This window comes from Mangrovicoccus sp. HB161399, assembly GCF_013184745.1.
Lineage (GTDB): Bacteria > Pseudomonadota > Alphaproteobacteria > Rhodobacterales > Rhodobacteraceae > Mangrovicoccus.
The window spans coordinates 1-112,451 of the sequence record NZ_JAATVU010000016.1 but is presented as its reverse complement, the minus strand read 5'-3'; the positions used below and the strand labels follow the sequence as shown (position 1 = coordinate 112,451).

Annotated in this window: 102 protein-coding genes, 5 pseudogenes and 1 other annotated feature (1 of these 108 running past the window's edge); of the genes and pseudogenes, 42 read left to right on the top strand and 65 right to left on the bottom strand. The window is 66.5% G+C overall.

Annotated elements, in window-relative coordinates; translation table 11 throughout:
- From HCC78_RS11665 to HCC78_RS11645, 5 genes are all read right to left on the bottom strand, one after another.
- On the bottom strand, positions 1-1,286 hold the 5' portion of the coding sequence (locus tag HCC78_RS11665; RefSeq protein ID WP_172328947.1) for a CapA family protein. Its footprint begins 100 nt before the window's first position; only the first 1,286 of its 1,386 coding nucleotides appear in the window; it begins with the start codon at positions 1,284-1,286; its stop codon lies beyond the left edge, outside the window.
- Positions 1,287-1,312: 26 nt separating this feature from the next.
- The gene (locus HCC78_RS11660) at positions 1,313-2,476 is read right to left on the bottom strand and encodes an ABC transporter ATP-binding protein (protein ID WP_172328946.1); all 1,164 of its coding nucleotides are present in this window, start codon (positions 2,474-2,476) and stop codon (positions 1,313-1,315) included.
- A gap of 165 nt (positions 2,477-2,641) precedes the next feature.
- The gene (locus HCC78_RS11655) at positions 2,642-3,877 is read right to left on the bottom strand and encodes a CaiB/BaiF CoA-transferase family protein (protein ID WP_172328945.1); all 1,236 of its coding nucleotides are present in this window, start codon (positions 3,875-3,877) and stop codon (positions 2,642-2,644) included.
- On the bottom strand, positions 3,877-5,070 hold the full coding sequence (locus HCC78_RS11650) for a CaiB/BaiF CoA-transferase family protein (protein WP_172328944.1): 1,194 nt from the start codon (positions 5,068-5,070) through the stop codon (positions 3,877-3,879). The genes HCC78_RS11655 and HCC78_RS11650 overlap by 1 nt, the downstream gene beginning before the upstream one ends.
- Positions 5,067-6,311 carry a MaoC family dehydratase N-terminal domain-containing protein gene (locus tag HCC78_RS11645; RefSeq protein ID WP_172328943.1) on the bottom strand — a complete coding sequence of 415 codons (1,245 nt, stop codon included), beginning with the start codon at positions 6,309-6,311 and terminating at the stop codon, positions 5,067-5,069. The genes HCC78_RS11650 and HCC78_RS11645 overlap by 4 nt, the downstream gene beginning before the upstream one ends.
- A gap of 204 nt (positions 6,312-6,515) precedes the next feature.
- Here HCC78_RS11645 and HCC78_RS11640 point away from each other — a divergent pair, with 204 nt between their 5' ends.
- Positions 6,516-7,202, top strand: coding sequence for a GntR family transcriptional regulator (locus HCC78_RS11640; RefSeq protein WP_171060891.1), 687 nt, complete (start codon positions 6,516-6,518; stop codon positions 7,200-7,202).
- A gap of 165 nt (positions 7,203-7,367) precedes the next feature.
- Here the strand turns inward: HCC78_RS11640 and HCC78_RS11635 are convergent, their stop codons facing one another.
- From HCC78_RS11635 to HCC78_RS11620, 4 genes are all read right to left on the bottom strand, one after another.
- On the bottom strand, positions 7,368-9,008 hold the full coding sequence (locus tag HCC78_RS11635; RefSeq protein WP_172328942.1) for an iron ABC transporter permease: 1,641 nt from the start codon (positions 9,006-9,008) through the stop codon (positions 7,368-7,370).
- A gap of 148 nt (positions 9,009-9,156) precedes the next feature.
- Positions 9,157-10,359, bottom strand: a complete 1,203-nt coding sequence (locus HCC78_RS11630) for an ABC transporter substrate-binding protein (RefSeq protein WP_172328941.1) — start codon at positions 10,357-10,359, stop codon at positions 9,157-9,159.
- Positions 10,334-11,707 carry a hypothetical protein gene (locus tag HCC78_RS11625; RefSeq protein ID WP_172328940.1) on the bottom strand — a complete coding sequence of 458 codons (1,374 nt, stop codon included), beginning with the start codon at positions 11,705-11,707 and terminating at the stop codon, positions 10,334-10,336. Before HCC78_RS11625 ends, HCC78_RS11630 begins: the two co-directional genes overlap by 26 nt.
- A gap of 18 nt (positions 11,708-11,725) precedes the next feature.
- Positions 11,726-12,055, bottom strand: coding sequence for a hypothetical protein (locus HCC78_RS11620; RefSeq protein ID WP_172328939.1), 330 nt, complete (start codon positions 12,053-12,055; stop codon positions 11,726-11,728).
- A 206-nt stretch (positions 12,056-12,261) separates the two neighbouring features.
- Here HCC78_RS11620 and selB point away from each other — a divergent pair, with 206 nt between their 5' ends.
- Entirely contained in the window at positions 12,262-14,232 is a 1,971-nt protein-coding gene (gene selB / locus HCC78_RS11615; protein ID WP_172328938.1) for a selenocysteine-specific translation elongation factor, read from the top strand.
- Here the strand turns inward: selB and HCC78_RS11610 are convergent.
- The gene (locus tag HCC78_RS11610) at positions 14,229-15,476 is read right to left on the bottom strand and encodes a LysR family transcriptional regulator (RefSeq protein WP_172328937.1); all 1,248 of its coding nucleotides are present in this window, start codon (positions 15,474-15,476) and stop codon (positions 14,229-14,231) included. The genes selB and HCC78_RS11610 overlap by 4 nt on opposite strands.
- 189 nt (positions 15,477-15,665) lie before the next feature.
- Between HCC78_RS11610 and HCC78_RS11605 the strand changes: the two genes are divergently transcribed.
- From HCC78_RS11605 to HCC78_RS11595, 3 genes are read left to right on the top strand one after another with little or no spacing between them, the layout of a single operon-like run.
- A complete protein-coding gene (locus HCC78_RS11605; RefSeq protein ID WP_172328936.1) occupies positions 15,666-16,463 on the top strand; it encodes an enoyl-CoA hydratase/isomerase family protein in 798 nt (265 codons plus the stop codon).
- Positions 16,460-18,556: a 3-hydroxyacyl-CoA dehydrogenase NAD-binding domain-containing protein gene (locus HCC78_RS11600; protein WP_172328935.1), complete on the top strand. Its 2,097-nt coding sequence runs from the start codon at positions 16,460-16,462 to the stop codon at positions 18,554-18,556. Before HCC78_RS11605 ends, HCC78_RS11600 begins: the two co-directional genes overlap by 4 nt.
- Positions 18,546-19,697: a beta-propeller fold lactonase family protein gene (locus HCC78_RS11595; RefSeq protein WP_172328934.1), complete on the top strand. Its 1,152-nt coding sequence runs from the start codon at positions 18,546-18,548 to the stop codon at positions 19,695-19,697. The genes HCC78_RS11600 and HCC78_RS11595 overlap by 11 nt, the downstream gene beginning before the upstream one ends.
- A gap of 34 nt (positions 19,698-19,731) precedes the next feature.
- Here HCC78_RS11595 and HCC78_RS11590 read toward each other — a convergent pair whose 3' ends face one another.
- Positions 19,732-20,109 carry a hypothetical protein gene (locus HCC78_RS11590; RefSeq protein ID WP_172328933.1) on the bottom strand — a complete coding sequence of 126 codons (378 nt, stop codon included), beginning with the start codon at positions 20,107-20,109 and terminating at the stop codon, positions 19,732-19,734.
- Between the two features lie 235 nt (positions 20,110-20,344).
- Between HCC78_RS11590 and HCC78_RS11585 the strand changes: the two genes are divergently transcribed.
- Positions 20,345-21,025 (top strand): GntR family transcriptional regulator, encoded by a 681-nt coding sequence (locus tag HCC78_RS11585; RefSeq protein ID WP_172328932.1) that lies wholly within the window; start codon positions 20,345-20,347, stop codon positions 21,023-21,025.
- Here the strand turns inward: HCC78_RS11585 and HCC78_RS11580 are convergent.
- From HCC78_RS11580 to HCC78_RS11565, 4 genes are read right to left on the bottom strand one after another with little or no spacing between them, the layout of a single operon-like run.
- Positions 21,022-22,242: an MFS transporter gene (locus tag HCC78_RS11580; RefSeq protein ID WP_172328931.1), complete on the bottom strand. Its 1,221-nt coding sequence runs from the start codon at positions 22,240-22,242 to the stop codon at positions 21,022-21,024. The two genes, HCC78_RS11585 and HCC78_RS11580, sit on opposite strands and share 4 nt — an antisense overlap.
- Positions 22,242-22,985 (bottom strand): GntR family transcriptional regulator, encoded by a 744-nt coding sequence (locus HCC78_RS11575; protein ID WP_172328930.1) that lies wholly within the window; start codon positions 22,983-22,985, stop codon positions 22,242-22,244. Before HCC78_RS11575 ends, HCC78_RS11580 begins: the two co-directional genes overlap by 1 nt.
- The gene (locus HCC78_RS11570) at positions 22,972-23,796 is read right to left on the bottom strand and encodes an ABC transporter ATP-binding protein (protein ID WP_216671122.1); all 825 of its coding nucleotides are present in this window, start codon (positions 23,794-23,796) and stop codon (positions 22,972-22,974) included. Before HCC78_RS11570 ends, HCC78_RS11575 begins: the two co-directional genes overlap by 14 nt.
- A gap of 47 nt (positions 23,797-23,843) precedes the next feature.
- Complete coding sequence (locus HCC78_RS11565; RefSeq protein WP_172328929.1) at positions 23,844-24,674, bottom strand: ABC transporter permease; 831 nt, start codon at positions 24,672-24,674, stop codon at positions 23,844-23,846.
- Between the two features lie 186 nt (positions 24,675-24,860).
- On the opposite strand from HCC78_RS11565, the gene HCC78_RS11560 reads away from it, so the two are divergent.
- Positions 24,861-26,120, top strand: a complete 1,260-nt coding sequence (locus tag HCC78_RS11560; protein WP_172328928.1) for a beta-propeller fold lactonase family protein — start codon at positions 24,861-24,863, stop codon at positions 26,118-26,120.
- 68 nt (positions 26,121-26,188) lie between these two features.
- Here HCC78_RS11560 and HCC78_RS11555 read toward each other — a convergent pair whose 3' ends face one another.
- Positions 26,189-27,136, bottom strand: coding sequence for an aldo/keto reductase (locus tag HCC78_RS11555; protein WP_172328927.1), 948 nt, complete (start codon positions 27,134-27,136; stop codon positions 26,189-26,191).
- A 62-nt stretch (positions 27,137-27,198) separates the two neighbouring features.
- Here HCC78_RS11555 and HCC78_RS11550 point away from each other — a divergent pair, with 62 nt between their 5' ends.
- From HCC78_RS11550 to HCC78_RS11540, 3 genes are read left to right on the top strand one after another with little or no spacing between them, the layout of a single operon-like run.
- Positions 27,199-27,777 carry a nuclear transport factor 2 family protein gene (locus HCC78_RS11550; protein ID WP_172328926.1) on the top strand — a complete coding sequence of 193 codons (579 nt, stop codon included), beginning with the start codon at positions 27,199-27,201 and terminating at the stop codon, positions 27,775-27,777.
- Positions 27,767-28,192: a nuclear transport factor 2 family protein gene (locus tag HCC78_RS11545; protein ID WP_172328925.1), complete on the top strand. Its 426-nt coding sequence runs from the start codon at positions 27,767-27,769 to the stop codon at positions 28,190-28,192. The genes HCC78_RS11550 and HCC78_RS11545 overlap by 11 nt, the downstream gene beginning before the upstream one ends.
- Before the next feature lie 52 nt (positions 28,193-28,244).
- The gene (locus HCC78_RS11540) at positions 28,245-29,252 is read left to right on the top strand and encodes an ABC transporter substrate-binding protein (RefSeq protein WP_172328924.1); all 1,008 of its coding nucleotides are present in this window, start codon (positions 28,245-28,247) and stop codon (positions 29,250-29,252) included.
- Between the two features lie 583 nt (positions 29,253-29,835).
- Here the strand turns inward: HCC78_RS11540 and HCC78_RS11535 are convergent.
- The 3 genes from HCC78_RS11535 to HCC78_RS11525 all read right to left on the bottom strand — a co-directional run bounded on the left by HCC78_RS11535 (position 29,836) and on the right by HCC78_RS11525 (position 32,270).
- Positions 29,836-30,720 carry a cytochrome c gene (locus tag HCC78_RS11535; RefSeq protein ID WP_172328923.1) on the bottom strand — a complete coding sequence of 295 codons (885 nt, stop codon included), beginning with the start codon at positions 30,718-30,720 and terminating at the stop codon, positions 29,836-29,838.
- Between the two features lie 31 nt (positions 30,721-30,751).
- Complete coding sequence (locus HCC78_RS11530) at positions 30,752-31,234, bottom strand: cytochrome c (RefSeq protein ID WP_172328922.1); 483 nt, start codon at positions 31,232-31,234, stop codon at positions 30,752-30,754.
- A 73-nt stretch (positions 31,235-31,307) separates the two neighbouring features.
- Positions 31,308-32,270, bottom strand: coding sequence for an ankyrin repeat domain-containing protein (locus HCC78_RS11525; protein WP_172328921.1), 963 nt, complete (start codon positions 32,268-32,270; stop codon positions 31,308-31,310).
- 206 nt (positions 32,271-32,476) lie between these two features.
- Between HCC78_RS11525 and HCC78_RS33665 the strand changes: the two are divergent.
- Positions 32,477-33,208: pseudogene (locus HCC78_RS33665) on the top strand (IS3 family transposase); the annotation flags it as partial.
- Positions 32,790-32,902 (top strand) — a sequence feature (AL1L pseudoknot). Its footprint overlaps the pseudogene before it by 113 nt.
- Here the strand turns inward: HCC78_RS33665 and HCC78_RS11520 are convergent.
- Complete coding sequence (locus HCC78_RS11520; protein WP_253949136.1) at positions 33,123-33,506, bottom strand: tyrosine-type recombinase/integrase; 384 nt, start codon at positions 33,504-33,506, stop codon at positions 33,123-33,125. The pseudogene HCC78_RS33665 and the gene HCC78_RS11520 overlap by 86 nt on opposite strands.
- A 107-nt stretch (positions 33,507-33,613) precedes the next feature.
- On the bottom strand, positions 33,614-35,083 hold the full coding sequence (locus HCC78_RS11515; RefSeq protein ID WP_172328920.1) for an MFS transporter: 1,470 nt from the start codon (positions 35,081-35,083) through the stop codon (positions 33,614-33,616).
- Between the two features lie 79 nt (positions 35,084-35,162).
- Between HCC78_RS11515 and HCC78_RS11510 the strand changes: the two genes are divergently transcribed.
- Entirely contained in the window at positions 35,163-35,543 is a 381-nt protein-coding gene (locus HCC78_RS11510) for a MerR family transcriptional regulator (RefSeq protein WP_172328919.1), read from the top strand.
- A 79-nt stretch (positions 35,544-35,622) separates the two neighbouring features.
- On the opposite strand, the gene HCC78_RS11505 is transcribed toward HCC78_RS11510, so the two are convergent.
- The 6 genes from HCC78_RS11505 to HCC78_RS11480 form a co-directional block, all read right to left on the bottom strand.
- Positions 35,623-37,131 (bottom strand): MDR family MFS transporter, encoded by a 1,509-nt coding sequence (locus tag HCC78_RS11505; RefSeq protein ID WP_172328918.1) that lies wholly within the window; start codon positions 37,129-37,131, stop codon positions 35,623-35,625.
- Positions 37,132-37,159: 28 nt separating this feature from the next.
- Positions 37,160-37,570, bottom strand: coding sequence for a hypothetical protein (locus HCC78_RS11500; RefSeq protein WP_172328917.1), 411 nt, complete (start codon positions 37,568-37,570; stop codon positions 37,160-37,162).
- Positions 37,571-37,718: 148 nt separating this feature from the next.
- Positions 37,719-38,681, bottom strand: coding sequence for an alcohol dehydrogenase catalytic domain-containing protein (locus HCC78_RS11495; protein ID WP_172328916.1), 963 nt, complete (start codon positions 38,679-38,681; stop codon positions 37,719-37,721).
- Positions 38,668-39,360, bottom strand: coding sequence for a type 1 glutamine amidotransferase domain-containing protein (locus HCC78_RS11490; RefSeq protein ID WP_172328915.1), 693 nt, complete (start codon positions 39,358-39,360; stop codon positions 38,668-38,670). Before HCC78_RS11490 ends, HCC78_RS11495 begins: the two co-directional genes overlap by 14 nt.
- Complete coding sequence (locus HCC78_RS11485; RefSeq protein WP_172328914.1) at positions 39,357-40,469, bottom strand: alkene reductase; 1,113 nt, start codon at positions 40,467-40,469, stop codon at positions 39,357-39,359. Before HCC78_RS11485 ends, HCC78_RS11490 begins: the two co-directional genes overlap by 4 nt.
- A gap of 8 nt (positions 40,470-40,477) precedes the next feature.
- Positions 40,478-40,978, bottom strand: a complete 501-nt coding sequence (locus tag HCC78_RS11480) for a lactoylglutathione lyase family protein (RefSeq protein WP_172328913.1) — start codon at positions 40,976-40,978, stop codon at positions 40,478-40,480.
- Positions 40,979-41,074: 96 nt separating this feature from the next.
- On the opposite strand from HCC78_RS11480, the gene HCC78_RS11475 reads away from it, so the two are divergent.
- Positions 41,075-41,959, top strand: coding sequence for a LysR substrate-binding domain-containing protein (locus tag HCC78_RS11475; RefSeq protein WP_172328957.1), 885 nt, complete (start codon positions 41,075-41,077; stop codon positions 41,957-41,959).
- A gap of 10 nt (positions 41,960-41,969) precedes the next feature.
- Here HCC78_RS11475 and HCC78_RS11470 read toward each other — a convergent pair whose 3' ends face one another.
- Positions 41,970-42,485 carry an SRPBCC domain-containing protein gene (locus HCC78_RS11470; protein ID WP_172328912.1) on the bottom strand — a complete coding sequence of 172 codons (516 nt, stop codon included), beginning with the start codon at positions 42,483-42,485 and terminating at the stop codon, positions 41,970-41,972.
- Between the two features lie 85 nt (positions 42,486-42,570).
- Here HCC78_RS11470 and HCC78_RS11465 point away from each other — a divergent pair, with 85 nt between their 5' ends.
- Entirely contained in the window at positions 42,571-43,464 is an 894-nt protein-coding gene (locus HCC78_RS11465) for a LysR family transcriptional regulator (protein ID WP_172328911.1), read from the top strand.
- A 262-nt stretch (positions 43,465-43,726) separates the two neighbouring features.
- Here the strand turns inward: HCC78_RS11465 and HCC78_RS11460 are convergent, their stop codons facing one another.
- Positions 43,727-44,272 carry a cysteine hydrolase family protein gene (locus HCC78_RS11460; RefSeq protein WP_172328910.1) on the bottom strand — a complete coding sequence of 182 codons (546 nt, stop codon included), beginning with the start codon at positions 44,270-44,272 and terminating at the stop codon, positions 43,727-43,729.
- 102 nt (positions 44,273-44,374) lie between these two features.
- On the opposite strand from HCC78_RS11460, the gene HCC78_RS11455 reads away from it, so the two are divergent.
- The 3 genes from HCC78_RS11455 (at position 44,375) to HCC78_RS11445 (ending at position 48,588) form a co-directional block, all read left to right on the top strand.
- The gene (locus HCC78_RS11455) at positions 44,375-45,307 is read left to right on the top strand and encodes a GlxA family transcriptional regulator (protein ID WP_172328909.1); all 933 of its coding nucleotides are present in this window, start codon (positions 44,375-44,377) and stop codon (positions 45,305-45,307) included.
- A 301-nt stretch (positions 45,308-45,608) separates the two neighbouring features.
- Complete coding sequence (locus tag HCC78_RS11450) at positions 45,609-47,138, top strand: carboxylesterase/lipase family protein (RefSeq protein WP_172328908.1); 1,530 nt, start codon at positions 45,609-45,611, stop codon at positions 47,136-47,138.
- Between the two features lie 58 nt (positions 47,139-47,196).
- On the top strand, positions 47,197-48,588 hold the full coding sequence (locus HCC78_RS11445; protein WP_172328907.1) for a hypothetical protein: 1,392 nt from the start codon (positions 47,197-47,199) through the stop codon (positions 48,586-48,588).
- A gap of 70 nt (positions 48,589-48,658) precedes the next feature.
- Here the strand turns inward: HCC78_RS11445 and HCC78_RS11440 are convergent, their stop codons facing one another.
- From HCC78_RS11440 to HCC78_RS11415, 6 genes are all read right to left on the bottom strand, one after another.
- Entirely contained in the window at positions 48,659-50,317 is a 1,659-nt protein-coding gene (locus HCC78_RS11440; RefSeq protein WP_172328906.1) for a carboxylesterase/lipase family protein, read from the bottom strand.
- 140 nt (positions 50,318-50,457) lie between these two features.
- Complete coding sequence (locus tag HCC78_RS11435; RefSeq protein ID WP_172328905.1) at positions 50,458-52,083, bottom strand: carboxylesterase/lipase family protein; 1,626 nt, start codon at positions 52,081-52,083, stop codon at positions 50,458-50,460.
- Positions 52,084-52,362: 279 nt separating this feature from the next.
- Positions 52,363-53,463: an ABC transporter ATP-binding protein gene (locus tag HCC78_RS11430; RefSeq protein ID WP_172328904.1), complete on the bottom strand. Its 1,101-nt coding sequence runs from the start codon at positions 53,461-53,463 to the stop codon at positions 52,363-52,365.
- 4 nt (positions 53,464-53,467) lie between these two features.
- Positions 53,468-54,382, bottom strand: coding sequence for a carbohydrate ABC transporter permease (locus HCC78_RS11425; RefSeq protein ID WP_172328903.1), 915 nt, complete (start codon positions 54,380-54,382; stop codon positions 53,468-53,470).
- Positions 54,375-55,247: a carbohydrate ABC transporter permease gene (locus HCC78_RS11420; protein WP_172328902.1), complete on the bottom strand. Its 873-nt coding sequence runs from the start codon at positions 55,245-55,247 to the stop codon at positions 54,375-54,377. The genes HCC78_RS11425 and HCC78_RS11420 overlap by 8 nt, the downstream gene beginning before the upstream one ends.
- A gap of 54 nt (positions 55,248-55,301) precedes the next feature.
- Positions 55,302-56,546 carry an ABC transporter substrate-binding protein gene (locus HCC78_RS11415; RefSeq protein ID WP_172328901.1) on the bottom strand — a complete coding sequence of 415 codons (1,245 nt, stop codon included), beginning with the start codon at positions 56,544-56,546 and terminating at the stop codon, positions 55,302-55,304.
- Between the two features lie 199 nt (positions 56,547-56,745).
- On the opposite strand from HCC78_RS11415, the gene HCC78_RS11410 reads away from it, so the two are divergent.
- From HCC78_RS11410 to HCC78_RS11400, 3 genes and pseudogenes are all read left to right on the top strand, one after another.
- Complete coding sequence (locus HCC78_RS11410; protein ID WP_172328900.1) at positions 56,746-57,474, top strand: response regulator transcription factor; 729 nt, start codon at positions 56,746-56,748, stop codon at positions 57,472-57,474.
- A 168-nt stretch (positions 57,475-57,642) separates the two neighbouring features.
- Positions 57,643-58,932, top strand: coding sequence for a sensor histidine kinase KdpD (locus HCC78_RS11405; protein ID WP_172328899.1), 1,290 nt, complete (start codon positions 57,643-57,645; stop codon positions 58,930-58,932).
- Positions 58,933-59,088: 156 nt separating this feature from the next.
- Positions 59,089-60,301, top strand: a pseudogene (locus tag HCC78_RS11400) (IS3 family transposase).
- 52 nt (positions 60,302-60,353) lie between these two features.
- Here HCC78_RS11400 and HCC78_RS11395 read toward each other — a convergent pair.
- A pseudogene (locus HCC78_RS11395) lies at positions 60,354-60,492 on the bottom strand (glyoxalase); the annotation flags it as partial.
- 114 nt (positions 60,493-60,606) lie between these two features.
- Here HCC78_RS11395 and HCC78_RS11390 point away from each other — a divergent pair.
- Positions 60,607-61,056 (top strand): helix-turn-helix domain-containing protein, encoded by a 450-nt coding sequence (locus HCC78_RS11390; RefSeq protein WP_172328898.1) that lies wholly within the window; start codon positions 60,607-60,609, stop codon positions 61,054-61,056.
- A 42-nt stretch (positions 61,057-61,098) separates the two neighbouring features.
- A complete protein-coding gene (locus tag HCC78_RS11385) occupies positions 61,099-62,040 on the top strand; it encodes a hypothetical protein (RefSeq protein WP_172328897.1) in 942 nt (313 codons plus the stop codon).
- A gap of 91 nt (positions 62,041-62,131) precedes the next feature.
- Here the strand turns inward: HCC78_RS11385 and HCC78_RS34780 are convergent.
- Positions 62,132-62,206, bottom strand: a pseudogene (locus HCC78_RS34780) (glyoxalase); the annotation flags it as partial.
- Positions 62,207-62,306: 100 nt separating this feature from the next.
- Here HCC78_RS34780 and HCC78_RS11380 point away from each other — a divergent pair.
- From HCC78_RS11380 to HCC78_RS11365, 4 genes and pseudogenes are all read left to right on the top strand, one after another.
- Positions 62,307-63,191 carry a LysR family transcriptional regulator gene (locus HCC78_RS11380; protein WP_172328956.1) on the top strand — a complete coding sequence of 295 codons (885 nt, stop codon included), beginning with the start codon at positions 62,307-62,309 and terminating at the stop codon, positions 63,189-63,191.
- Between the two features lie 173 nt (positions 63,192-63,364).
- The gene (locus HCC78_RS11375) at positions 63,365-63,592 is read left to right on the top strand and encodes a hypothetical protein (RefSeq protein ID WP_172328896.1); all 228 of its coding nucleotides are present in this window, start codon (positions 63,365-63,367) and stop codon (positions 63,590-63,592) included.
- Positions 63,593-63,672: 80 nt separating this feature from the next.
- Positions 63,673-64,764: pseudogene (locus HCC78_RS11370) on the top strand (IS110 family transposase).
- 17 nt (positions 64,765-64,781) lie between these two features.
- Positions 64,782-65,306 carry a thioredoxin gene (locus HCC78_RS11365; RefSeq protein ID WP_172328895.1) on the top strand — a complete coding sequence of 175 codons (525 nt, stop codon included), beginning with the start codon at positions 64,782-64,784 and terminating at the stop codon, positions 65,304-65,306.
- Positions 65,307-65,700: 394 nt separating this feature from the next.
- On the opposite strand, the gene yghX is transcribed toward HCC78_RS11365, so the two are convergent.
- The 5 genes from yghX to HCC78_RS11340 form a co-directional block, all read right to left on the bottom strand.
- The gene (gene yghX / locus HCC78_RS11360; RefSeq protein ID WP_172328894.1) at positions 65,701-66,594 is read right to left on the bottom strand and encodes a YghX family hydrolase; all 894 of its coding nucleotides are present in this window, start codon (positions 66,592-66,594) and stop codon (positions 65,701-65,703) included.
- A gap of 19 nt (positions 66,595-66,613) precedes the next feature.
- Positions 66,614-69,685, bottom strand: coding sequence for an efflux RND transporter permease subunit (locus HCC78_RS11355; protein WP_172328893.1), 3,072 nt, complete (start codon positions 69,683-69,685; stop codon positions 66,614-66,616).
- On the bottom strand, positions 69,682-70,773 hold the full coding sequence (locus HCC78_RS11350) for an efflux RND transporter periplasmic adaptor subunit (protein WP_172328892.1): 1,092 nt from the start codon (positions 70,771-70,773) through the stop codon (positions 69,682-69,684). The genes HCC78_RS11355 and HCC78_RS11350 overlap by 4 nt, the downstream gene beginning before the upstream one ends.
- A 106-nt stretch (positions 70,774-70,879) precedes the next feature.
- A complete protein-coding gene (locus HCC78_RS11345; RefSeq protein ID WP_172328891.1) occupies positions 70,880-72,160 on the bottom strand; it encodes an ATP-binding protein in 1,281 nt (426 codons plus the stop codon).
- Positions 72,161-72,198: 38 nt separating this feature from the next.
- Positions 72,199-72,852 carry a response regulator transcription factor gene (locus HCC78_RS11340; protein ID WP_172328890.1) on the bottom strand — a complete coding sequence of 218 codons (654 nt, stop codon included), beginning with the start codon at positions 72,850-72,852 and terminating at the stop codon, positions 72,199-72,201.
- A 208-nt stretch (positions 72,853-73,060) separates the two neighbouring features.
- Here HCC78_RS11340 and HCC78_RS11335 point away from each other — a divergent pair, with 208 nt between their 5' ends.
- Genes HCC78_RS11335 through HCC78_RS11325 form a run of 3 tightly spaced genes read left to right on the top strand, consistent with a single transcriptional unit; the run spans position 73,061 to position 75,731 of the window.
- Positions 73,061-73,474: an SRPBCC domain-containing protein gene (locus HCC78_RS11335; protein WP_172328889.1), complete on the top strand. Its 414-nt coding sequence runs from the start codon at positions 73,061-73,063 to the stop codon at positions 73,472-73,474.
- The gene (locus tag HCC78_RS11330; protein ID WP_216671120.1) at positions 73,471-75,105 is read left to right on the top strand and encodes a UbiD family decarboxylase; all 1,635 of its coding nucleotides are present in this window, start codon (positions 73,471-73,473) and stop codon (positions 75,103-75,105) included. The genes HCC78_RS11335 and HCC78_RS11330 overlap by 4 nt, the downstream gene beginning before the upstream one ends.
- Entirely contained in the window at positions 75,102-75,731 is a 630-nt protein-coding gene (locus HCC78_RS11325) for a UbiX family flavin prenyltransferase (protein ID WP_172328888.1), read from the top strand. The genes HCC78_RS11330 and HCC78_RS11325 overlap by 4 nt, the downstream gene beginning before the upstream one ends.
- A 260-nt stretch (positions 75,732-75,991) precedes the next feature.
- Here HCC78_RS11325 and HCC78_RS11320 read toward each other — a convergent pair whose 3' ends face one another.
- Both HCC78_RS11320 and HCC78_RS11315 read right to left on the bottom strand, forming a co-directional pair.
- Positions 75,992-76,606 (bottom strand): hypothetical protein, encoded by a 615-nt coding sequence (locus HCC78_RS11320; RefSeq protein ID WP_172328887.1) that lies wholly within the window; start codon positions 76,604-76,606, stop codon positions 75,992-75,994.
- Entirely contained in the window at positions 76,588-77,637 is a 1,050-nt protein-coding gene (locus tag HCC78_RS11315; protein WP_172328886.1) for a DUF3500 domain-containing protein, read from the bottom strand. The genes HCC78_RS11320 and HCC78_RS11315 overlap by 19 nt, the downstream gene beginning before the upstream one ends.
- A 430-nt stretch (positions 77,638-78,067) precedes the next feature.
- On the opposite strand from HCC78_RS11315, the gene poxB reads away from it, so the two are divergent.
- Both poxB and HCC78_RS11305 read left to right on the top strand, forming a co-directional pair.
- Complete coding sequence (gene poxB, locus HCC78_RS11310) at positions 78,068-79,783, top strand: ubiquinone-dependent pyruvate dehydrogenase (protein ID WP_172328885.1); 1,716 nt, start codon at positions 78,068-78,070, stop codon at positions 79,781-79,783.
- A gap of 178 nt (positions 79,784-79,961) precedes the next feature.
- The gene (locus HCC78_RS11305) at positions 79,962-81,365 is read left to right on the top strand and encodes an MFS transporter (RefSeq protein WP_172328884.1); all 1,404 of its coding nucleotides are present in this window, start codon (positions 79,962-79,964) and stop codon (positions 81,363-81,365) included.
- A gap of 39 nt (positions 81,366-81,404) precedes the next feature.
- Here the strand turns inward: HCC78_RS11305 and HCC78_RS11300 are convergent, their stop codons facing one another.
- Positions 81,405-82,052 carry a TetR/AcrR family transcriptional regulator gene (locus HCC78_RS11300; protein ID WP_172328883.1) on the bottom strand — a complete coding sequence of 216 codons (648 nt, stop codon included), beginning with the start codon at positions 82,050-82,052 and terminating at the stop codon, positions 81,405-81,407.
- Positions 82,053-82,224: 172 nt separating this feature from the next.
- Here HCC78_RS11300 and HCC78_RS11295 point away from each other — a divergent pair, with 172 nt between their 5' ends.
- The 3 genes from HCC78_RS11295 to HCC78_RS11285 are packed head-to-tail and all read left to right on the top strand — an operon-like array spanning position 82,225 to position 85,086.
- Positions 82,225-83,736 (top strand): MFS transporter, encoded by a 1,512-nt coding sequence (locus HCC78_RS11295; RefSeq protein ID WP_371743813.1) that lies wholly within the window; start codon positions 82,225-82,227, stop codon positions 83,734-83,736.
- Positions 83,733-84,761 (top strand): HlyD family secretion protein, encoded by a 1,029-nt coding sequence (locus HCC78_RS11290; protein WP_172328881.1) that lies wholly within the window; start codon positions 83,733-83,735, stop codon positions 84,759-84,761. The genes HCC78_RS11295 and HCC78_RS11290 overlap by 4 nt, the downstream gene beginning before the upstream one ends.
- Positions 84,762-84,765: 4 nt before the next feature.
- A complete protein-coding gene (locus tag HCC78_RS11285; RefSeq protein ID WP_172328880.1) occupies positions 84,766-85,086 on the top strand; it encodes a DUF190 domain-containing protein in 321 nt (106 codons plus the stop codon).
- 39 nt (positions 85,087-85,125) lie between these two features.
- Here HCC78_RS11285 and HCC78_RS11280 read toward each other — a convergent pair whose 3' ends face one another.
- From HCC78_RS11280 to HCC78_RS11240, 9 genes are all read right to left on the bottom strand, one after another.
- Positions 85,126-86,424 (bottom strand): TRAP transporter large permease, encoded by a 1,299-nt coding sequence (locus HCC78_RS11280; protein ID WP_216671117.1) that lies wholly within the window; start codon positions 86,422-86,424, stop codon positions 85,126-85,128.
- Positions 86,424-86,987, bottom strand: coding sequence for a TRAP transporter small permease subunit (locus tag HCC78_RS11275; RefSeq protein WP_172328878.1), 564 nt, complete (start codon positions 86,985-86,987; stop codon positions 86,424-86,426). The genes HCC78_RS11280 and HCC78_RS11275 overlap by 1 nt, the downstream gene beginning before the upstream one ends.
- On the bottom strand, positions 86,984-88,009 hold the full coding sequence (dctP, locus tag HCC78_RS11270; RefSeq protein WP_172328877.1) for a TRAP transporter substrate-binding protein DctP: 1,026 nt from the start codon (positions 88,007-88,009) through the stop codon (positions 86,984-86,986). Before dctP ends, HCC78_RS11275 begins: the two co-directional genes overlap by 4 nt.
- A gap of 129 nt (positions 88,010-88,138) precedes the next feature.
- Positions 88,139-89,020, bottom strand: coding sequence for a fumarylacetoacetate hydrolase family protein (locus HCC78_RS11265; protein WP_172328876.1), 882 nt, complete (start codon positions 89,018-89,020; stop codon positions 88,139-88,141).
- 64 nt (positions 89,021-89,084) lie between these two features.
- Entirely contained in the window at positions 89,085-90,176 is a 1,092-nt protein-coding gene (locus HCC78_RS11260; RefSeq protein WP_216671116.1) for an amidohydrolase family protein, read from the bottom strand.
- A gap of 38 nt (positions 90,177-90,214) precedes the next feature.
- Complete coding sequence (locus HCC78_RS11255; protein WP_172328875.1) at positions 90,215-91,510, bottom strand: FAD-dependent monooxygenase; 1,296 nt, start codon at positions 91,508-91,510, stop codon at positions 90,215-90,217.
- 224 nt (positions 91,511-91,734) lie between these two features.
- On the bottom strand, positions 91,735-92,133 hold the full coding sequence (locus tag HCC78_RS11250) for a nuclear transport factor 2 family protein (protein ID WP_172328874.1): 399 nt from the start codon (positions 92,131-92,133) through the stop codon (positions 91,735-91,737).
- Positions 92,133-92,915: an SDR family oxidoreductase gene (locus HCC78_RS11245; RefSeq protein ID WP_172328873.1), complete on the bottom strand. Its 783-nt coding sequence runs from the start codon at positions 92,913-92,915 to the stop codon at positions 92,133-92,135. Before HCC78_RS11245 ends, HCC78_RS11250 begins: the two co-directional genes overlap by 1 nt.
- A 4-nt stretch (positions 92,916-92,919) precedes the next feature.
- Complete coding sequence (locus HCC78_RS11240; protein WP_172328871.1) at positions 92,920-93,636, bottom strand: dienelactone hydrolase family protein; 717 nt, start codon at positions 93,634-93,636, stop codon at positions 92,920-92,922.
- A gap of 198 nt (positions 93,637-93,834) precedes the next feature.
- On the opposite strand from HCC78_RS11240, the gene HCC78_RS11235 reads away from it, so the two are divergent.
- Both HCC78_RS11235 and HCC78_RS33165 read left to right on the top strand, forming a co-directional pair.
- On the top strand, positions 93,835-94,230 hold the full coding sequence (locus tag HCC78_RS11235; RefSeq protein WP_172328869.1) for a 5-carboxymethyl-2-hydroxymuconate isomerase: 396 nt from the start codon (positions 93,835-93,837) through the stop codon (positions 94,228-94,230).
- Positions 94,231-94,411: 181 nt separating this feature from the next.
- Entirely contained in the window at positions 94,412-95,596 is a 1,185-nt protein-coding gene (locus tag HCC78_RS33165; RefSeq protein WP_216671115.1) for an SIP domain-containing protein, read from the top strand.
- Positions 95,597-95,688: 92 nt separating this feature from the next.
- On the opposite strand, the gene HCC78_RS11220 is transcribed toward HCC78_RS33165, so the two are convergent.
- From HCC78_RS11220 to HCC78_RS11195, 6 genes are all read right to left on the bottom strand, one after another.
- On the bottom strand, positions 95,689-96,690 hold the full coding sequence (locus HCC78_RS11220) for a VOC family protein (RefSeq protein ID WP_172328868.1): 1,002 nt from the start codon (positions 96,688-96,690) through the stop codon (positions 95,689-95,691).
- A gap of 107 nt (positions 96,691-96,797) precedes the next feature.
- A complete protein-coding gene (locus HCC78_RS11215; RefSeq protein WP_172328867.1) occupies positions 96,798-97,583 on the bottom strand; it encodes an aldolase/citrate lyase family protein in 786 nt (261 codons plus the stop codon).
- A gap of 2 nt (positions 97,584-97,585) precedes the next feature.
- The gene (gene hpaH / locus HCC78_RS11210; RefSeq protein ID WP_371743810.1) at positions 97,586-98,389 is read right to left on the bottom strand and encodes a 2-oxo-hept-4-ene-1,7-dioate hydratase; all 804 of its coding nucleotides are present in this window, start codon (positions 98,387-98,389) and stop codon (positions 97,586-97,588) included.
- Positions 98,386-99,243, bottom strand: a complete 858-nt coding sequence (locus tag HCC78_RS11205; RefSeq protein ID WP_172328866.1) for a fumarylacetoacetate hydrolase family protein — start codon at positions 99,241-99,243, stop codon at positions 98,386-98,388. The genes hpaH and HCC78_RS11205 overlap by 4 nt, the downstream gene beginning before the upstream one ends.
- Complete coding sequence (locus tag HCC78_RS11200; RefSeq protein ID WP_172328865.1) at positions 99,240-100,712, bottom strand: NAD-dependent succinate-semialdehyde dehydrogenase; 1,473 nt, start codon at positions 100,710-100,712, stop codon at positions 99,240-99,242. Before HCC78_RS11200 ends, HCC78_RS11205 begins: the two co-directional genes overlap by 4 nt.
- Positions 100,706-101,941 (bottom strand): DUF3500 domain-containing protein, encoded by a 1,236-nt coding sequence (locus HCC78_RS11195; protein ID WP_172328864.1) that lies wholly within the window; start codon positions 101,939-101,941, stop codon positions 100,706-100,708. The genes HCC78_RS11200 and HCC78_RS11195 overlap by 7 nt, the downstream gene beginning before the upstream one ends.
- A 213-nt stretch (positions 101,942-102,154) precedes the next feature.
- On the opposite strand from HCC78_RS11195, the gene HCC78_RS11190 reads away from it, so the two are divergent.
- Positions 102,155-102,856: a GntR family transcriptional regulator gene (locus tag HCC78_RS11190; RefSeq protein ID WP_172328863.1), complete on the top strand. Its 702-nt coding sequence runs from the start codon at positions 102,155-102,157 to the stop codon at positions 102,854-102,856.
- Between the two features lie 35 nt (positions 102,857-102,891).
- Positions 102,892-103,698, top strand: a complete 807-nt coding sequence (locus tag HCC78_RS11185; protein WP_172328862.1) for an IclR family transcriptional regulator — start codon at positions 102,892-102,894, stop codon at positions 103,696-103,698.
- A gap of 42 nt (positions 103,699-103,740) precedes the next feature.
- On the opposite strand, the gene HCC78_RS11180 is transcribed toward HCC78_RS11185, so the two are convergent.
- From HCC78_RS11180 to HCC78_RS11160, 5 genes are all read right to left on the bottom strand, one after another.
- Positions 103,741-104,820: an autotransporter outer membrane beta-barrel domain-containing protein gene (locus HCC78_RS11180; protein ID WP_172328861.1), complete on the bottom strand. Its 1,080-nt coding sequence runs from the start codon at positions 104,818-104,820 to the stop codon at positions 103,741-103,743.
- 123 nt (positions 104,821-104,943) lie between these two features.
- Positions 104,944-106,017 (bottom strand): 4-oxalomesaconate tautomerase, encoded by a 1,074-nt coding sequence (locus HCC78_RS11175; protein ID WP_172328860.1) that lies wholly within the window; start codon positions 106,015-106,017, stop codon positions 104,944-104,946.
- Between the two features lie 88 nt (positions 106,018-106,105).
- Entirely contained in the window at positions 106,106-106,777 is a 672-nt protein-coding gene (locus HCC78_RS11170; RefSeq protein WP_172328859.1) for a 4-carboxy-4-hydroxy-2-oxoadipate aldolase/oxaloacetate decarboxylase, read from the bottom strand.
- A 2-nt stretch (positions 106,778-106,779) separates the two neighbouring features.
- Positions 106,780-107,748 carry a VOC family protein gene (locus HCC78_RS11165; RefSeq protein WP_172328858.1) on the bottom strand — a complete coding sequence of 323 codons (969 nt, stop codon included), beginning with the start codon at positions 107,746-107,748 and terminating at the stop codon, positions 106,780-106,782.
- 115 nt (positions 107,749-107,863) lie between these two features.
- A complete protein-coding gene (locus HCC78_RS11160) occupies positions 107,864-108,592 on the bottom strand; it encodes a PIG-L deacetylase family protein (protein WP_172328857.1) in 729 nt (242 codons plus the stop codon).
- Positions 108,593-108,751: 159 nt separating this feature from the next.
- Between HCC78_RS11160 and HCC78_RS11155 the strand changes: the two genes are divergently transcribed.
- The 4 genes from HCC78_RS11155 to HCC78_RS11140 all read left to right on the top strand — a co-directional run bounded on the left by HCC78_RS11155 (position 108,752) and on the right by HCC78_RS11140 (position 112,406).
- Positions 108,752-109,639, top strand: coding sequence for an NAD(P)-dependent oxidoreductase (locus HCC78_RS11155; protein WP_172328856.1), 888 nt, complete (start codon positions 108,752-108,754; stop codon positions 109,637-109,639).
- A complete protein-coding gene (locus HCC78_RS11150; protein WP_172328855.1) occupies positions 109,636-110,820 on the top strand; it encodes a LysR substrate-binding domain-containing protein in 1,185 nt (394 codons plus the stop codon). Before HCC78_RS11155 ends, HCC78_RS11150 begins: the two co-directional genes overlap by 4 nt.
- 115 nt (positions 110,821-110,935) lie before the next feature.
- Positions 110,936-111,901 (top strand): TRAP transporter substrate-binding protein, encoded by a 966-nt coding sequence (locus tag HCC78_RS11145; protein WP_172328854.1) that lies wholly within the window; start codon positions 110,936-110,938, stop codon positions 111,899-111,901.
- Between the two features lies 1 nt (position 111,902).
- The gene (locus HCC78_RS11140; RefSeq protein ID WP_172328853.1) at positions 111,903-112,406 is read left to right on the top strand and encodes a TRAP transporter small permease; all 504 of its coding nucleotides are present in this window, start codon (positions 111,903-111,905) and stop codon (positions 112,404-112,406) included.
- Positions 112,407-112,451: the final 45 nt, after the last annotated feature.

The following is a 112,451-nucleotide window of genomic DNA, read 5'->3' as shown; positions in this document are numbered from 1 at the left end:
CGCTCGGGAACCAGCGGGATTCCCATCTGCGACAGCGGCCGCCGCCCGCCCCCCAGATCGGCCGGATGCAGGCGGATTTCCCGCAGGACACCCCCATCGAAAACGCTCTCCGCCAGAACCGACACGTGGCAATCCGGATGTTCCAGCTCGGATTTCACGTTCCAGTTCTTCAGCACGTCGTAGCCGGCCCCCATCTGCAGGCCGCATTGGAAGATGAAGTTAGACATCCCGTAGAAGATCGGCCGCCCCTTGTAGATCTCGACCCCTGCCAGCGCGTGGACCCCATGCGCGATGAACATGTCGGCGCCTGCGTCGATGGCTTCGCGCGCGACAGCCTGCAGGAAATCCGGAGCGAAATGCTCCAGCGGTTCCTTCAGCCCCTTCACCTTGCCGAAAGCGCCCTGCGGATCGAAGCGGGTCGCCTGATGGGAATGAATGGTCGCGATGAGGAAGTCAGAATAGATCTTGCCATTGGAAATTGCCGAGAGAATGCCCGCGCGGTCGCCGGGATCCATCTCGTAGCGGATCGAGCCGGGGTCCGAACCTGCTTGGTACCATTGATCGTAGAAGCGGAAACGCGGCGGCCGGCCCCCTGCCTCTTCCCAGGCTCCGGGCCGTTCGCCGTAGGTGCCCGCGGCAATGCCGCGGAGCGCGTCGAGATGGGCGGGCGACACGATGTTGTACTGCGTCAGACGCAGGGGATTGACGCCCGGCATTCCCCCCATCCGGCCGTCGCGCGGCGTTGCCAGGGTCCGCGCATAGGTAGGTCCGAAATGCCCGGTATCCGCGACCGAGTAGAAGCTCACAAGTCCCACGCGGCCCTTCGGCGTCTCGCGGAAGCGCGCAGCGCGGGCCTCCTGCAGGCAGGTGCCGGTTCCCGCATGGGTCAGGCCCAGCCGGTCCAGCGCCTCGTCCGTGGAGACCATCCCCAAGACGCCGCAGTCGAAGGTATGGTTGTTGGCCCGGCTCAGCATGTCGAGCCCCATGCCGCGCAGTGCCTCGCCCATGGCAAAGGGCGCCGCTGTTCCGGCAATCGCATGCGGAAAGGTGGCGAAATCGACCAGGCTCGACTCCATGTTGCCGAAGCCGATATCGGCCGCGCGCAGCAATCCGGCGAAATGCGAGAACCGCGGGTCGCTGCGGGCGACGGGTTGCGGACAGATCAGGTCACCGACGGCGGCCACAGTGAAGGGCGCAAGCAGCTTCGTCCCGGTTTCCGTCGCCCGGCTCCGCGAGGTAACCCAAGGCGGCGGGGACGACAGATCCTGCCGAGCAGGCGCATCCATGGCTCGACTCCTTGCGCAGGCCGCGGTCAGTCCCGGGCGCGGCCGTCGCGGAAGATGCGGATCACCGAAGGATCGATGCGCAGCACGGCCGCCTCGCCGCCGCCGAGCATCGCGCCCTTCATCGAGCGCGCCGACAGCCGGTGATCGGCTACATGCATGATGTTCTCCACGTGGCTGCCGAGGAAGATGGATCGGTCGATGGTCGCGCGGAACACGTTCTGCCCCGTCGCGCCGGGATCGACCAGCCGGGTGTGCTCGGGCCGGAACATGATCTTCACCGGTTCGCCGACGCGCAGATCGCCGTCCACGCCGGGTCCGCAGATCGTGCCGATCGGGGTCGTGCATTCCACTTGGCTGCCCGTGCCGATCGCCGTCACGGTCCCTTCCAACTCATTGGAACATCCCACAAAATCCGCGACATAGGGCGTCATGGGCTCGTTGAAGATGCTCTGCGGATCTCCGATCTGTGCCGCACGGCCGACCTCCATCACCGCGATCCGGTCGGCAAGGGCTGCTGCCTCGACCTGGTCATGGGTCACGTAGATCGCGGTGAACCCGAATTGCTGCTGCATTTCGGTCAGTTCGTCGCGCAGCCGCTCCCGCACCTTTGCGTCGAGGTTGGACAGCGGCTCGTCGAAGAGGATGAGCCCGTCATTGGCAACGAGGGCCCGGGCCAGCGCAACGCGCTGCTGCTGGCCGCCCGAAAGCTGGCCGGGGAAATTGCCCGCGAGATGTCCGAGACCGCAGGTCGCGAGCACCGCGTTGACCCGCTCGGCGATCTCTTCCTTCGGCGTGCCCGAAACCTTCAGCGGATAGGCGACATTCTCGGCAAGGGTCATGTGCGGCCAGAGCGCGTAGGATTGGAAGACCATTGCAAGATTGCGCTTGTTCGGCGGCAGGGCAATTCCCTGCTCCGAGCAGTACACCGTGCGGCCATGCACCTCGACGAGACCGGCGGTGGGGAATTCCAGCCCGGCAATGCAGCGTAGCAGTGTGGTCTTGCCGCAGCCGGACGGCCCCAGAAGCACGAGAACCTCGCCCCGGCGAACTTCCGCGCTGACATCTTTCAGGGCCGTCACCTCGCCGTGCCGGGTCTGGAAGACTTTCGTCAGATTGCGGATGCTGACCATGCTTTCGCCCCGGTCACGACCTCCGTCCTGCATGTCGATCCTGTTCTCCATGATGGTCATCGCGCTCTTTTCCTCCTTGCGGTTGAACCGCATCCCTGGCCAGCCCGTTCGTATCCGCGACACCCCATTCGCGGGCGTTCGGATGCGCGCGCGGGACCTCCTCCGGCCCCTGGCCATCAAGCCACGCTGACACGAATGCCGGGCATGGCGAATAAATTCCGCGTGCTACCAGATCACTTTGGCGTCTTCGAGACGCCGGATCTCCTCTTCGGGGAGTTTCAGGAGCTCTCCGAAGACATAGCTGTTGTCAGCCGCAAGCCGCGGCGCGGTGCCGTAGATCCGCGCAGGCGTCCGCGACATGCGCAATACCGGCGCAATCGTCGTCCTGCGGCCAAGCACGGGATGGTCGACCTCTGCAACCGCGCCAGTTTCCCGGACATGCGGATCGCGGAACAGATCCTCGGCCTTGAAAGAGGGCATCGCGGCGACGCCATGCGACTGCAACAGGTGCATGGCCTCGACATAGCCCAGCCCCGCACACCATTCCCCGATCAACGCATCCAGCCGTGCCTCGGCGGCCTTCCGGCCGCTCGCCGTGGACAGGGCCGGGTCTGCCGCCCAGTCCGGATTGCCCATAGCCGCCGCCAGCCCCTGCCATTCGCCATCGGTCGCCACGGCAATCGATATCCATTCGTCCTCGCCCTTGCAGCGATAGACATTGTGCGGCGCAAGATCCGCATCGCTGTTGCCGTGGCGCTTCGGGCTCCGCCGGTTCATGGCATAGTCCATCATCTGGTCGCCGATCATCGAGTTGATGACCTCGCAGGAAGAGCTGTCGATATATTGCCCGCGGCCGGTCTGGCGGCGTACAGTCAGCGCCATGAGCGCGGCAAAGACTGCCGCCGTCCCGGCCCGCGCATCGCCGCCGGAATTCGTCATCGTGTTCGGCTTTTTCTCCGCGTAGCCGGTCAGGTGTGATACACCACCGACGGACGTGAAACAGGGGTTGTATGCCGCGTAACGCTTCAGCGGGCCGGTGCCGCCGAAGCCCGAAAGCGACAGCATGATGATATCCGGCTTGACCTCGCGCAGCGCGCTGTAATCCAGCCCGAGCTTCGCCATCACGCCCGGCCGCATGTTCTCCAGAACGATATCCGCCGTCGCGACCAGCCTTTTGGCAAGCTCCCTGCCCTCTTCCATGGACAGGTTGATCGAGCAGCTTTTCTTCGACAGGTTCACCTCGAAGAAGTTGGAATTGCCTTCGAGGTCGTCCGCGACGCCATCGCCGCGATGCGCTCGCTGCTCGTCCGGGCGGGCGCGGGTCTCGACCTTGATCACCTCCGCCCCGAGCGCTGCGAGCTGCATCGTGCAGAAGGGTCCGGCGAGGACATGCCCGAAATCGATCACCCGGACGCCGTCGAGTGCCCCCTGTGCCTGCAGTTCAGCCTGCGTTCCGTCCATCAGATCGCTCCCGTATGCGACAGTTCCGGCCGACCGGCCGGGTCCTGGCCAAGCACCGCTTCGGTATCCGCTCCCAGGAGCGGCGCAGGTCGCTTCGGCCCGGGATCGAAATCCGACAGTTTCGTCGGCTGGGCCACGTATTCCAGCGTGCCCGCAACGGGATGGCTGATTTCGGTGAAATGGCCGCGGCCGCGGAACTGCTCGGAACGGAACACGCCCTCCGCTGTCAGGATCGGCGCCGCGGCCGAACCTTCTGCCTGCACCGCGTGGAATAATTCGTCCTGTGTCACGGTGATCGCCCATTCGGCGAGCCGCTTGCGGAGTTCATGGTAGTTCTCGGAGCGCCCCTTCTGGGTGTCGAAGGGCGGCTCCATGCCCCAGGCGGGCTTGCCCATGGCGCGCCACAGGCCCTCCCACTGGCGTTGCGAGCTGAGGATCACGACGGCGTATTCGCCGCCCTTGCATTCGACCAGGCTTTCGAGAAGCCGTCCCTTGCCAGTGCGGTTCGGGCTCTTTCCGTCATCGACATAGCGGCGCAGCTGAGAGCGTTCGAGATGCATCATCGCATGTTGGACCGAGATATCGATATGCTGCCCCGTGCCGCCGCTGCCGCGCCAGAACAGCGCTGCCAGCGCCGCGGTGGCCCCGGCCATGCCGCCATCGTAGAGTCCCAGATAGCCCGGTCCCTGGCAGGGCGGCACATCGAGATTGATCGCCCACATCGGCAGCAGGTAGCCCTGCCCGCTTGCATGGTAGAGGTTCAGGTGCTCGGCCCGGTAACCGGCATACGGGCCAGTCTGGCCGAAGGGCGTGATCGACACCATGACGAGACCGGGATTAATGGCTGCGAGGTCGTCGTATCCAAGGCCCATGGCCGCCAGTTCGCCCGGCGCGCGATCCTCGATCAGTACATCTGCATCGGCCACGAGCTGGCGGAACAGTGTCCGACCTTCCTCGGTTTCGATGTCCAGCGCGACGCTCTTCTTGTTGGTGTTGAGATACAGGAACGTGCCCGAAGCTTCCGGATCGGGCCTGTCCCCCGCGAAGGGCCCGAGGTGGCGGGCCCGGTCGCCGATGCCGGGACGTTCCACCTTGATCACCTCAGCGCCGAAATCCGAGAGCAGCTTGCCGCAATAGGGGCCTGCGACGAATTCGGCCAGCTCGACAACTTTGAGGTCGAGTGCGTCCGTCATGCCTCGGCCCTCGCGGCCAGCTTGACGATGACGTTGGACTGGGTGTGGACCTGCCCGTCCTGGTTCTCGGCCCACACGAAGAGTTCCACCAACCGCTGACCCTGGCCGTCGATAAACTTGCGCTCCACGCGGCCTTTCACCCAGGTGCTGTCGCCGAAGAAGTTGAAGCGGCGGTCCTGGCTGTCCATCGACACGACGAACCCGTCATCGCCCATCCAGTCGGTAACGATGTGAACCAGCATCATCTCGTTGTGGATGCCGCCGGCATTCGCAAGCGGCGAGCCGAACATCTGTGCCGCGCGGTCGGAATAGTGCCAGTCGCGACGGAAGCGGTGCTCGCCGGTGAGGTCATCGACCGGATGGGTCTGCAGGTGGTTGCGCATCGCGGCCCACTTGATCGCGAAGGCATAAACGTAGCAGCTGACCACGGTGCGTGCCGAGCTGTCGCAGACATCGTAGATGCCCTTGGCCAGAGGCGGCAGATCCTCGCCCTCGACGACGTCTTCCCAGTAGCGGATCTGCTTTCCGCGCCGCTTGGTTCCCGCGAGCTGAGCATCGAAATCGTCGTGGATCTCCTTCAGCTCGGCTTCGGAATATTTCGTGTAGGTCTTTCCCGCGTATTTGGCGCCGACCTTCGACTCCTTGCCGCCAGCCTTCTCCTTGCGTTTCGACGGCGGCGTCGCGAGGTAGATGTTGCGGCCGGTCGCGACGGCGATGGTCTCGCCGCGCTGGTTCACGAAATGGCGCGGCACGCTCTCGATGAACATGCGGTAGGGCTTGCCGCTGACCTGCTTCTCGACGAAGCCGCCATAGGTATCGAAGCAGGTGAATTCGTCGCCCGGCCGGAACGGCGCGAAATACTCGTGCTTGTTGCCCGCCGCCAGGCGCGCCACGCCCGGCACGCGCAGCCGTCCGCCGAAGGACGAGCCGAAGGAGATGCAGGATTCGTAGAGCGGAGGCGCGATGATGCCGCCCCACCGGGTGTTTTGGGCATAGGTACGGTTTCGCCAGATCGGGTTCGGATCGCCGATCGCGTCAGCGAAATGGCGGATCAGGTCCTCTGTCACCAGCGCATTGAGAATGCCGCGCTCGTATTCGTTGTCCATGATGTCATGGATCGGAACCGGCAGCTTGCGCTCTCCGCGGCCCTCGTTGAACTGCGCGATCCGCTTGTCGAGCTTCTCGTTCCACTCCGCGTCGGACAGGTGATCCCAGTCAGTATCCTTCAGGTCGCCATCCATGCGCTCGTCCTCCCTCTTCGTCGCCTTTCCGATGCCTTCGCACGGTTTTGCTAATCATAATTGTTGGACAATTTGGTACTACAAGAATCATGTTCGCGTCAAGCTTGGTTTTTCCCTGCTGTTCGCGCCAAAGCCGGAGGCGCTTGGCGCTTGCCATGAAGAACATCCTCGGATTGAATGCGAGCTCCAACTGCGGAGACCATGATGACCGGAAACAGCCCCGCGCCAAGCAAGCCCTCGAGCCAAGGGCAGGCAGCAGTTGCCGATTCCATCCGGCAGGCAATATTGTCGAACGATCTTGCCCCGGGTCAGCGATTGGTCGAGGCGGAACTATGCGAAATGCTCCGGACCAGCCGGGGAACGCTGCGCGCTGCGCTTGCCGAGCTGGTGCATGAGGGCCTGGTGGAACGGATCGCCAACCGCGGTGCGCGGGTCCGGGTGGTCGGCCTGGAGGAAGCGCTGCAGGTCGCGGAAATCCGCCTCGCGATCGAGCAGGTCTGCATCACTCAGGCTATCGCGCGGATCACGGATGAGGAGGTTGCGGAGCTCCGGCTGATGGCGGCACAGCTCGAGGCCAGGGCCGCGCAGCAGGACGCGGCGGGATTCGCGGAACTCACCCGGAAGGTATTCCAGTTCTACGTCCGGGTTTCCGATCATGCCGTCGGACAGGAAATCCTGGAGAAGCTGCGCGACCGGATGGCACGGCACCGGCTGCGCCTGACCTACCGGCCCGGCCGAGCCCAGGTTTCGCTGCCCTACTGGCTGGACATCATCGACGCCATCTGCCGCCGCGATGCACCGGCGGCGCGCGAGGCGCTGCGGCGCCATGTCGACAACGTCAAGGAAACCATGCGTGCGCTTTCGGTCGGAGAGTCGCCGTTGTCGAGATAGTCCCCGCACCGGCACGGCAGACCTCCAGTTTTCGCGCGCCCGCCGCTCCGGGCCGGACGGAAGAAGTCGGCATCCCGCCGCCAATGGACGGCTCGCCGGGGAGAGTCCGGAATAGCGGGCGCCCCTGAAGGAGCGCCCGCCGTGGATCGGAGCCGCAACGGGCCGCTAGCGCACCTTGCGGGCGTTGCGGTTGTTGAGCCACAGCACGGCGGCCATCATGGTGGTCGCGATGGCCCAGATGATCAGCGCGAAGGCGGTCATCAGCGGGAAGCTGCCGTTCTCCCAGAGGTCGAGCAGCACGGCGCCCACGACTCCATTGGACGTGCCCGAGAGAATGGCCGAGGCCGTGACCTCTCCCATCATGTGGATGAAGACCAGCACCCAGCCAGCAGCCAGCCCGTGCAGCGACAGCGGCAGCAGGATCTTGCGCATCGTGGTGGTCTCGGAGGCACGGCAGACACGCGAGCTTTCCGACAGTTCCCGGCCCACGAGGATCGCTGCCGAACGCGCCGCCGTGGAGGCATAGGGAATTTCCATTAGCAGATAGGCCAGGAACAGGATCCAGATCGTGCCGTAGATGTCGAAGGGCCATTGGGCGAAGGCAAGGATGAAGGCCACTCCGACCAGGGTATGAGGGAAGGTGGCGGGCAGCATGGTGATCAGATCAACGACCTTTCGCGAGCCCATTTTTTCGAGAAGGCCCTGCCGCACGCCCGCCCCGTCGGCGAAGTGGTTGGCATAGAGCATCAGGAAACCCGCGACCGCCATGATCACCGTCGCGCCCGTCGTCGCGAGGAAGATCGAGTTCGCCAGCGCCCGGGTGGTGGCCGGGTTTACCGTCAGGACCGTGACGTAGTTGTCGAAGTTCAGGTAGTCGAGCGAGAAGTTCAGCGACCAGAAGGGCTGAAGCGACACAGCCATCAGCGCCAGGAGCGGCAGCACCAGCGAAATTAGGATGTAGCCGACGAAGACCGCCTTGGTCACGTAGCGCAGCTTGCCCAGGCGCGTCGGCGTGTGCCGGGCGCCCTTGCCGCCGATGGTGGCGTGCCTGCCATGGGGAAGGAATTTCCATTGCACCATCCTCAGCGCGAAAACGACGACAAGCATCCCAAAGGCGAGTGTGATCGCCGCCTTCTCGTTCGCCGGGTAATCCGTGAAGTAGCGGAAGATCCGTACCGAAACGACTTCGATCTGCCCGGCAGTGCCCAGGATGACCGGCACCGCGAAGATCGCAATGCCGTTGATGACCGACAGGAGCCATGCCTCGAAGATGGCAGGACGGATTGCCGGCAGCGTCACGGTCAGCCAGGTTCTGAGCGGTCCCGCCCCCGAGATGCGACAGGCCTCCTCAATCGAGGGATCGAGGCTGCGCAGGGCCGCGGAGGTGATCAGGTAGATCGCCGGGACGAGGTGGATCGACAGGGCGAAGATCAGCCCCTGCATCGTGTAGATGTCGATCGGACCGGTGCCGCCCATGACCTCGCCGCCCGTGAACCAGCGGAACGCGACGTTGAAAAACCCGATCCGGGGGTCGAACAGCACCACCCAGCCCAGCACGCCGGTCACCGAAGGCAGCATCAGGGGTGCCACCGGCATGAAATTCCCGACGCCTTTCAGGCCACCATCCGTGCGTTCGGCCACCACCGCCAGCGCGGTTGCGAAGACCAGCGCCACGAGGCTGGATATCGAGACCATCACGAAGGTGTTCCACAGCACCCTTCCGATCCCGGGGCCGAGCCCCTTACCGGCAATGTCCGTTCCGCGCCCGAAGACGAGGCTCAGCAGCTGTCCCGTGGGATACACCATAAGGAACCCGATGCCCAGAACAAGGAGTGCGGCGATCACCGCGATGGGGCGCCAGTTCGGCCTCAGGGCCGGCCCGGGCGTACGGGGCAAAATGTCGACATCCGATGCCTGCAAGGCAATGTCCTCCTGTCGCTCGTCGGTGCCTGGCTCAGGCCAGTCCCATGAGTTCGATGATCTTGTCGCGATGTTCTTCGGCTGATTCCATGTCCGGCTCGACAAAGCCCGGCTTGAGTTCAGCCGTTCCAGGCGTGCCGTTCGGAGATGCGGTTTCCGCATTGAGGATCTGCTGGCCCTTTTCGGACATCATGAAGCTGCAGAGCAGCCGCGCCGCATTCGGGTTTGGCGCCTTGGCCGAGACGGCGAACGGAGAGACCACACCGGAATATGTATCGTCGGGAATGATGGCTTGCACCGGCGCGCCCTTATTGATGACCGAGTACGCCTGCGTGGTCGAACAGGGGAAGAACAGGCTCGCGCCCCCTGCCGCAACCTGCTGGATCGAGGCCGGTCCGCCGGAACCCAGCTGGAACTCCTGACGGCCGAGTTCGCGCAGGAACTCCTCGCCCTTGGTGCGCAGCAACATGTCGTAGGATCCGAAGGCGACGAGCCCGACCGAACGCAAGTCGACCGTGATCAGCCGTCCCTTCAGTTCCGGCCGCAGCATGTCCTCCCACTCCGCGGGCAGGTCCTTTACCATCGCGGTATTTGTGCCCATCGTGTGCGGGTTGATCGAAATTACCGCGGAATAGCTGTTCTTGAAGGCTTCGGGCCACGCGTCGAGACCGGGGACATGGGCCGGGTCGAGATCTGCGATCCAGCCCTTCTTGTGGAAGGCCTCGAACAGCAGCGGATCGCCTGCGACCATCACGTCGGCCACGGCCTGGCCGGCCTCGGACTCTGCGGTGTAGCGCGCCGCGACCTTGGACGAATTCAGCCGCTGGTATTCCAGCTGGATGCCGTATTCTTCCTTGAAGGCTTCTCCCAGGGCAATGACCAAGGGTTCGGCGGAGCCGGTATATAGCATGACCTTGCCCTCGGCTTGCGCCGCGCCGACCAGATCGTCGCTGTCCTGGGCCCAGGCGCCGGAGCGGATCGAGAAGCCGCCGACCATCGCCGAAGCGGCGGCCAGGCCGGTCGTCTGCAGAAAGCTGCGGCGGCTGGTCCGGGTCTTGCTGTCGTCTGTCATTTGAATTCCTCCCTGGATGGCCGGGTTACTCCCTTTCCCGGCGGTTCTGGCAGCGGTTCCGGTCAAGATGGCTGCCACATCTTGTCCGCGCCTTTCCCATGCATGGATAGATCGGGAAAGGCGCGGGAGGAACGGGCCGTCAGGCCCGCCCGTTCTTTTCCGCAAGAAGTGCGTCCCAGTCGGAGGGCAGGCTGATCGCCCGCGTCACGGGGAAGCCGATATAGCCGTTGCCCGAACCGATCATGGCATGGTCGCGATCCGGATCCCCGGCAACGACAATCATGAAGTCCTCGGGTTTCGAGACCATCTGGATGTCGCGGTTGACATCCATCGACGTTCCCAGCTGCTCGGGCCAGCACTTCTCGTTGATGCCGCGATAGAAGCGGTTGAGGATCATGCCTGAAAGACGCGAAACACGCAGCTTGGCATTCTCGTAGAAATGCCTGCGCACCTTGTCCTTGGTCCATCCCTGATCGGTCAGCACCTTCAGGATTGCCGGCGTGATCACCACCAGCGGCCGCGTCACCATCCCGCGGAAGAAGAACTGGATGAACATGTTGTTGTCGGCCATGCGGGCCTCGATGTTCTTCAGTATCTGCTCCGCGACCGGATCGCCCACCTCGATGGCCTGGGTCATCTCAGTGCAGGACGTGACCGTCACCATGTTCTGGCCGAAGGCATAGCCCTCTTCCTCGCCATGGGTGGGCCAGCCCATCTCCTGCGCGGCATCTTCGTTCTCGGCCAGCACGATCCGGAAGTTGCCGCCGTAGCAGCCCTTGTCGGTGCCGTGCGGGATGAAGCCGCAGACATTGCGCAGGTACATCCGCCAGAACCGCCCGACCGAGGTGTTCGCCTGGAATCCGGGTCGCAGCGCGGCCTGGAGACAGTTGAACTTCAGGTCCTTGATGATCTTCCCCGAAAGGATGATCTGCGTTTCGGTGGCGGGCGTATGTCCGAGGTGTTCAACCCCGAACTCCTTGTCCATCATCGCTTCGGTGATGGCGACCAGCACGGGCATGTATTCCGGGCGGCAGCCCGACATCACGCCGTTGACGGCCACGTTCCATACCGTCGCCTCGCGGTTCGCAGGCAGTGCGGTCCCAAGGACCTCGTCCGCCTTGCGGTCGGTGAAGCGCAGGAACTGTTCCACCTTCTCCAGCGTAGGCGGGACGACCGGCAAGCCCTCGGACCACTCATTGGCGAGGAAATGCTCGTTCACCTCGTCGAAGCTGCCTTCGAAGATGATGTCCGTCCTGCCGGGTTCGGCGGACGCGACGGCTTCATCGGGCTGGATGGTCAGCCCGTCGATCACCTGCTGCAGCATCGGACCGGAGACGGTCTTCTCGAGCTGCGCGTCAGTGACGAAATTCACATGACCCGGATGGATCGTGTGGGGGAGATTCGGCATCCCCAGACCCTTGGCAGTCTGCTTGCCCTGGTTCACGAAACCGGAACAGAGCATGGTCACTGTCGGATAGCCCAGGCTTTCGACCAGGGCGGAGGCACGCGTCACGGCGGCCGTGCAGGACCCTCAGCAGCCGACGCCGACGATCACCGCGTCGACGTCGTGTTCCTTCAGCTTCGCGGGAAGCGCCTCGAGCACCGCATGCTCGTTGGCCCCGTGGATCTCGCCGAATTCCCGCCATGAAATGAACTTGATGTCCGGATATTTCGCAGCGAGCTCGCGCTCCCAGATATCGAACATCTTGTCGCCCTTGAACACCCAGTCCCAGAGCTGCGCGACGGTCTTGCCGTTGAGGTCGTCGAGCCGCTTGGCAAGCTGGTGCCCGTCATGCACCTGCCGGCCGCTCGGCCAGACTACCTTGTAGGTCTCCGCCGCAAAGGTCTGCTTGTCGTCCATCCGAACGAATTCCTCCGCAGTTTCGGGCGCCTCGGGCGCGCCCGGCCCCGGCGGCACGATGCGGCCGCCCTTGGGAGACGCTAGCCGCAGCATGGCCGACGGCGGAAACCCATATCACATTATTGGAAGGCTCCATCACCAAGCTCCGCCTCCCTCCCGCGGACACGCGGAGCTAGGCCTGTCCGAAACGGCGGAGGAGCAGAGGCATGCTGATCGCGACGGCGGGACATATCGATCACGGAAAGACCCGGCTGGTCGGAGCCTTGACCGGCGTGGCTACCGACCGCCTGCCGGCCGAGAAAGCGCGGGGCATCTCGATCGATCTCGGCTTCGCCTACTGGCCGGACGGGGTCGGCGGCACGATCGGCTTTGTCGATGTCCCCGGTCATGAACGCTTCCTGCGCAACATGCTGGCCGGAGCCACTTCGGCGGAGGCTGCCCTCATCGTCGTCGCCGCCGATGACGGGCCCATGCCCCAGACCCTGGAGCATCTGGAGATCCTCGGGCTGCTCGGCATCTCGCGGGGAGTCGCCGCCATTACGAAAATCGATCTGGCAGGTCCGGAACGGACCGCAGAGGTCGCGGAGCAGATGCGCAGGATCCTCGACGGAACGCCATTGGCCGGCGCGGAAATCCATGAGGTTTCGCCGGTAACTGGCGTCGGCATCTCCGATCTTGCCGCCGCGCTGCGCGCCCTCGGGGCGGGCGATCCGGCGCGGCTTGCCGAAGAGCGGACCTTCCGTCTGGCAGTCGACCGCGCCTTCAGCGTGGCCGGCGCGGGAACGGTGGTCACCGGGGCCGTCAGGACCGGGCGGGTCGCGGTCGGCGACCGGCTGGTCCTGGCCCCGGCGGGGAGCGCCTGGCGGGTTCGCGGCCTCCAGAGCAACGGCACTCCCGTGGAGCAGCTGGCCGCGGGACAGCGTGGCGCGGTCAACCTCGCGGGGATCGAACTCGGCTCGGTGCATCGCGGTGACTGGCTTGTCGGGCCGGAGGGGTTTGTGCCGGGCGAGCGCCTGGCGGTCATGTTGTCCGTTCCCGCGGCCCGCTCCGAGCCCGTGCGCCACAACAGTCTCGCCACGCTTCACCACGGCACCGCCGCCGTGCCCGTGCGCATCCTGGTCCCCGGCCGGGTCGCGATTGCGCCGGGCCGGGAGGCCATGTGCCGCCTGGTTCCCGACACGCCGGTTACCGCACTTGCCGGAGACCGCTTCGTGCTGCGCGACCGGGCCGCCCGCATGACCCTTGGCGGCGGCCGGGTGATCGACCCGCTCGCTCCGGAACGGCGCCGCCAGCGCGGCGATCCGGCCCCCTTCTGGAAGGCGATGGACAGCGGGACGCCCGCAGACGCGCTTGCCGGGCTTCTCGCGCTGGGAGAGGAAATCGACACTGCCCGCTTCGAACGGAGCTTTGCCCTGTCCCCGGCCACGGCAGAAGCGCTTTGGAACGAAAGCCGGACCGTGCGTTTCGGGTCCGGCAGGGCGCTCCGTGCAGAACGCCTCGACGCCGCGGCGCAAGCCGTTCTCGAAGCGGTGGAACTGCACCTCGCGGCCCATCCCCAAAGCAGCGGCCTGCCGCTCGCCGCGGCCGCCCGCGCCGCAGAAGGGCTATCGCCCGAGGCCCTGCACCACGTGCTGCGCTGCCTGTCCGGCGAAGGCCGGATCGCAATGGCGGGCCGCAAGCTGAGCCTGCCAGGCCACGTGCCCGGCGAAGACGCCGCGGAACTGCGCGCCCGCCGCCATCTTGCAGCAACGGCGGAAAAATTCGGGCTGCGGTCGTTCGGCACCGGCGATCTCGCGCGCTCCATGGGCGCCCCGGAATCCCGGGTCCTAGACCTGATGCTCCCGCTCCGCGGCACCGGAGAGATCTGGCGGCTGACCAACACCCGCTTCCTCTCCGGCGCATCGCTGGATCATCTGGTGCGCCATGCAGAAGCGCTTTCCGGTGCGAGAGGCTTCACCGCCGCCGAACTTCGCGACGCCAGCGGCGCGGGGCGAAACTTGGTCATCGACCTGCTCGAATTCTTCGACCGAATCGGCCTGACGCTGCGCGAGGGCGACCGGCGCAGGCTCCGGCCCGGACGGAAGCAGATACTCGACCGGGCCGCAGCGCTCGAACGCGGCCTCGGCCGGCGGGACTACCTGCCTCCCCGCGCACCGCGGCGGCGCAAGGGAGGCTAGTCTCCGGCAGAGGCCAAGATTGCCTGGCGCCGGATCGCTTCGGTCAGAATCTGCGCAACCGGCGGCAACATGGCCCCTTCGCGGGTGATGAGCCCGACGTCCCGGCTCATCTCCGGGAGGCCGCAATCCAGTTCTTCCAGCAGCCCGGACTGCAGCTCGAACTGCATCTGCCGCGCTGACACGAGCGCCAGCGCGTCGCTGGCCGTCAGCAGCTGCCGGATGACCGCAAGATCGGCTGACTCCACACACGGCGGCGGCGGCGGCAGTCCCGCTTGACGGAAGGCGTTGTCGAACAAGGTCCGGCTGGGTGAATTCCGCCAGGGCAGCACCCAGGCGCTCGCCATCAACTCGTCAAGTTCCAGGCGCCGCCCCGCCAGCGGGTGACCCTGCCGGGCCACGACCGTCAGCGCGTCGGAGAACAGCGGCTCGATCAAGATGCCGGTGCGGTCCTCCTCGGCACGGGGCACCCCCGCGATCATGTCGATGTCGCCGCAGCGCAGGCCGGCCATCAACTCCGCAAAGGGGCTGTCGATGGTCCGGACATGGATGCCGGGATGCCCGGAAATCGCCTCTGCGATCGCCATGGGAAAGACGTAGGTCCGGCCCAGCGGCAACATCCCGATCACCACGGTGCCCGAAGGCGAACCGGCCACCGCGGAAATGTCCGCCGCGAGATGGCGCAGCTCGGCAAAGACGCGTCGCGACCGGATCGCGAGCCGAGCGGCAGCCTCGGTGGCGATCACGCCCTGCATGCCACGCTGGAAAAGCGTTGCACCGAGCGCGGATTCCAGCCGCGACAGCGCCATGCTTGCCCCGGACTGCGAGATGCCGAGCCGGGCTGCGGCGGTCGAGATCTTCCGGGTCTCGGCCAGTACGGCCACAAGCTGCAGCTTCCTGCCGTTGAAGAGAAGCTGCAGGATCGAGCGCGGAGACAGCGCCGCGCTGCGCGACCTGATCCGCGCCAAGTCCGCGGCGGCTTCGCTGAGTTCCGCCTCGATCCGTCCGGCCCTGCGCGCAAGCAGGGCGCCATAGTCGTTCTGGATGATGCCGCGGGCATTGCGCTCGAAGACTTTCACTCCGAGCGAGCGCTCTAGCTCGACGACCGACCGCGAAACCGCCGAAGGCGCCTTGAACAGGGCTTGGGCGGCCTGCGCAATGCTGCCGGCTTCGGACACCGCCAGGAATACCCTCATGTTCTGGAGCTGCAGGGCGAGGTCGTCCCGCGCGATTTCCGGCTGAACCATGGCTTCCCCGCTTCGATTGCGCCGGCACGCAGGCTATCGTGCGAATTCTGTGATGTCCAACTGGTTCACCGGCAACGCGGAACGCGATCACAAAAGCCGGGCCCTGCATCACGCCTTTCGTCTGACGCCATGCGGAAGCTTGCGCCTAGACAGGGCCGACACCCGACGAAACCTTCAGCGGAGGCGGCCATGACACGCGAAACCAGCCCTGATCCCGAGGTCATCTTCCAGATGCACGGCGCCACTGCCTTGGTGACTCTGAACCGCCCTGCAACCCGGAACGCGATTGACGACGCCTTGCGCGAGCGCCTGCTCGGCGTGATGGCGGATCTCGAAGCCGATCCGGCGGTGCGCGCGGTGGTCGTGACTGGAGCGGGCAAGTGCTTCTGCGCGGGCGGTGACATCGCGGCGATGCGCGCGCGGCTCGATGCACCTCCGGGCGAGGTAGGGTTCAACGGCTGGCGCCGCCAGATCCGGACGCATGAGGCGATTTCGGCGATCCGGGATTTCCCGAAGCCGGTCATCGCCGCGGTCAACGGTCCCGCCGTGGGACTGGGCGCGGATCTGGCCCTGGCCTGCGATTTCGTGCTGGCGGCCGACACCGCCTTCTTCGCCATCAGCTATCTCCTGCGCGGCCTTATCCCCGACGGCGGTTCGCTCTACCTGCTGCCGCGCCGAGTCGGGCTGTCGCGAGCCAAGGACCTGATCTATTCCGGGCGCCGGGTGGCGGCTGCGGAAGCACAGCAGATCGGGCTCGCCGACCGGATCGCCCCGCGGGAAAGCTGCGTGTCCGAGGCGCTGGACTGGGCGGCCAGCTTTCACGACAGCGCGCAGACCGCGATGGCACTTGGCAAGACCATCCTGAACGGCAGCTTCGAGACCGGTCTGGAAGAGATTTTCTCGCTCGGCGGCCGCAGCCAGGCGATCTGCTACACCTCGGCCGAGCACAGGGCCGCGATCGAAGCATTCCTGGAGAAATCGAAATGACCGCCGCGAAGCCCGTCCGCCACGAGCTGCGCGGCAGAGCCGTGCTTGTCACGATCGACAATCCGCCGGTCAACGTCATTGGCCAGGCTGTCCGGGCCGGCCTCGTCGAGGCGCTCGATTTCGCGGCAGCAGAGATCGGGGCCGGACGCGCGGAGCGCGTGGTCCTCACCGGCGCGGGCCGGGCTTTCGTGGCCGGAGCGGATGCGAAGGAATTCGACGGCCCCGCGCTGGAACCGCATCTGCCCGACGTTCTGGAGCGGATCACGGCACTTCCGGCCCTTGCCGCAATCAACGGCGCGGCGCTCGGCGGCGGCTTCGAGATTGCGCTGGCCTGCCGCGTGCGGATCGCCGCGCCGGATGCCCTTCTGGGACTGCCCGAGGTCACCCTGGGCGTTGTTCCGGGTTCGGGAGGCACGCAGCGGCTGCCGCGGCTGATCGGGCTTGCCCGCGCGGTGCCTCTGGTTGCTTCCGGGAGGCTGGTAAAGGGAGATGAGGCCGCAGAGCTGGGCCTTGTGGACCAGCTTGCCGAAGATCCGCTGGCTGCGGCTCTGGAAATCGGCCTCGACGGGCGCCCGCCCGTGGATGCCCTGCCCGCCGCGGAACCCGACGTCGCGGCCATCGAAGCGGCGAGGGCGGCGGCGGCCAAGCGGCAGAAAGGGCAGACCGCTCCCGTGGAGGCAATCGAATTGATGGCGGGATCGGCGGAATGGCCACTTCAGGAGGGCCTTGCGCGCGAACGCGAGACCTTCCTGCGCCTGCGCGCCGGTCCTCAGGCACGCGCCCTGCGCCACATGTTCTTCGCCGAGCGTGCCGCCGGGATGCCGCCTGCGCTGCGCGGTCTGCCCGCAAGGCAGATCGATTCCGCGCTAGTCGCAGGCGGCGGGACCATGGGGGCTGCCATTGCCTATGCGCTCTCCAATGCCGGGATCGGGATCACCCTTCTTGAGCATAATGCCGAAGCCGCAGCGCGCGCGCGCGACAATGTGGCGAAGCTGTTCGACGACGCCGTCCGCCGGGGCAAGCTGGAATCTGCGGAAGCCGCACGACGGCTGGAAGAGCTGTTCAGCTTCCTTCATGGCGAGGATGCGGCGCTTCCTCCGGTCGACCTGGCAATCGAAGCGGTCTTCGAGGACCTGGCCGTCAAGCGGGCGCTTTTCGCCCGGCTGAGCGCGGAGCTTCCGGACAGCACGATCCTGGCAACCAACACATCCTATCTGGACCCGGATACGATCGCGGCCGACATCCGCGCGCCGGAGCGGTTCCTCGGCCTGCATTTCTTTGCGCCGGCCCATGTCATGAGGCTGCTGGAAATCGTCCGCACGGCAGAGACCTCGCCCCGGACCCTCGCGGCGGGCTTCGCCCTGGCAAGGAGACTGGGCAAAGTCGCGGTGGAAGCCGGGATATGCGACGGGTTCATCGGCAACCGCATCCTGAAGCGTTACCGCCAGACGGCCGACATCATGCTCATCGAAGGTGCCCTGCCCTGGGAAATCGATGCCGCCCTTACCGGCTTCGGCATGGCCATGGGGGTATACGCGGCCCAGGATCTGTCAGGTCTCGACATTGCCCATGCGAACCGCCGCAGGAAGGGACACGAGGCGGGCACCCGGCATGTTCCGATTGCCGATCTCATGGTCGAGAAGGCCGGCCGGCTCGGCCGGAAGACCGGCGCCGGCTGGTACGACTACGAAGATGGCCGTGCCGTGCCCTCGGCGGCGGTGGCCGAGCTGGTCGTTCAATCCTCGCAGGCGGTCGGCCTTCTCCGCCGGAGCTTTCCGCCGGAAGAGGTCCAGCGCCGGATGATGCTGGCCATGATGATGGAAAGCTTCGACATCCTGGGCGAGGGCATCGCCGCCCGTGCAGCGGATATAGATCTGGTGGAAGTCCATGGCTACGGGTTTCCCCGCTGGCGAGGCGGTCCGATGAAGCTGGCCGAGGAATGGGGGCTTGCGGCGGTCGCCGGCGAACTCGCCGCACTGTCCGAAGCCGATCCAGCCAGCTGGCATGTGCCGCCGCTGCTGGAGCGGCTGGCCCGGGGCGATGGCTCGCTCTGGCAGCCAACCCGCCTGCCGGACCCTGCCCATGCCGGGTGATCCGCGCTTCCTCTTTGTCGGCAACCGCCGCAAGGGTCCGTCCTCCTGGACGCCGGATCCCGAGCCGGCCTACGGCATCTCGGTCCTGGAGCGGGGCGGTCCGGGCGGAGCGCTCCGCTATCTCGGCACGGTCGCCCCGGAACTCAGCATCGGCTTTCTCTGCCATGATCCGGTCCGGGGCGTGCTCTATGCCCTGCACGAGGCGCTGACCCTGCCAGGTCGGCATCTGGGCGGCGGGGGCATGGTCGCTGCCTTCCGGATCGATCCCGGCACCGGCGCGCTGGACGAGATCTGCCGCGTGCCCTCCTACGGAGCCCTGCCCTGCTATGCGTCCCTGGACAGCACCGGCCGGCATCTGGCCGTTGCCCATCACACCGGGCACACGCCTGTGACGCGGACGGCGCGGGGGCCGGATGGCTGGCGGATCAAGCTGGTCCACGACGAAGCCGCCATCGTCACTTTCCCGCTGGAGGCGGATGGCAGCATAGGCCCGCCGCGGGACATCTGTTCCTTCGAGGGCAGCGGAGCCCTGCCCGCGCAGAGCCACCCACAGCTGCATTGCGTGAAACGGGCCCCCGGACGTGACTTCTACGTCGTCTGCGACAAGGGCGCCGACCGGATCCGCATCCTCGCGATCGAGGACGGCCGGATCGCGCAGCGGCAGGAGATTGCCGCCCCGCCCGGCAGTTCCCCGCGCTACGCGGCATTCCATCCCCGGCTGCCGCTCTTCATGGTGGATTTCGAAACCGCGCCGCTTCTGCAGGCCTATGCGCTCGACCCGGACGGCCTGGCGGACTTGGCGTTCGAACAGGACCTGTCCGGCCTTGCCGGACATGATGCGCGGCCGATGTGCTCCGACATCGCCTTTGCGCAGGAAGGACGCGTGCTCTATACGCTGATCCGCGGGCCGGAAGCCTTGGCCGTCCACGCGGTGGCCGATGACGGCACGCTCGCTCCCCGCGGCCTGTTTCCACTTGGCGTACGCAATCCGCGCGGATTGTTGGTGGTGGGGAACAGCCTTTGCGTGGCCGCCGTGCAGAGCAGGGAACTGGCCGTCTTCGAGCTCGGCCCGAACGGAATGCCTTTGCGCCGCGCGTCGAGCATCTCGCTGCCCGCGCCTGGCTGCATCGTGGCGGCGTGAGGCGCAGCCGGGATGGGCTGCGCCGGAACGTCCTTCAGGTTGCGGACAGCGCCGCGAGGTCTTTCCTTGCGGCGGCAAGCCTTGCCTCGCGCGCCGCATGGGCCTGCTCCAGCACCCTGTCCTTGGCCATGTCGAGCAGAGCCGGAATCCCGCCGCCTGCTTCCATCTGCCACGTCTCGGGCTCCGCCTCGCCGATCCGGGCGTGGACCGTGCCCGCCGCATCTGCCGGGTCCACCCAGACCTGCCAGAAAATCGTGCCCACCCAACCGGTCACGGAACCGATCGGGTTGCCCACATGCACGATTACGTTGTCGCGCTCGAGATCTTTCACTATTCCCTTCTGGTCGGCCAGTCGCGTTTCGTAGCGCTCCTGCGCCTGCAGTCGGCTGATCGCATCGGCATCGTAGCTCATGGTGTCGCTCCCGTCTGGAACCCTTGCGGGCTTGCTTGGAACGAGGATGCCGGGCCGGAACCGGTTCTCAAAGTCAGCATCACAAAAGCGCAGGCCGGCTGGACAAAATCCGCCGCATCCGCCGCCTCTCAAGCCTCCCCATTGGCCCCGGAGATCGCCTTCAATATTGTTGACGAAATATTTTGGTTTATAGTGCGCACAGTTGCCCGCAGAATTGCCGGACCAGGAAGTGCATATGACCACCAAGACCATGTCGCAGGCCGATGTCGTTGAAGCAATCCGCGGGGAAATCCGCGCAAGCCGCCTGATCCCCGGCCAGCGGCTCGTGGAAGGCGAACTTTCCGAACTGCTCGGCACCAGCAGGGCGACGGTGCGCGCAGCCCTGATGGATCTGGCCAAGGAGGGGCTGGTGGAACGCGTCGCGAACCGAGGCGCCCGGGTCAGGGTCGTCGGGCTGGACGAGGCGCTGCACATGGCAGAAGCGCGGCTCGTGGTCGAACGGCTCTGCGTGCAGCGCGCGACGGAACGCCTGAGCGACGCCCAGATCGCGGAAATGCGGGCGCTGCTGGAACGGCTCGGGGAGCTGGCACGCAGCAATGACATCCAGGGCTTTGCGGCCGCGACCAACCAGATCCGCGAGATATACCTGGATGCCGCAGACCAGCCGGTGGCCCGCGGCATCATTTCCAGGCTGCGCGACCAGATGGCGGGGCACACCTACCGGCTGACCTACCGGCCCGGACGGCCCCAGGCCACCCTGCCTTATTGGGAAGCGCTGGTCAGTGCATTCGCCCGGCGCGATGCCGCTGCGGCCGGGGCCGCGGTGGAAGCGCATGTCGCCAATGTGCGCGAAACCATGCGCTCGATCGCCACCGCACCCTCCATCCTCGAGCGCGGCTACGGGAAGTTCGGCTAGCCCGCCGCCTGCTGCCTGCGGCCCAGGGGACTGGCGGCAAGGAATGCGCCGCCCAGCATCGCAATGGCCAGCCCCGCGCAGGCAACCGCGGCCTGCACACCGGCGAGACCCGCCAAGGCCGCCAGAGCTGCCACTCCCACTTGCGAAAGCCCCCGGTTGAGCAGCATGACCGACAGAACCCGGCCCCGCATGTGTCCGGGCACCGAAATCTGGAGAAGCGTCATGACGGAGGCATTGCAGGCGACGAGCATCGCCCCTGCGCAGAAAAGCAGAGGAACGGCGGCCGCAAGATCCTGCGCGACGGCGAAAAGCAGCAGGAAAAGTCCGAGCAGCACCATGAAGGCGAGCATCGCACGCTGCGAGGAGGCCCAGACCGGGCGGGCGGCCAGAAGGGCGCCGCCTGCAGCCGATCCTGCCCCGGCGCAGGCGCTGAGAAGGCCCAGACCGTCGGGACCGATGCGGTAGACGTCATGCGCGAAAAGTGTCAGGAGCGCCATGTATGGCTGCCCGAAGAAAGTCGGCACCAGCGCGGCCGCCAGCAGCAGGAGCAGCCGCTTGTCGCCCGCGGTGAAGGCAAGCCCTTCGCGGATCGATCGGGCCATGCTTTCTTGCCGGACAGCGCGCAGGCCCGTCCCGGGCAGCTGCATCCGCGCCAGTGTGGCAAGAACCACGGTGAAGCTCAGCGCATTGAGCGCGAAGCAGGCGGGAAGCCCCAAGATGGCAATGACTATCCCCGCCAGGGCAGGACCGGCGACCTTGGTCATGTTCACGGTCATGGAATTCAGCGCGACAGCGTTGGGCAAGTCCCCGGCAGGCACGAGTTCGGGCACCAGTGAATGCCGGGCCGGCAGGTTGAAGGCCACCACCGTTCCGCGCGCCGCCGCCAGAAGCATCACCGTCCAGACCGGCGGGCTTCCGGCAAAGGCCAGGCAAGCCAGCAGCACGGCGAGCAGCATTGCGCAGCCCTGTGTCGCCATCAGCATCCGCCGCCGCTCGGCGCGATCGGCGACCGCCCCGCCCACAAGCGTGAAGGCAAGGATCGGCAAGGCACGGCACAGGTTCAGCAGCGCAAGATGGAATGGACTGCCGGTCAGCGAGACCACCAGCCAGTTAAGCGCGATCTGGTCCATCCAGTCGCCGCTGTTGGAGACGACCGTCCCGATCCAGAAGAGCCGGTAGTTGCGGTGGCGCAGCGCGGCAAACATCTTGGCTCCCATCACCAGCCCCGCGCGCAGGGGCCGCTGACCGGAGATCGCGCGAGCAGAGGCTGACCGCTGTCGCAGAGCAGCCTCATCGCATGCATCACCCCGGCGGCATGGAGTTCGAGCGCATGGGCGGCGGCCTCGGGATCATGCGCCGCAAGCGCCGCCACCAAATCCTGCCAGAAGCCCAGGGTTGCGCGGCAGCGCCCCGGTCGGCGGGTCAGGAGCCACGGCTGTCCGATCATTCGGTGGCGCAGCTGCTTCAGCAGTTCCGCCGCAACCTCCTGCCCGGAGATCTCCACGATGCGTTCGCGGATGATGCGGACAACGCGGATGAACTCCTCGGTGCCGGACCCGTCGCACAGCTCCGCGAGCCGGGCGGCAAGGCCGCCGAGTTCGCGCAGCTCGTCCTCGGTCGCGCGCAGGGCAGCGCCGCGGGCGCAGGCCGTTTCGACGGCCAGCCGGATCTCCGCTATCTGCAGCGCCTCGACGAGGCCGAGAACCCGCACCCTCGCGCCGCGGTTCGGCACCCGCTCGACGATGCCCTCCACGCTCAGCGCCATCAGAGCCGCGCGTACAGCGCTGCGGCTAGCGCCCAGCCGGGCTGCAATCTCGGTCTCCACCAGCCTCTGGCCGGGCACCAGGCGGTGATCGCGGATGGCATCGCGCAGCAGCGACGCGATTTCCGCCCAGTCCGGCCGGGGGACGGCTTTTCCCCCTTCTTCCCCGGCCGGCGCTGCCGGATCAGTGCGCTGCAAAGGCGCCCTCGCGCTGCAGCACCTTCCAGATCTCGTTCTCGATGCGGCGGTGCTCGTCGGAGTGCTTGATCGAGAGCGGACGCGGCCTCGGAAAAGGGATCTCCCACTCGGCGACGATCCTGGCCGGACATTTCGAGAAGGCGATCACGCGATCGGCCAGGTAGACGGCCTCGTCGATCTGATGCGTGACGAATATGGCGGTCTTCTTGCGTTCGTCCCAGATCTTCAGCAACTCGCCCTGCATGGTTTCGCGGGTCTGTGCGTCCAGCCCGGAGAAGGGTTCGTCAAGCATGAGTACCGCAGGGTCCGCTGCCAGGGCACGGGCGATGTTCACCCTCTGACGCATGCCCCCCGAGAGCTGGCGGGGATAGAACTGCTCGAAGCCCGCCAGGCCGCTGAGCTGGATCAGGTCGCGCGCCACCTCATGGCGCTCCGCCTTCGGACGCCCACGCAGTTCCAAGCCGTATGCCACATTGTCGAGCACTGTGCGCCAGGGCAGCAGGCAAGCTTCCTGGAACACGACCGCACGGTCCGGCCCCGGCCCGTAGACTTCCTTCCCTTCGACGGAGATCGTGCCTCCAGATAGCGGAACCAGCCCGTCGAGGGCCATGAGGAAGGTGCTCTTGCCGCTCCCGCTGGGCCCGACGATGGCGACGAATTCGCCCTCTTTCACAGCCAGGTCGATTCCGTCGACCGCGACGAAGCGGCCCTTTTTCGAAGGGAAGCTCACGCGCGATCCGCGCACGTCGAGCTTGACTGCCCGGCCGTCTTCCGGCGCCGTCTCCGACGGCAACTTGTCCATCATCCCCATTGCGGACTCCTCGTCATTGAGATGTGCAACTCCAGAGTACCCGTCCATCAGTCTTTCCATCGCGTCAGCAGCCTTTCCAGAAGCACGGCGGTCTGGGTCAGGGCAATCCCGATCACCGTCAGCAGCACGACCGCGGCATACATGACCGCCATGTTCATCTCGCTCTGCGCCTTGATCAGGATGTTGCCTAGGCCCGCGACCGATCCGAACAACTCGGCTACCGCGACGGCGACCACCGCCTTGCCCACGCAGATCCGGACCCCAGTCATGAAGAAGGGGACCATTCCAGGCAGCACCACCGTGCGAATCAGCTGGCGGTCGGTAGCGCCGAAGCTGCGCGCCATGCGCTTGAGCTGGCGGTCGACATTCTCTACGCCAGCTTGGGTGTTCATCTCCATGACGACGATGCAGGACAGCAACACTAGGACAATCTTCGAGGTTGTGCCGATCCCGAAGAGCAGGATGATGATCGGGATCAGCGCAAGGTTCGGCACGGAATTCACCGCGATGACGATCGGACGGAGCAGCTCGTCGAACGGCCGGTACCAGCCCGCAAGGACGCCCAGCGTGCCGCCCACCATGATCGAGATACCCAGGCCAAGCCCGAATTCATACGCCGACGTCCGCAGGTCGCGCGGGAAAGTGTCGCTTGTCACGACCTCTACGAGCGCCCGCATGATCTCTGTCGGGGGCGGTAGGAACAGCGTGTCTATGAAGCCGAATGTCGCCGAGATCTGCCAGGCGAGCACGATCGTCGCCATGGAAAGGGTGCCCAGCAAGGCCGGACGGCCGATGGTGGCATGGTGCAAGAGCCAGGCTGCCGTGGCATTGCGGGCCGAGGCCAAGCCTCCGGCGCGCGCGGAATGCTGCATCGTCATGTTTTCCTCCCTGTTCGTCTGCACTGCCCATCCTCCCGGGACGGTGCGGACCGCGGATTCTCCGACCCGCATTTGCAGGCTAGACCGGAATCAGGTTGTCTTCAATAGTGTTGGCGTTATTGTTGACAATATGTTTGGCAATAGTTTCCGGGCGCGATCCGGCGACGCAGGAACGGAGAAGACGGCATGGACAGGAATTTCGCGGAACCGGATGAACCGGCGGCACAGGAGTCTCCCTCCCCGCTCCGGGAAGAGATGGAACGCCCGGCCATCCTCTACGTGGCAGTCGGACGCCGGATGCTGAGCTTCGCGATCTCTCCGATCGACGGCGAGCTGGTGCCCAGGGACGACATCGCGCTGCCGGAGCGGGTACAATATGCTTGGCCGCATCCGCATCTGCCGATTCTCTACGCCGCCTGTGCCGATCGCAGCGCGGCAGGACGGGAAAAGCCGTTCCAGATCTGCGTCCTGGCGCGCGGCCGGGACGGGGGGCTGAGCTTGGCGGCCGAGCCCGCAGAGCTGTCGGCCCGCCCGATCCATCTGTGCACCGACCCGGCGGGCACGCATCTGCTGACGGCTTTCGGCGGGAACCCCGGCATCATGGTCCATCGCTTGCTGCCCGACGGAACCCTCGGCGCCGAGAAGCCGCAGGCGGCAGGGTTCCGCTTCGGCGTCAAGCCGCACCAGGTGCGCGTCCTGCCCTCTGGCGGGACAGCCGTGCTGGTCGAGCGCGGGGCGAAAGGGTTCGGCACGCCGGACTACCGCGCCGGTTCGCTCAACGTCTTCCGTTTCGACGGGGATGTCTTGGAAAACGCCGGGACGGTTTCCCCGGGGCTCGAACTCGCTCCCCGCGGCTTCAACCCGCGTCATCTCGATTTCCATCCCGAGCTGTCTCTCGCCTATGTCGCGCTGGAAGAGCAGAATGAACTGGCCGTGTTCCGCCTTCGCGGCGACGGGTTCGACCCAGTTCCGCTGGCCAGTCCGACGACCCTGCAAAACCCCATGCAGCAACAGCCGCGGCAAGATTGCGGCACCGTGCACATGCATCCGAAGGGCGGCATCGTCTACACGGCAAACCGCAATGACGGCTATATCGGCGGCCATGCGGGGCCGTCCTGGATCGTGCCGGACCCGGTTCCGGTCTTTCCGGGCGGCGAAAACAGCATTTCGGTCTTCCGGCTGAGGTCCGACGGCCTTCCCGAACTGGTCCAGACTGCCGACAGCCACGGGCTGCATCCGCGTTGTTTCGCGCTGACGCCGGACGGAGAGAGCCTGGTTGCGGGAAATCTTGCACCAACGATCTTCGAGGAACAAGGGCAGCGCCGCGCCGTCCCTGCAAATCTCGCGGTGTTCCGCGTCGGTTCGGACGGCACACTGACCTTCCGGCGCCGGCATGACATCGACACCGGACGCGAAATGATCTGGTGGATGGGAATCGCGGACTGAGGCCGCCGGGCGAGGGGAAGGCCGCTCCTCCGTATGCGGTGCGGCCTTCTCCGCCCGGCCCTGCCGCTTCAGGCGGCCTGCGAGGCCGAAAGAATGCCTTCGATTTCCGCCATCTGGCCCGGGGCAATCGTCCAATCCGACGCCGCCACATTGGAACGCACTTGCGTCGGCGAGCTGACGCCGGCGATCACCGACGGCACCTCCGGATGCGCAAGCAGCCAGCCTATGGCCAGCTCGAGCAGGCTTCGCCCGTGATCCGCCGCGTAGCGCGCGAGTGCGTCCACCTTCGCAAGATTGTCCGGCGACAGGATCTCCGCCTGTGCCACCGCGGATTTCGATCCGATGCGCGATTTTCCCTGAAGCGGAGCGCCGGGGCGGTACTTGCCGGAAAGCAGTCCGTTGAAGAGCGGCCGGAACGGCAGGAAGCGCGTGCCGGTGCGGCGGCACTCCGCCAGAATCGGCTCCGCCCGCCTGCGGCAGAGCGCGCTGAGCTCGTCCTGGGTCGACGCGAAACGCGGCAACCCGGCCGCGGCCGCGGCTGCCTGCGCCGCCGCCAGCTCGCCCGCACCGAAATTCGAGCATCCGATCTCCAGGATCTTGCCCTCGCGCAGCAGCTCTGCCAGCGCCCCGAGCGTTTCCTCGATCGGCACCGAGGGATCGGGGATGTGAAGCTGCATGAGGTCGATCCGGTCGGTGCGCAGCCGGGCCAGGCTCGCCTCGGTGGCCTGCCGCACATAGGCAGCGCCCGCGCCTTTCCTGCGGTCGTCGAGAACCCGGCCGAATTTCGTGGCCAGCACGATGTCATTGCGGCGCGGCCCCAGGATTTCGCCGAGAAACGATTCGCTGGTCGTGGGCGGGCTGCCGTAGCTGTCGGCGGTATCGAAGAAGGCCACGCCTGCAGCCAAGGCCGCGTCGACAACTCCGCGCGTGGCCTCGAGTTCCAGCTGGCGACCGAAATTGTTGCATCCAATTCCGATGGTTGAGACATTGATCGATCCGATCTGACGTGTCTGCATCTACCCCAGAAGCCTCCCTATCTATCTGAAACAAAAGCGTTTCACCCCAAGGCTGCGCCATAATGAACGATATTGTCAACATTTTATTTGACAATATGGCATGGGTCCCCTTAGCTCTTTCGCAGGGATCAGGACTGCCCGGCCCGCCCGCGGCAAGCCTGGGCAAGGAGGAGGCCATGGCAGAACATCTGAACTCAGAAGACCGCCTGGAGATCGCGGAAATCGTGTCCCGCTGGAGCCATTGCGAAGATGCCGGCGATGCGGAAGGCTGGGCCCGGCTGTTTGCTCCGGACGGAAGCTGCCGGAATGGCTCCGGAAAGCTGATGCGGGGCCATGCCGAACTTCTGGAAGGCTCGCGAAGCAGGGCGGCGCGTCCTTCGGCGAGAGACACCGCCCATTGGATGGGCGGAACGCTGATCGAACCGGTGGCCGGAGGCGCGCAGGCCAGACATTACGGCATGATCCTGCGCCGGACGCCGGACGGGCTGTCGATCGGCAGCCTTTCGGACCGCATCTACCATCTTCGCCGGGCAGACGGGGTCTGGAAGATCATGCACCGCGACATTTCCCGGCTGCCATCCGGCGCCCGCACGCAGGAAAACGAAAGACCGCAAGGAGAAACCAGGCAGAATGACCGCTGAAACCATGGCAAGGCCGCTCACCGCGGGGGACAAGATCGAGATCCAGGAATTGATCTCGGAATACAGCTATCACGAAGATACCGGCAACGCCGCGGCATGGGGCGCGCTGTTCACCGAGGATGGACGATTCTGCGGCCGCAACAAGCCGCCGGTCATCGGACGCGGCAATCTCATCGCCTTCGCCGAACGCCGCTGGCGGGACAAGCCGCAGGTGCACAGCCGCGCGCACTGGGTCAGCAACATTCTCATCCGCGCAACGCCCGAAGGCGCAGCGGCGCAATCCTACCAGATGAGCATCGACCGTGACGGGGCGGATTTCAAGATCGTCGATCTGACGGGAAAGGAAGACGAACTGCGGCAGGAAAACGGGCGCTGGAGGTTTCACGTTCGCCGCGTGGTCGAACTGAACCGTTGAGAAAATAAAAATAGAACTGGGCTCCGAAGTGCCCGGAAAGGGAGGATAAACGATGATGACGCAGATCAATCAAGGCAGGACGGCAAGGACCCGAATCGGGCTGCGCACCGGACTTGCGGCGATGGGACTGGCCATGGCGGTGGCGGGACAGGCCTCGGCAGACAGCGACGACAAGATCAGGCTCGTCGTCGCCGGATCGGACGGGATCAGCTCGGCCACGCCGCTTTTCGTGGCCGAAGACCTAGGATATTTCGAGGAAGCCGGACTTGAGGTGGAGTATCTCACCATGGCAGGCGGCGCCGCCACCATGTCCGCCGCAATTGCCCGCGGCGACGTCCATATCGGGCTCGGGGCGGCCAGCCAGTATATGGGGTCGATCGCGAACGAGCTGACCAAGGGCAAGCTGATCGGGGAGTTCACTGACAACAACTATGTTATCCTCGGCGGCGACGGGATTTCCGATCCGTCGCAGCTGCGCGGCAAGCGCTACGGAATCTCGAGCCACAACGCTGGGGACCATATCTACAGCATGGCGGTTCTTGAGACCTATGGAATCGGTCCGGATGACGTCGAGTGGGTGCCATTGGGCTCGCCGCCGAGCCGCCTCAGCGCTCTGGTCTCCGGCAAGGTAGACGGCATCGAAATGACTTTGACCTCGCTGCCGGTACGTGAAGCAGGACGCATCATCGTCAGCGCCGAAGAAAGCCCTGTGCCCTTCGTATCCGCCGCGATCTTTGCCTCGCAGGAACTGATCGACGGGAACAAGGAAGCGCTGACGCGGTTTCTCGGCGCAATCGGGCGCGGCGGCGACTGGATACGTGCCAATCCGGAAGAGGCCGTGGCGTCCTGCATCAAGAGCGGCTCTTCCGAAGGCCGCTGCCGGGATACGATCAGGGTCGGCACCGGTCCCGGGAACGGCTACACTTGGTCTTCGACCGCGCGTCTGAACGTGTCGGCCATCTCGGCAATGATGCCGTCCATCGTCGCCGCGACGCCCAAGGCAGAGGGCATGTCGATCGACGACTACGTCGACGCAACGGTCGCTCCAGAAGGCATGTAGCGGCTAGATCCCAAGCCCTCTCGAGCAGCCCTTCGGCCACCCCTGCGATGCCGCGGTGCATCGCCCCCGTCCGACCGAGGCGCTGCTCGGCACCGCGCGGCAGGCGCCTGCCGCTGGGCGAAGGCCACATCGGTCCAATGCCGTTCCTGCCCGCCGACCCGCTCTCCAGGTTGGAAGTGCCGAGCACCGGCGCGGACGGGCTCACTCATCTGCATGCCGCAGCCACCCGGAACCCCAGCAGCGAGGCCACGATCCAGGGATGGATGGCAACCTGACCTGCCGAAACACCGCTCTGGCGGACCAGGCCGCTTGGCCGAAAACGCTTGACGGAGACGGCCCCGTTACCGAAGTCAGATCCAATCTTCGGTGCCGTTTGACACCGAAATCCTTCCATCCCCTCATAGTTGAGTGAATAGAAAGACTTGCCGCACTGCAACAAAGACTTTTTCAACAGCATCGACGGGGAGCTGCCGTTCGCGGCGCGTGCAAACGCAACCTTGCCTCACCAGCGAAGCGGACATCCCGCTGAGCCGTACGGGATCAGAGGTCTGCCTCATGACCGTCCAAGAATCAGCTATCGTCTTTATGGTTCAATAAGCTTGAGATAGACCACGACAGACCAGAGGTCCGCCTCAGGTAAAGTGCCCAAAGTCGAGATGACCTCGGCCATGCTGCCGCCCGCCACATCGAAGGACGGGGTGAATCCCGATTGCAAATAGGCGAGAAGGTCATCTTCGGACCAGTTGAGACGGCCCGGCGTGATGTCCGGGATACGTCCTGGACCATCTGGGTTTGCCGCGCCTGTTAGCCAAGCGTCGGTGATTGGGCCGCCGAAGACGGTGCGCGGCGTGTGGCATTCCCCGCAGTGACCCAGCGCCTCGACGATGTAACGTCCGGTATCAGCCTCTTCCGGCACCTCGGACGTGACCCAGTCGGGGTTCAGGTAGAGGCGTTTCCACAGCCCCAATCCACGCCGCATGTTGAAGGGAAAGGCCAGATCATGGTTCTGACTCGGTGTAGCGTCCGCTGGAAGTGTTGCGAGATAGGCGTGGAGCGAGACGGCATCCGTCAAGGTCATCCGCGCATAGGTCGTGTAGGGAAAGGCGGGAAACAGATGTTTGCCATCCCGGTCAACACCGTGATGAAGCGCATTGACCAAATCAATGGCGCGCCATGCGCCAATCCCCTCCTCAGGGTCTGAGGAGATATTGGGCGCATAGAAGGTGCCAAATCGGGTCGTAAAAGTCCGCCCGCCGCTCAGGATAAGGCGCGCCTCCCCTTGCGCCTCCTTTGCCGCATGGCAGGACGCACAGCCGCTGGCACGGAAGACGTATTCACCGCGGACGAGATCGGGTTGAAGCCCGGCGATCGCGGTCTCATCCTCGATCACCGGTTGGGTCAACACCCAAAAGCCCGCCAGCCCCGCACCAGCGGCGAGAAGCAATCCTGAAGTGATTTTGCCGATCATGGCGGCCTCCTCGCTGCTGGGCGGGACCGGTTTAGTTCGCCGGGATGACGCGATAATCGCGGTGGCATTGACCGCAGGCTTCGGTCACGGCACCCATCTGCGACGTCAGTGCCTCAAGCCCATCCCCCGCCACGGCAAGCATCTGGTCGGCGGCTTCGGCAAACCCTTGTTTGCGCGCGAGGAAATCATCCATATTGGTCCAGATCGAAGCCGCCGCGCGGCTCGTTTCAATCTCACTCGACGAGGTGCCGGGGAGGAGATATGTGGTCCAGTCCTGTTGCGCCAGCGAGGCAAGCGCATCGGCCGCGGCCACGGCGAGCTCGGGATCATAGGGCTGTCGCCCCTGCATCATCTGCGCGAGCACCCCGAGCTGGAAGGCTTGCAGGTTCATATGGGCCAGTCGCTGTGTTGCCACATCCTTTTGGGCGCGGCTGACGCGGGCATAGGCGACAGTCGTGGTGGCAAGAACGGCGCAGAGTGCGGCCCCGATCACCAGTTTACCAAATTTCGGCATAGCGTGTGTCCTGTGAATTCGAGTGCGTTGTGACGCCCGCACCATTGGGAGCGGGCGTCGCTTCCGTCTTGCCTCAGTTCGCCCCTGCGGCGGTGAGCGCGGTGACGATATCGGCGCCATCTTCCCGCGCCTTCGCGAGATCCAACGCCGACTGCCCCTCTGCATCGGTGAGGGAGACATCCGCCCCGGCTTCCAACAGCACCTCGACCACGGCGAGCACATTGCCTGCGGCAGCGATATGAAGCGCGGTCTGCCCGGCCTCGTTGGTTGCGTTGACATCGAAGCCCTGCGACAGAAGCCACGACTGAATCGCCGGATTCTTCTGACGGATCGCAGAGATGGTAAGAGCGTTATTGCCATCCTTGTTCACCGCCATCGGGTCTTCCACGACATCCTTCATCGCGGTGATGACTTCGAGTGACGGATTGCGGAAGGCAGCCTGAAGGAACGCATTGGTGCCGTTGTTATCAAACGCCTGAATGTCGTCGTGTTCGGCGATCCACATAATCGTATCGACGTTCGGGTTTAGATAAGCTGCGGAAAGCGCGCAGTTGCGACCGTGAATGTCACGCGCAGAGATCGGCAGATCCGCGGCCATCAGGGCTTCGTACACCGGAATCTCGGTCTGCAACAGGCAGGCAAATCCCAGTGCGTCACGCCAGGAATCGTCTTGATAGTCGATTTCAAGATCCTCGCGTTCAAGGAACATCTCGACCACCTCGAGGCTGTTGAAGCGCGCCGCCATCATAAAGGCAGAGAGATTGTCGTTGCCGACTTGGTTGACGTCTTCGCCCTTGTCTATGAAGTAGCTGACCACGTCCGTGCTCGTACCAGCCTGCAGCGCGCGCCAGAGCGGATAATAGTCCTCACCATCGACTGCCAGCGGATCGGCCCCTGCCTCTACCGCGGCTTCAACTGCGGCGACGTCGGGCGATGCGTTCCAGAAGTCACGTTCCAGCAGAACATTCTGGGCAAAGACCGGGGCCGCGCAGATTGAGAGCACTGTCGCGACAGCGCAGGATTTGTAGTAGATCATGCGTTTCTCCTCCCACACGCATAATTGACATGTGGGAAGCTTGGGCTACGCAAGCGCGAATCGGCGCGCCGAAATTGTCATATTGGGCTGTGAATTTGTTATGAAATGCTCACTACTCCTCGCGTGATTTGGCCGCCAGAGAGGGTGCGATGTGAACCGCCCCGGGTCTGTCGGAGGCTTTAACTCGCTAGTAGAGTGAAGCCACGATGAGCAAGACCACGAACAAGTTTTCCCCTGAGATCCGGGACCGCGCCGTGAGGCTGGTGCTGGAGAACGAAAGCCAGCACGGCTCCCGCTGGCAGGCCGTCATGTCGATCTCGGCAAAGATCGGCTGCTCGGCCCACACGCTGAACCAGTGGGTCAAGAAGGCGGAAGTCGACAGCGGCAAGCGGGCGGGCATTGCCGCCGACGTCGCGGAGCGGCTGAAGGTGCTGGAGCGCGAGAACCGCGCCAGGCCAACGAGATCCTGCGCAAGGCGTCGGCGCCGATCTGCCGCTCGGACCGGTGGCGCGGCGGATCGGCTTTGCGATGGCGGAGCTCGACCGCCCACTGAAACGATGATCGCCTTCATCGATGCCCACCGCGGACAACATGGGGTCGATCCGATCTGCAGGGTCCTGCCGATCGCCCCATCCACCTACTACGATCACCTGGCGAAGCGCTCCGATCCGACCCGGCTGTCTGATCGTGCCCGGCGCGACGCAGTCCTGCGACCCGAGATCGAGCGCGTATTCGAGGAGAACGGGAAGGTCTACGGCGTGCGCAAGGTCTGGCGGCAGCTCGGCAGGGAGGGTTTCTCCGTGGCGCGCAGCACCGTAGCGCGGCTGATGAAAGAGATTGGCATTCAGGGGGTTATCCGTGGCAAGCCCTGCCGGACGACGATTCCGGACAAGAAGGCACCATGCCCTTTGGACAAGGTGAACCGGCAGTTCCGGGCAGGGGGCAGGTCATGCTGGCCTCCACAATGGCTTGTTTCTCGAGAATGTATTGGAACCCGGCTCGCGTCATCATTCGACCGGCGTTGTTCAGAAAAGGCGCTGTTTCGTCGACTTTGGGTCTGATCGCGATCCAAGCACGAATTGCCGCGGCAGTTTCCTGCCAGAGCGGCAGCACCCGTTCTCGTCGTCCTTTGCCGATGATGTGGATGCTGGCGGGTGATCGCCCGTCGAACTGGTCGAGCCGAAGGCCGACGAGTTCGAACACGCGCAGCCCTCCGGCAAATGCCAGATGCAGCATGGCTCGATCACGGATGCCCGATGCTGTCCGTCGAGGCGATCCGCAGGTTCTTTTAGGTCTTGGCGAGCGAGGCCAACCCAGCCTCGCCCTTCGCGATGATCGTGCAATCAGTTGACTTGCGTCTTGCGCGTCGTAACCGTCGACATCACCAGGATGGCCGCCACGACCAGAAAGACCGCACCATATCCGAATGCCGTCGCGTATCCAGTGGCAAGAGCATCCCGGGCTTGAAGGGCCGTCGCTTCATCGCCCTTGGCGAGGGCAGACTGAAGTACGGTCGCCGCTTCCGGCAGGGCGTTCTGCGAGGCGACTGTTGCAATCGTCGTGAACACCGCCAACCCCAAGGCGGCTCCGGTTTGCTGCGCGGTATTCAGGAGCGCAGACGCGATCCCCGCACGTTCCGCCGCCACGCCGTGAACCGCAGCAAGGGTCAGGGTGACAGCCACGATGCCCAGCCCGAAGGCCGTCAGGAACAGCGCGGGCATGATATGCCATGCATAGGCCGAGCTGATCTCCAGACTGGACAGCCACAGCATCCCGCCAGCCGCGATGAGCAGGCCGGGACCGGCAAGAGCTCTCGCTGCGAGCTTCTCGACGAGCTTGGAACTGAGGACCGACCCGAAAATTATACCGACGCTGAACGGCAACGCGCCAATACCTGCCCAGATCGGGTTGAACATCATGACCTGCTGCATGTGGAGCGCCAACAGATAGAAGGTCCCCATTAGACCTGCGCCAACGAACACCATCGTCGCGTAGGATCCGGACCGGTTGCGATCATGGAACAGGCTGAGCGGCATCATGGGCCGAGCCTTGCCCGACTGGCTCTGGACGAACAGGGCACCGAGAACAATCGCAGCGGCAAAGGCTGCAATGGTAATGGGGTCGTTCCATCCGTCTTCCGCCGCGCGCGTCACGCCGAAGGTGAGGGAGAACATGGCCCCGGCCCCCATGACCGCACCAAAGGTGTCGAGGGGAGCCTCGTGACGTTCGCCTTCGCCGAGGACGCTGCTTGCGGCGAGGAGCACGATGCCGATCGGCACATTGATGAGGAAGACCCATCGCCAGCTCAGCAGACCGGACAACAGGCCACCGATGATCACGCCGCCGACGATGCCAAGCGCCGACATGGCACCATAGGTTGCCATTGCGCCATTGCGTTCCTTGCCGGCAGGAAATGTCGCTGCGATCAGGGCAAGAGCGTTCGGCGCGGTCAGGGCGGCCCCGATCCCCTGAATGCCACGCGAAGCGATGAGGATTTCGCTGTTCGGAGCAAGGCCGCACAACAGCGAGGCGAAGGTGAAAATTCCCATGCCGATCCGCAGCACGCGCCTGCGGCCATAGACGTCGCCCAAGCGCCCGCCGAAGAGCAACAGTCCACCGAACGCGAGAATGTAGCTGTTCACGATCCATGGCAGGGTGGCCGCGGAGACGCCGAACTCCTGCTGGATGCTCGGCAGGGCGATATTTGCAATGGTGTCATCCAGGACCAGCATCAGCTGGGCTACGGAGATCACGAGAAGGGAAAGCCCAAGGTGCTGTTGCCCGGATGGAGCTTGCATGGTGGCGGTCGTCATTCCCGTGTTCCTGATCTTGATTCGAAGCCGATCCGCAGGTACATAACTCCCGTACTATGGTACGGAGTCAACAAGAGTCATGCTGAGTATCGGAAAACTGGCTGACGCCGGGGGTGTCGGTGTCGAAACCGTCCGGTTCTATCAACGCAAGGCGTTGTTGGGCGTGCCGGCGAAGTCTGGCGGAATCCGGCGCTACGGCGACGAAGATGTTCGCCGCCTTCGATTCATTCGGAAAGCGCAGAAGGCTGGGTTCACATTGGAGGAAATCAAGGAACTGCTCGACCTGGATGCGAGCCATGACCATCACCGGGCGCATGAACTGGCAACTAGCCGGATCGGAAAACTTGACGAACAGATTGCGGAACTGCACCGGGCGCGGGAAAGCCTGCAACGGCTGAGCACAGAATGTGCCCGGGGGGCATCCGGGCCATGCCCGATCCTTGCTGCCTTCGATGTGTGAATGGTTCTCTATCAGGATAGCTTTTGAGACTAAAAGAGCAGGGTCGCCAACTGTTGGTCGTGCCTGATTTCCGCCACAGCTACTGGCCTGCAGCGGGTTCCCCGAACTGCGTCCCGCGCAGGGTCAGGGCGACCACACAGGCGAGCGCCATCACGATGCCGCCCATCTCGAAAGTGCCCGTGATGGCGTGGCGAAAGGCCTCCTCGATCGCGGGACGGGTGGCGGCCGGAAGATCCGCGACCGCCTCCATGCCGCCGGAGATTACCGCCTGGACATCGACCTGCGGTCCCAGCTCGCGCAACCCCGAGGCGAGGCCTGCCGCCATCACCCCGCCCGAGACCGCGACCCCCAGCGTGCCGCCCATCGAGCGCAGGAAGGACATGGTGGAGGTCGCCACGCCGATGCTGTCGCGGGGCACGGCGTTCTGCACGATCGCGGTGGCGTTCGGCATCGCGATCCCCATGCCCGTCCCCAGAAGCGCCAGTGCCAGCCAGAATGCCGGATAGCCCGCCTGCACCGCGGCAAGCAGCGCCAGCAGCCCGAGGCCTGCCGCCTCGAAGGCGATGCCGGCGACCATGAAGATCTTGGGGCGTCCGATCTCCGAGGACCAGCGCCCGCCGAAGGTGGAGGTCAGGATCATCGCGACCACCTGCGGCAGCATCATCGCCCCGGTCTGTGCAGGGTTCAGCCCCAGCACCAGCTGGAAGTAGAGCGGCAGGAAGACCATCGCGCTCATCATGGCGAAGCCCATGCAGGACATGGTCAGTATGCCGGTGGCAAAGCTGCCGATGCGGAAGAGCGCGAGGTTGATGATGGGTTCCGCCGCGCGGGTTTCGACGAAGAGGAACCCGGCCAGCGCGACGAGCGCCACTGCGCCCAGCCCGCAGCTGGCCGCCGAGCCCCAGGCAAAGAAGGACCCGCCCAGGCTGAACAGCAGCAGGAGCGCGGAGGCCCCGATCACCAAGAGCAGCGCCCCGGCATAATCGACGCGGTGCCTGCGCCGGGGCGGAGAAGGGGGGAGCGCCGTCCACAATAGCGCCAGCGCCAGGGCCCCCAGCGGCAGGTTGATGTAGAACACCCATCTCCACGACAGCAGCGTGGTCAGCACCCCGCCGAGCAGCGGTCCGGCGAGGCTGGAGAAGGCGAAAGCACCCGAGAAGAGCCCTTGATAGCGGACCCTTTCGCGCGGCGCGACCAGGTCGCTCACCACGGTCTGGGAGAGCGTCAAGATGCCCCCTGCGCCGATCCCCTGCACGAAGCGGAAGGCGATGAGCTGCCCCATGCCTTGCGCAAGCCCGCAGAGCATGGACATGATCAGGAAGAGCCCCACCGCGCCGAGGAGGAAGGGACGGCGGCCGAACATGTCCGACATCTTGCCGTAGATCGGGGTGGAGACGGTATTGGCCAGCATGAAGGCCGTGACCACCCAGCTGAGATGCGACAGTCCGCCAAGGTCCGAAGCCATGCGGGGCAAGGCGGTGTTCACGATGCTCTGGTCGAGCGCGGCCAGCGCCATGGCGACCAGCAGCCCGGCAAAGACGCGGCGCAAATGCGCTGGTAGCCAGCGCGAGGGAGAGGTTTCTGTCATGGTGCCGTCTTTTCGCAGGCGCGGGGGGTCAGTCGCGCTTCCATTCCTTCAGGTGTCCGTCCGCAGTGAACTCGGCATTGAAGCCCGGACCTTCAAGCGCGATCTCGTCGCCGAACTCCATTTCCCTCAGCCGGGTTCCGGCCGTCAGCGCGGTGGTGGCGTAGAGCGCCTCCGCCACGTCGCTGCGCAGCAGCGGCACCACCTCGTCCAGGGGCATGGTGCCGTCGTGGCGCAGGTCGACCTCGATGCGGTCTCCGCCTGGCAGGATGCCGGTCAGGTCGGGGCCTTCCTCGTCGGGATGCCGCCGTGCGGCGGTCAGGTTCAAGGTCCTTTCGACGACGGCGATATCCTGCGTCCGGGGCAGGTAATCGCGCGCCAGGGCGGCGGTGCCGAGAGCCGTCAGCGTCAGAAGCGAGAGGAAGAAGCGCATTTGTGTCATGATGTTATTCGCCGAAGGCAATTGCAGATGAACCCTTCTACGGCTGTCGCTAGGTTTCCCATCGTTGCGGGACAGTCGCAGGCAGGCTGAAGAACGGCCTCGCAGCGATGCACATGGGGCATGCCGTGCGCGAGAGGCCGTGCATGTCTCATGCCCTGATGAGGGCCTTGCCGGAAAAGTCGCGATCCCTGAGCGCCCGGAGGTGGGCGGGCAGGCATTCGAAGTCCGTGGCCACGGTAGGCTCGGGCACGAGCCGCCCCGTCAAGAGCCCATCGAATATCATGGCCCCCGCATGTCGCAGACCATGCCAGTCCGCAACGTCGCCATGGACATGCAGCGCCCCTAGCGCCACCTCATGAAGCGAGATGCACCGCTCGAAAGCCGCGTCGCCCCAGCCGGGTACGCGCCCTTGAACGCAGACCAAGTGCCCATTGGCACGCAGGTGCGGAAAGAGACCAGCGGCAGGCTCGGGGCCGCGAAGATCGACGGCGGCAGTGTAAGCCGCCTGCGGCAGGTTGGCATTCCAGGGAAGAACCTCGGCACCGTACGCTGCCAAACGGGCATGGTGGCGGGGGTGGCACTGCGCGGTGACATTCCAACGGGCCTCCAGCGCCAGCTGGACGAGATAGCCGCCGACGCCCCCGCCGGCGCCGGCAACAAGCAGCGATCCGCCGCCCCCGGGCAGCTTGGACAGCGCGAGCCAGGCCGTGAGCGCAGGACAGGGCATCGAGGCCGCGAGATCCATATCCAGCCCGGCCGGGACCGGAAGCAGCGCGCGCGCCGCGACCGGGGTGATTTCGGCAAAGCTTCCGGGACCGCCGAGCCAGGTGTGATAGCCGACCCGCTGACCCAGCCAGGCCTCGGGCACATCCGTGCCCACGGCGATCACCGTACCTGCGCCGTCGCAGCCCGGCACCTTCCCGGGCTGCCAGGAGGTGCTGCCCAGCACCTTCCAGTCGACCGGGTTGAGGCCGATCACCGCGTTGCGCACCAGCACCTCGCCCGGGCCCGGCGCTGCAACGGGCTGTTTGGCCAGAACCAGGCCATGGGGGTCCCGGCCGCTTTGCCAGGTCCAGGCCCGGTGATGCGCCGGAAGGTCAGTCCCGCGCATTGCCGGCCTCCGCCGCCTTGACCGCCTCCGCCAGCCGCCGGCCAGTGCTGGCCGCCGATTGCGGGTTCTGGCCGCTCACCAGACGGCCGTCGACCGCGGTAGTGTCTGTCCAGTCGGCACCGGGCTGCATGTCTGCGCCCAGCTCCGCCAGCCGCGAGGACAGCAGGAACGGCACCACGTCCTGCAGCCCGACTGCGCGCTCTTCGTCATCCGTGAAGGCGGCGACCTTGCGACCTTTCACCAGCGGCGTGCCGTCCGACAGCGTGACATTGGCCAGAGCCGCGGGGCCATGGCAGACGGCGCCGACCACGCCGCCCCGCTCCCAGATTGCGCGGGTCACGTCATTGACGGCCTTCGACACCGGAAAATCCCAGACCGCGCCATGCCCGCCGGCGAAGAAGATCGCGGAGTAGTCGGACGGGTTCACGTCGGACAGCTTCTGCGTCGAGCGGATCGCCGCGCGGAACAGCGGATCAGCCCAGAACGTCGCGTTGACCTTGTCTTCGAGTTCGAGCCCGTCCACCGGCGGCTCGCCTCCGGCGATGGAGGCGAAGGCAACCGGCAGGTCGGCAGCCAGGAATTCCTCCAGCGGATGGGTGACCTCGGAGAGGTAGAATCCCGTGGGACCATGCCCGGCCTTGTCGCCATGCGACGTCATCACGATCAGGACCGGTTTCATGCGATGGCTCCTTCCGGGGAATAGGCCGGCCAATCGGTATAGCCCTTTGCGGTGCCGCCGTAGTAAGCGTCGGGATCAAACGGTGCCAGCGGCCAGCCATGGCGCATCCGCTCGACAAGGTCGGGGTTGGAGGTGAAGGGCGCGCCGAAGGCCGCAATGTCGATCAGCCCCGCGCCGATCATCGCATTCGAGCGTTCGAGATCCATGCCGCCGGCCAAGATCAGCACCCCGGAATAGGCGGCACGGAACTTCTCCAGGAAGCCGTGGGGCATGGCGGGCGCGCCGCGGCTGGCCTGGTCCATGATATGGACGAAGGCAAGGCCACGCTTGTCCAGCTCTGCGGCCAGCGTCAGGAAGGTGTCTTCCTCGCCCTCGAAATCGCCCAGCTCGTGCAGGCGGCCGAAGGGCGAGAGGCGGATGCCCACCTTGCCGGCGCCGATCCGCGCGATGCAGGCGTCGACCACTTCCAGCGCGAAGCGGATGCGGTTCTCCACGCTCTGGCTGCCGTAGCGGTCAGTCCGGTCATTGACCGCGCCGTTGAGGAACTGCTCGATCAGGTAGCCGTTGGCGCCGTGGATCTCGACCCCGTCGAAACCGGCGGCCACGGCGTTTTCTGCCGCCCTGGCGAAATCCCCGGCCACGCGGCCGATCTCGCCGGTTTCCAGCGGCCGCGGCCGGGACGCCGTGACGAAGCCCGGCGTGCCATCCGCGGTGATGCCGAAGGCCGAGGAATTCGCCGCCTGCCGGCCGGTGGCGCTGACCGGGGCGGCGCCGCCGGGCTGCAGCGAGACATGGCTCATCCGGCCGACATGCCAGATCTGGGTGAAGATCGCCGCCCCCTGGTCATGCACGGCCGCGGTCACCGGCTGCCAGGCCGCGACCTGTTCCTGCGACCAGAGGCCGGGGCAGTCGGCGAAGCCCGAGCCTTCGGGGGAAATCACCGTGCCTTCGGTCACGATCAGCCCGGCGCCCGCGCGCTGCACATAGTAGCGCGCGGTCTCGGCCGTGGGGACGTTGCGGGGACTGCGCGCGCGCGTCATCGGCGCCATCGCGGCGCGGTTCTTGATGGTGAGCCCGCCAAGGCGCACCGTGTCGAAAAGATCTGCCATGGGAAACCTCAGTTGTAGGCGCCGGCCGAATAGGTCAGCTCGTAGCTGTGGGAGTAGAGTTCGAAGACGATGCCGAAGGGATCCTCGACATAGACCATGCGATAGGGCTTCTCGCCGGGGAAGTACTCGCGCACCGGCATCCGCTGCCTGCCGCCTGCGGCCACGATTTTCGCCAGCAGCCCCTCGAGGTCGGGATCCTGGATCGCGAAGTGGAACAGGCCCACCTGGCGGTAGGGCAGGTTGTCCTCGGGCTTGTAATTCTCGGGGAACTCGAACAGCTCGAAGCCGATGCGGTCGGCGGTAGACAGGTGGGCGATACGGAACTTGCCCCAGCCCGGGCCGAAGACGTCGTCGCACATCACGCCGATATCGCTGTCATCCTGCGCGATCTCGGTTGGCTCCATGATGACATAGAACCCCATGACATCGCGGTAGAAGGCAACGGCGGCATCAAGGTCAGGGACTGAAAGCCCGATGTGGGAAAAGGTACGGGGGGTGGTCTTGGTCATGACTGTCTCCTTGGCGTTACGTCGAGATATGGATTGGCCAAGCGCATTCATCCAATTATCATTCATGCTCATTATGATAACCAAACGGAGCGAAATGTGCTGAACGCGACCTGGCTCGACACCTTCGCCACGCTCTGCGATGTCGGGCATTTCACGCGCGCCGCGGCCGCGATGAACATGACCCAGCCGGGCGTAAGCCAGCATGTGAAGAAGCTGGAGGCGCAGCTTGGCCAGCCGCTGCTGACACGCGATGGCAAGAGCTTCATCCTGACGCCTGCCGGAGAGGCCGTGCTGGCCATGGCCCGGCGCCGCCGGGCGGAAGAAAGCGCACTTCGGAGCGATCTGCAGCATGACGACCCGGACCGGGGACAGGTTTCGATCGCCTGCTCGGGTTCGCTTGCCCTTCTTCTCTATCCGCGCTTCATGGATTTCATGGCAAGTGCGCCCGCCCTTTCCATCATCCTCGAAGCGATGCCGCAACCGCGCATTCTGGAGGGCATCGTTGCGGGGCGTTTCGATCTCGGGATCGTCAACCATTCTCCGGCCCATCCTCGGCTCGAAGGCGAGAGTGTCGGGCAGGACGAGCTTTGCCTTCTCCTGCCGGCCGACAGCGCGGCACCGCGAAGCTTCGCGGAACTCGACGCGCTCGGTTTCATCGCCCACCCCGACGGCTACGCGCATGCAGACGACCTGCTTGGCGCGAATTTTCCGGACGCCCATCCAGGAGCGGACCGGCTGCGGGAGCGCAGCTTCGTCAACCAGATCGGCCAGATCCCGGAGCCGGTGCTGCGCGGTCTCGGCTATACCATCCTGCCGCGCAGCGGCGTGGACGCGCATCCCGGCAGGGACCGCCTGCAGGTCATGTCCCTGCCGGTGCCGGTCCGCCACGAGCTCTGGCTGGTCCAGCGGAAGAACCGCAGCCTCCCGGCGCGGACCCGCCGGGTCCGGGCCGGGATCGCTGAGGCCCTTGCCGCATTGTGAAGACGATGGTTCAGCCCTTCGCCGCCCGGGCGGCCGCAACAAGGCCATTCAGCCAGTCTTGGTGACCGTTGATCATCGGGTTCGGCACGGTCGTGGCCAGCTCCTTCGCCGGAGCGCCGTTCTGGGTTTCCTGCGTCAGGATCCGCACCCGGCCTTCTGACAGGTCCTCGATCAGCCACGCGTGATGCACATCCAGCCGGTCCGCGTCGCCACGTTCGCCCGACCAGCCGTGCCAGGCGATGCGCGCGGGCTGGCCCGCAACTGGCGGCACGCATTCGACGACGCGCGCCGGAACCGGGAAGCCGAAGGTGCGGAAGAAGAAACTGTCCCCAAGCACCAGCTCGGGGCCCTTGCCGTCATGGATCTCCACATCGGCGGAATTGGGGTAGTAGTCCGGCCAGCGGGCCGGGATGGCAAGGAAGGGCCAGATCTCGGCGGCGCTCAGGCCGGTGACGATGATCTCGTTCGAGGCGAAGTTGTCAGTGAAGCCGGGCACGAAGCCTTCGGGCCAGAGGATGTCGGACATGTGTCTCTCCATTGATCGGGATGCTGGAGATATGGCCGGTGATCGGATATAAGACCAATCGCATCTCGTGACATCAGATATACCCATGGCCGATATCAAGACCTTCGACCTCAACCTGCTGCGCACCCTCGCGGCGCTGCTGGAGACCCGCTCCGTCAGCCGCGCCGCGGACAGGCTGGGCGTCACCCAGCCTGCCGTCAGCGGCATGCTGGCCCGGCTGCGCGAGGCTCTTGACGATCCGCTGTTCGTGCGAACACAGCGCGGCATCCTGCCAACGCCCCGTGCGGAGTCCATGACCCGGCAGCTCGCTTCGGTGCTGGGCGGCGTCGAGGAATTGTTGCAGGCTGAAACCTTTGATCCGATGCGCGCGAAACTGACCTTGCGGGTGGCTGCAACCGACTATGCGCAGCGGGCGGTCCTGCTGCCGTTCATCGGACAGCTGCGGCAACAGGCCCCTGGCGTGCTTCTCTCGGTACGGCCCGTGACGTCGGACTTCGCCCGGGAACTCGCCGAAGGCGACCTCGACATGGCCCTGGTCACGCCCGAGATGGCACCGGGGCGGCTGAAAGCGAAGAAGCTCTTCGACGAAACCTATGTGACGTTGCTGCGGGCTGACCATCCGCGACGCTCCGAGGCCGCGACGCTGGACGGGTTTTGCGCCATGGAGCACGCACTGATGTCGCATGATGGCACCGCCTTTGCCGGGCCGACGGATGCCGCACTGGAAAAACTGGGGCGCTGCCGCAAGGTCGTGGCGAGCGTGCCGAACTTTACCATTCTGATCGATCTGATCCGGCGTTCAGACATCATCGCCCTTGTGCCATCACGTCTCGTCACGGCTGAGACCGGCGTGGTGGCCATGCCCCCGCCCCTGCAGGTCGAGGGTTTTCGAAAGCTCCTGACATGGCACGATCGCCTGCACCAGGATCCGGCGCAGAAATGGCTTCGAGACAAGATGGCCGATGGAATGCCGGGATGACCTGCTGACTTCGGCTCAACGATTCCGAACAGCCCAGCATCGCTCCGGCGCAGCGCGTTGCGCAGCTTTTGCATCAGCGGCAGGAGGCTGCTGAAAAGCTGGCCGCACCCCCGGAAGATGCGGCCGGACCGTTGCATCAGATCGAAACGGACTCGCCGTCGCGTGCAGTGCGTACCGAAGCATGAGTGCCAGGTCCTGCCGCGAAGGCGGCTCCGGAAAGCGCGGGCGAGTTTCCGCGGGTCGTCATGGCTATCTCTCCGGATCAGCGGACCAGGAAGTCTTCGGCCGAGATGACCTCGCCATAGTAAAAGCCGAAGGACCACATCATCGCGGCATGGACATGGGCGGCGGGCGCGGTGATGCCGCCGAATTCCAGGTCGCGTGTCGCGCAGGCATCGTGGACGGTGACGGTGCGGTATCCGAAATCATTGGCGGCCCGCACGGTCGCATCCACGCACATGTGGCTCATGGCGCCAATGACCACGACCTCCGCGATCCCCGCCTCGTCGAGCATGTCCTTCAGCCCGGTGCCGCGGAAGGAATTGGGAAAGTGCTTGGTCACGACCGGTTCATCCTCGGCCGGGGCGACTGTTGCATGGATCTCGGCCCCCTTGCTGCCCGGAGCGAAAACCGGGGCCCCCTCGGGCATTTCATGACGGACATGAACGACCAGATCACCGGTTTTGCGGGCGTGGGCGATGACGCGGGCTGCATTGGCGGCAGCAGCCTCGATGTTCTGGAGCGCGAAGCCGCCATCGGGCCAGTATTCGTTCTGCAGATCGACGACAACGACAGCACGTGCGGGCATGGTTCCAACCTTTCATGAACCGGTTTCGTTGACTTCAATCTGGCGCGGGCCGACACAGGGTACGATTGGCGAGATCGACAGAATCAGGGGCAATATCGTCAAATGGATGAAGTTGGCATCGGCATAGTCCTGTATCCGGGCGCGCAGCGGTCGGCGGCCTGGGGGCTCGAGGACCTGTTCGCGATCGCTGCCCGGGTCGCCGCCGAGGCAGGCCACCAGGGAGCACAGGTTCGCGTCCAGATCCTGGAAGACACGCCCAGGGAGACTGCACATGCCGGAAAGACCTGCGACGTCCTGATCCTGCCTCCGTCCCTGGAACCGCCAATCGAGCGCGCTGCGGCGGCACCTCTGGCACGCTGGCTGCGCGCACGCCATGCCGAGGGTGCGGTGGTGGCGTCGATCTGCGGTGGCGCGTTCGTTCTGGGCGAGTCAGGGCTGCTAGATGGCAGGACAGTCACGACTCACTGGGCCTATGAGGAAGCTTTCTGCGATCGCTTCCCTGATGCCGTTCTTGATATCGACCGGCTCCTGATCGACGGCGGTGACATCCTCTCGGCAGGCGGGCTCATGGCCTGGACCGATCTGGGCCTCAGCCTCGTCGAAAGATATCTCGGTCCGGTGGTGATGGCGCAGACCGCGCGGATGCTGCTGATCGATCCTCCCGGACGCGAGCAGCGCTACTACAGCGGCTTCGCTCCCAGGCTCTCCCACGGCGACGCCGCCATCCTGAAGGCGCAGCATTTCCTGCATGAGGGCAGCGGCAGGGAGGCCCGCCTCGCGGTGCTGGCGGATCTGGCCGGACTGGAGGAGCGCACTTTCCTGCGCCGCTTCCAGCGGGCCACCGGCATGACCGCGACCGACTATGCCCAGCGTCTGCGCATCACGAAAGCGCAAGAGCTCCTCCAATTCGGCCGCCTCCCGATCGAGCGCATCGCCTGGGAGGTCGGCTATTCCGACCCCGGCGCTTTCCGCAAGGTCTTCCGCAGGATTGTCGGGCTGACCCCGGGCGAGTACCGGCAACGTTTCCATGCATAGGAAATGCGGCGTCTGCCGGCGTGCGCGGCAACCGCGGGGAAGTCATGGCCCATCCCATGTGTGCACGCCCCTAGGGCAAGGGCCCGGATAGGAGCGCTGCTGGGATCTCTCCCTCGTCTTGACAGGTAGCTTTCCACCCGACCGCAGGCCCGCCGGACTTCGGTAACGCCATGTAACGGATGACCGGGAAAACGCACACGTCCCCTGCGTCCGGCAGTTGCAAGCGGTGCCGCAGAGGAAAACTATCTCCCTGTCGGATCCGGCGCGGCCGTCCGGCGACGGACTCAGGGAGGAGAGAGCCATGACGATCGCAAATGCTGCCTGGGCGGCAGCCTTGCTTGTGGCAGGTGGCGCTGCAGCGATGGCGGCGGACATATCCGCCCCCACCGGTGAAATCCGCGGGCTGGAGGAGGACGGGCTGAATATCTACCAGGGGATTCCCTATGCCGAGGCGCCCACCGGAGACCGCCGCTGGGCGGCGCCAGTCGCCAAGGCGCCCTTTGCGGAGCCTTTCGAGGCCACGTCTCTCGGCGCGGAATGCGTGCAGAAGGCCGTATTCTGGCGTCCGGGGAGCCCGGCCTCGACCGACGAGGACTGCCTGTCGCTGACCGTCTATGCCCCGGCCGGGACTGACGGACCGCTTCCGGTCTTCGTCGGCTTCCATGGCGGCGGGTCGGTGAACGGCTCGAAGACCGATTGGGATCCGCGCAGGCTCGCAGCAGATGGCAATGTCGTGGTGACGGTTAACTACCGGCTTGGCGTGACCGGCTTCTTCGCCATGCCGGAACTTGCAGGAGACGATAATCTCGGCGGCAATTACGGCGATTTGGACCGCACCGAAGCGCTGCGCTGGGTCCAGCGCAACATCTCGGCCTTCGGCGGCGATCCCGGAAAGGTGACCATCGCCGGACAGTCCGCGGGCGCGCGCGGCGTCTGCTTCCAGCTGGCGTCGCCCGAGGCCGCCGGGCTGTTCCACGGCGCGATCATCCAGTCCGGGCCGGGCTGCGCGGCCCACACGATCGCGCAGGCCGCTCCCGGATGGGAGGATCTGATCCGCGTCGCGGGTTGCGCAGACGCGCCCGACCGGCTGGCCTGCATGCGGGACCTGAGTCCGGCGGAGCTGATCGACGCGCAGGGCAGTTCAGACTACGCCTCGCGCACGATCATTGGCGGCAACGGCCTGCCCGGGGTCATGGACGACCTCTTTGCGGCCGGCGAATTCAACAGGGTGCCCGTAATCATCGGCAATACCCGCAACGAGCGACGTGCCTTCACCTACGAGGCCAACGACCTGATGATCCAGCCGGTCACCATGGCCAAATTCGAGGCCTATGTCCGCGACGGCTATCCGGACCGCGCCGACACCGTGCTGGAGCGCTATTCGGACGATGCGCAGCGGGCGCCGGGCCTGGCCCTGGCCAATCTCGCGAGCGACGAGCGCATGTGCACCACAACCGGCACGATGCAGGCGCTGTCGATGCATGTCCCGGTCCATGTCTTCGAATTCCGCGACGAGACCGCGCCGGGACGGCCCTACATGGTGATCCCGTCCTCCTTCCCGATCGGCTCCGGCCACAGCGCCGAACTGCCCTACCTCTATGGCTCGCTGATCACGGGCGAGCTGGATGGCAGCCAGATGGCGACCGGCAAGGCCATGCGCGGCTACTGGAGCGCTCTGTCGGAGGGGGACGGGCTGGAAGACTGGCCGACCTATTCTGCGGCCGCGCCGAAGCGGATGCTGTTTCTCGAGAACGGCGCGACAGAGGTGATTTCCGAGGCCCAGTTCATGGCCGAACACAACTGCGATCTGGTGCTGGGCGATGCGGACTAGCCCGGCATCACTACCGCGAACAGAATTTCCGAAGTCTACGACTGTCAGGGAGGACAGAATGACGACATGCCGACTTGCCACCGCAACCCTGGTGCTTGGACTGGCAGCCGGCGGCGCCTGGTCACAGGATGCCGACGACCGGCCGCTGCTGCAAGCGGGCGCAGCGCGTCTCGACATCACGCCGCCACATGACGACCGGTTTCCGGCGATGGACGAGTACGAGCACGAACATCTGTTCCTGCGCGCAATCGCCATCGGCAATGGCAGCGCCCGTGCGCTCCTTATCGGTGCCGATCTCAGCGGCATAGACGAGTCCGTCTGGGGCCCGATGGTTGCGGGCCTCGCCGAAGAAACCGGCATTCCGGAAGAGAATATACTGATCTCCTCGACCCATACCCATAGCGATTGGCCGTTGCGCCAGATCGTGTCGGGCACACCGCGCTGGGGCACGGATTTCCTTGCCGAGAAGGTCCTCGACGTGGCCGGGGAGGCACTGGCGGCAATGGAACCGGCAAAGGTCGGGTTCGCCGAGGGCGAAGCGCATCTCAACGTCAACCGCGACACCATCGACCCGGTCACGAAGGCATGGACCCAGGCTGCCAATCTTGACGCTGTCTCCGATCCGGCCCTCGGTGTAATCGCGTTCTTCGGATCCGGCGGCGCCCCGATCGCGGCGGTGGCGAATTACGCGATGCATCCGGTGAACGGCTATTTGGCCGGGTTCACCAGCGCCGATTTTCCGGGTGCCATGAGCCGCCATGTCGAGACCGCCTTCGGCGACGGCATGGTGACGCTCTTCACCCAAGGCGCCTCGGGCGACCAGAATCCGCGCTGGCTGCGCACCGGGACCAATGCGCTGGCGGCGCGTTCCGGGCAGGAGGTCACCGGCTTCGAAATGGTCCGCGAGGACATCGAGGCGCCGATCCGCACCGGCGAGATGCCCGCCGGGCTGGTCACGGCGGACATGGCGCATGAACTCGGCGACTACATGCAGGCGCTCGGCGTCGTGCTCGGCGAAGAAGCGATCCGGGTGATGAGCCACATGGAACTGCGGGACGCGGCGCGGATCGAAGGCCGCCAGGCGATCGTGACCTGCCCGGGGCGGACCCGGCTCGACAATGTGCGCGAAGGCGCGGCGGGAGAGTACGAGGACGGCCCGGATGTCGAGATCCGGGTCGGCATGCTGGGGATCGGCGACATTGCGCTCCTTACCACCAATGCCGAGGTCTATACCGATATCGGGCTGGCGGTGAAGGCGCGCTCGCCCCTGAGCAAGGCCATGTATGTCACGCTGGCCAACGGCAAGGCGAATTCCGGATACATTCCCGATGACGAGAGCTTCGGACACCAGACCTTCCAGGTGCTGGGCTCGAAACTGAAGCCCGGCTGTGCCGGGGAAGCCATTCCTGCCGCCATTGCCGGGCTGGTCGGGGACTACCTGTCGGAGTGAATCCGGACCGGATGCAGACGGAGAAGCCCGGGCGGATCGCCCGGGCTTCGCGTTTTTCCCGCCGCCGGTGTCAGGGCGCGAGCGATGCTTCGGTCATGCCGTAATCCGCCAGCATCTGCTTGCGGTTCAACGCGTCGCGTTCCGGCCAGGGCGTCGCCTCCGCAGCCAGCGCCAGCCCGTCATGGAACCGCATGAAAGCCGGTCCGTCTTCGGGCTGCGGCCAGTCCGGCAGGCCCTCGCCGTTCGGGTCGCCCGTCTTCACGAAATTTGCCAGATAGGAGGACATGGTCTCGGCCATGCGTTCGTCGGCGCCGGTCCAGGGCCGCTGCCCGTCCCAGTCGCGGATAGAGTTGAAGAAATACCACAGGTCCGAGGAATGGTACGAGCCGTAGAATTCCGCGTTCCGGCCGGGCGGGGCGTGGTTGAAGTAGTAGGCGAAGACATTCCCCTCCGAGTTCCGCGCCTTCGCTGCCTGTGTCGACAAAAGGACCGAGGCGAAGCGGTAATCGGCCTCGGCCCGCAGCTTCAGACGGTAGGCATGGGATGGATCCGAGGCCCGGTAGACATCGGCGTAGCCGTCGCCATAGACCTTGGACATCGCCGCCGCGAACTCCTCCGGACCCATGGCGCCGTCGGGATCGCCGACAGTGGAGGTGCGCTCGTCCGAGGTCGAGCCGATCATCAGGTCGATCCCGTCCAGCGCCCCGGGCCGCAACAGGTCGACCGACTCGGCGGTCAGGAAGGTTCCGTCGATCACATAGTTCGAGACCGGCGCATCGAGCGCATAGAACAGGTTCTTCCCTCCGATCTTGCGGTCGATGAATTCTGCCGCCGGGATCGCGCGCAGCTCCTCCAGCGATCTCGGCCCGCCGAAGACTTCCGCTATGGCCGCCGCATTCGCCGCCTGCTGGTCTTCAATGGAGGGATAGTTCCGCGGCAGCAGGCTCGGTCCGGTGCTTTCGATCACGGCGCGTCCGAACAGCCCCTTCGCGGGCGGGCTCGACAGCAGCGCGACAGTGTTCGACGCTCCGGCCGACTGGCCGCCGATCGTCACCGTCCCGGGATCGCCGCCGAAGCCCGCGATGTTGTCGCGCACCCATTCCAGCGCCACGATCAGGTCCTTCAGCGCCTGGTTGCCCGACCGGCCGTCATCGATCTCGGCATCGAGTTCCGGCGTCGTCAGGAAGCCGAATGGGCCGACCCGGTACTGCACCGGAACCACGAGGATCCCCTTGGCAGCAAGCTTCGGCGCCCAGAACTCGATTTCCGAGGCATAGCCGTGGTCATTGCCGCCGCCATGGATCCAGACGTAGACCGGCAGCGCGTCGCCGGTGTCCCGGGCCGGGGTGAACACGTTGAGGTTCAGCCCCGCTTCGCTGGCGGGCGGCAGGAACTCCGGATCGTAATAGAATTCGTCGCCCCAGAAGGTGCCGACGGGGTTGAGGTTCACGTCCTGCATCACCTGGTCGCCCCAAGTGTCGGCGAGCTTCACGCCGTCCCAAGGCACAACCGGCCCGGGCGGGGCGAAGCGGGCCTTCCCGGCAGCCGGCCCGGCATAGGGGAGGCCCTTGAAAACCTGCACCCCCGCCACGTCGGTCGCCACGCTCTGCACCTTGCCGCCGGCGATCTGCACCACCTCCACTGGCCCGGCCAGCGCCGTTCCGGCCATCAGCAGCGCCAGCGCGCCGCCCGCGAGTCCGGCGGCGGCGCCTCTCAATTGTCCTGTCATTTTTTCCTCCCTTTGGCGGCCGCCTTGCCTCCGTCCGTTGCCGCGGCCGCCGGGCGGCAGGGACGTGTCGGGGATGCCGCGCGCAAGCGGGGGGCCGGCATCGGAACCGGCCCCCCTGCGGCGCGCGGGAAGGTGCGGCCTCAGCCGCCGCTTGCGCCGTAGAGAATGTCCATGATCTCTTCGTCATGGTGGTTGCGGACTTCGGAGACGTTGTCGAAAATCATCGTCGCGCCGTTTTCCGCCGTGTAGGCAGGCCAGTCCGGCATGTCGTCATGGTTGGGATCGCCCGTGCGCGCGAAGTTTATCCAAGCCTGGCTCATGACATCCGCCATGGCCAGCGCATCGGCGCCGCCGCCATTCGACTGCGGCACCAGATCGGCATTGTCGAAGACCATCGGGATCTCGGCACAGTGCCAGGCCCCGCCTACACCGTCCAGCACCGGCGACTGCCAGGACATTACCCAGGAATAGACCGGTGCCCCGCCGAGCGCGGATTTCAGCTTCGCGTGATGGATCACGCCGTGGCGCCGCGAGGTGTCGAAGAAATACGCGTCCTGCGGCGTGAACTCCGGATAGGCTTCGCTCCACGCTGCCGAGATCGCCTCCGCATCATCGCCGAAACGCTCCTTCATCTTGGCGGCGGTCTTTTCCGGGGTCCAGTCCGCCTTGTTGTCGGCCACCAGTTCCGCCGGATCGATGCGGATGATTGTCTCGAACTCGTTGAGCACGTTGCCGATCATCATCGGCACGTCCATCGCGTGCCGCGCCCAGCCCTCGTCCACCGGCTCGTAGGGCATGAAATCGCCGTCGAGCGCAGGCCGGAAGCTGGCCGCCGGGATTGCGCCTTCCTCCGCCGCCTGATCGAGCGCCTTGCCCGCGGCCGCCAGAAGCACGTCATAGGGCACGGTCTCGATCTCGCCCACGGTCTCGTCCGTCAAGCCGAGGTTTTCCAGCGTATGCGCCGCGATCGCCTGGGAGCCCTCTTCGGAGATCACCGGCTGCAGCGAGGCGCCGGACTGCACGATCGCCTTGGCGAAGAGCCCCTCCGCAGAGGGCGTGCCCATCAGGATCCGCACCTTGGAGCCGCCGCCGGACTGGCCGAAGATGGTCACGTTGGACGGATCGCCGCCGAATTCCGCGATATTCGCCTGCACCCATTCCAGTGCGGCGACGATGTCCTTCATGCCGGTGTTGGCGCTCTGCGCGTAGCGTTCGCCGTGTTGGGTGAGATCGAGCGTTCCCAGCACGTTCAGCCGGTGGTTCAGCGAGACCACGACGACATCTCCCTTCTCGGCAAGGTTGCGTCCGTCATAGGAGACCTGCTCGATCGAGGAGCCGTTGGTGAAGCCGCCGCCATGCAGCCAGACCATCACCGGACGCTTCCCTCCGTCGCCGGTTGCCGGTGTCCAGATGTTCAGGAACTGGCAGGCCTCGTTCTCCGGCATGTAGCGGTGCGGGTTGAATTGCTCGTCATTCGCCACTTCGGCCATGCGCGGGATCGGGCAGCTTTCGCCGTAGTTGACGGCCAGCCGCGTGCCATCCCAGGAAGCGGGCGGAGCGGGCGGCATGAAGCGCGCTGCACTGGCATAGGGCACGCCGCGGAAAGTCTCGATGCCGCGGTCGACGAAACCCTGCAGCCGGCCCTGCGCGACCGCCGCTTCGGCAGCGCCGGTCTTGGCGGTGAAGGGCGCGTCCTGTGCCTGGGCTGCCAGCGGCAGTGCCAGAGCCAGTGCCGAGCCGGCCGCAAGCCTGGAAATCATGGTCATGTCTGTCCTCCCGTAAAATGCCACGGCGCGTGCTTTCCCGGAACGCGGTGCCGCGCCGGGGCGATGGCCCGCGCCGTGCCGGCGGCCATCGGTCTTTGCTGTGCTGCAATCCGGGGCGGTGCCGCGTTGTGTGGCACCCTGCCCCGTGCGGAGCGGCCCCTGCGTGCCGTCTCCCCCGCGACTGTCCGACGGCCCGCGATGCCGATCAACTGCTTCCTGCCTGTCCCCGTCCGCCTTTCCGGGCTGCCCGTTACCTTGCGTTACAAAACCGCTTCCGGATCAGTTCAGCCGCTCGCCGGTCTTCGGCCGAAACAGGGACATCCGGCTAAGGTCGAAGGCCAGCGGCAGCACCGCACCGGGTTCGGCGGCGGTGTCGGGCGGCAGCCGCGCCGTCACCGGCCGCCCGCCCAGCGAGGAGACCACATAGGTATCGGCACCGGCAGGCTCGACCATGTCGATCCGGCACTCCACCGTCTCCGACGGCCCGTCCCCGCCGCGTCCGGCTTCGGTGATGTCCTCCGGCCGCAGGCCGAGTATCACTTCATCCGGCAGCGGTCCCGGCAGCGGCGTGCTTTCGAACACGATCGGCGTGCCGCCGGGACGGTCGATTTCCAGGCGCGCCTCCCCTCCGGAACGGCGCAGCCGTGCCGGGATCAGGTTCATCACCGGCGCCCCCATGAAATCCGCGACGAAGATATTGGCCGGTGCCCGGTAGATCTCGGCCGGGGTGCCGAGCTGCTGGATCGCGCCGTCCTTCATCACCATGATATGGGTCGCCAACGTCATCGCCTCGACCTGGTCGTGGGTGACATAGACCATCGTCCGGCCCAGCTGCTGGTGCAGCCGCTTGATTTCGGTGCGCATCTCCACCCGCAGCTTGGCATCGAGATTGGAGAGCGGCTCGTCGAACAGGAACAGCATCGGATCGCGCACCAGCGCCCGCCCCATCGCCACGCGCTGGCGCTGCCCGCCGGAAAGCTGCGCCGGACGGCGGTCGAGCAGGTGGCCGATCTGCAGTTGCTCAGCTACCTCGGCAAGCTTGCGCTCCTGCACCGCGCGGTCGATGCCGCGCACCCGCATACCGAAGGTGATGTTGCGCGCCACGCTCATCGTCGGATAGAGCGCATAGGACTGGAACACCATGGCAATGTCGCGGTCCTTCGGATTGACGCCCGCCATGTCGCGCCCGCCGATGCGGATATGCCCGCCCGAAGGGGCCTCCAGCCCGGCGATGCAGTTCAGCAGCGTGGACTTGCCGCAGCCCGAGGGGCCGACCAGCACCAGAAAATTGCCGGGATCGACGGCGACGTGGATGTCGCGCAGGATGCGCGTCTCGCCGAAGGTCTTGGACAGGTTGCGGATCTCGAGGATCGGGGCCATGCGCTTATCCTTTCACGGCGCCCGCGGTCAGACCGCGGATGAAATACTTTCCGGCGAGGACGTAGACGCCGAGCGTCGGCAGCCCGGCGATGATTGCGGCGGCCATGTCGACATTGTATTCCTTCACGCCGGTGGTCGAATTGACGATGTTGTTCAGTGCGACCGTCACCGGCTGCGATCCCGCCTGGCTGAACGAGACCCCGAAGAGGAAGTCGTTCCAGACATTCGTGAACTGCCAGATCACGGTGACCGTGACGATCGGCAGCGAAAGCGGCAGGAAGATCGAGGCGAAGATGCGGAAGAATCCCGCCCCGTCGATCTTCGCCGCGCGCACCAGTTCGCCGGGGACGGTGACATAGAAATTGCGGAAGAAGAGCGTGGTGAAGCCCAGCCCGTAGACGACATGCACCAGGACCAGCCCCGGAATCGAGCCCGCGAGGCCGAGCAGCCCCAGAACCCGCGCCATCGGCATCAGCACCACCTGGAACGGCAGGAAGCAGCCGAATAAGATCGCCCCGAAAAGGATGTTCGACCCCCGGAACCGCCAGTGCGACAGGGCATAGCCGTTCAACGCCCCTATAAGAGTCGAGAGGATGACCGCAGGGACCGCCATGGCCACCGAGTTCCAGAAAAACGGGCGCAGCCCTTCGCATTGGATGCCGGTGCAGGTGCCGGACCACGCCTTGCTCCAAGCTTCGAAGGTGATCTCGCGTGGCAGCGCGACGAGGCTGCCCGACTGGATTTCCTCCAGTCCCTTCAGCGAGGTCGTCACCATCACGAAAAGCGGCAGGAGGTAGAACGCCGCGAAGCCTGCCAGCATGGCATAAAGCCCGGCGCGCAACGCCATGCGGCGGAGCCGCGGCCGCGTAACGCGCATCCCGGCCGGGGCGGCGGAAAGGGGAACCGGCTGGTCAGTCATGCTTGGCCCTCAGTTCGGAATAGAGATAGGGCACCACGATGGCGAAGATCACCATCATCATCACCATCGCGGAGGAGGCGGCCTGGCCGAGATCCCCGCGCGAAAAGGCCATCGCGTACATGTAGGTCGCCGGCAGATCCGTGGCATAGCCCGGTCCGCCGCCGGTCATCGCCACGACCAAGTCGAAGCTCTTGATCGCCAGATGCGCCAGCACGATGAAAGCCGACATGAAGACCGGCGCCATCGAGGGCAGGATGATCGACGCATAGATGCGCCAGTCGGGGATGCCGTCCACCTGTGCGGCCTTGATGATCTCGCCGTCGACGGAACGCAGGCCCGCGAGGAACAGCGCCATCACGAAGCCCGAGGCCTGCCAGACGGCGGCGATCACGATGGCATAGATCGCCCGGTCCGGATCGACCAGCCAGTCGAAGCGGAACCCGTCGAACCCCCAGCGCTGCACCAGGGATTCCAGTCCCAGACCGGGATTGAGCATCCATTTCCAGGCTGTGCCGGTGACGATCATCGAGAGCGCCATCGGATAGAGGTAGATCGTCCGGATCAGCCCCTCAGCACGGATCTGCTGGTCGAGAAGGATCGCCAGCCATAGTCCAAGTACCATGCTGAGCAAGATGAACAGCAGGCCGAACACCATCAGGTTGCCCATCGCCATGTCCCAGCGCGGATTGTCGAACAGCCGCCGGTACTGGATCAGTCCCGCGAAGTCGTAGTTCGGCAGCAGCCGGGATTTCGTCAGGGAAATCCACGCGGTCCAGGCGATGAAGCCGTAAACAAAGACCGTCACGGCGGCGAAAGTCGGGGCCAGGATGATCTTCGGGATCTGCCGCTCGAGCCAGCTCAGCATCGCAGGTTCCTTCTTCGGACGGAAGCGCGCGGCCACAGCGGCCGCGCGGGGGGGTCACATCGAGTTCGCGATGGCGCGGCCGAGTTGCTCGACCGCCTCCTCCGACGACATGTCCGAGTTGAAATGCGCCGTGACCACATCGCTGATCGCGCCGGCCTGGGCTCCCCGCAGCGCCATGCCATGGGCGAAGGACGGCAGCAGACCGGCGTCGTCCGAGGCAGCGTTCATGTCCCGTGCCGAGAGCTGCGCGCAGCTGTCGAAGCCGTCGAGGCTCACGTCGCTGCGGACCGGGATGGACCCCTTGGCGAGGTTGAAAGTCTCCTGGAAGGACGGGCCGACAATCAGTTCGGCGAGGATCTCCTGGCCCTCGCGCGCATCGCCGGCACCGACATCGAACATCGCGAAGCTGTCGACATTGTAGAGGAAGCCGTCGCCCGGGGTCGAAGCACAGAGGAAGTCCTCGCCCGGCACCTTTCCCGCAGCGAGGAATTCGCCCTTGGCCCAGTCACCCATGATCTGGAAGGCAGCCTCGCCGTTCATCACCATGGCGGTCGCGAGGTTCCAGTCCCGGCCGGGAAAGTTGTCGTCGACAAAGCCGCGCAGGATGCGCATCTGGTCGAAGACCGCCGTCATCGTGTCCGAGCCGAGCGCCTCCTCGTCGAGATCGATCAGGGCCTTGCGGTAGAACTCGGTGCCGCCGATGCCGAGAACCACCGTCTCGAACACGGTCGCATCCTGCCATGCCTGGCCTCCGTGCGCCAATGGCGTGATGCCTGCGGCGATGAGCTTCTCGGCTGCCGCATTGAACTCCTCCCAGCTGGCAGGCATGCCAATGCCGTTCTGCGCCAGAACCTCGGCGTTGGCCCACATCCAGTCGACGCGATGCACGTTCACCGGAGCCGCGCACCAGGTTCCGCCGCATTTCATGTGGGCAGAAATAGCCTGCGGAAGCACCTGCTCCCAGTTCTGGGCGGCAGCGACGTCCGAGATGTCGGCCAGCACGCCTTCCTCGTACCATTCCTGGATCGCCGGGCCCTTCAGCTGCACCGCAGTCGGCGGATTGCCGGACAGCACCCGGGCGCGCAGCGCCGTCATCGCCGCATCGCCGCCGCCCCCTGCAACCGGCATGTCGGTCCAGCTGCCGCCGCGCGCGGCGAATTCCTGCTGCAGAACGGCGACAGCCTTTGCTTCTCCGCCCGAAGTCCACCAATGCAGGACCTCGGCCTGGGGCTCCGCACCCGCGGCACAGGGTGCCAGAACCGCAGCCGCCATGACTGCGCGGATCGCGCAATATCTCATTTCCGTCTCCTCCCTCACGCGGCCTTCGGGGCCGTCTATGCCCGATTAAGCCGCTGCCGCGGCCCGCGCACAACCGCCGAAATCCGGCTCCGGCCGCGGCTCCGGAAAATTCGTTCCGATCCGTGACAAAGCGTTACATTTCCCGGCAGGAACGGTGCTAGGACAGGGGCAGCAAACTACCGTTGGGGAGGAACGGTCGATGCCGATACCGAGGATTCTGGTCGTCGATGACGACCAGGAGATGCGCGACATGATGGTCGCCTATCTGCAGAAACAGGGCACGGTCGCCCTCGGCGCCGAGACGGAGGAAGACATCCGGGCCGCCCTGGCCACGGGCCGGCTCGACCTGATCCTGCTCGACGTGATGCTGGGCCGCCAGAACGGGGTCGAGATCTGCCGCCGCCTGCGCAAGGAACTGGATCTGCCGATCATCATCGTCTCGGCGCTCTCGGCCGACCAGCACCGAATGGCGGGCTATCGTGGCGGCGCGGACGACTACATTGCCAAGCCGTTCAACCCTGACCTGCTGATCGCGCGCATCCGTGCCGTCATGCGCCGGCTGCGCCGCAGCCCTTCGCTGGCCTATCGCCGCTCTGCCGGGACATGGACCTTCAGCGGCTGGACATTCGATGCCAAGGGCGACGAGATCCAGTCGCCGGACGGCTACCACGTGACGCTGTCGCAGCGCGAGACCCGCCTTCTGAAGCTGCTGCTGGCCAACCCTCACGTGCCCCTGACCCGGGAGGAAATCGCCGCCGGACTGGATGTTACCGGCGAGGAGACGGCCGATCCCGGCGGGCGCGCGATCGACATGCTGGTCGGCCGCCTGCGCTCGAAGATCGAGGCCGACCCGCGCAAGCCGCGGCTGCTGCGCACCGAGCGCAATGTCGGCTATGTGTTCGGCGCGGATGTCGTGCTTCAGGAGTGAGCTTGCGTGCTGAAGCGCCCGATGCGTCTCTCCGGAATATTCGGACTGTGGATCGTGCTGGCCTTCCTGTCGGGCATGGCTGCCTCGGTCCTGTGGTACGAGTCGCAGAGCGCCTGGGGCCGCTACCGCTCTGCCGCCTACCGGGCCGGCCAGAGCCTGTTTCCCGCCTTGGTCGCGGGCAGGCCGGATTTCTCGCCGCTGCCGGTGGTGCCGCTGGCGCCCGGCGAGGCGGCGTCCGCCGAACGTGGCGCCTTCGCGGAGATTGCCGGCGTGCCCTCCGGTGCCCGCAGCACATTGGTGACCGTTCGCGATTCCTTCATGCCGCCGCTGGCGCCGCCGGTCCTGTCCATCGCCATCCTGTCCAGCGGGCTGCACTATCCCGTGGCCGATATCGGCAGCGCGCCGGATCTCGCCGCGGCGCGCAAGCTGGGCTCCATCATCCGGGTAGTCGCCACCTACTGTGGCGATCCCGTGCTTCTGGCGCGCAATGCCGAGGGCGCGTGGTTCCGGATCGAGGGCAGCAGCATCTGGTCCTGCGCCGCCGTCCCCCGCGACAACCGGCTGATCGCAGGCGGGCTCGCGGTATTGGGTCTCGCGGCCGCTCTCTCGAGTGCAGGTCGCACCGCCCAAGCCTTCCGGCACTTCGCCGAAACACTTGCCGTGCGGCAGCAGCCCGGCAGCGCCGCCTTCCCGGCCGGCACCGGCCCGGCGGAACTGCGCGATATTTCCCTGGCGCTGGCCGCGCGGCTGGAGGAAGAGCAGGCCAGGATGGAAAAGCGCGCGGAATACCTGTCCCATGTCAGCCATGACCTCGGATCGCCGGCAACGCGGCTGCGGCTGCGCGCTGCGCTGATCGATGATCCGCAGCTGCGCGACCGGCTCAGCGCGGATATCGACCAGATGACCGGCATGATCGAAGGGGTTCTGGCCTATACCCGCACCGAGCTGGATGACGAACAGCCCAGGGAAATCTCGCTGAGCGCATTGCTCGCGGCCATTGCCGACGACTACCGGGACCTGGGCCTGCCGGTCCGCCTGCTGCAACTGCCCGAAGAGCATGTCTCCACAGCCGCCACCGTTTTCCTGAACCCTGCCGGGCGGCATGCGCTTCCCGCCGGGCGGCGGGTCCTGGTCACGGCGCGGGCCCGTGCGCTGCGGCGGGCCATCGTCAATCTGGCGGAAAACGCGCTCAAATACGGAGGTGCAGCCCGTCTTGGCCTGCAGGCCGACGCGAGTAGCGCATGCATCACCGTCGAGGACGATGGGGGCACCGTCGATCCGGCCCTGCTCCAGCAGCTGACTGCTCCGTTCCGCCGGGGGACGAACTGCGGCGGACAGGATGGCTTCGGGCTTGGCCTCGCCGTGGCGACGACCGTGGCGCAGCAGCACGGCGGCGAGCTGATCTTCGAACAGGCCGAGCGCGGCTTGCGGGTCCGGCTCTTGATCCGCCGCCTCTAGCAGGGTGCTGCCCTGCGGCAAAGCGCTTGCCGCCTGCCGCGACGATCCGCTCCAGCAGCCCTTCCAGATCGGGGTCTTGGACCGCAACATGGAGAGATGGTCGCGGGATTTCGGACCAGGTGTCAAGCTTTAGCGCCTGACGAAGACTGACCCGAGATGACGAAACGGAAACGCTATTCAGCGGAGTTCAAGGCGAAGGTGGCTCTCGAGGCCATCCGCGAGGAACTGACGACGGCCGAGCTGGCCAAGAGTTGAACGGCGAACGCCATCGGTCCGAGAGAGCCGTTCAACGATATCCATCCCACCATGATCAGCGGCTGGAAACGGATAGCCATCGAGAAGATGGCATCGGCCTTCGATACGAAGGCGGCTGCCGAGCCGATGGTTTCGGCAGCGGATGTGGAGAAACTTCACGCCAAGATCGGCCAGCTGGTCGTGGAGCGGGATTTTTTGTCGGAATCCTCTAGTCTCATCCCCGGCACTGGAGGCAGAAAGCGGTGAAGAAGGATCATCCCGGCCTCAGCGTGCGGCGGCAGTGCAGCCTGCTGTCGCTGGCCCGCTCGAGCCTCTACTACCAGCCGCGCGGCGAAAGCGCGGAGAACCTCGCCTTCATGGCGATCATCGATCGCCAGTTTCTCGAAACGCCGTGGTACGGCTCGCGCCAGATGGCCCGCCACATGCACAGAGAAGGGCACAAATGCGGGCGGCATCGCGTCAGGCGGCTGATGAAGCTCATGCGGCTGGTGCCGATCCGATGCCCGGCAGGGCATTGCGCAGCAATGTCCCGAGAGGGAACCAGGAGCCGAAGACCAGCAGGAAACACCCAGAGCACAAGATATATCCGTATCTCCTCAGAGACTTGGCCATCACCCGGCCGAACCAGGTCTGGTGCACCGACATCAGCTACATCCCGATGCGTCGTGGCTTCCTCTACCTCGTGGCCGTCATGGACTGGCATAGCCGGAAGGTGCTGAGCTGGCGTTTGTCGAATTCCATGGACGCGGGATTCTGCGTCGAGACCTTGAAAGAGGCGCTGGCGAAATACGGCGCGCCGGAGATCTTCAACAGCGATCAGGGATCCCAATTCACCAGCACCGACTTCACCGGCGCGCTGCACGACGCGAAAGTGAAAATCTCCATCGACGGGCGCGGCCGCTGGATCGACAACCGGATGATCGAGCGTCTGTGGCGCTCCCTGAAATACGAGTGCGTCTATCTGAACGCTTTCGAGACCGGGTCGGAGGCCCGCGAGGGGATCGGCGCCTGGATCAGCTATTGCAACGAGAGACGCCCGCACTCATCGCATGGGTTGCTGACGCCGGATGAGGCCTATGGTACCCGGACCCCGAACCTGAAGATCGCCGCCTGACGTGAAACCAATGCTATAGCTTGGCCCGGCGGCAAACTGGTCGAAAAATCGGGACCACCTCTGTAGGCCGTCGAAAGGTGCGCGATACGGAACTTGCCCCAGCCCGGGCCGAAGACATCGTCGCACATGGCGCCGATATCGCTGTCATCCTGTGCGATCTCGGTCGGCTCCATGATGACATAAAAACCCATGACATCGCGATAGAACGTGTAGGCGCAAGGCGATAATGTCACCCCGGAACAAAGCGAAAGTGTCACTCTCCCTGCTGGTGATGGCGAGGGAGAGCTTCCGTGGGATGGGTGTTGATGAGCGAACGCGAATTGGAGCGGGTCGACGTTCTGGCTCAGGTCGATGACGGGCGGCTGGGCATCGATGCCGGTGCAGGCATCCTGGGCGTCAGCCGCCGCCAGATGTTCCGGCTCCTGAAGCGTTGCCGTGGCGGCGGAGCTGCCTCGATCCGCCATGCATCCCGCGGACGGACGGCAGGCAACCGGATCCACGACGCCCGGCGCGATCTCGCGCTCTCCCTGGTTCGGGAGCACTTCACCGATTTCGGCCCGACGCTCGCGGCCGAGAAGCTGGCGAAACTGCACGGGATCCGGGTGTCGCGCGAGATGCTGCGGAAATGGATGGCCGAGGCGGAGATCTGGCTCCCGCGCCGGCAGAGGCACCGCATCCGCCAGCCGCGTCTGCGGCGGGACGCCCTGGGCGAGCTCATCCAGCCTCTCGGGACATTGCCTTCGGCAATGCCCTGACGGCCAGCGGATCGACGGCCCCGAACATCGGTGGCTCGAGGAATGAGCCGCCGGCGCGCCACCGGTCCGAGCGGTGGCGGTGAATGGGATCCGTGCACGCTGCTCGTGTTCATCGACGACGCCACCAGCACGCTGATGCACCTGGAATTCGCCCCCTCCGAAAGCACATGGTCCTACTTCGGCGCGCTCGAGCGGTATCTGGCCCGGCACGGCCGCCCCGTGGCCTTCTATTCCGACAAGCACACTGTCTTCCGCGTCCCGAAACCCGGCCAGCATTCCAGCGGGATGACCCAGTTCGGCCGGGCCCTGGCCGAGCTGCTGATCGAGATCCTCTGCGCCAATTCCAGCCAGGCCAAGGGCCGGGTCGAACGCGGCAACCGGACGCTGCAGGACCGGCCGGTGAAGGAGCTGCGGCAGGCCGGGATTTCCGGCTCTGAGGCTGCGAACGCCTTCCTGCCCGGCTTCGCGAAGCGCAGGAATGCGCGCTTCGCCGTCGCCCCGCTGCCGGGCCGCGACCTTCATCCTCCCTTGAACGTGCCTCCGGACCGGCTGCGAAACATCCTGTGTCTGCGCGACCAGCGCCAGCTCTGCAAGAAGCTGGCCATGGCCTATGCCCGCATGAAGCTGCTGGTGGAAGACAGCGATCTCTCCCGGTCCGCCGCGGGCCAGCATGCCGATGCCTGCGATTTGGCTGATGGCCGGCTCCAGGTCCGGCACAAGGGGGTGGCACTGCCCTTCCGGATCTTCGATCCCCATCAGCAGCGGGTGACCCACGCTGCCATCGCCGGGAACAAGCGCCTGTCGGTGGTCTTGGCGCATATCAAGGCCGGGCAGGAGAAACCACCGCCCCCGGTGACCGTGCCGCCATCGAGTGCCCATGCCGGGTACAGGAAGGAGGGCGGAAGGCGCCCGGGGCGCCCCTCGCGCCTGGAGCTTTGCACAAGGAAGCGCGCCGAAACCGCTGCCAGGCAGGCCTCCGATTGACGGAGGTCTCCGGCCTGCCCGGCTGCTCGCCGCATCGGCAGGGTGACATTTCCGCTTTGCACGATCGGTGACACTTCAGCTTTGCGTTTACATAGAACGCGACGGCCTTGTCGAGATCGGGCACGGACAGGCCGATATGCGAGAATGTGCGCGGGGTCGTCTGGATCATGTCGCTCTCCTGTGCGGTTTCCGCAGATATGGATTGCCCGCCTTGGCGCAGAAAATTATCATTTGTATAGAAAGGCATAATGAAATGGGTTGATGTCATGCTGAACGCGGCTTGGCTGGAGACCTTCGCCACGCTCTGCGACGAGGGACATTTCACCCGCGCCGCGGCGGTGCTGAACATGACCCAGCCGGGGGTGAGCCAGCATCTCAAGAAGCTTGAGGCGCAGATCGGCCAGCCGCTGCTGACGCGCGACGGAAAGAGCTTTTCCCTCACGCCCGCCGGCGAGGCGGTGCTTGCGGTTGCCAGACGCCGCCGCGAGGAGGAGCTGGTTCTGCGCGGAACTCTCCAGCATGACGATCCCGACCGGGGACGCGTGTCAATCGCCTGCTCGGGCTCGCTGGCGCTGCTGCTCCATCCACGGTTCATGGCCCTGATGGCTGCGGCGCCGGAGCTGTTCATCGTCCTCGAGGCCATGCCGCAGGTGAGGATCTTCGACTGCGTCCTCGACGGAAGCATCGATCTGGGCATCGCCGATCATTCCCCGGTCCACCCCAGGCTGGAAGGCCTGAGTGTCGGGCTGGACGAACTCTGCCTCATCCTCCCCGCTTGCCTCGGTTCGCCCGCAAGCTTCGCAGAGCTCGATGACCTTGGCTTCATCGCGCATCCGGACGGCTTTGCGCATGCCGACGAGCTGCTCGGCGCAAATTTTCCGGAATGCTATCCAGGCGCGGACCGCCTGCGGGCGCGCAGCTTCATCAATCAGATCGGCCAGATCCCCGAGCCGGTTCTGCACGGCCTAGGCTATACCATACTGCCGCGCAGTGGCCTCGGCGCGCATCCGGGCCGCAGCCGTCTGCAGGTCATGCCGCTATCCACGCCGGTGTGCCACGAGCTCTGGCTGATCCGCCGCCGCAACCAGCGTCTGCCTGCCCGTGCCCGCCGGGTCCAACAGGAGATCGAAGCAGAACTATCAGTGCTTTGATGCACGGCATGACGGCACGGTCCGCCACCGTCTCTGCCGAGTACAGAATATCGGGAATTGCAGAAAGAATACCGGTGTTCGGTACACCATACTGAAAAAATGGAGAATGCGCGCTATTTGAAAGCATCGGGCGTTCATGCCCGAACGCAGTGAACTGACGCAAGGAAACCGAGATGACCGACGAAACCACGCTGACAGTCATAGAGCTGGCACCGGTCATCGGGCAGTTCGGTTGGAAAACCGGATCGGACTTCGATGACTGGGGCTGGCCGGCATTTCGGCATGACCTGACTCCCACGCCGATCGACCCCTTGTGTCTTTCCGTTGATCTGTCGGTCATCCGGAATGCCGGCCAGCGAGGCTTTGCCTTGGAGATGCGCGGTGACCCGAGAAGGGCGTGACCACCTGGTCCCATGACTGTCCTGTCCCAGCAGCTTCCGGGCGAGCAGCACGTTCAGCTTCTGAAGCAAGGGGCCATCAAATGGCTGAGAATCCATACATTGTCGGCGGCGTCGTGCATCATGCACGCCTCCGGCGCGATACCCACAAGGACCTCCATGTCGCGGCGGTCGTCGACCATTTCGACCGCCTCCTCGGCGTCGAAAGCTTCCCCACGACCAGGCAGGGATATCGCCAGCTGCTCGCTTGGATGCGTTCCTTCGGCGATCTCCGGCGCATCGGGATCGAATGCTCGGGCAGCTATGGGGCGGGATTGCTGCGCTTCATGCAGGAGGCCGGGGTCACCGTGCTGGACGTCATCGCACCAGACAGGCTGGATCGGCGGCTGAGGGGCAAGAATGACGACTTCGATGCCGAAAGCGCCGCCCATGCCGCCTATGCGGAACGCCGCACGGTGACGCCGCGGAGCCGCGACGGGATGGTCGAAAGTCTCCGCGTTCTCAGGGTCTGCCGCAAGACAGCCATCCAGGCCAGGCGCATCGCCCTGCAGATGATCCAGACGACGATCGTCTGCGCCCCGGACAAGCTGCGGGACCCGCTGCGCAAGATGACCCGGATGCAGCTGATCCGCACCCTCGCGGCCTGGCGCCCGGACCTGTCCGCCTATCGCGAGGTGGACGTGGCGTATCGCATCTCCCTCAAGTTCCTGGCCCGGCGATATTTGGAGCTGCATGACGAGATCGCCGATCTGGACAAGATGATCGATGCCATCGTGAAGGATCGGACCCCGGAGCTTCTGGAGAGGCCCTGCGTCGGCATGAACAGCGCCGCGCAGCTGCTTCTGACGGCGGGGGACAACCCGGGGCGGCTGAAATCCGAAGCCAGCTTCGCCGCGCTCTGCGGCGTGAGCCCGGTGCCCGCCTCCTCGGGCAAGACGACCCGCCACCGGCTCAACCGCGGCGGAGACCGGGCGGCGAACAGCGCTCTGCACATCATCGCGATCGGGCGACTGAGGACTGATGCGAGGACATAGGCCTATGTCGCCCGGCGTGTCGCCGAGGGGAACTCGAAGCTCGAGGCGCTGCGCAGCCTGAAGCGCTACATCGCCCGCGAAGTCTTCGCCATCCTCCGGAAGGGCAATGCCCGCATCAGCCAGTCCCAGATCGTGCCTTGACTCTTAGAAGGGCATCAATGGGCGAGGGCGCGACGCGCCTTGCCGTCTTCCTCGAACCCACCTGCCCGTTCAGCGCCAAGGCCTTTGCAAAGCTCGGCCCGCTTCTCTCGGCCGCGGGCAGCGACCGGCTGACCATCGCCATCCAGATCCAGTCTCAGCCTTGGCACACCTTCTCGCCGGTCGTCAGCCGCAGCATCCTTGCCGCCTCGCTGACCGCAGGCGGCAAGGATGCTGCGCTGTCAGTGATGGAGAAGGTCTTCGCCCATCGCGAGGAGTTCGTCCTGGCCGACCATTCGCACGGCCCGAACATGGCGCTGTCCCCGGCTGACATCCTGGCCCGGATCGAGGAGCTTGGCGGCGTTGCGCTCGCCGAAGCCTTCGCGCTTCCGGAGGCGACTGACCTGATGAAGGCCCATGCCCGCTACTCCCGCAGGCGCGGCGTGCATGGATCGCCGAGCTTCATGGTCGACGGCGAGATGCGGGAAGACATGGGCAGCGGCGACACCGTCGAGAAATGGCTCGCCGACCTGAGGCTTGCCTGACCTCACATCATCCGCCGGATCAGCCCGGTCTTCCAGACGATCTGATGAGCGGCATGGCAACGAGCAGGGCGTAGAGCACGGCATGCGTGGCATGGGCCAAGGTCCCGGCCCATGAGTGTTCTTCGGCGGGAAGCTCCGGCCTGCCATGCCCCCTCCGCAGCCAGAGCCTCGCCAACATGGCCAGAAGGATGCCGCTCCCCGCCGGGATATATCCGAGCGAGGAGACATTGCAGACCGCCGCACCCTCGCGCATCAGTCCGTTGAACTGCCGCCGATACTATCGAAGGCAAGATATTGCAGCGCGACAAGCCTCACGACGATCCAGTGGAGGACCTTCTGGAACTTCGAGGAGCCGGCGGGGGTGGGCCGGTTCGTGATGGGAGGATCCCGGAAATCAGGCCAGATGCGTGCGGAACCAGTCGAGCGTCCGCTCCCAGGCCAGCGTCGCCGCCGCCTCGTCGAACCGCGGCGTGGAATCGTTGTGGAAACCGTGATTGGCGCCCTCGTAGATATGCGCCTCGTAGGTCTTGCCGGCCGCGTCGAGCGCCGCCTTGTAGGCCGGCCAGCCCGCATTCACCCGCTCGTCGAGCCCGCCGTAATGCAGGAGCAGCGGCGCCTCGATCTTCGGCACGTCCTCCGCCGCTGCTTGGCGGCCGTAGAACGGCACCGCCGCGCCCAGTTCCGGATAGGCCACAGCCGCCGCGTTCGACACCCCGCCGCCATAGCAGAAGCCGGTGATCCCGACCTTGCCGGTGACGGCCTCATCGGCCATCAGGTATTCGATGGCAGCGAAGAAGTCGTTCATCAGCTTCTCGCCGTCGACCTGGCGTTGCAGCTCGCGGCCCTCCTCGTCATTGCCCGGATAGCCGCCCATTGGCGTCAGCCCGTCGGGCGCCATGGCGATGAAGCCGGCCTTGGCCAGCCGCCGCGCGACATCCCGGATATAGGGGTTCAGCCCGCGGTTCTCATGGACGACGACAACGCCCGGCGCAGGCGCATCGCCGACCGGGCGGACGTAATAGGCGCGCATCTCGCCATGGCCGTTGGGCGAAGGATAGGTGATCCAGGTTGCCTTGATGTCCGGATCGTTGAAGCTAACCTGCTCGGCCATGGCGTAATCCGGCGACATCATGCCGAGGATCGCCGCCGCGGTCAGCCCGCCGACAGCGAACTTGCCCGCCCGGTCGAGGAACTGGCGCTTGGTGATCATGCCATGGGCATAGAAGTCGTAGAGCTCGAGCAGCTCGGGGCTGAAATCCTTCGCGGTCAGGCGGGGTTGTTGGGTCATGCGCGTCTCTCCCTTCGCGTCATTCGGCCGGTTCGGCCATGGATATGCCGGAGCGGCCAGGCAGGCGGACGCTCTCGACGATGAGGTATGTCACCGGTGTCAGGAACAGGGTCAGCAGGAAGGCGAAGCTCAGCCCGCCGGTGATCACGAGCCCGATGGCCACGCGTGCCTCTGCTCCGGCGCCGGTCGCGGTGGCCAGCGGCACTGCGCCGAGGATCGTGGCAATGGTGGTCATCATCACGGGTCGCAGCCGGGTCACGGCCCCTTCGAGCGCAGCCTTGCGCAGGCACAGGCCCTCTTCGCGCAGCTGGTTCGCGAACTCGACCATGAGGATGCCGTTCTTTGCCATGAGCCCGACCAACAGGACCAGACCGACCTGGCTGTAGATATTGACCGACTGCCCGGCCAAGGCAAGCGTCGCCACGGCCCCCGCCAGTCCCACCGGCACGGTGAGCATGATGGTCAGCGGCGTGCGGAAGCTCTCGAATTGCGCAGCCAGCACCAGGAAGACGATGGCGAGCGCCATGGCGAAGACCAGTGCCATGCCGTTCGAAGAATTGAGGAAGTCGGCTGCCTGGCCTTCCCAGGCAAGGCTCGCCCCGGCGGGAAGAGCGGACATCGCCGCCTCCACCCGTGCAACGGCTTCTGCAAGGTCCGTGCCCTCCACCAGATCGGCCTCCATCTCCACCGAATGCATCCGGTCATGACGGTTGACAGCAGGCGCCGCAGCACCGGTTTCGATGCTTGCGAAGGCCGAGAGCGGGATCAGGGCGCCGCGGTCATTGCGGATCATGACGCCCAGCATGTCCTCGACGGCATTGCGGTCATCGGGCGCGGCCTGCAGAACCACCGGATATTGCCGCCCGGCCGAAGTGAATTCGCCGACGCTGCGCGACGCGAAGAGCACCTGCAGCGTGCCGGCCACGGCTTGCGCGTCGAGGCCGAGATCCTGCGCCATGTCGCGGTCGACCGAGATGGTGGCGCCGGGCTGGTTGGCAGCATAGCCGAGCTCGACCTCTCCCAGCCCGCCATAGCCCTGCAGTCCGGCCCGCAGATCTTCCGCCCAAGCGGCAGCGGTCCCAATGTCGGGGCCGCCCAGCATCCATTGCAAGCTGCCGCTGCCGCTGCCGATGCCCAGCCCGCCGGAGGGGCGGATGCCCGTGGACACCTCGGTGATGCGGGCCAGCTGGGGGCGCAGCCCGGACATCACCTCGTCCAGCGTGCGGTCGCGTTCGTCCCAGGGCACAAGATTCACCAGGATCAGGGCACGGCGCACTTCGCCCCAGACGCCGACGATGGAGGTCACATCCGACACGATGCCATCTTCGCGCAGCGGCGCGAGCACGGCCTCGATCTTGCGCGCGGCGGCATCGGTCACTTCGAGCGTTGCTCCCTGCGGTGCGGAGGCGAAGATGCGGAACGACCCGCGATCCTCGTCGGGCGTCAATTGTTGCGGCAGTGACTGATAGGCGGTCCAGGCGGCCGCGAGGGCAAAGGCGGTCGTGGCCAGAAGTGGCACGGGATATGCCAGCACAGTGCCGAGAGCGGCACGGTAGCCGCGTTCGAGCCCGTCCATGATTGCGTCGACAGCACGCGACAGTAAGTTCGGCCGCGTCTCGGACGGCATCAGCATCATAGCCAGAACCGGCGACAGGCTGAGCGCGACGAAGCCCGAGACAGCTACGGCCACCGCCAGAACGATACCGAATTCTGCGAAAAGCTGGCCGATCTCGCCCTCCATGAAGCTCACCGGCAGAAACACGGCGATGAGGACGGCCGTGGTGGCGATGACGGCGAAGTTCACCTGGTTGGCGCCCTTGCGCGCCGCCTCGGCCCGGCTTGCGCCGAGCCGGCGGTGGCGCTGGATGTTCTCCAGAACGACGATGGCGTCGTCGACCACGAGGCCGATGGCCAGGATGGCGGCAAAGAGCGTCAGGATATTGATCGAGAACCCCAGCAGGAGCATGGCGAGCATCGCGCCCAAGATCGAGATCGGGATGGTCACCGCCGGCACCAAGGCGAGGCGCAGCGAGCCGAGGAACAGGAAGATCACCGCCGTGACCAAGAGCACTGCCTCGGCGAAGACATGGGCGACCTGACGGATCGACGTTTCGATGAAGACGGCCTCGTCCGAGGTGACCGAGATTTCCATCCCCTCGGGAAGGCCCGGACGGATGCGGTCGATCTCGGCGCGCACGGCTTGCGAGATTGCCACGGTGTTGGCCTGCGCCTGCGGCTGGATGCCGAGACCGAGCGAAGGCACACCGTTGGAGCGGAACAGGTTTTCGTTGTCGACTGGGGCAATCCCGATCCGAGCGACATCGCCCAGGCGCAGCGGCCGCGTTCCGCTGTCCTGCACGACGAGGTTCTCGAATTCGGAAACGGATCCGAAGCGGGTATCGGCCAGGATCTGCAGCTGGCGGAGGCCGGTATCGATCTCGCCTGCGGGAAGCTCGACATTGTTGGCCTGCAGCGCCGAGATTATGTCCCCGGCAGTGATTCCGTGGGCGGCCATGCGTGCCGTGTCCAGCCAGACCCGCATCGCAGGGGCGCGCTCGCCATAGACCTGCGCCGAAGCGACGCCAGGCAGGCGCGCCAGCCGGTCTGTCAGCGTCCGGTCGGCATAGTCGGAAAGTTCCAGCGATGTCATCGACGGCGAGGAGACGGCCAGGCGGATCACCGGATCGCCCTCGCTGTCGTTCTTCTCGACCTCCGGCGCATCCGCTTCCTCGGGCAGATCTCCTGCAACGCGGTCCACGGCGGTGCGCACGTCGTTGGTCGCGCTGTCGATATCGACCGACGGATCGAAGACAAGAACGGTGCGCATGCCACCCCTCTCGGATTCCGAGGTCATCGAGACCAGGCCGGCGACCCCTGCCAGCGCGCCTTCGATCACGGCGGTCACCTGTGCATCCACCACGTCGGGCGCCGCGCCGGTATAATCCACGCGCACCGTAACCTCGGCACTGTCGACCTGCGGCAGTTCCCGGACCGGCAGCCGGCTCATGGCCACCGCCCCGACGAGCACGATCAGCAAGTTGAGAACAGTGGCCAAGACCGGACGGCGCAGAGACAGGTCCGGCAGGCTCATTGCTCTGCCTCCGCCAGGCGCAAGCCGCCCGCGAGAGCCGCGATGTCCTCTCCGTCGGAGATGCGGTGCAGATTGCTGACGATGACCTCGTCTCCTGTGGCCAGACCGGAAAGCACCTCGGCCATGCCGTCACGGGTCTGGCCGATCTTCACCTCGGTCAGGACGGCGCGCCCGCCCCGCGCGACATGGACAAGCGTCCGGTTGCCATCCACTGAGAGCGCCTGCTCCGGCACGGCCGGTGCTTCGCGTTCATCGAGGATGAGGGCGACATCCATGTACATTCCACCCGAAAGCGCCGCATCGCCGTTGGCGATCTCGGCGCGGATGAGCACCGAGCGGGTCGCGCTCTCCACCCGCGCATCGATCCCGACGATCGCACCTTCGAAGAGGCGGCCGGGATAGGTGGCGGACCGGAGTTCGGCCCGCAGCCCGGGGCGCAGCGCGGCGCGATAGCGTTCCGGAACCCGGAAATCGACCTCGATGACAGAGGTGTCGTCAAGTGCCGCGATCACCGTGGAGGTAGTGACCAATTGCCCTGCGAGCACATCCGACAGACCGATCATGCCGGCAAACGGCGCGTGGAGGGTCCGGTCTGCAAGCGCGGCAGCCGCGAGGTCGCGCTCTGCCTCCGCCCGCAGGAAGGCGGCTTGCGCTGTCTGGGCCAGCGCATCGGTGCCGCTGCCGCGGGCCAAGAGCGCCTCCTGCCGCTCCAGCGCGGCGCGCGCCTCCGCCAGCGTGGCCTCCGCTGCCTTGAGCGTGGCCTGCTCGACCTCGTCGTCCAACCGCAGGATCGGCTGGCCGGGAGAAATTGTCTCGCCTGCAGCGAAGAGCACTGCGGTCACCCGGCCCGTCGCGTCGGGTGTCAGGTCGATGGCGCGATGGGCCCGTGCCGTTCCGATGGCGGTGATGCGGGTGGAGAAGGTCCCGCTGGCGACCGGCATGGTTTTCACCTCCAGCGGTGCCCGGCTGCGCGGGCCCTGCGCGGCCTCTGCCGGAGCAGCGGAAAGCCAACGTTCGGACAGATGCAGCCCGCCGAGGCCGGCGCCGAGGATAGTCGCTGATCCGACAAGAACGCGGAGGGCTTTCATTGGACGGTCTCCGAAAGAATTCGCCTAGGTGGAAACTATGGGATAGCCGCGATGCAGCAAGTGATTTTATCGTGTGTTTGCATGATGTTGTCAGCTCAGGTTTGTCTCAGGTTGATGGCGTAGCATGGTCATTCGGCCGACAGTTCGGAAAGCGGATCTCGACGATCAGGCCACCAAGCGCCGGACCAGTTCCAAGTGCAATCTCCGCACCCAGACGTCCGGCGACACTGGCAACGATCGAAAGCCCGAGCCCGGCACCAGATGCAGCCGCCCCGCTGCCGCGCCGGAACCGGTCAAAGGCTGCGGCACGGTCCTGTTCCGGGATGCCCGGACCCGAGTCCTCCACCCGGAGCACAGGACATCCGTCGTCGATCCCGCAGGACAGCAAGATATCGGCACCGTTGCCTGAATGGCGAATGGCATTTTCCAGCAGGTTGCGCACCAGCATGTCTATGTCGGCCGGATGCGACGGAACGCTGGCCTTCCGGCAGTCGAGATCCAGTTCCTTGCCGGCATGCACCGCAAGCGGAAACAGCTCCGCCGCGACGCCGATGGCCTCCAGATCGAGCCTGACAGGGCCGGGTGGCGCCAGTGGCACGGCTTCGGCACGGGCAAGAGCCAAAAGCTGCGTGACCACGCGCGCGGCTCTATCGACGCCGCGCTGCACCCGCTCCAGCGCCGCGGCGGTGTCGGCGTCAAGCGCGGCGGGCTCGATGGTCTCAAGTTGCGCACGGATTGCCGTCAGCGGCGTCCGGAGTTCGTGGCTGGCATCAGAGACAAAGCGCCGTTCCGCCGCAAGCGTCCGGCCAAGACGCTCCAGCAGTCCGTTGAGGGAACGGACGATCGGCAGCAGTTCCTTCGGCAGGCCGGCTTCCTCCAGAGGTGCCAGCGCCTCCGCATGGCGGCTGCGGATGTCGTGGCTCAACTGGTCAACCGGCCCGAGCACGCGGGCCATGGCGATCGCGAAGGTGGCAACCATGACGGCAAATCCTGCGAGCATCGGCACCGCCGCACCGCCCGCGAGGTTCCAGGCCAGCTGCCGCACCTCCTCTCTTTCGAGCCCAGCAATCACTTCGATCCTGCCATCGCGCGACCGGGCGCGCTCCACATACCAGGCTGTCGGCAGCATCTCAGGCTCAGGCGCGTTGGCAGTGCGCAGGAGGATCTCGTCTCCGGCCATGACGATGACGAAATAGTTGCGGTCCCGCCGCCGCCGCACGCTCTCGCCGATCTCGGCCGCCGACAGGGCGCTCTGGTCCAGGACATCGGCGGTCACATTCGCGAGGTGTCCGATCTGATCCGTATAGGCGTCCTGCACCTCGTCCCAGGCACGCCAGAAGATGAATGCCGAAGCAGCCAGCCATATGGCGGCCAGCACGGCAAACATGCGCATGAGCCTGCGCCGAAGGCTGGCCGAGCGGCCAATCAAGGCATCATGTAGCCGACGCCGCGCAACGTGCGGATGCGCCCGGCCCCTACTTTGCGGCGAAGCGATGAGATCAGAACCTCCACCGTGTTGCTTTCCGCACCTTCTTCCCATCCGTAGAGCAGCTCGGCGATCCGATCTTTCGACACGACGCGGCCGCGCTGCTCCATCAAGCAGACGAGAAGGCGGAATTCCTGGCGTGGCAGCACCAGCGGCCGGCCATCGAGGGTGACCGCGTTCGAAGCGGGTTCGGCGCAGAGGCCGTCCACGACGATCCGGTCCTCGGCCCGGCCATTCGCGCGCCGCGCCAGCGCTCGGCAACGCGCGCCAAGTTCGCGGATATCGAACGGTTTCAGCAGATAGTCATCGGCCCCCAGATCGAGTCCCCGGATCCGGTCCTCCACCCCGTCCCGCGCCGTAAGCACGAGGACCGGGGTCGCATCACGTCCGCTGCGCAGGCCGCGCAGCAAATCGAAGCCGTCGCCATCGGGCAGGCCAAGATCGAGAACGATCACCTCGAAGCCGCCGACCGCCATCGCCGCCGAAGCCTCCGCGGCCGTCCGCAGCCATGCGACATCGGCCAAGCCCCGACCGAGCCCACGACAGATTGCATCGCCGACCAAGTCGTCATCCTCGACCAGAAGTATTCGCATTCGCCACCGTGCCTGCCGTCTCTTCGCTACATATAGCATGCAAATGTGAGCCGAAGCTGAGAACCGCCGATGGAGTGCCGCTAGGCAGGTCTGCCCGCAATAGCCTTGGCTTATGGAGGGCGCCGCAGTTCCAATGCGGCCCGGCCTGTTGCACGCGAAGATCGGCTTACATGTCTTGCACGACACTGCCGAAAGCAAAGGTCAAACCATGACGACCATCAGAAATGCCGTGAACATCCGGACCAGCCCGACCGCCCTGTGGGCAACCCTGACCCAGATAGATGGGCTTCGCAGATGGCACCGCGGCACCGTCGAGGGCGAGGTTGCGCCGGGCTCTCTATTGATCCTCCGACCCAAGCCCGGCCTGCGCTTCGACTGGCATACGACCGTGGCTGAGCCCGCCGCGAGGTTGGTCCTGGAGGCTGCAGGAAGCAGCAGCCGGAAGGTGAGCTTCATTCTGAGCGACCTTCCGGAAGGCCGGATCAGGCTGGATGTCGAAGACGAAGGCTGGGATGGGACCGACCCGTCCATGGCGATCTGCAGCACCGAATGGGGTGCGGCGCTCGACCGCCTGAGGAGCCATCTCGAAGAGGCCCGGCCCTTGCAGGAGCTGAACGCATGAAAGATGCAGATGATACCGCAGTTGACGCGAAGCGGGATTACGAAATCCGCGCTGCAGGCGACGCGCACCCGATGGGATGGGAGACCCCGGCGATCAACGACCTGCGCTCTGCGCTGGATCACCTGGGCAAGTTCGAAGGCGAAATCTACCAGACCGGCGTGCCGGTAGATCCGAGGGCAGAACTGGCCGGAGTCTACCGCTTCATCGGCGCCGGCGCCACGGTGCAGCCGCCGCGCCGCCGGGGGCCGGCGATGCTGTTCAACAGCGTCAAGGGCCATGAAGGCTCGCGGGTGCTGGTCGGCCTCCTCGCTTCGCGGCGCCGAGTATCGCGGCTGCTGGGGGCACCCGAGCGCGAGCTGGGCAAGCAGATGGGCCGGGCACGTCACATCGTGACCCCGCCGCGCGATGTTCCGCAATCAGATGCCCCCTGCCAGGAAATCATTCACCGCGCGACAGACGAAGGCTTCGACCTGAGGAAAATCCTGCCGGCGCCGACCAATACCGAAGAGGATGCCGGGCCGTATTTCTGCATGGGGCTGCTTCTTGGCTCCGATCCCGACGACCGGGACAATGTCGATGTCACCATCCACCGCCTCTGCGTGCAGTCGGCGGACGAGCTGACGATCTTCTTTGCGCCCGGCCGCCATATCGACGCCTTCCGCCGGAAGGCCGAGGCGCGCGGCGAACCGCTGCCCGTCACAGTCAACATGGGCCTCGATCCGGCGATCTATATCGGCGCGGAATTCGAGGCACCGACAACGCCGTTCGGTTTCGACGAGCTCTGCGTGGCAGGAGGCTTGCGCGGCGTGCCGGTGGAGCTGACCCAGGCCGTTTCGGTAAGACAGCGCGCGATCGCCCGCGCCGAAATCGTGATCGAAGGCGAGATTCTACCCGGCATGCGCATGGCCGAGGACCGAAGTACCGGCACCGGCAAGGCGATGCCGGAATTCCCGGGCTATACCGGCGATGCGAACCCGTCCCTGCCCGTTCTGAAGGTCAAGGCAATCACGACCCGGCGGAATCCGATCCTCGAAACACTTGTCGGCCCCGGAGAAGAGCATGTCTCGATGGCCGGGATACCGACCGAGGCGTCGATCTGGAACGCTTGCGAAGACGCGCTGCCGGGGCTGGTGCAAAATGTCTACGCCCATCCTTCCGGCGGCGGCAAGTTCCTCGCAATCCTGCAGGTGAGAAAACGCAGCGCCGCCGATGACGGAATGGCAAAGCAGGCCGCGGTCATCGCGCTTGCGGTCTACCGCGAACTCAAGACCGTGATCCTTGTCGACGAAGATGTCGATCTCTTCGACAGCGACGACGTGCTCTGGGCGATGCAGACACGCTATGTCGGCGATCTCGACACCACGTTCCTTCCGGGCTTGACCGGGCACGTGCTCGACCCGACGCAGCAGCCATCCTATGATCCGCGGGTCTCCACTAAAGGAACCACGAGCAAGACCATCTTCGACTGCACTGTGCCCCATGGGCTGAAGGAACACTTCGTCCGCGCGAAATTCCAGCTGGTCGACGCATCGAAATGGGCGCCCGATCTCTATGACGACGCGCGCCGCGCCGGAGAACGGGCCATTCTGGAAGGCACCTTCCAGATCGGCAAAGAGGAAGGCAACCGATGAGCCGTGACCGCCTGATCGTCGGCATCACCGGCGCAACCGGGATCATCTATGGCGTACGCGCTCTGCAGGCTTTGCGCGACGCCGGGGTGGAAAGCCATCTGGTCGTGTCGAAGGCCGGAGAGATGACCCGAGATTACGAGACCGACCTCTCGCGCCAAGATCTCATGGACATGGCCGATGTGGTGCATCCGATCGGCGATGTCGGAGCCTCCATTGCCTCGGGGTCGTTCCGGACCTTGGGAATGTTGGTCGCCCCCTGTTCCGTGCGCACGCTGGCCGAGGTCGCGACCGGCGTCACGACTACGTTGCTGACCCGCGCCGCGGATGCCTGCCTGAAGGAACGGCGGCGGCTGGTGATGATGGTGCGCGAAGCTCCGCTGTCTCTGATTCATATCCGCAACATGGCGGCTGTGACCGAAATGGGCGGCATCATCCACCCGCCGGTCCCGGCCTTCTACACCCATCCCCGGAGCGTCGAAGATATCGTGGATCATGCTCTCGGCCGCGCACTCGATTGTTTCGGCATCGAGATGCCCGACATGCCGCGCTGGACCGGCGAAAACCGTCGCGGGAGGGATGCTGCGGACGCGTCGCCTGTCATCCCGCTCCGGCAGGACGGGCAGTGAACATGCATCCGATCCCGGTGCGGTCGCGATTCAACCGCAACCTCGCTCGCGCGCTGATGTCCGCCATGCCGGCAGACCGCGCGGCCAGTTCGCGGAGATTGGCAATCTGCCATGCTGAAATCCGGGCAAGGAACAGCAGGGCTGATCCTGCTTCACGGACCGCTATCGCCAGAAAAGGGTCCCGGCTGACCGCATGCTATTCGTGATCGCGGAATGAATCCGCAACGGTCCCGCGCCGCGGAGCGGGCGGCATGGCACGGCTAATGTCCCTCCCGGGCCGGTTGGAATTGCGTACTTTCCGCGCGGTCGAAAGTCGTGTCCCGTGCCGCTGGGCGCGGGATGAAGCGCAGGCTCAGCGCCTTGCCCGAGACGTCGCGCAGGATTTCAGGCACGCCCCTGGCTTCCAGCAGTGCCTCCGACAGGAAAGGCTGCAGGAACCAATCCGCCGCGAAGTCCAGAGCATCGATTCGCAGCAAGATCTCTGCGGGCAACGGCGGCGGCACCGCAGTCGCCGTCACTTCGATCCCGCCCTCTCCCGACCGGATGCGGTGCAGAGGCGCCCAACTGACCCTGGGCGATGCGAGTTTGAGGGCCTCACCGTCAGCAGTCAGCCGAACCCCGGCCAGAAGGTCCCGGGCGAAGGCCGCCGTCTCGAACTCCGACACCCGGCCGTCGCCGTCGAGGTCCAGATGCCCCGCCACGGTCTGCCCTTGTGCGGGCGATGGCAGGATTGCCAGGCGCAGCTGGATCCGGTCATCCGCCACCGACAGGAAGGCCTGCTGATCGACATGGCCATGCGGATGCGCCGGTGCCTGCCATGCCGCAAGCACGCAAGCCAACAAGGCCAGAGCCGCTCTCAGTCCGCTTCGATCCATGCCGTGCCATAGTCGTTCTGCGGATCCCGGTACATGCTGTGGGCATGATCGGCATAGTCGCCGCCCAGCCGCTGGGGCGCATATTCCATCACGAGGCGCGGGCCGGTTATCCGGAAATAGGCCGTGCCCAAGCGTCCCTGCGGCCCCCACCAGCCGAACCAGGTCTTGTCGAGACCGGCCCGCACCTCGGCCATCGCCTCCGCGAAATCATCCTCGTTCATGAAGCCTAGCCGCGCTTCGATCACCGCCACCAGAAGCTCGCGCTGCGCCGGAGTCATCGTGCTGCCTTTCACGCCTTCGGGCGCGACCCGAGTTCCGAAGGCCCCCGGCCCCAGCAGGAGCGGAGCCACGCGACCCGACCGGATGGCGGCCTTGCGCTGCTGAGGATCTAGGCTGTCGAGCAGGGTCTGCGCCGCGCCGGTTTCCTCGGCCGTGATGAAGACCTGATCGCCGTCGATGCGCAAATGCAGCGGCTGCCCGCCGGTGAGCATCGGCGAAAAGGTCACCTCCGGGCCGAAGACAGTCACGTTGAGCGCAAGATGATGGCCGCCGAACTGCAGCATCCAAGGCGCCGTTTCCGACGGCTCGCCGAGGAAGGAGACATAGTAGAGGTCGGACGAGAACCGGCGGCCACCCAGGCTGTCCTCTGCTGCCAGCTGCCAGCGGATGTTGCGCATCCCGCGATCGCTGAGCACGCTTGCCAGCAACCGGTCGAGCGCAGCGAGCTGGCTGCGATCCATGTCGCCGCGGCGGATGCCGCGCCGCGCGATGGCTCCGTCCGGCAGGTTCGACCAGTTGGCGCGCTGGTCGTCATCGGAAAGCGGAAAGACCGCAGCGCTGCGCCCGGCAGGCGGCAACGTCGCCAGGAAGGCCTGCGCTGCCGCAACGATGGCGCGGCTCTGGCCATCCGCCTCCGGGACGCCGAATTGCGGCTTCAGCGGGATTATGGCGGCAGGGTTGGCCGATTGCGATGCGGCGGGTCCGGCAAGGACAATGCAAGCCGCCAGTCCAAGACAAAAGGATTTCGCCATGCTCACGCCGTTTCTCCCGGATGCAGCCTACCGCCCGACCTTAGACGCGAACCCCTGCGCTGGACCAATCAGAACATCTTGTCCCCGGACACTGCCGCGATCTCAGGTCGGCCTCAGCTTGTGGTGGCAACCTTTGCGGCCGGAGCACCGGAACCTGCCCCGCTCCGGCAGGCCCTGCCATGCGAGGCCCGTCGCGAAACCGGCAACCTGCGGGCAGCCCAAGCGCGATCTGGACTCGCCAGCGGAAGTTTTCCTGGGGCTGTCCAATTCCGGCTCCGGTCATTCCCGCATCTTCTCCGGCCCTGCCTTCACGGCCCTCCGGCGCGCCTTGGCCTGTCGCGGAAACTTGATCCTGCGCAGGCTCTGGCCCTGCCGCAGCGGCGGCTTAGATGCCGTCGCAGGAGGGAGGACAGACCGAAGGACCTGACCCATGCCGACCATTGCCCGCCAGCTCATCGACACTCTTGCCTCCGCGGACGTTTCCCGCATTTGGGGCGTCACGGGCGACAGTCTCAATGCCATCGCCGATGCGATGCGGCAGAGCCCGCTCGAATTCATGCATGTCCGCCACGAGGAGGCGGCCGCCTTTGCCGCAGGTGCCGAGGCTGCCGTAACGGGCAAGCTTGCCGTCTGTGCCGGGTCCTGCGGACCGGGCAACATGCATCTGGTTAACGGGCTCTTCGACTGCCACCGCAACCGCGTGCCAGTGCTGGCCATCGCCTCGCACATACCGTCCTCGGAGATCGGGCTGGGCTACTTCCAGGAGACCCATCCGACGCAGCTCTTCGCCGAATGCAGCGATTTCTGCGAACTGGTGACGAACCCGGCCCAGATGCCCGCCGTGCTGCACCGCGCGATGGCCACAGCGATCGGGCAGCGGGACGTTGCCGTGATCGTGCTTCCCGGCGACGTATCGCTTCTGGAGGCAGAGGGCGGCACCCCCGGCTTCGCAGCTCCCGCCCTGCCGCAGATGCTGCCCGACGAAGCGGCGCTCGGACAGGCGGCAGAGATCCTGAACGACGCCGGGCGGGTGACGATCCTTGCCGGAGCCGGATGCGCCGGCGCGCATGATGCCGTGGTTGCTCTGGCCGAACGGCTGAAAGCGCCGGTAGTCCATGCCTTCCGGGGCAAGGAGCATCTGGAATGGGACAATCCGAACAGCGTCGGCATGACCGGGCTGATCGGGTTCTCCTCGGGCTATCACGCGCTTCTGGATTGCGATGCCCTGCTGATGCTCGGCACCGGCTTTCCCTACCGCAATTTCTATCCGAAGGGCGTTCCGGTGATCCAGGTGGACCGCGATCCCGGCGCGCTCGGCAAGCGCGTTCCGCTTTCAGTGGGCATTGCCGCGGATGCAGGCGAGACCGCGCGCGCCATGCTGCCGCTGATCGGCACGGACCGCTCCGGTGCCTTCCTCGACCGCGCACTCGCGCATTATGCCAAGGCCCGCAAGGGGCTGGACGATCTGGCCACGCCGCGCGGGCCCGGCAAGCCGCTGCACCCCCAATATGTCTCGAAGATGGTCAACGACATCGCCGGCCCGGACGCGATCTTCGCCGCCGATGTCGGCACGCCCGTCGTCTGGATGGCGCGCTATCTGGAGGCGAACGGCAGGCGGCGCTTTCTCGGCTCGTTCAACCACGGCTCGATGGCCAATGCCCTGCCGCAGGCAATTGGGGCGCAGGCGGCCTGTCCGGGACGGCAGGTGATCTCCTTGTCCGGCGATGGCGGCCTGGCGATGCTGTTCGGAGAGCTGATGACGGCGGTGCAGCTGAAGCTGCCGGTGAAGATCGTGGTGCTGAACAATGGCACGCTTGGCTTTGTCGAGATGGAGCAGAAGGCCTCCGGCTACATTCCCGCCGATGTGGCGCTGGAGAACCCGGATTTCGCCGCCGTCGCACGCGGGCTGGGCCTGTTTTCGCGTCGGGTCGAAAGCTCGGAAGACCTCGAGGGCGCGCTGCGGGAGGCCTTTGCCCATGACGGACCGGCCCTGGTCGATGTGGTCTCGGCCCGGCAGGAGCTGTCGATGCCCCCTGCGATCAAGGCGGAACAAGTCCGGGGGTTCAGCCTCTACATGCTCAAGGCACTGATCAGCGGGCGCGGCGACGAGGTTGTGGCACTTGCTGCGACCAACGTTCTGCGCTGAGGTGGGCGGTCCTGCCGAAAAAATCGGCAATGGGTTCAACAGCCCGTGATCCGTGGACAGGAGAGCGGAACAGCCGGGAAGTTCCGCTCGAGCGCGGCAAGGATGACGGCGAGAGCCCGGTTCGTGCCGCGGCCCTGGATGCCGCCCCTGCCGGACCGTCCGGCCTGAAAGACATGTGATGACCAGTTCACCGATCTCTTCCCCCGAAGCCGCTGACGGGCTGCCGATGCCGCGGCGCCGCAATGCCACGATCGCGGTGATGGCCGGCGTGCTGCTGGTGGTGCTCGACCAGGCCATTGCCAATGTCGCGCTGCCCAGCATGTCGGCCTCGCTCGGTGCCAGCCCGGCGGACACGGTCTGGGTCGTCACCGCCTATCAGCTGGCGCTGGTCATGGGCATCCTGCCCGCCGCGGCCATCGGCGAGAGCTTCGGGCTGCGCCGCAGCTATGCTGCAGGCCTCGCGCTCTTCACCTTGGCCTCGGCCGCCTGCGCGCTGGCCCCCGGCCTCGGCTGGCTGGTCGCCGCGCGCTTCGTGCAGGGCATCGGCGCGGCACCGATGATGGCGCTCGGCATCGCGCTGCTGCGCTTCAGCTGGCCGCAAGGCGGCATGGGCCGCGTCATCGGCTGGATGGCGATGGTCGTGGCGCTCGGCTCGGCGCTGGGACCGACAGCCGGGGCGGCGATCCTGTCGGTCGCCGGCTGGCCCTGGCTCTTCGCGATCAACCTGCCGGTCGGCATCACGGTGCTGCTCCTGCGCCGCTCGCTGCCGGAGCCTCCGGCCTCCGGCCGCAGGGTCGATCCCGGCAGCATCGCGCTGAATGCAGCGGCCTTCGGCTGCCTCGTGACCGGGGCCGACCACGCGCTGCGCAATCCGGTGCTAGGCCTGCCGCTTCTGGCGGCCTCGGCGGCAGCCTTTGTCGCGCTGGTGCTGCGGGAAAGGGGACGCGCCGCGCCGCTGGTGCCGCTCGATCTTCTGGCCAATGCCTCCTTCCGGCTGTCGGTCATCGCCTCGGTCTGCTGCTTCGGCGCGCAGATGGCCGGGTATATCGCCCTGCCCTTCCTGCTGCAGCACGGCCTCGGACTGAGCGTCCTGGCCACGGGGATGTGCATGACGCCCTGGCCGCTGATGGTCGCGCTCTGCGGACCGCAGGCCGGTCGGCTGGCGGATCGCGGCGTATCCGGCGGGATGCTCTGCGCCATTGGCGGCACCTGTCTTGCGGCCGGGCTGGCGCTGGCCGCAGTCCTGCCGGAAACGCACGGACCGCTGCCGATGATCCCGGCGCTGCTTTTGGCCGGGGCCGGGTTCGGGCTGTTCCAGGTGCCCAACAACCGCAACATGCTGATGTCGATCCCGAAGGCACGCTCGGGCGCGGCAGGAGGGATGCAGGGCACGGCGCGGCTGGCGGGGCAGACGGCGGGAGGGCTGGCGATGGGGCTGCTCTTTGCCGCTGCTCCCGCCGCCACGGCGCCGAAACTGGGCCTCGCGCTGGGGGCGGGACTGGCACTTGCCGGGGGACTGGTCAGCCTGCTGCGCAGCGCCGCCCCGGCAGAACCCGCAGAGGTCCTTGCCGGAAGCAAGTGATCCGGCCCTCGGACGAACCGCGGGATCGCCGCCACGGCCTCATATCTCCTCGTCCGGAGCGTTGACGCGCCGGGCCGGGCGCTGTCCTTCCAGGAAGGTCGAGACCGCCGCTTCGGCCATGCTCTCGATCTCTCCGGGCTCCAGCGGGCCGCGCAGGCCGAGGACGATTTCGAAATAGGCGTCGGAGCGAACGAGTCCTAGGAACTGCCCCGCCAGGAGCTGCGGGTCGGCGACGCGGATCTCGCCCTCCGTCTGCGCCCGTTCCAGAACCCGTGCCAGCCAATGCCTGCCGCGCAGCGGGCCAAGCCGGTGGAAGCTTTCGGCCAGTTCCGGCATCCGTCCCGCCTCGGCCACCACCAGCCGGAAAAGCGCGATGGTTCGCGGCCGGGTGAACAGGTCCAGCAAATGCACCGCGAAGCCGGAAAGCGCGGCCTCCAGCGGACGCGCCTGGCCACCGAAAAGCTCGGCAGAGAACATCCGTTCGGTGTTTTCGCGGATCAGCGCCTCGAACAGCCCCTCCTTCGAGCCGAACATCGCATAGATCGTCCGCTTCGATCCGCCTGCCCGCTCAATGATCGCGTCGATGCTGGTCGCCGCGTAGCCCCGTTCGAAGAACAGAGAGGCGGCGGCGTCCAGAAGCGCAGCACGGCGCGGATCGGCATGAAGATCGGGCGCTTCAGTTGTCATTCCGGGTCTCTCCGCTGACTGGGCATTGACTTGGTAATACCTATTACCATAGACGGATGCAAATGCGGTAATGACCGTTACCAGATTCGCGAGCCAAGCCCCGCCAATGCAGATGACCGCTTCCCAGTCCGCCGCCGCCGCGGCGCCTCCCGCCCGGCCGCCCGGACCGCCGGTGCTGAATGCACGCATTGTCGCCGCGCTTTCGGGCGTGCTGATCTCCGCGATGATGTCGGGCCTGAACAGCCGGGCGGGCAGCCTGGCGCTGGCCGACATCGAGGGCGCGACGGGCTGGGGGATCGATGGCGGGTCCTGGATCAGCTCCTGCTACGCAGCTGGCGAATTGCTGGTGATGCCCTTTGCGAGCTGGTTCGCAATCACCTTCACGGTGCGGCGGTTCTACCTGGCAATGCTGGCCACGACCTGCGTGATCGCAGCGGTGCAGCCACTGGTGATCGATCTGCCGCTGCTCCTGGTGTTGCGCACGGTGCAGGGCATTTCTGCCGGTGCGCTGATCCCGATCCTCATGATGATGGCGCTGCGCTTCCTGCCGCCAGCGATCCGGCTGCACGGGCTGGCGCTCTATGCGCTGACCGCGACCTTCACGCCGAATGTTGCACTCTGGGCGGTCGGGCACTGGAGCGATCAGGCCGGCGACCTGCGCTGGATATCCTGGCAGTTCCTGCCCGCTGCGGCGATCTGTGCCGGGCTTGTCGGCTGGGGCCTTCCGGTGGAGCCAGTGATCTGGCCGCGCTTCCGCGGTTTCAATTGGGCGGGCTTCGCCACCGGCGTGCCGGGACTGTTCCTGCTGGCCACCGGGCTGGCACAAGGGAACCGCCTGGACTGGGGACATTCGCCGCTGGTGATGTTCTGCCTCGCCGGCGGAGCGATCTGCCTGACGGCCTACGTGATCTCGGAATGGAGCCACCCGGCGCCCTTCATCCGCTTCTCGCTGCTCGCGCGGCGCAACCTGCATGTCGGTTTCGCGCTGTTCTTCCTGCTGCTCGGCGTGCTCTATTCGGGCGCTGCGCTGCCCGCGGGTTTTCTCGCGACGGTGCAGGGCTACCGCAACCTGCAGGCCGCGCCCTTGGGCCTGCTGATCGGGCTGCCACAGCTGGTCCTGGGCTTTGCGGTCGCGCTGCTGCTCTACCGCAAATGGGTGGATGCCCGTGCGGTCTTTGGCGGCGGGCTGCTGCTGATCGGCCTTTCCTGCCTGTACGCGGCGCGGCTCGACGCAGACTGGACCTGGAGCGAGTTCCTGCCTGCCCAGCTAATGCAGGCCTTCGGACAGCCGATGGCCGTGGTCTCGATGCTGTTTCTCGCCACTTCGGTGGTGCAGCCGATGGAAGGCCCGTACGTCGCCGGGCTGGTCAACACGCTGCGCGCGCTCGGCACGCTCGCAGGCGTCGCCGCCATCGGCCGGATCGAACTTCTGCGCGAGCATTTCCATTCTTCGGTCCTGGTCGGCCATGCTGCGGCGATGGCCGGGACCCTGCCCGGCGGTTTCGATGTCGATACCGTCGAGTCTGCCATCAAGGCGCAGGTCGCAGCCCTGACCGCGGCCGACTGCTATCGCATTCTCGGCTGGACCGCCCTTGCCATGGCGCCCTTCGCCGCCCTCTTCACCCATATCCCGGCGCCGGTGATCCCGCCCGCGCCGCGCCCCGGACCGGAGCCTGCCCAATGACCTTGATCGCCCCGAAACTCCTTGTCGCCGGCACAGTCGTGCTGCTCGGTGCAGCCGGAACCTGGCTGAACCGCCACGAATCCGAAACCGCGCGGCAGTCAACGGCGGATGCCTATCTGGTGGCGGATTACACCAATGTCGCGCCCGAGGTCTCCAGCACGGTGGTCGAGCTGCTGGTCGAGGAGGATCAGAAAGTCGCTACCGGAGACCTTCTTGCCGTGCTCGATGAACGCGATCTCACGCTGGCTGTCTCGGCGGCGGAGGCGGCGCTGGCTTCGGCAGAGGCGGCAGGGCGCGTGCTCGCTGCACAGATCGGCCAGCAGGCGGCGCTGATCCGGCAGGCCGCGGCACAGCTCGATGCCGATGCCGCCGCGCTCGACCTGGCCGGGACAGAGGAACAGCGCGCCCGCGCGCTGGTCTCGCGCAAGTCCGTGTCGCAGCAATCCCTGGACGAAGCAGTCTCGGCCCTCGCTGCCGCCAAGGCAGCCCAGGCCGGCGACGAGGCGGCGCTCGAAGCGGCGAAGGGCCAGCTTGCCGTTTACGAGGGCCAGAAGGACGCGGCCGGGGCCGCAATCGCGCAGGCGAGGGCGGCGCTCGATCTGGCGCGGCTGCAGCTCGGCCATGCGCGCATCACTGCACCGGTAGCGGGCGTGATCGGCCGACAGACCCTGCGCGTCGGCGACTACGCGGCCGCCGGGGTTGCGGTCATGTCGATCGTGCCGCTCGACCGCATCTACGTGAAGGCAAATTTCCGCGAGACCCAGCTTGCCCGCGTCGCGCCGGGCCAGAAGGTGGCGATGACCGTCGACGCGATCCCGCACCGGGTCTTCACCGGCCATGTCGCCAGTCTCGGAGCCGCCTCGAACGCCTCCTACAGCGCCATTGCCCCGGCCAATGCGACCGGCAACTTCACCAAGGTAGCGCAACGCCTGCCGGTGCGCATCGCACTGGATCCGGGCCAGGAAGGGATGGAGCGGATGCGGGTCGGCATGTCGGTCGAGCCCGAGATCGATACGGAAAGCTGAGGCGATGACGCAGGAAAGCACAGGTGAAATCCTGACCTTCTGGACCCAGCAGGACCGGATGCATGGCAGCGAACCGCTGGGACAGTGGCTCTTTGCCGAGATCGGGCGGCTGGGCATCGCGGGCGCGACGCTCGCCGCGGGGCTGGCCGGGCGCGGCCATGACGGCGCCGCCCATGCGGTGACCCTGATGGATCTCGCGGGCCAGCCGCTGCAAGTTTCCGTGGTCGCGCCCGCGGCGGAAATCGACCGCCTGCTCGCAGCTCTGGCGGGGCAGGTTGCAGGACTGTTCTACTCCCGCGTTCCCGCCCGCTTCGGAACGCTCTGAGCCCGCACTGCGGGACAGCGCGGGCTCAGAGCGCCCGGCTCAGTGCACCAGATGAGGCAGCCAGAGCGCGAGCGCAGGGAAGGCGAGGACAAGCGCCACACGGACAAAATCGGCCGCCACATAGGGGGCGATCCCCTTGAAGATCTGCAACACCGGCAGCTCGGGCAGCATCGCCCGCAGGATGAAGACGTTCAGTCCCACCGGCGGGGTGATCATGCTGATCTCCACCACCACCACGGTGACGATCGCCCACCAGACGAGGTCATACCCCAGCCCCGCCACCACCGGTGCCACGATCGGCACGGTCAGGAAGATCATCGCGAACCCGTCCATCAGGCAGCCCAGCACCAGGTAGAAGAGCACGATGCACAGGATCACCGCGAACGGCGCCATGTCGAGCGACTGGATGTAGCCGATCGTCGCCGTCGAGATGCCGGAGAGGTTGATGAACTGGTTCAGCACCAGCGCCCCGGCCGAGACCACGAAGATCATCGCCGCGATGCGCGCAGTCTCGACAAGGCTGCCTGCGAAGACCTCCCAGCTGAGCTTGCGCCGCGCCACGAGGAAGAGGAACGCGCCGCCCGCGCCGATGCCGCCCGCCTCGGTGGCGGTGAACCAGCCTTCCACGAGCCCGCCCATGATCAGCAGGAACAGGAAGACGACGCCCCAGATCCCGTTGAGCGCCCGGATCCGGTCGGTGAAGGAATAGCGCTGACCGGCAGGGGCCCAGCCTGGGCGCGCCCAGGCCATCACCGCCATGACCCCGACATAGGCCAGCACCTGCAGGAGACCGGGCAGGAAGCCTGCGACGAAAAGTTCGCCCACGCTCTGCTCGGTCAGGAGCGCATAGATGATCAGCGCGCCCGAGGGCGGAATCAGCACGCCCATCGTGCCGCCTGCCGCGACCGATCCCGCCGAGAAGCCGCGGTCGTATTCGGCCTTGTTCATCTCGGGGATGGCGATGCGGGCCATGGTGGCTGCGGCCGCCGCCGATGAGGCGCACATCGCGGCGAAGCCGCCGCAGGCAACGATTGTCGCCATGCCGATGCCGCCAGGCAGATGGCCGAGCCAGCGCCGCGCCGCTTCGAACATCTCGGCGGCCATGCCGGCACGGACGATGAACACGCCCATCAGGATGAAAAGCGGCAGCACCGAGAACTGGTAGTTCATCGCGAGATTCATCACCTGCTGCTCGGAGATGGCAAGTGCAGCCGAGATCCCGCGGGGATGAAGGAGCGCGATGCCCGCGGCCCCGCAGGACATCATCACCAGACCGAGCGGAAGCCGGGTGAAGGCGATCAGCGCGAAAAGCGCGAGAAGGACGAGCGCACTGAGCATCATTCCACCTCGGGCGGCAGGGGCTTTTCGCCGATGCCGAAGAGCGGCTGGACCGCAAACCAGGCGGCAAGCCCGGAGAAAAGCGCGGCGACATAGACCCAAGGCGCGACAGGGGCCTCGAAATAGACCGTCTCGGTGCCGAAGCGGGCGAGCCGTCCGGCCTGGTCGAGGATCATCCAGGCAAAGACCGCCATTGCGGCGGCCTCCAGGAGCGCACTCAGCGCCCTTTCGCCCCGCTTCAGCCGGGGGCCGTAGAAATCGGACAGCAGTCCGACGCGGATATGGCTGTCGGTCTTCACCACCAGCGGGATGGCGGAGAAGAAGAACAGCATCAGCGCGAAGCTGACCATTTCGCTGGCCCCGCCCAGCGGATGGCCGAGCTTGCGGCCGATGCTGTCGGCAAAGGCGACGAGTCCCATGAAGACAATGGCCGCGCCCGAAACGGCCATGCAGGCCTGTTCGAGCCGCCGGTTCAGCTTGCGCAGCATGGCGACGCCCTGCCCTGTCGGCCGTGCCCCGGCCGCACGCGGCCGGGAGCTGGCATCCGTTGCGGAATGGCTCACTGCGAGGTCTCTCCGCCGGTTTCGCGCGCGAGGACCGAGCGGTAGAAGGCAACGACCTCGTCCGGATCCGCGATCCCCTTCCTCGCGGCCGCCGCCTTCCATTCCTCGAGACTTGCGGAAAAGAGCTGTTCCATCCCGGCCAGTTCAACGCCCGAGACGACATGGGCCGGAATGTCCCCGACATCGTCGTCGAGCGCGTTCTCCTCGGCATCCGCCGCCGCCCCCGACCGCGCCGGAAGCCCCTCGGCGGCGCGCAGGACGGCGGCCTGCTGGTCGGCGTCGAGCGCTTCCCAGCGCTCCTGAGAAATGAAGACGATAAAGGACAGTGAGCCGATGCCGCCGGGGATCCGGGTGATCGAGGTCACCTTGTCGAGAAAGCGCGCGCCCTGGGCGGATCCCGGCGTCATGATGACCGCATCCACCGTGCCCTTGGTGACGTATTCGTAGAGATCGGTGAATTCGGAATTCACCGGGACGGCACCCAGGGTCTTGGCGATGCCGGTCAGCCGGCCAGGCGGCGACCAGAGCTTGACGCCCTCGAAATCCTCCACCGTTTCGATTTGGCGTCCGTCAACGGACAGCACCTGGCGGCCGGGCAGGACGCTGAGCGACAGGACCTTGACGCCCTTCAGCTCGGCCTTGTCCGCGAAGTATTTCTGGTAGGTTTCCCAGAGCGCGACCGAGGCGGCACGGGCAGTGGGCGACATCAGCGGCAGGTCGGAGATCTGGTTCAGCGCCACCATCTGCCGGACCACGCCGGAGGACACGATGGCCATGTCGGCAATGCCATCGCGGACCATCTCGTATTGCCGGTCCGAGGGCGCCAGCGTCGTTTCCGGGATTGTCACCGTCACCGAGCTGCCAGATTCGCGCTCGATGGCCGCTGCGAAGTCCTCGATCGCGACTTTCCGCAGCTCGTCATGTGGCGGCAGGAAGGCGTTGAAGATGAGCTCCTCCGCCAGAAGCCCCGTCGGCGCGAGCGCCAGCATAGTAGTGGCAAGAAGCCTGCCGAATTTGGTCATTGTGTCCTCCCGAAATCGTCTGGCCCTCTGCGGGACCGCTTGCGTGATATCGTCGGTGCCGGTTCCGCCCGGCAAAGCCTGCGGGGCGGAACGTTCCACATTGCGGAATGCGCCGTGGCGTCGGAGCTGTCAGGCCGCAGGGACGGCCGCGCGGGCCGACGCGGCGGCAGTCTCGGCCGCCACCTCGCAGGCGATGCGCCCGAGCCCTTCGATCTCCAGTTCCATCCGGTCGCCCGGGACCAGGAACCGTCCCGTCGGCGCGCCGATGCCCGAGGGCGTGCCGGTGGCGAGGATGTCGCCCGGCTGCAGCGTCATGACCGTGCTGAGATAGGCGATCTGGTCGTAGATGTCGTAGATCATGTCATTGGTGCGCGCGTCCTGGCGCAGTTCGCCATTGACCGAAAGCTGCATCCGCAGGTCCAGCGGATCGGCGATCTCGTCATCGGTGGTGATCCAGGGACCCGCCGGTCCGTGGGTGTCGAAGGATTTCCCCAGCGTAAAAGTCGGCGATTTCGGCAGCCAGTCGCGCGCCGAGACATCGTTGACGATCAGGTACCCTGCGATCACGCCGCGGGCCTCTTCGCGGCGGACATGGCGGCAGCGGCGGCCGATCACCACGCCCAGCTCGATCTCGTAGTCCATCTTGTCCGACGCATCGGGCTTGACCACCGGATCAAAGGGCGCGTTCAGGCAGGAAACCTGCTTGTTGAACCACATCTGGGTCTCGGGGATCGCGATCCCGGCGGCGCGGGCTTCCTCGGCGTGCCTGGCGTAGTTCATGCCGATGGCCAGGAATTTCTGCGGGTCCGGCACCGGGATCTCCAGCCGCACGGCGTCGAGCGCGTGGAACGGCCCGTCGCAGGCCATGATCGGGGCGCGCAGCCGATCGAGATCGGCGATGACGTCGCGCATGGTCCTGTCGCCAAGGACCTGCGTCAGATCGGTCATGCGGGGGCCGTCGACCCGCCCGATGCGGGTGCTGCCATGAATCGTGAAACGGGCGAGCTTCATTCTGGTCTGCCTTCTGGTCCAGGTTGCCCGGCCCCGGCGTTTGAGGGCCAGGCGGGGGGAGAGATCAGAGGGCGAAGAGCTTCTCGGCATTGCCGGAGAAGATCTTGGCCTTCACCACGTCGGTGACGTCCAGTTCCTCAATGGCGGGCACGCCGTCATGGAACCAGTCCTTGCGGATCGGATAGGACGCGCCATAGAGGATGTTGTCCTCGCCCAGCACCTTGACCGCGCATTCGAGCTGCGCCTTGCCCCATTGCGGCGGGCCGGAAATGTCGAAGAACAGGTTGTTCGTGAGCTGCTCGCGCAGGTTCGACCGCCCCGTGTCGAACCGGTCCACCGCGTCGCCATAGGCATGCTTGGGCTTCGGCACCAGCATGTCGGCAAAGGCGAAGAAGCCGCCGCCGAGCATGGAATGGCTCAGCCGCAGATTCGGGAAGCGGTCGAAGAGCCCCGAGAACAGCTCGCGCCCGACGGCGGTGCCCTGCGCGATGCAGCGGCCGTACTGGCGGCGCTGGTTGTTGAAATCGAGGATCGAGCCATGGTCGACGGGGAGCGGCGTGTGATGCACGACGGCAGGCAGCCTGCGGTCGTCGAGGAATTCGAAATAGGGGAAGAACGCCGCGTCGTCGAGATAGATGTCGCCGTACTTGCAGGCCATCTGGACGCCCTTGAAGCCCAACTCGTCGATGCAGCGCTCGACCTCGGCGATCATGTCCTTCGACCCCCAGGGCGGACAGACGGCCAGCGCGGTAAAGCGGCCGCCGGATTTCGAGACATACTCGGCCAGCCCGTCATTCAGCCGCTTCGAGCAGTCCAGATCCAGCCATTCCTGCCAGACCGGGATGCGGAACACGGCATGGTCGATGCCGGCCTTGTCCATGTCCTCGAGCTGGCTCTCGATGCTGTATTGGCCCTCGGCGTAGTTGATGTTCACCACGCCCTTCGGTTCCTCGATGATGATCTGGCGGATGTCCCTGTCCTTCACCGGCTCCATGCGGACATGGATGCCGTGGTGGCGCGGGATGCAGGCCATCATCCGCTCGCGCAGCGTCTCGTCGGTGAACAGCGTGTCGGGCAGCCAATGCATGTTGGCGTCGATGACGCGATGGGTGATCTTCGCCGCGCTCTGCGGCTGCTTCTCGGTATCGAGCATCATTCGTCTCTCTGGTATCTGGTGGATGGGCTCCGCCGGGATCAGCGGATGTCTTCCTTGACGGCGACGCGCTTCATGGTGTCCTCGGTGAAGACCTCCCTGCCGCGCCGCCCCTCGCGGGCGTCGTCGGGCCGCTTCATGCCGGCCTTGACGTGGTATTCCATGAAAAGGTCCTCCACCTCCTGGCGGGGCATGATGTCGTCGATATTGTCGAAGGGCTGGCCGCCCGAGGCTTCCTCGACCAGCCGCCGGATCACCTCCGGCCCCTCGCCGCGATTGGCGATGACCAGCCTGTTCACGAACTCGCGCCGTTCCGCCTCGTAGGCGGCGAAGGCCTCTGCGGGATCCGCGATGGCGCCCAGCTTCTCCGCGATCACGCGGGCATCGACCAGCGCCTGGCAGACGCCGTTGCCGCCCCTCGGATACATCGCATGGGCCGCGTCGCCGACCAGCGTCACCCGGCCGAAGGACCAGCGGTCCAGCGGGTCGTTGTCGATCAGCGGATAGATGTAGATCTCTCGTGCGTCGCGGATCATCTCGCCCACGTCGAGGAAACCGAGCTTCACATCGGCGAAGACGTCCTGGATGTCCTCGGGGCCGACGCGGACGCTCCAGTCCTCGACGCCCTTCGGCTTGCCCTGCTGCTCGCAGACCCAGTTGACCAGCTGGCTGCCCTCGCCATCCTCGTCATTGGCGATCGGATAGACGATCAGGCTGCCCTGGCGGATCGGGTCGCCTATATGCAGGATTGTGCCGCCATTCCCGTAGGGCTTCATCACCGTCACGCCGCGATACATGGCGACGCCGGAGTAATGGGTGCGCGTGGCGTCGGGGTGCAGCTGGCGCTTCACGACCGAATGGATGCCGTCGACGCCGATCACGGCGTCATGGCGGGCCGTGCTGCCATCCTCGAAAACCAGCGTCACGCCGGCATCGTCCTGCACGAAGCTGGCAAGTCGGCGGCCCAGTTGCACGGTTTCCGCGCCCATGCGGTCCTTCACCGCATCGAGCAGCATGAACTGGAAGGTGCCGCGATGCACGAAGCGCTGCTCGTGGTCATAGCCCATGTGGCGGCCGCATTTCTCGGTGAAGATCTGCTGGCCGTGGCCGGTGTAGAAGGTCGAGTCCCTCGCCTCGACCGAGATCTTCCGAAACGCCTCCAGAAGTCCCATCTCGGTGACTTCCTTCGTGCCGTAGACCTTGATGTCGATGCCGACGCCGAGCGGCTTCAGCTCGGGCGCGGCCTCGTAGATGGTGGGGGTGATCCCCTGCTGATGCAACCTCAGCGAAGTGGCGAGCCCGCCCGGGCCTGCGCCGATGATGGCGATGTCGAGCATCTCGGATGCCTCCTAGTCAATCTCCCGCGGCCGGATGCCCGCAGGTCTCCCTTGCGCGGCGCCATTGGCGCGCGCCCCGTGATCTCCGGGCCACCTGCCCGGCCGGGTATTTCTGGTGATCGGGGGCGGGCTTCCGTCCCGCCTGTGCCTTGCCCGATCCTCTCCCATCCCGCCTTGCGCGGCCATGGAAGAGGGCCGGAATGTTCATATTGCGGAAAGCCCGTTCAGCCCGCCCGCGTGACGGTGATCTGGCTCAGAAGCACCTGCCAGCCATCTGCGGTCTTGACTGAGACGACGCTGCCGAAGCCGTCGAGAACGGCGATCTCTCCGGTCCCGTGGCGCTTCACCGTATTGGTTGTCGGGCCGGTGATGAGGACGGCACCCGCCGCCTGGCGCAGTTCCAGCGCGCCACGCGCGATCGAGACGAAACCGCCCATGCGGGTGACATGCGCGATAAATTCGGCCTTGCCGTGAACATTTCCCCTGGAATGGACATGGCACAGGTCGTCATGCAGGATCTTCCCCAGTTCCGCCGGATCGGCGGAGACCAGTGCGGCCCGGCGGCGGGTCTCGAACCCGAGGATCTCTTGGCCCAGCGGCGAAGCATGATCGATCAGCCCCATCACACCAGCCCCTCGTAGCTGCCGCCGTCGAGCTGCAGGTTCTGCCCCGAGATGAACCCCGCCTGCGCCGAGCACAGATAGGCGCAGGCATCGCCGAATTCCTCCGGCCGGCCGAAACGCTTCGCCGCGATGGTCTCCGCCGCCTTCGCGCGTGCCTCTTCATAGGTGATGCCGTCCAGTGCCATCCGCCGCTTTGCCATGAAATCCTGGCGCGGCGTGTCGATGCGCTCGGGCAGCAAATTGTTGATCGTCACGTTCGAGGCCACCGTGTCGCGCGAGACCGCCTTCGACAGCGCGGTCAGCGCGGCACGCGCGGCGGTCGAGAGCCCCATCATGTAATGCGGTGCCTTCACCATGGCCGATGTGATGTTGACGATCCGACCGAAGCCCCGCGCCTTCATCCCCGGCACATGGGCGCGGATCAGCTGCGCGGCGGGGATCATGTTCGCCTGCATCGCCGCAATCAGCGCGAGTTCGTCCCAGTCCTCCAGCGCGCCCGGCGGCGGACCTGCATTATTGGTCACGAGAATGTCGACCTGCGGGTGGGCGGCGAGGATCGCGGCGCGTCCCTCGGCAGTTGTCAGATCGGCGGCCAGCACCTCCACCTCTGCTCCCGGCACGTCGGCGCGCAGCGCGGCAGAGGCCGCCTCAAGCTTTCCCGCGTCGCGTCCGTTCAGGACGACGTGGACGCCCTCCTTTGCAAGGGAAGTGGCGCAGGCCAGCCCCAGCCCCTGCGACGAGGCGCAAATGAAGGCCATGCGGCCAGAAATTCCCAGATCCATCGCGTCAGTCCTCCGCGAGCGTCAAAGTGAAGAAATCCGTCATTGCCGCCCAGGAACGCCGGTCGGCCCAGGGGTCGTGCCCGGCAAAGGGCGGACGGCCCGGCTGGACCGGCTCGGTGAAAGCGTGCTTCGCGCCGCTGTAGAAAGTCAGTTCCCAGGGCGTTCCCGCCGCGTCCATCGCTGCGGTCAGGGGTGCAATATCATCCGCCTTTCCCATCGGATCGGCCGCGCCGACGCAAAGCAGGAGCCGCGCGCGCGATGCCGCGCTCCAGTCCCTGCCCACTGTTGCGATGCCGGGATGGAAAGCCACGCCGGAGCGGATCGCCAGGCCGACGCGCACCGCCTCCATCACCCCCGCCCCGCCGAGGCAGTAGCCGAGCGCGCCGATCCGCGTCGGATCGACTTCGGACCGCGCGGCCAGCACCTGCCGCGCCGCCTCGATCCGCCCGGTCCAGCCTGTGCGGTCTGCGGCCAGCCCGGCGATCAGCGGCCCGATTTCCGCCATGCCCGCGGGCTGTTCGCGACCGCCCCATAGATCGGCGGCAAGCACGGCGAAGCCCTCCTCCGCCAGCCGGTCCGCCACGCCCAGGATGAAACCGTCGAGTCCGTGCGCTCCATGCAGAAGCAGGATGCCGGGCAGCCTGCGCTCTGTCTCCGGCGCCACGAAGCGGCCCGACATCTCCAGCCCGGCATGGGAATAAATCGCGTCTTCGCCGGTCATCGCATCCTCCTGCCCAGTCGTTGCGGCTTCCTTGAAGCGGCCCTTCCCGACCCCGGCAACGCAGAACGGACAGGCCTGTCCGCAGTGCGGAACCCGCCCGACGCTGTCCGCATTGCGGAAGCCCGCCCGTGCCCGTTCTTGCGCCCCGCCCCGCGCGGCGCAGTGTGCCTGGCGCGCAGAACCGAGCCGGAGGAGCCCATGCCGCACTGCATCGTCGAATATTCCGCCAATCTGGAGGCCGAGGGCGCCGTCGGCGCGCTGCTGGAAAAGCTCGCCGCGCATTTCCGCACGGCGCCGGACGTCTTCCCGCCGGGCGGCATCCGCGTCCGCGCCTGGCCGGTGACGCAGTACGTGATCGCGGACGGCAATCCGGAGCATGGTTTCGTCAATGTCACGTGCCGGATCGGTGCCGGACGCCCGGCGGAGATCCGCAAGGCGTTCTTTGCTGCGGGATTCGAGATCGTCACCGGGCATTTCGCGGAACTTTCCGCCCGCCGCGGCATCGGCATCACCTTCTACGTAGATCAGGCCGATCCGGAAGGGTCATGGAAAACCAACAGCATACCTGCCTTTCTGGCGCCAGTGCGAGGTTAGGCTCCATTTTTCGATATATCTTGACTTCCGATATATCTAAAATTAGACAGAGCCCATGAAACACGAGAGAGACAACGCATCGGGCCCGCGTGAAAGAGGCCGGAAGGGACATGGACAGGGCGGCGGACGCCGCGGCAGGCGCGCTTTCGACAATGGCACGCTCCGCCTCCTGATCCTGCAGATGATCGGGGACCGCCCCCGCCATGGCTACGAGATCATGGACGAAATGGAGGCGCGGACTGCCGGCGCCTACCGGCCCAGCCCGGGGGTCCTCTACCCCAACCTTTCCTCGCTGGAGGAGGACGGGCTGATCGCCTGCGAGGCCGCCGACGGCCGTCGCAAGCTGTGCTCCATTACCCCGCTCGGGCAGGAGCACCTGAAGCTGAACGCCGCAAAGCTGGAAGCAAGGGGCACCAAGCCCGAATGCGGCGGCCGCCGCTTCCGCCGCGAGGCACCGCCCGAGATTGCCGACGCGATGGACCGGCTGAAATCCGCGCTGCGCGGCCGTTTCCTCGGGAGGGCTCCGGGCCCCGAAGCCATCGCAACCGCCGCTGCCGCGATCCGCGCGGCCGCCGAAACCATCGACGCGCTGGAGACTTCCCCCTCCGCCCTCCCCGCCAAGGATGCCGACATGACCCAGATCATCACCCGCCACCGCCACGAGCTGCGCCGCCGCGAGCTGACCGTGCGCGAGATCACCGACATCACCCCGAACATGCGCCGCATCGTGCTGGACGGCGCGGAGCTGGACGGCTTCTCCAGCCTCGGCTTCGACGATCACATCAAGCTGTTCTTCGAGACCGGGGGCGAGAAGCCCGAGATGCGCGACTACACCCCGCGCGCCCATGACGGCGGGACGCTGACCCTCGATTTCGCCATCCACGAAGCCGGTCCGGCGACGGCCTGGGCACAGGGCGCAGCTGTCGGAGACACGCTGCGCATCGGCGGGCCTCGGGGCAGCCAGGTGATCGCACCGGTCTTCGACTGGTACCTGCTCGTGGGCGACGAGACCGCGCTTCCGGCGATCGGGCGGCGGGTCGAGGAACTGCCCGAGGGCGTGACCGTGGTGACGCTCGCCGCCGTGACCGGCGCGGCGGAAGAGCAGGCCTGGCAGAGCGCCGCGACGCAGGAGACGCATTGGGTCCATCGCGCCGACGCGGCTGACCCGGCCCCGGTCCTCGAGGCGCTGGAGGCGCTGGACCTGCCCGAGGGCAAGGGCTTCATCTGGATCGCGGCCGAGGCCGGCGTGGCGCGCGCGCTCAAAATCCACATGCTGCAGGATCGCGGCCATCCCGGCGAGTGGCTGAAGGCCTCGGGCTACTGGACCAAGGGCCAGGCGGACGCTGCCGACAAGTCGCTCGGCTGAACCTCCGTCCCGGAAACGACGGGCCGCGCGGGGTCTCTCCGGCGCGGCCTTTTTCATGCTTGCAAGCTTCGCGTGTCGCGGGCAGGCAGGGATCAGGCAAGCTGCAGGAACTTCTCCAGCGTCGGCAGCTCGGATGTCAGCGCGGGCAGCGCAGGATCCGCACCCTCGAACTCGGTCGCCTCCATGAACCATTTCTCCTGCGCCGGCAGGCCCCACTGGTCGGCGCGGCGCGGGTCGTCAAGGCTCCAGCCCACCGGCGGCTCCAGGTCGATATGTTGGTAGTGCGTGTTGAAGAGCTCGATCCGGTGCCCGTCCGGGTCGCGGAAATAGATGAACATCGCCCCCGAGATGCCGTGCCGTCCCGGCCCCCGTTCCAGCCGCCGCCCATAGCCGAGCGCGCCGGCCACGTCGCAGGCATGGACCAGATCGGCGGCATCGCGCAGGCAATAGGCGAAATGATGCAGCCGCGGCCCCGGTCCATTCGTGTAGACGAGGTCATGGGGATTGCCCTTGCGCTGCATCCAGACACCCCAGAGGTTCACGCCGGCCGCATCCTCCGAATAGGTGTATTCCGAGGTGCGGAAGCCCAGCGGATGCCAGAAGCCCAGCCCCCTGCCCACGTCCTGCGCCTGAAGCTGCCAGTGATCCGCCCGCTGCGCCGCCGCGCCGCGATAGCCGTCATAGGCCATGAACATCCGCTCCTTCAGCGGCATGGAGGCGGTCAGTTCCACCGGCGTGCCAAGGCTGTCGCGGAACTGCAGCGTGGGCCCCTGGAAGGGCACGTCCACGATCTGCGTGGCGACGCCGATGCTGCCGAAATGGTCCTGCGCTTTCCGGATGTCGTCGGCGGTCTGGACACGCATGCCGATGCGCTCGCAGAGCGGCCGGTCGCCCGCCCTCAGGACGAGGCTGTGATGGCAGTTCTCCTCGCGCCCGCGCAGCCAGAGCGTCCCGCTGTCCTCGTCGGAGACGACGAGGCCGCAGAGCTCGGTGTAGAAGGCGCGCGACGCGTCGAGGTCGCGGACGCGCAGCACGGTATGGCTGGCGCGGGTGATGTTGAAGGGCGGAGCGAGCACCGGCTCGGGGATATGCATGTCTGGGTCCTCCTCGGGGAAATCAGCGCGTGTCCTGCAGGCAGGAAAGCCGAAGGCTGCGCCCCCCTCAACGAAGCGGCAGCCTTCTGTTCACATGCCGGAACGGGTCATTCCGCAGAGCGGGACGGGGCAGCGTAGCGCGCGGCGAGCGCCCGGAGCGCCCCCGCAAAGAGCGTCACGTCGATGCCGACGCCGGTGAAATTCGCGCCGACCGCCTCGGCCTTGGCGATATAGTCCGGGTCGGTGGACAGGATGCCCGCAGCCTTGCCCGCTGCGCGGATGCGGGCCAGCGCGTCCATCACCGTGGCCTTCACGTCCGGATGCCCGGGCCGGCCGGGATGGCCCATGTCGGCGGCCAGGTCGGACGGGCCGATGAAGACCCCATCGAGCCTTTCGATGCCCAGAATGGCGTCGAGCGCCGCCAGACCGGCGCGGCTCTCCACCTGCAGGATGATGCAGATCTGCGCGTCCGCGGTGGCCAGGTAGTCCGGGATCGCGCCGAAGCGCGAGGCCCGCGCCAGCGCGGAACCGACACCCCGGCGCCCGTTCGGCGGATAGAGGCAGGCAGCCACGGCGGCCTCCGCCTGTCCGCGGGTCTCGATCATCGGGATCAGCAGCGTCTGCGCGCCGATATCGAGCGCCTGCTTGATCTTCGCCGGATCGTCGTCGGGCAGGCGGATCACCGGTTCCGTCCCGGTTCCGGCAATCACCGCAAGCTGTGCCGAGAGCGAGCAGATGTCGTTCGGCGCATGCTCGCCGTCGATCAGGAGCCAGTCGAACCCGGCGGTGGCGGCGATTTCGGCGGCATAGGCATCGGCCAGGCCCAGCCAGATCCCGCGGGTGCGCTCGCCAGCGGCGAGCCAGGCCTTCAGGCGGTTCAGGGGGGCGGGCATGGTCACGCCTCCGCGAAGGACAGCGAGACGCTGCCGAAGGCGTCGAAATCGGCCTCGAAGCAGCTGCCGGGCGGCGCCTCGACAGGGCGTATGAAGGAGCCGGACAGCAGCACCTGGCCTGCCTCGATCCCCATGCCATACCGCGCAAGGCGGCGGACCAGCCACAGGATGCCCGTCACCGGATCGTCGAGCACGCCCGCGCCCAGCCCGGTTTCCTCGACCACGCCGTCGCGCTTCACGATCGCGCCCACCCAGCGCAGGTCGACCGCTTCCGGCGCGTGGCGCTGGTCGCCCAGCACGATCCCGCCATTGGCGGCGTTGTCCGAGACCGTGTCGGTGATCCTGCGCGGCACGCCGGTCGCCGGATCGGCGCGAAGGATGCGGGTGTCGAGGATTTCGAGGCTCGGGGCCACATAGTCCGTCGCCGCCAGCACATCTTCGCGCGTGACGCCCTCGCCTTTTAGCGGCGCCTTCATGGCAAAGGCGATCTCCGCCTCGATCCTTGGCTGGATGAACCGCCCGGCAGGGATCACCGCCCCGTCCGGGAAGGCCATGTCCGACAGCAGGACACCGGAATCCGGCGTGTCGATCATGAGCGCCTGCTGCATTGCCCGGCTGGTCAGTCCGATTTTCCAGCCGATGACGCCCAGTCCCGCCGCGCGCTTCCGCGCCACCAGCGCCGCCTGCACCGCATAGGCGTCGTCCAGCGTCATCGCCGGATGCGCGACCGACAGAAGCCCGGTCTGCACGCCCGTCGCCTCTGCCTCGAACAGCGCTTCCGCCGCACGCTCCACATCCATCTTCATTCGTCCGCCACCCCGTTCCCGAGCGTTCCGATCCCCTCTGCCGTGACCTCCACCACATCGCCGGGCTTCAGCCAGACTGGCGGGTCGAAGCGTGCCCCGGCCCCGGTGGGCGTGCCGGTGACGATGATGTCGCCCGGCTCCAGCGTGGTGAAGGTGGAGATATAGGCGATCTGCTTGGCGACCGGATGCAGCATCCGTCCCGTGCGGTCGGATTGCCGGATCTCGCCGTTCACGCGTGTCTCCAGCTGCACATCGAGGATCTGCGCCGGATCGGTGAAGGGCACCAGCCAGGGCCCCATCGCGCCGGAGCGGTCCCAGTTCTTGCCCTGGGTGACGTTGAACTTGGCATGGCGCACCCAGTCGCGGATCGTGCCCTCGTTGCAGAGCGTCAGCGCCGCGATGTGGCCGAGCGCCTCCGCCTCCGGAATGCGCCGCCCGCCCTTGCCGATCACCACGGCGATCTCGCCCTCGTAGTCGAGCTGCGCGCTTTCCGGCGGACGGATCAGGGCGGCACCGTGGCCCGCGAAACCGGAGGCGAAGCGCGGGAAGAGCGACATGTAGGGCGGCAACTCCGCCGTGCCGTCCCTGTACTCGGCATTGCGGTCGGGGAAGTTCACGCCGACGCAGAGGATCTTGCCCGCATCCGGCACCGGGATTTCCCAGGCGAACGCGCCGTTCCCGTGGCTGGGCCTGCGGCCTTCGGCAGCGGCGGTCACCTCCGGGATGGCTCCGGCAGCGATCACCGCCCGGAGCGTCGGATATTGCGGGAAGTCCGGCGAGAGGGCGAGCACGCCGCCCGGGACGACGGCGCCCCAGAGGGTCTCACCATTGGCGGAAAATGTGGCAAGGTTCATGCGATCCCTCCGAGACAGATGTACTTGAGTTCGAGATAGTCATCGAGCCCGTGGCGGCTGCCCTCGCGGCCCAGCCCGCTGGCCTTGACGCCGCCGAACGGCGCCTCGGGCGTCGAGATCAGCCCGGTATTGACGCCGACCATGCCGGCCTCCAGCGCCTCGGCCACGCGGAACACCCGCGCAAGGTCGCGGGAGAAGACATAGGAGGCGAGGCCGAACGCGCTGTCATTGGCGCGCGCGAGCACCTCCGCCTCGGTCTCGAAACGGAAGAGCGGCGCGACCGGGCCGAAGGTTTCTTCGCGCGCGACGGCCATGGCGTCGGTGACGCCGGCCAGCACGGTCGGCTGCCAGAAATGCGGCCCGGCCCCCTGCGGCTGCCCGCCGGCGACGACCTCTGCCCCCTGCGCCACGGCATCCTCGACATGGGTGCGGACCTTGGCAACGGCGCGGGCGTCGATCAGCGGGCCGAAATCGACGCCGGGCTCGAAGCCATTGCCGCTGCGCATCCCCGCCATCCGCTCTGCCAGCCGGGCTGCAAAGGCGTCATGGATGCCTGCCTGCACATAGATCCGGTTGGCGCAGACGCAGGTCTGGCCGCTGTTGCGGAACTTGGCGGCAAGCGTGCCCTCGACAGCCACCTCCAGGTCGGCATCGTCGAAGACGATCAGCGGCGCGTTGCCGCCAAGCTCCAGCGACAGCTTCTTGATCGTGGGCGCGCATTGCGCATAGAGCGCGGCTCCCACCTCGGTGGACCCGGTGAAGCTGAGCTTGCGCACTTCCGGCGACCCGGTCAGCACCGCCCCGATGACGCGCGACGGGCCGGTGACGACCGAGAGGAGCCCCGGTGGCAGCCCCGCCCGTTCCGCAAGCACGGCCAGTGCGATGGCCGAGAACGGCGTCTCGCCCGCGGGTTTCAGCACCATGGCGCAGCCCGCCGCCAGCGCCGGGGCGGCCTTGCGCGTGACCATGGCGTTCGGAAAGTTCCAGGGCGTGATCGCGGCAACGACACCGGCCGGCTGCTTCACCACGAGGATGCGCTTGTCCGGCGCGTGGCCCGGCACGGTCTCTCCATAGGCGCGGCGGGCTTCTTCCGAAAACCACTCGATGAAGCTCGCGCCATAGGCGATCTCGCCCCGCGCCTCGGCCAGCGGCTTGCCCTGTTCGGCGGTCAGGATCACCGCAAGGTCTTCCTTGTGCTGCATCACCAGATCGAACCAGCGGCGCAGCACGGCGCCGCGCTCCTTCGCGGTGCGCGCGGCCCAGCCCCGTTGCGCGGCGACGGCAGCGGCAATCGCTTCTTCCGTCTCGGCGGCGCCCAGGGACGGTACATGGCCGATGAGGTCGCCAGTCGCGGGGTCGGCAACCGGGAGCCCTTGGCCCTCGGCATGGACCCAACGGGACCCGATCAGCGCCGCCTCCGGCAGGAGCCCGGCATCGGCGAGGCGGGAGACCAGAGGGCGCTTCAGCATGGCGCCGCCCCCGCGTGCAGCGCGATCAGCGCCTTGCCGTAGTCGTTGCCGTTCGGAATGCGGCTGATGACGTGGATGTGGAACTTTGCAGGTTCGTCGTTGGACAGCCACATGCCGGAATGGTGGTCGAATTCCAGCATGACGACCGGGCTGTGGATGTGGAAGTAGAACGGATCGTCGTCGCCATGCCCGCCGATCCAGCTGAACCATGTCCGGTCGAGATGTGCCGCGATCTGCGCCATCCGCGCAGCGCGAGGCCCGTCCGGCCAGTGCTCGTGAAAGGTCTCGCAAAGCGACAGGAGCGCCGCGCGCTGGCCCGCGTCGAACTCGGTCGCGCAGACGCCCTCGACGGGCACGACCCGGTTGTCCTGGAAGGCACCGCCCAGATGGCGCTGGTCGGCGAAGTTGAACCGCCAGTCCGGCATCGCGGGGTCTTCCATCCGCATGTAGATCGTGGCGCGGCGGCGCAGATCCTCGGGCAGCGACTGCATGAGCCTGAGCCCCTGCGCCTCCTCTGCCTTGAACATCGAGAAGCTCTCGCCCGAGGCAAGCCGGATGTCGTTCGGCTCGGTGCCCATGAAGACGGGCGTGATCACCATCTGCCGGGCCAGGACCAGCACGTTGAAGCCGATGTGATGGCCGTAGATCTGCCAGCCCCAGGGCGCGGTCTCGGAAGGCGTGCCGAAGATCTGGAAGTGATAGGACCACTCGTTCATGATCTGGCGCAGGTCGTAGAGTTCGCCGAGGAACAGGTTCGCTTTCATCAGCCGCCGGATCTTGGCAAAGCCGCGCGCCGAGGTGCAGGCGGCCAACAGATCCCAGAACAGATCCCGGGTCGCGGCGGACAGGCATTCCAGCCGCACGCCGTTCTCGTTGAAGACCAGTTCCGGATTGTACCAGGCGCGCCATTCCTTCGCGCCCAGCGGCTTGCACACCGCCGCCTGCTCCGCTTGCGTCATCGTCGACAGCATCGCTCCGGCCGCCTCCACCGCCGGTTCCGGATCGAAACCTTCGTCGGCCAGCGCGAAGAGTCCGGCTTCCGGCATGCCGTCATGGGTGACGCCGACGAACGGCGCGTCGAGCAGCCGGGCCCAGTCCGCCTTCAGCGCGATGGCGCGCTCGGTGGAAAGGATCGGCGCGGAATAGCTCACGGGGTCCAACCCGCGCGACGGCCCCACCCTGTCATTGCTGTCGGGCAGCACGTAATCGCGGAAATCGCTCGAGGTCATGGAAGGCCTCCCCTCCTCGCTGAATTGCGGATTTGCTTCCGCGATAGGGGCGCCATGGCAGCAGTGGCAACGCCGCAGCGCGGCCGCTTTCCACATTCCGGACAGCGGCGGAAAAATCCTCTCGGTTCGTCAGCGAAATAGTGTTTCTCAGGAAAAAAGATTTTGGCTAGAATCATCGGAGGCAGGCCGCAGAGCCTGCGGGGAGGACATGGCATGAGCGTCAGCAAGACGGCGGAGGTCTACGAGTCGCTCAGGGAGGAGCTTCTCGACGGGAACTACAGGCCGGGCGCCAAGCTCGGCATCGACGCGCTTGCGGCCCGCTTCGGCGCGAGCCCCAGCGTGCTGCGCGAAGCGCTGTCGCGGCTGACCTCGGACCGGCTTGTCACGGCGATGCCGCAGCGGGGCTTTGCGGTCGCGGAGCTGTCGCTGGCCGATCTCGACGATCTCACCGAGGTTCGCATCGAGGTGGAGACCCGCTGCATCGTGCGCTCGGTCCTCAACGGCGATGTCGACTGGGAGGCCGCGCTGCTGGCCTCGTGGCACCGGCTGGCCTCGGTAGGGGCAACGCCGGAGGGACGGCGGCACCCGGACTGGGAAGGGCTGCACGCGAAATTCCATGACGATCTCGTCGCGGCCTGCGACAGCGCCTGGTGGCTCAGGCTGCGCGGCGCGCTCTACATGCAGGCCGAACGCTACCGCCGCGCGGTGCGCGCCGAGACCGACAGGACCCGCGACGTCGAGGCCGAGCACCGGGAGCTGCTGGAACTGGCCATGTGCCGCGATGCCGAAGGGGCGGCGCAGGCACTGGCGCAACATCTGGAACGCACCGTGCGCGCCGCGCGGGAGGCCGGGCTGCCCGATTGGCAAGCCCGCGGCGCGGCGCCCGCAAGGGAGAGAGTGGGAGGAACGAAATGACGATTCAGGAAAAGCTGCCAGGCGGACGGCGAGAAATGACCGGAACCCAGAGCATCCGGCGGTCCTTTGCCATCGTGCGGCATCTGGCAGGAGCCAGCCAGGAGGGCGAGAAGCTGGTGGACATCGCCAACGCCATGGAGCTGCCGCATCCGACTGCGCACAGGATCCTGAAGGCGCTGGAGGACGAGGGCATCGTCGAGCGGGCCGAGGGAACGCAGCGCTACAGGCTGGCCGCCGAGACCGCCTGGCTGGGAGTCGCGCCGTTCAACCGCTGCCCGATCACCCGCTATGCCTCGCCGCATCTGGACGAGTTGGTGGCACAGACCGGATCCTCGGTGCTGCTGTCGGTACCCTCGCATATCGACTCGGTCTATGCCGACCGGCGCATCGGCAACCTGCCGAGCCTGCTCAGCCAGGCCGAGATCGGCTCGCGCCGCCCGCTAGGGGCCGGGACCGGCGGACGGGTGATGCTGGCGCACATGAGCCCCGAGCGGCTCGACAGCGTGCTGGAGCAGAACGCCGCGCGCTATGCCCAGTATCGAGCGGGGCCCGAGACAGTGCGCCGCGACGTCGCCGAGGCGCGCGCCCAGGGCTTCCTCGTCGGCAACAGCCCGCTCTCGCGCGAGGGCCGCGTGGTCGCGGTCGCCGTGCGCGACGTGACCGGGCGGGCGATCGGCGCCATCAGCCTTGTCGGCCCACGTTCGCAGGGCTTCGAGCGCCGTATCGAAGGGCTGCTGCCGCAGATGCGCGGGGCTGCCCGCGAAATCGCAGCCCGCATCCAGCAGCAGCGCGTCACCATGCGCTGCCAGATGCCGATCCCGCCGCGCGCAGCCGCAGGCTGACGGCAGGACCGGCCGGGCTGCCGCGCCCGGCCGGTCCGACCCTCAGAAGGCGTGGGTATAGGCGATGGTCAGCGTGCCGATCTGCCGTTCGCCGCCAAACCCGTCGAACCGGCCGTAATTCACGTCGAGAAAGTCACCGTTCGGCAGAATCGAGGCAACGCCGATCTTCGTCGCCAGGATGTCCGGCTCGTCGATCACCAGATCGAGATCGTTGATGACTTCGCGCTCGTAGCCGATCTCTGCATATGGACCGATATCTCCCGGACGGAACGCGGCTTTCAAAAGCCTCACGCTGGCTTTGACCGTAGCATATTCGTCCGACTTCCCCACCGTTCCCTCGTTGGTGCCGCCGAGGCTGTTCCTCACCGTCTCGAAGCTTGTCTTCTGGTAGAGCCCGCGCAGCTTCGGGCGCAGCACCCAGCCCTCGGGCAACACGCTCCATTGCCCATGCTCGATATTGCCGATCAGCGCGGCTTCGGCATAGAGCTGCTCGTTTTCCTGGCTGGTCTCGAGATCCGCGAAGCCGAGCGGGATCATCGTGTCGGTGTCATTCCAAGTATAGATCGCCCGAGCCGCAATGCCCCAGTGGTCGTTCAGGTTCTGCAGCAGATCCAGCCGGATGCCCCGGGCGTCACTGTCGATGGTGCCGTCGTTGTGGCGGATATCGACATCGACCTGCCCCGTCACCAGACCGAAGCCAAGGAGCGTGCTGCCGGTCGGCATGAACAGGATCGAAGCCAGGCCGCTGATCCCCTCGCTGTCGGCATAGGTCTTGTTTTCGTCGCCCTCGCTTCGGGTCCAGGTGCCCTTCAGGCGCAGCGCGGCATTGCCGCCGGGCAGGCTGAAGGCCAGCGTGGCCGGGGTGGCAATCTTCGATGCCGTGTCCTCGTAGCCGGCGAAATCCTGGTCTGCATTGGCCGCATTGATCTGCGAGCGGGCCATGGCGGCGCGGGTCTGGACGGCGCCATAGGCCTCGTCCTGACCCAGCTCGGACCACAGCCCGGTCGGCCCGAAGGTCCGGGAGAATTTCGACCACGCATCGGGCGGGCCGGATTGGGCAAGGGCGGGGATGGCAACAAGGGCGGCAAGCCCGAAGGCGGGCAAGATCAGGTGTGAGCGCAAAGGTTTCCTCCCATCTGGCGCGCGGGACAGGCACGGTCCCGCCAGGCCGGAATTGGGAGGAAAGGCTTGGCTCCGGCAATGCGTGCAGCCGGGACCGTTCACATTCCGGACACGGACCCGCGATCAGCTCGCCGGCCGCGGAAAGACCCTGCCCTCGAAGAGCTTGCGGGCCGTCCTCAGCGTCCCTGCCGCCGTGACGCATCCCGTGCTGTCGCGCTCGATCAGCACCTCGGCCGCGCCGGTCGGATGCTCGATGGCAAAGTGCGCGTCCGCAGGGAGCCGGGCCAGCGCTGCCGCGGGACTGCCGGGCAAGGTGCAGGCCGTCGCCACGCTGACCGCGGCGAAGACGCCGATCGTGGCGTGGCAGCGATGCGGGATGAAGCTGCGGGTGGAGATCACGCCGCCTGCGCGCGGCGCCGAGACCAGCGTCATCTTCGGCACGGATTTCTCCGCGACATCGCCCAGCCCCATCAGCAGCCCGGCCTCCAGCCGGATCGCCTCCAGCCGTGCCTTCAGTGCCTCGTTGCCATCCAGCGCCCCGCGGCTCTCGGTGCCGTCAATGCCGAAGTCGGCGGCCGCCATCACCACGCAGGGCATGCCGTTGTCGATCAGCGTCGCTCGGATGCCGCCGATGACGTCCGCCGCGTTGCCGGTGGGCAGCAGCGTGCCGCACATCGAGCCTTCGAGCCCGGTGAACATCAGCGGCACCGGCGCATGGGTGCCGGGAACGCCGTCGATCGCCGCCGCGCCGCGATAGACGGCCCGGCCGCCCGGCGTCGCGATCCGCGCCACCGCGATCTCGCCGGTATTGAGCATGTGGATGCGCACCGGCGTCTCGCCGTCCCGCGCCGCCACCAGCCCCAGCTCGATCGCCGCCGGACCGACACCGGCCAGGATGTTGCCGCAAGCCTGCGCGTCCGAGACCAGCGGCCGGTCGGGAAAGACCTGCAGGAACAGGTAATCGACATCGGCATCCTCCCGCGAGGCGGGCGACAGCACCGCCACCTTCGAGGTCAGCGGATCCGCCCCGCCGATGCCGTCGATCTGCGCCGGATCGGGCGAGCCCATGATCCTCAGCAGCAGATCGTCCCGCGCCTCCCGCTGCTGCGGCAGGTCCGAGGCCAGGAAATACGCCCCCTTGGAGGTCCCGCCCCGCATCCAGAGGCAGGGAACCCCGTCGATTTCGGCATCATCCATCTCAGTCTCCCCCGTCCGGTGCAAGCGGCGGGGGAGGGTCCGGGAGGGGGGATCTGCCCCCTCCCGCCTTCCTCCGCCGAAACCGCCGTCAAATGTACTTGAGCCCCCTGGCCTCCAGCCGCGGGCGCATGTCGTAGATGTCGAGCCCCAGCTCGCCCGCCGCCAGCCGCACCCGCTTGGCCTCTTCCGCCGCCAGGCGCTTCTCCGCTGCCTCGAGGACCGCGGCCGCCTCCCCGCGGGCAACCACGCAGAGCCCGTCATCGTCGGCGCAGATCACGTCTCCGGGATGGATGGCCTGGCCCGCCACGACGATCGGCACATTGACCGAGCCCAGCGTCTCCTTGACCGTGCCCTGGATCGAGACCGCCTTCGACCAGACCGGGAAGCCCATCTCGCGCAGATCCTTCGTGTCGCGCACGCCCGCGTCGATCACCAGCCCGCGGCAACCGCGCGCCAGCGCCGAGGTCGCCAGCAGGTCGCCGAAATAGCCGTTGTCGCAGGGCGAGGTCGGCGCCAGAACCAGAATGTCGCCGGGGCGGAGCTGCTCGATGGCGACATGGACCATCCAGTTGTCCCCGGGCGCGGCCGAGATCGTCACGGCGGAACCGGCGATCATCGCGCCTTCCTGGATCGGCCGGATGTAGCTCTGGAGCGCGCCCTTGCGCCCTTGCGCCTCGTGGACGGTGGCGGTGCCGATCTCTCCGAGCCGGTCGATCACCGCCGGGTCGGCGCGGTCGATGTTCTGGACGACGACAGGCATGGTCACGCCTCCTCCTTCACTGGCGGGGTGCCGTGGGTGTGGAAACTCTCGATGGTTTTCAGCCCCCAGGCCTGGCCCTTCATCCGGTCGGCCTGGGTCCAGCAGACAGGCTTCCAGTCGGGCGCAAGGATCAGCCGCGCGCCGGCATTCGCGAGCTCCACCCGGTTGCCCGCAGGCTCCCAGACATAGAGGAAGAACGTCCCCTGCACCGCGTGCTTGTGCGGGCCGGTCTCGATATGGACGCCGTTCTGCAGGAAGATGTCGGCGGCGCGCAGGATGTCCTCGCGCTGGTCGGTGGCATAGGTGACATGGTGCAGGCGGGCATGGCCGCCGCCATGCTCCTCGGTGCAGGCCAGGTCATAGGTCTTGTTGTTGACGGTGAACCAGCAGCCGCCCAGCCGCCCGTTGTCGAGCTGGATGTACTCGGTCACCCGGCTCCCCAGGCAAGTCTCCATGAAGCGCCTGAACTCGGTCACGTCGGAGGCGAGCAGGTTGAGGTGGTCGAGCCTGCGCGGCGCGGCGCCGGTGAAGGCCGAGGCGGTGTTCTTCAGCGCCGCCTTCTCGGCCTCGTCCTGAGGCTCCCACCAGACCGTGTCGTAGTAGATCTCGAAGACATGGCCGAACGGATCCTCGAAGCGGAAGGCGCGGCCATGGCCGAGATCGCCGTCATTCCAGCCATGCACCTTGTAGCCCGAGGCCTCGATGGCGGCGACGCGGCGCTCCAGCGCCCCGGGGCTGGCGGCGCGATAGCCGATATGGGCGACGCCGGTCGTGTCCGAGCGGGTCAGCTTCAGGCTGTGGAACTCGTAGTCGTCCCAGGCGCGCAGCCAGGCGGAGTCGCCGTCGATTGCCGAGAGCTTCAGCCCGTAGACCCGGGTGAAGAAGTCGAGGCTCTCCTCGAACCGGTCGGTCAGCATCTCGACATGGCCCAGATGGGCGATGTCGAAGCTCGGATTGGCGGGGTCTGTCATGGGCTTTCCTCCTCGGGTCTCGCACGGCCTCCGGTCCGGGCGCGGCCGGCGAGGGGGTGCGGGGGAGAGGGATGCCCTCTCCCCTGCCCTCTCCCGCGCCCGGCCCGGACGCCGGTCACAGTTCGTCCACGGTGCGCGGGAAGACGCTCTCGAAGCCCTCCGCGTACCGGCAGTCGCGCCCGCCGGACTGGCCGCCGGAATTGCGCTTGAAATGGTTGGCGCGCTGCTGGGCAACCCGGGTGTAGTAGTCCCACAGATGCACCTGGCCGTTCATGTGCTCCATCGCGGCGCGCTTCTTCTCCCAGACGGGGGTGATGTCGAGGAACGTGTCGGGCTTCCAGCCCATCTGCTCGGTCTGGTGCGGCTCGAACAGGTAGAGCTGCGGCGCGCCGAGCACCGTCTGTCCCGGATTGTGCCCCCAGGCCTGGGCGATCATCCGGCATTCCAGCGCCACCTGCGTCATGTACATGTGGTCGGTATTGTACGGATCGAAGCGCGAATGGCTCATCATGAAGGCCGGCTGCACCTTGCGGATGAGATCCACCAGCCGGTCCTTGTCGCCGCGCTCCAGATGCAGCGGGTAGTCGCCCAGGTCGAAGCATTCCAGATGGTGCACGCCCAGGGCCGCGGCCGCCGCCTCGGCCTCGCCGCGGCGGATGTCCTTGACCTCCTGCAGCGACTTGCCGTCCTTCCACAGCCGGGCGCTCTCGCCGCGCTCGCCGAAGCTCAGGCAGGCGACCGTCACCTCGTAGCCCATCTCGGCATGCAGCGCGATGGCGCCGCCGCAGCGCCAGACGAAATCTGCGGCATGGGCGGAAATGACGAGTGCGGTCTTCTTCGGCATGGCAAGCCTCCCTGTCGGTGTCGGCCCGGGGATGCCATGTCCGCCCCGGCAAGGTCCATTTGGAAGCGCGTCCTCCGGCATAAGTTCCTTCTATACCATCTGGCCAACCACTGCCCGGGATGACAGGTTCGGGCTGGGCCATGGCAGGAGGAGTTTGCAATGGACGGAACGGGGTCTGCGGAGTTTCCGATTTGCTTCATCGGCTTCGGCGAGGCGGCCGGGGCCTTTCTCGGAGGCTGGGCCCTGCCGGACCCGGCTGCCGTCAGCGCCTTCGACATAAAGTCGGACGATCCGGCCACGCGCCCTGCCATGGCGGAACGCCAGGCGGCGGCCGGGATCCGCGGCTGCGACACCGCCGCCGCCGCGCTCGCAGGAGCGCGGGCCGTGTTCTCTCTGGTCACCGCCGACCGGGCGCTGGAGGCTGCCGTCGCCGCCGCGCCCCACCTGGAGCCGGGGGCGCTCTGGCTCGACGGCAATTCCTGCGCGCCCGGCACCAAGCGCCGCGCGGCGGAGACCGTGGAAACCGCCGGCGGGCGCTATGTGGACCTCGCGGTGATGGCACCGGTCCATCCGCTGCGGCATCTGGTGCCGCTGCTGCTGTCCGGCCCCCATGCCGCGGCGGCCGCCGCGCTGCTGCGCACGCTCGGCATGCGGCCCGCGATCGCCGGGGACGAGATCGGCCAGGCCTCGGCGATCAAGATGATCCGCTCGGTGATGATCAAGGGGATGGAGGCGCTGACCGCGGAATGCCTGCTCTCGGCGCGCCGTGCCGGGGTCGAGGAGGCGGTGCTCGGATCGCTCGAAGCCTCCGACCCGGACCGCGACTGGCGCGGGCGGTCGGCCTACAATCTGGAACGCATGATGGTCCATGGCGCGCGCCGCGCGGCCGAGATGCGCGAAGCGGCGGCGACCGTGGCCGAGCTCGGCCTCGGCGGCGGCATGGCCGCGGCCACGGCCGAGTGGCAGGACCGCATTGCCGCCACCGGCGCCCCGGCAGGCGGGGACGACCTGATCGCGCGCGCCGACGCGATCCTGGCGCGGCTGTGATCTCGCGCAACCTGCGCCATCTGCGGCTGTTCCTCGCCGTTGCCGACCTGGGCACGGTCACGCGGGCGGCGGATCTCTACAATGTCTCGCAGCCCGCGGTGACCCAGGCGCTCGGCAAGCTCGAAGCTCAGGCCGGGGGGCAGCTCTTCGACCGCACGCGGCAGGGATTCTTCCTCACCCCGCGCGGCGAGGTGCTGGCGGCGCGGGTGGCGCGCGCCTTCGGCCGGCTCGACCCGGCGCTGACGGAAATCGCGCCGCGGCTGCAGCTCACGGCCACCGCGGCGCAGCTGCAGGCCCTGGTCGCCGTGGCGGAGACCGAGAACTTCACCCTGGCGGCGCGGCAGATGGGCTTGTCGCAGCCCACCGTCCACCGCGCGGTCAGCCAGCTCGAGCAGGAGGCCGAGACGCCGCTGTTCCAGCGCATGGCCCATGGCATGGCGGCGACGCGGGCTTGCCAGTCCCTGGCGCGGGCCGCCGAACTGGGCTTCGCCGAACTCGACCAGGCCGAGGCGGATCTGGCCGAACTGGACGGCGGGGAGGCCGGCCGGATCGTCATCGGTTCGCTGCCGCTGGCGCGCTCGGTGCTGCTGCCGCAAGTGCTGGCACGGTTCCGGCGCCACCGTCCGACCCTGCCCGTCCGCGTTGTCGACGGGCTCTATGACGGGCTGCTGGCCGGGCTGCGCCGCGGCGCGGTCGACGTGATGATCGGCGCGCTGCGCCAGCCCGCCCCGATCGGCGACGTGGTGCAGGAGGAGCTGTTCCGCGACGGGCTGGCCTTCGTCGCCCCGCCCGGCCATCCGCTGGCGCGCGCAGGCACCCTTTCTCCCGCAGATCTTGCAGATCGCGCCTGGGTCGTGCCCCGCAGCGGCACCCCCGCCCGCGAGGGTTTCGAACGGCTCTTCGCCGAGGCCGGACTGCCCCTGCCGGCGAGCATCCTCGAGGCCGGTTCGATCCTGCTTATGCGCGAACTCCTGCATCGCGGCGACTTCCTCGGCTGCATCTCTGCCCATCAGGCGGCAGCGGAAATCTCGCGCGGGCTGCTCGACAGGCTGCATGTGCCGGAAACTCTGCCGCCGCGCCCCATCGGCCTGACCTTCCGCGAGGGCTGGCTGCCCACAGCCGCCCAGGCCGAAATGCTGGCCCTGCTCCGCGACGAGGCCGCCGCGATCCGCAAGCTATAGCATGTTCTTATCCAGGCCGACGCGCTTCGAATTGGTCCGGCGCGCCACGGACGGGCAGAAGGACCCGGCATGCGGCCTGCCATCCCGGCGGGTCCGGTTTCGGGAGGACCACACCATGCGCAGCACAATCCTTGCCGCCGCCATCGCCCTGGCCGCCGGCGCGGCCACCGCCGAAGACTTCAAGTTCGCGAATTTCATGCCGCCGACCCATCCCTATGTCGCGGGCGCCTTCCAGCCCTTCGCCGACATGGTCGCGGAGAAGTCCGGCGGCGACCTGACCGTGACGCTCTACAATGGCGGCGAGCTGGGCCCGGGACCGGTGGAGCAATACACCCGCGTGCTCGACGGCGTGGCCGAGCTGGGCGTCTCGCTGGCGGGCTACACCGCCTCGACCTTCCCGCTGACGCTGGTCGCCGAACTGCCGGGCGTGATCGACACCGAAACCGGCACGGCCGACCTGTGGAACAACATCGAGCTGTTCCAGCCGGAATACCGCCGCGCGATCCTCGTCTCGCTGTGGTCCTCGGCGCCGAACGTCCTCTATACCCGCGACAAGGCGGTGCGGTCGCCCGACGACATCAAGGGCATGAAGATCCGCGTGCCGTCGCGCAATACCGGCCTGCTGGTCGAGGCCTGGGGCGCGACACCGGTCTCGATGCCGGTTTCCGAGATCTACAACTCCCTGCAGACCGGCGTGATCGACGGCGCGATGATCGACACCACCGCGACCCGCGCCTTCCGGCTGGGCGAGGTGGCGAATTACCTGACGGTCGGCATGAAGACGACCAACTCGCCCTTCTTCATCCTCGCCAACCGCCAGGCCTTCAACGATCTTTCGGATGCAGACCAGGCCGCGCTGCTCGAGGCCGGCAAGGAAGCCTCGGTTCTCGCCAACCAGACCCAGCTGAAGGTCGCCGCCGACGGTCTGGCCGCCTTCGCGGAGATGGACGGGCACGAGGTGATCGAGCTGACCGCCGAAGAAGCCGCGCCCTTCGATGCGGCCGCCGAAGAGGTCACCGCGCAGGTCGTGGCCGAGACGGGCGGCAGCGCCCAGGCCATCGTCGACGCGCTGAATCCCTGAGATGGTGCGCAAGGCTGCCTCCGCCCTGTCGGCCGTGACCGGCGGGGCCACGGCGGTCCTGGCCGTGATCGGCGGGATCGCCCTGATGTCCCTCGTCATCCTGATCGTCGCCGGCGTGGTCATGCGCTACGCCTTCGGCCAGCCGATCCTGGGATCGAACGAGATCATCCAGCTGGCCGCCGTGGCGCTGGTGATGTCCGCCCTGCCCTACTGCACCTCGCTGAACGGCCATGTCGGCGTCGATGTCTTCGACCGCTTCCTCGGCCATTTCGGCCGCCGCGCGGGCGACGTGCTGGCGCGCTGCCTTTCGGGCTGGGTGCTGGGCGTGCTGTGCCACCGCGCGGTGCTCAAGGCGCTGGATGCCGCCGAGTTCGGCGACGCCACCAACATGCTGGGCCTGCCGCTCTGGCCCTTCTACGCGATCCTCGCCGCAGGCACCGGGCTGGTCGTCGTGATCTTCCTGATCCAGTGCCTCGACGTGATCCTGAACGGGGTGGAGCAATGACCGACGTCACCGCAGGCCTCTTCGGCATCCTTGCCCTGTTCCTGC

Bases quoted from the DNA above. Each gene is read 5' to 3' on its own strand.
- HCC78_RS11660 (WP_172328946.1), bottom strand. From the start codon at position 2,476: ATGACCATCATGGAGAACAGGATCGACATGCAGGACGGAGGTCGTGAC.
- HCC78_RS11655 (WP_172328945.1), bottom strand. From the start codon at position 3,877: ATGGACGGAACGCAGGCTGAACTGCAGGCACAGGGGGCACTCGACGGC.
- HCC78_RS11650 (WP_172328944.1), bottom strand. From the start codon at position 5,070: ATGACGGACGCACTCGACCTCAAAGTTGTCGAGCTGGCCGAATTCGTC.
- HCC78_RS11645 (WP_172328943.1), bottom strand. From the start codon at position 6,311: ATGGATGGCGACCTGAAGGATACTGACTGGGATCACCTGTCCGACGCG.
- HCC78_RS11640 (WP_171060891.1), top strand. From the start codon at position 6,516: ATGACCGGAAACAGCCCCGCGCCAAGCAAGCCCTCGAGCCAAGGGCAG.
- HCC78_RS11635 (WP_172328942.1), bottom strand. From the start codon at position 9,008: ATGGTGTATCCCACGGGACAGCTGCTGAGCCTCGTCTTCGGGCGCGGA.
- HCC78_RS11620 (WP_172328939.1), bottom strand. From the start codon at position 12,055: ATGGACGACAAGCAGACCTTTGCGGCGGAGACCTACAAGGTAGTCTGG.
- selB (WP_172328938.1), top strand. From the start codon at position 12,262: ATGCTGATCGCGACGGCGGGACATATCGATCACGGAAAGACCCGGCTG.
- HCC78_RS11610 (WP_172328937.1), bottom strand. From the start codon at position 15,476: ATGGTTCAGCCGGAAATCGCGCGGGACGACCTCGCCCTGCAGCTCCAG.
- HCC78_RS11605 (WP_172328936.1), top strand. From the start codon at position 15,666: ATGACACGCGAAACCAGCCCTGATCCCGAGGTCATCTTCCAGATGCAC.
- HCC78_RS11600 (WP_172328935.1), top strand. From the start codon at position 16,460: ATGACCGCCGCGAAGCCCGTCCGCCACGAGCTGCGCGGCAGAGCCGTG.
- HCC78_RS11595 (WP_172328934.1), top strand. From the start codon at position 18,546: ATGCCGGGTGATCCGCGCTTCCTCTTTGTCGGCAACCGCCGCAAGGGT.
- HCC78_RS11590 (WP_172328933.1), bottom strand. From the start codon at position 20,109: ATGAGCTACGATGCCGATGCGATCAGCCGACTGCAGGCGCAGGAGCGC.
- HCC78_RS11585 (WP_172328932.1), top strand. From the start codon at position 20,345: ATGACCACCAAGACCATGTCGCAGGCCGATGTCGTTGAAGCAATCCGC.
- HCC78_RS11580 (WP_172328931.1), bottom strand. From the start codon at position 22,242: ATGGGAGCCAAGATGTTTGCCGCGCTGCGCCACCGCAACTACCGGCTC.
- HCC78_RS11570 (WP_216671122.1), bottom strand. From the start codon at position 23,796: ATGGGGATGATGGACAAGTTGCCGTCGGAGACGGCGCCGGAAGACGGC.
- HCC78_RS11565 (WP_172328929.1), bottom strand. From the start codon at position 24,674: ATGACGATGCAGCATTCCGCGCGCGCCGGAGGCTTGGCCTCGGCCCGC.
- HCC78_RS11560 (WP_172328928.1), top strand. From the start codon at position 24,861: ATGGACAGGAATTTCGCGGAACCGGATGAACCGGCGGCACAGGAGTCT.
- HCC78_RS11555 (WP_172328927.1), bottom strand. From the start codon at position 27,136: ATGCAGACACGTCAGATCGGATCGATCAATGTCTCAACCATCGGAATT.
- HCC78_RS11550 (WP_172328926.1), top strand. From the start codon at position 27,199: ATGAACGATATTGTCAACATTTTATTTGACAATATGGCATGGGTCCCC.
- HCC78_RS11545 (WP_172328925.1), top strand. From the start codon at position 27,767: ATGACCGCTGAAACCATGGCAAGGCCGCTCACCGCGGGGGACAAGATC.
- HCC78_RS11540 (WP_172328924.1), top strand. From the start codon at position 28,245: ATGATGACGCAGATCAATCAAGGCAGGACGGCAAGGACCCGAATCGGG.
- HCC78_RS11535 (WP_172328923.1), bottom strand. From the start codon at position 30,720: ATGATCGGCAAAATCACTTCAGGATTGCTTCTCGCCGCTGGTGCGGGG.
- HCC78_RS11530 (WP_172328922.1), bottom strand. From the start codon at position 31,234: ATGCCGAAATTTGGTAAACTGGTGATCGGGGCCGCACTCTGCGCCGTT.
- HCC78_RS11525 (WP_172328921.1), bottom strand. From the start codon at position 32,270: ATGATCTACTACAAATCCTGCGCTGTCGCGACAGTGCTCTCAATCTGC.
- HCC78_RS11520 (WP_253949136.1), bottom strand. From the start codon at position 33,506: ATGCTGCATCTGGCATTTGCCGGAGGGCTGCGCGTGTTCGAACTCGTC.
- HCC78_RS11515 (WP_172328920.1), bottom strand. From the start codon at position 35,083: ATGACGACCGCCACCATGCAAGCTCCATCCGGGCAACAGCACCTTGGG.
- HCC78_RS11510 (WP_172328919.1), top strand. From the start codon at position 35,163: ATGCTGAGTATCGGAAAACTGGCTGACGCCGGGGGTGTCGGTGTCGAA.
- HCC78_RS11505 (WP_172328918.1), bottom strand. From the start codon at position 37,131: ATGACAGAAACCTCTCCCTCGCGCTGGCTACCAGCGCATTTGCGCCGC.
- HCC78_RS11500 (WP_172328917.1), bottom strand. From the start codon at position 37,570: ATGACACAAATGCGCTTCTTCCTCTCGCTTCTGACGCTGACGGCTCTC.
- HCC78_RS11495 (WP_172328916.1), bottom strand. From the start codon at position 38,681: ATGCGCGGGACTGACCTTCCGGCGCATCACCGGGCCTGGACCTGGCAA.
- HCC78_RS11490 (WP_172328915.1), bottom strand. From the start codon at position 39,360: ATGAAACCGGTCCTGATCGTGATGACGTCGCATGGCGACAAGGCCGGG.
- HCC78_RS11485 (WP_172328914.1), bottom strand. From the start codon at position 40,469: ATGGCAGATCTTTTCGACACGGTGCGCCTTGGCGGGCTCACCATCAAG.
- HCC78_RS11480 (WP_172328913.1), bottom strand. From the start codon at position 40,978: ATGACCAAGACCACCCCCCGTACCTTTTCCCACATCGGGCTTTCAGTC.
- HCC78_RS11470 (WP_172328912.1), bottom strand. From the start codon at position 42,485: ATGTCCGACATCCTCTGGCCCGAAGGCTTCGTGCCCGGCTTCACTGAC.
- HCC78_RS11465 (WP_172328911.1), top strand. From the start codon at position 42,571: ATGGCCGATATCAAGACCTTCGACCTCAACCTGCTGCGCACCCTCGCG.
- HCC78_RS11460 (WP_172328910.1), bottom strand. From the start codon at position 44,272: ATGCCCGCACGTGCTGTCGTTGTCGTCGATCTGCAGAACGAATACTGG.
- HCC78_RS11455 (WP_172328909.1), top strand. From the start codon at position 44,375: ATGGATGAAGTTGGCATCGGCATAGTCCTGTATCCGGGCGCGCAGCGG.
- HCC78_RS11450 (WP_172328908.1), top strand. From the start codon at position 45,609: ATGACGATCGCAAATGCTGCCTGGGCGGCAGCCTTGCTTGTGGCAGGT.
- HCC78_RS11445 (WP_172328907.1), top strand. From the start codon at position 47,197: ATGACGACATGCCGACTTGCCACCGCAACCCTGGTGCTTGGACTGGCA.
- HCC78_RS11440 (WP_172328906.1), bottom strand. From the start codon at position 50,317: ATGACAGGACAATTGAGAGGCGCCGCCGCCGGACTCGCGGGCGGCGCG.
- HCC78_RS11435 (WP_172328905.1), bottom strand. From the start codon at position 52,083: ATGACCATGATTTCCAGGCTTGCGGCCGGCTCGGCACTGGCTCTGGCA.
- HCC78_RS11430 (WP_172328904.1), bottom strand. From the start codon at position 53,463: ATGGCCCCGATCCTCGAGATCCGCAACCTGTCCAAGACCTTCGGCGAG.
- HCC78_RS11425 (WP_172328903.1), bottom strand. From the start codon at position 54,382: ATGACTGACCAGCCGGTTCCCCTTTCCGCCGCCCCGGCCGGGATGCGC.
- HCC78_RS11420 (WP_172328902.1), bottom strand. From the start codon at position 55,247: ATGCTGAGCTGGCTCGAGCGGCAGATCCCGAAGATCATCCTGGCCCCG.
- HCC78_RS11415 (WP_172328901.1), bottom strand. From the start codon at position 56,546: ATGAGATATTGCGCGATCCGCGCAGTCATGGCGGCTGCGGTTCTGGCA.
- HCC78_RS11410 (WP_172328900.1), top strand. From the start codon at position 56,746: ATGCCGATACCGAGGATTCTGGTCGTCGATGACGACCAGGAGATGCGC.
- HCC78_RS11390 (WP_172328898.1), top strand. From the start codon at position 60,607: ATGAGCGAACGCGAATTGGAGCGGGTCGACGTTCTGGCTCAGGTCGAT.
- HCC78_RS11385 (WP_172328897.1), top strand. From the start codon at position 61,099: ATGAGCCGCCGGCGCGCCACCGGTCCGAGCGGTGGCGGTGAATGGGAT.
- HCC78_RS11380 (WP_172328956.1), top strand. From the start codon at position 62,307: ATGCTGAACGCGGCTTGGCTGGAGACCTTCGCCACGCTCTGCGACGAG.
- HCC78_RS11375 (WP_172328896.1), top strand. From the start codon at position 63,365: ATGACCGACGAAACCACGCTGACAGTCATAGAGCTGGCACCGGTCATC.
- HCC78_RS11365 (WP_172328895.1), top strand. From the start codon at position 64,782: ATGGGCGAGGGCGCGACGCGCCTTGCCGTCTTCCTCGAACCCACCTGC.
- yghX (WP_172328894.1), bottom strand. From the start codon at position 66,594: ATGACCCAACAACCCCGCCTGACCGCGAAGGATTTCAGCCCCGAGCTG.
- HCC78_RS11355 (WP_172328893.1), bottom strand. From the start codon at position 69,685: ATGAGCCTGCCGGACCTGTCTCTGCGCCGTCCGGTCTTGGCCACTGTT.
- HCC78_RS11350 (WP_172328892.1), bottom strand. From the start codon at position 70,773: ATGAAAGCCCTCCGCGTTCTTGTCGGATCAGCGACTATCCTCGGCGCC.
- HCC78_RS11345 (WP_172328891.1), bottom strand. From the start codon at position 72,160: ATGTTTGCCGTGCTGGCCGCCATATGGCTGGCTGCTTCGGCATTCATC.
- HCC78_RS11340 (WP_172328890.1), bottom strand. From the start codon at position 72,852: ATGCGAATACTTCTGGTCGAGGATGACGACTTGGTCGGCGATGCAATC.
- HCC78_RS11335 (WP_172328889.1), top strand. From the start codon at position 73,061: ATGACGACCATCAGAAATGCCGTGAACATCCGGACCAGCCCGACCGCC.
- HCC78_RS11330 (WP_216671120.1), top strand. From the start codon at position 73,471: ATGAAAGATGCAGATGATACCGCAGTTGACGCGAAGCGGGATTACGAA.
- HCC78_RS11325 (WP_172328888.1), top strand. From the start codon at position 75,102: ATGAGCCGTGACCGCCTGATCGTCGGCATCACCGGCGCAACCGGGATC.
- HCC78_RS11320 (WP_172328887.1), bottom strand. From the start codon at position 76,606: ATGGATCGAAGCGGACTGAGAGCGGCTCTGGCCTTGTTGGCTTGCGTG.
- HCC78_RS11315 (WP_172328886.1), bottom strand. From the start codon at position 77,637: ATGGCGAAATCCTTTTGTCTTGGACTGGCGGCTTGCATTGTCCTTGCC.
- poxB (WP_172328885.1), top strand. From the start codon at position 78,068: ATGCCGACCATTGCCCGCCAGCTCATCGACACTCTTGCCTCCGCGGAC.
- HCC78_RS11305 (WP_172328884.1), top strand. From the start codon at position 79,962: ATGACCAGTTCACCGATCTCTTCCCCCGAAGCCGCTGACGGGCTGCCG.
- HCC78_RS11300 (WP_172328883.1), bottom strand. From the start codon at position 82,052: ATGACAACTGAAGCGCCCGATCTTCATGCCGATCCGCGCCGTGCTGCG.
- HCC78_RS11290 (WP_172328881.1), top strand. From the start codon at position 83,733: ATGACCTTGATCGCCCCGAAACTCCTTGTCGCCGGCACAGTCGTGCTG.
- HCC78_RS11285 (WP_172328880.1), top strand. From the start codon at position 84,766: ATGACGCAGGAAAGCACAGGTGAAATCCTGACCTTCTGGACCCAGCAG.
- HCC78_RS11280 (WP_216671117.1), bottom strand. From the start codon at position 86,424: ATGCTCAGTGCGCTCGTCCTTCTCGCGCTTTTCGCGCTGATCGCCTTC.
- dctP (WP_172328877.1), bottom strand. From the start codon at position 88,009: ATGACCAAATTCGGCAGGCTTCTTGCCACTACTATGCTGGCGCTCGCG.
- HCC78_RS11265 (WP_172328876.1), bottom strand. From the start codon at position 89,020: ATGAAGCTCGCCCGTTTCACGATTCATGGCAGCACCCGCATCGGGCGG.
- HCC78_RS11260 (WP_216671116.1), bottom strand. From the start codon at position 90,176: ATGATGCTCGATACCGAGAAGCAGCCGCAGAGCGCGGCGAAGATCACC.
- HCC78_RS11255 (WP_172328875.1), bottom strand. From the start codon at position 91,510: ATGCTCGACATCGCCATCATCGGCGCAGGCCCGGGCGGGCTCGCCACT.
- HCC78_RS11250 (WP_172328874.1), bottom strand. From the start codon at position 92,133: ATGGGGCTGATCGATCATGCTTCGCCGCTGGGCCAAGAGATCCTCGGG.
- HCC78_RS11245 (WP_172328873.1), bottom strand. From the start codon at position 92,915: ATGGATCTGGGAATTTCTGGCCGCATGGCCTTCATTTGCGCCTCGTCG.
- HCC78_RS11240 (WP_172328871.1), bottom strand. From the start codon at position 93,636: ATGACCGGCGAAGACGCGATTTATTCCCATGCCGGGCTGGAGATGTCG.
- HCC78_RS11235 (WP_172328869.1), top strand. From the start codon at position 93,835: ATGCCGCACTGCATCGTCGAATATTCCGCCAATCTGGAGGCCGAGGGC.
- HCC78_RS33165 (WP_216671115.1), top strand. From the start codon at position 94,412: ATGATCGGGGACCGCCCCCGCCATGGCTACGAGATCATGGACGAAATG.
- HCC78_RS11220 (WP_172328868.1), bottom strand. From the start codon at position 96,690: ATGCATATCCCCGAGCCGGTGCTCGCTCCGCCCTTCAACATCACCCGC.
- HCC78_RS11215 (WP_172328867.1), bottom strand. From the start codon at position 97,583: ATGCCCGCCCCCCTGAACCGCCTGAAGGCCTGGCTCGCCGCTGGCGAG.
- hpaH (WP_371743810.1), bottom strand. From the start codon at position 98,389: ATGAAGATGGATGTGGAGCGTGCGGCGGAAGCGCTGTTCGAGGCAGAG.
- HCC78_RS11205 (WP_172328866.1), bottom strand. From the start codon at position 99,243: ATGAACCTTGCCACATTTTCCGCCAATGGTGAGACCCTCTGGGGCGCC.
- HCC78_RS11200 (WP_172328865.1), bottom strand. From the start codon at position 100,712: ATGCTGAAGCGCCCTCTGGTCTCCCGCCTCGCCGATGCCGGGCTCCTG.
- HCC78_RS11195 (WP_172328864.1), bottom strand. From the start codon at position 101,941: ATGACCTCGAGCGATTTCCGCGATTACGTGCTGCCCGACAGCAATGAC.
- HCC78_RS11190 (WP_172328863.1), top strand. From the start codon at position 102,155: ATGAGCGTCAGCAAGACGGCGGAGGTCTACGAGTCGCTCAGGGAGGAG.
- HCC78_RS11185 (WP_172328862.1), top strand. From the start codon at position 102,892: ATGACCGGAACCCAGAGCATCCGGCGGTCCTTTGCCATCGTGCGGCAT.
- HCC78_RS11175 (WP_172328860.1), bottom strand. From the start codon at position 106,017: ATGGATGATGCCGAAATCGACGGGGTTCCCTGCCTCTGGATGCGGGGC.
- HCC78_RS11170 (WP_172328859.1), bottom strand. From the start codon at position 106,777: ATGCCTGTCGTCGTCCAGAACATCGACCGCGCCGACCCGGCGGTGATC.
- HCC78_RS11165 (WP_172328858.1), bottom strand. From the start codon at position 107,748: ATGACAGACCCCGCCAATCCGAGCTTCGACATCGCCCATCTGGGCCAT.
- HCC78_RS11160 (WP_172328857.1), bottom strand. From the start codon at position 108,592: ATGCCGAAGAAGACCGCACTCGTCATTTCCGCCCATGCCGCAGATTTC.
- HCC78_RS11155 (WP_172328856.1), top strand. From the start codon at position 108,752: ATGGACGGAACGGGGTCTGCGGAGTTTCCGATTTGCTTCATCGGCTTC.
- HCC78_RS11145 (WP_172328854.1), top strand. From the start codon at position 110,936: ATGCGCAGCACAATCCTTGCCGCCGCCATCGCCCTGGCCGCCGGCGCG.
- HCC78_RS11140 (WP_172328853.1), top strand. From the start codon at position 111,903: ATGGTGCGCAAGGCTGCCTCCGCCCTGTCGGCCGTGACCGGCGGGGCC.